This is a genomic window from Wolbachia endosymbiont (group A) of Campoletis raptor (assembly GCF_964026755.1).
Classification (GTDB): Bacteria; Pseudomonadota; Alphaproteobacteria; order Rickettsiales; family Anaplasmataceae; genus Wolbachia; species Wolbachia pipientis.
The window spans coordinates 634,098-749,440 of the sequence record NZ_OZ034695.1 but is presented as its reverse complement, the minus strand read 5'-3'; the positions used below and the strand labels follow the sequence as shown (position 1 = coordinate 749,440).

Sequence of the window (115,343 nt, the reverse complement as noted above, 5' to 3'; positions counted from 1 at the left end):
TAGGAAACGTTAAACAAAGGACTTCCTTCTCAAATTGGACTGCGTAAAAGCTTTATATAAATCGCAGTCCAAGCCGAGCTCTTCCAATAAACATAAGCTAAATTTAATCTTTTGACAAAGTAGGTTATAGCAAAAAGCCTATTAACAGGGTATACATGTTTATTTCCGTAAAACCGTTGCGGCATGGCAAATATCTCTATAAGATACAAAATAGCGCAAAAAGTAAGAAGCTGGAGGTTAAAAAGAAAATATACCATAAAAGACTTAGCAGACAAAACAGGTATAAACTATCATACTCTGCGAAGATATGAACTAGGGATATGTGGCATTCCAGATGAAGAGTTACAAACAATAGCAGACGCATTATCAGTTAGTTTGAGCGATCTACTTCCTAGACAAAAAGTACTCAGAGAAAATCGTTGTTGTGATAAGACTCAGTGGATGTCCAATTTCATAGAAAAATACACAAAAACAGGGGGACGCAAAGCAATTTATGCATTAACTAAATTTATTCGAGCTGAAGAGGAAAGTGATGTAAAAACAGCAAGAATAAGAATGGCAAAGAATATGCTAAAAGCAGGATTTGCTACTGATATTATCTACCGAGCAACAGGCTTATCAACTGATGAATATGATAATAAAGAGGAAAAGGGTTCTAAGCGTTCAAACAAAAGACAAGGGATGAAAAAGTGGAGGATAATACAAGAATATACTCAAGAGAAATTAGGAAAAGAGCTTGGTGTAGGAGGTCCGCAGATACATTATTATGAACAAGGAAAGAGTACCCTTTTAAGTGAAGTGGCATGTAAAGCAGCAGAAATATTATCAGCAAATGCTGAAGATCTAATGCTTAAATCAACGGAAGAAGACTGTTCTGAAAGTACTGATGGTGAAGGAGAAAAAGAGCTATTAAGTTGGTCGAGAGAGTCTAAAAGAATTAACAATCAAGAATCACGAGATAAACTGGATATATGGGTAGAATTTTTATCCCAAAGAAGGCAAATTTACAAAGAAAAGATTGATAAAGTAGAGTCAATCAAGGTTGCGAATAATCTACTTATACTAGGCGTTTCTATTGATGATATTTCTCAAATAACTGGCTTGACTGCAGAGGAAATTGCGCAACTTATGCTCCCAACAGGATTAAAACTACGGTAGTTTATATAATGTGTTATGATATAAATGAAAATAGTTACATACTTAATACATCTATTTGCCATCTCTGAAAGCTTGCTTATTGTTTGCTGGCTCAACTGAAGCATTTTCTAACTTTCCAGATTCATCTAAAGTTTTGGATTTTCCCGCTAATTTGCGTTGTTTAATAAACTTCTTTAATGTTTTGACTGCGATGAAATTAATACTGAAAACACATGCGGAAGTTATGGCTAATGCTGGAAGAGGAGCTAAATTGAACATCGGCAAAATTGCTATAATAGTGCCAGATGTAAGTAAAAACGCTAACTTCTTGCTTCCTATTATCTTGTTTTTCTTAGCCTTTATTGGGTTTAATTTTTCTTTCAGTTTTGTGAAGCCATTTTTGAATATGTTTCCCCTTTTTGAATTCTTCTCTGCAGGCTTAATTTTTAAACTCTTTATTTTTTCTTTTGCCCATTTATTACTTTTTTTGATGTTTTCTACTTTAGAGACTTTAACCTTATTCTGCCATGAGACCATATTTAGGGATTGTTCTACATTATATGGCAATTTCGGCTTAGCTTCTTGACCCTTAGTGTGTTTTTTGAATGAAACTATATTCTTAAAACTCTTTTTCGTTTTTTTATATAATTTCTTTATCTTGCTTGGCATTTGTACCTAAATCAAGATACGATATTACAGAATTTATCCATCAGTTCCTGATTATCCTCTATCATTGCCTTTGCCTCTTGCTGAAGAGATTTGATATTTTTTGATGTAATATTATCCATGTCAGGTGATGCTATTTTTAATTGTGATTGTATACGTATATATTTATCAGCTATCACTTGATCAAGTTGGTAGTTAACTGCATCTAAACTTGAAGCAAACATCACATGTAGTAGTGGTTTTATCCAACCTATCTTTCCAAATCTCCTTGAATTAGCTATGCTTCTATCTGTTCTGCCAGTACCTATCGATAACAGTAGAATATCATCATTTGGAAATAACCTCTTACCACTTGCATATGCACAAGCAGCTGGATTATTTGCAAATACCCCGCCATCCACTAATACTCTGTCTATCTGATCAACTTTTAAATGTTTTGGTATGAAATAAGTAGGTGCAGCCGTTGTAGCTCTGAGTGCATCTTTTAGCCTGATAAAATTTCTATCTTCTCTCCAGCTCTTAAAAAAGAAAGGACGGTTGTTATGAATATCATAACTGGTAAGCAGTACATTACTTAAAGTGTTTTGTAGAGTATCATCACCAAAATATTTATCCAGTATAAATTCAATATTTTTATGTGGGTATTGTGCACAATTAATCCAAGATAATATTGATCGCCTGAAGAACGAAGACTTGAAAATATATGCTCCGTACTCTTGGTAAAGTTCAACCAAATCATTGGCAGAGTATTGAGGATTTCCTTGTTGATCTTTTTTGCATAACCCTGCTACAACAATTCCACCGGTTGAAGTACCTGCCATAAGATCAAAGATTTCAGCTATCGGTTTCCTTGTCCTTTGCTCTATTTCTGCGAGAATAATGGCTGGTATGATGCCCCTTATGCCTCCGCCGTCAACGGATAAAATGTATTTAATCAATTGTGAATTTAGGTAAAGATGTTAAGATTTAATTTTTCCGCTTAAAACCTGCAATTTAAACTCATCTAATTCTTCAGAAAGATTTTTTACCCTTTCCTCAAGTACTAACACTTTTTCCATTAAACCATATTCAATAAGTTTATCGTGAAATTGTACCCTTGAGTCTAGCTTGGATAACCACCATATCAATGCTACGGTTTGGATTAATATGGTAATAATTACCGTAATTGGGATTTTTTGCTTTTTCATGTGAAAAGATTAATTTGTTATGGATAGTTTTGGAAATTTATATATAGATTATAGAAAACTTACAGCTTTAGTGATTACTTTTTGTTGATTCGTATTGATCCTCTGCTTTAGCAAGTAGCTTAATGATTTCCCTGTAAGGTTTATCTTTGTTGTGCCTTGATTCTATTACAGCTACATCTCGAGGGTTTTTTCCATCTGTATCTCTAGTATTAGGATTAGCACCTCTTGCTAATAAGAACTTAACTATCTCTGAATTGCCTCCGTATGAGGCAGAATGTAATACTGTCCATCCTTTATATCTACCTGTATCATTTATATCAACTCCTTCATTCACTAGAAATTTTACTAATTCTAGACAGTTTCCTTCTGCTGCACAATGTAGCGCTGTTAATCTAGGAACTCGTGTATTAACACTTAATAAATTTTCTACTGAAAACTTTACTACATCTAAGTTACAATTTTGAGAAGCAATGCGTAATATCGTTTTATAATTACCTGCAGCTTTTGCCTTCATGTAGGAATAGGTAGCAATAATACATACTATTACTGCTATAAGCCACCAAAAATGTAGCTTATTTTTTGTATCTTGATCCAATTTATCCATATTCAACATCTTTTTAACATTAAATAGATCATTTACTCATTTTTTATTAACATTACTTACTCAAAGATGCTGACAACATAGTAAGGTAACCTGAGCTATTTAAAGTATGCTCCGCTCTATTAACTATCCATTCACCATCTACTGCTTGATTAAAACCTATAAGATTAAGATGTATGGTCCCAGAGTGTGATGGTGTGGATTTAGTATAAATAATTCTGGAGACTGTGTCCACTGATAACATATAAATTCATAAGGAGTAAGACCCTTAAGAGTTTTGAGTCTCTTTGCATAATTATAAGCCATAACAAAGTTATAAAGGTGTTCTTTAAGTTGCTGGTGCGATTGATAGTAATACTTCTTAACTGTAGCATCCTTTAAAGTTTTATTCATACGCTCGACTTGCCCATTCGTCCAAGGATGGCTAACTTTTGTCAAACGATGTTCAATAACATTCTCTTCGCAAACTCTATCAAATATATGTTGGAAAGCATACTTATGACGCTTCTGGTTTGTAAATTGTATACCGTTATCTGTCAAAATAGTATGGATTTTATACGGTAAAATTCTAATCAAATTACGTAAGAACTCAGCAGCTATGGGTTTTGTAGCACTGTTACACAACTCAACATAGGTAAATTTGGATGTCCTATCAATAGCAACAAACAAATGTAATTTGCCCTCCTCAGTTCTAACTTCAGCAATATCAATATGAAAGTAACCGATAGGATATTGTTTGAATTTCTTTTTTGACTTAACTTCTCCATCAACAGTTGGTAATCTGCTAATGTTGTGTCTTTGTAAACAACGATGCAAGCTAGAGCGAGTCAAATGCGGAATTGTAGACTGCAGAGCGTAAAGGCAATCATCTAGTGGCAGTAGTGTATACTTGCGAAATGTAACTATTATAGCTTCCTCTTCTAGCGTTAAAACAGTTGATCTTGGATGCTTTGGACCCATATCAGCATCTTTCGTAAATGAACGTTTTCTCCACTTAATAATAGTTTTTGGATTAAGGTTATAATGCTTGGAGAGTTTTGCTATGCTCTCTTTTCTATTTTGTATTGCTCTACGAATCGTCTGTGTTGTTTTGGCGCACCCATGTAATATCTGTCCCATAATGACTCCTTAAATGATGATGATAGTATACCATCACTCTCTGGGACCATACATCTAAGTTTAGCTTCTGCAAATAACTCTGGATTACCAGGCATAGTTATATCTAAAGTTTCATTGTTACGCTTCAATTGTTTCAACTTGGCATTTGCTGCGCTCAGCGCTGACTCTGCATTAGAGTAAAGTTCCAGCATAATATAACTTGGCTCGCTACTACCAACTGTTTCTTTAATAGTTTCACCCTTTTCATAGCTATGCCACTTTGCTACTACTGAATTGTATTTATCACGTACGGTAAAATGCACTTTCCAATTAATTGTATCTTGAGGTCTAATATTCGTTGTTCCTAGAGCTTTTCCTGTGGCTGATTTTGCCATATTTTTGGAAATGAATAATATATATCCACCAGCTAATTTTGCCATTGCTTCACGCTCTGTTGCGATCTTTGTTAACAGACTTATATCACTTTCATCTACCTGATTAATGTGGGGTATTAATACATTCTTAAATTCCTCAGCAACTTTATATCCATACCCATGTTTTTGGGCTATTTCTCCAACTAGGTTCTCTATGGTAATTTTGTGCCATTCTTTTGATACTTTTGCTTTCAAAGATATTCTTAAATTTGTTGCATGAGCTTTTATTAGTAGAATTTTAGGTGGGCCTTGTATCGTAACTTCGTTGACTGTATATACACCCATTGGAAAGATTCCCGTTTCCTTATAACCTAGTGCTATGTTTAATTCACTTGGAACTTCTACATTTTCATTGCCATAATCAACACATACCTCTGCGACATCATCTATAGTACCAGATTCATCAGTAATATGCACTGATATTACATGATCTTTTATTCCTTCAATGCTAAATTCAGGTTTCATGACCATACTTTAAAAACAGATTTCTTCAATGGCTCTTTTATTAAAGGCAGTTTAATCCTCAGTCCTGATGGTAAAGAACCACTATACTCTGCAAGACCAGGATTAGCCTCTAAAACTACTTCCACTACTCCTCTAGTTGCTCCATAATGCCTCCAGCAAATTAGATCTATCATCTCTCCTTCCTTACTCCAGTAATATGTTGTCATTTTTAGTTAAATCTCTTCAAACTTAAACTAAACTCAACCTTTTTTGGTAATCCACAAGGAAAAAATGATGTTTGTTTTTTCTCTATCCGTACAATCACAAACCTCCCTAAAACATTACCTAAACTGTCTACTAAAGTATGCGGTTCTTCTGCTTCTTTCATACTTTTTAATTGATTTAAATCATTGAGATTATGAAAATAAATTACTCCTTCTAGGTCTATATTTTCTGCACCTTGGCCAATATTTTGTAATGAAGGTATTTTACCAATACACTCAATAGTACTCCAACGATTTTCTTTACTATACCTTACACTTGTTGGAGAAAGCTTATGTTGACCAAGTGATAGCATTAGTAAATCGGCTCTATTGAATCAAACAGAACGTCACGCGATTTTTCTCTTATTCTTTTTATTACTGCATCAGCAAGACTACGTACATCTTGGTTAGGTTCTGCTTTTATACTTATATTAAATGTAAAAGTTTGATTGAAAATTTTTTGTTCACACTTTTCACAGTCTTTTAAAACTTTCTCTGAATTATCTGCTACAGAACTTTTTTCTGTAATCGCACTAGCACTTTCAATAATATTCATTCCACTAAAAGTATTATTATTCAATAAAGGATTTACTTTACTAAAAACATTATTTTCACTAGTTGTACTGCCTATTTTTGCTTCTACTGGTTTCTCTAATGCTTTTATTGGATTATCATTAAACAATTTTCCTACACCAATCCAATTTTCTATAGGTTTTGTAATTGATTTCCAGATACTTGAGAAAAAGTCCTTCACCTTTTGCCAATTAGCAATTACAAGCGCTGCACCAACTGATAGTCCAGCAATAGCAGCTCCTATAGGATTGGTTAGCGTTAAAGCTTTCAGTCCCATGATTACTGCTGGAATTACTCGCGCTGATAACGAAGTTAATACTGGCAAAAGTGTTCCCTGCAAAATAGCCTTAAAAGTTAGTATTCCACCTCCAACCAATGCAAATGCATAACCAAAACCTACCACTGCAATCTTACCGATAATAAGAGCTGAAATTATGCTCATAACTCCTGTAGTCAAGATTGGACACTTCTCTGCGAACCAAGCTATACCTGTAGATATAGACCTCAAAATCTTACTTATCCAATTTAAAGGAGGTAGCATAACTGACCCTAAGTTCATTCCTAGCTCTGCTATTGTATTTTTAAGTAGCTGCAAATTATTTGCTGTAGTACTTGCACGGTTATTAAATTCCTTTTGCATAGATTTGTTATACTTTTCTTTGTCAGCCACAAAACCTATTGCTTTTTTATATTCTTCCAAACTTCCAACTATCAATGCAATATCATCTTGATATTCTTGACCAAAGAGATTGAGAAGGATTTGTGAACGTTCCTGTCTATCTACTTTTTCTAAAGTTTCAAAAAAATGAAGTAGAGCTTTTTGCCCGTTTTCAGCAACCTTTTGTGACATTTCCTCTGCAGTGATACCTATCGATTCCAATGCTACTTTGAACTCTTTTCCTTGCCCTTCAGCAGTTTGGAGCTTAGAAAGTAAAGCATTTATGGCAGTTCCTGCTTTTGCTGGTTGTTTACCTAAACTAACGAAGGCATTTACTAAACTACTTGTTTCCTTGATATCAAGACCAAATTGTTTTGCAGTACCACCAACTATTGCTAGAGCTTCAACCATATCTTTTGCTTTGGCAGCAGTGTTATCTGATAAGTGATTGATTACATTACCAACGTGTTCCATTTTACTAACATCAATTCCATAAACGTTAGAAAGTTTAGCTATGGAATCACCAGCTTGTTCAGCGGACATATCAAACGCTGTTGCCATTTTAGCTACTGTTGTGGTAAATCCAAGTAGCTTATCTTTGTCGATACCAAGCTGACCACCACTTGCAGCTATTTTTGCTAACTCTGCAGCCGATAATGGTATTGTACGGGATAATTCCTTTAATTTCTGGCCAAATTCTGCGGCTTTTTCATTATGAATTGCATCATTCTCATCAAATTGCACTACTTTTTTAACATCAGCCATAGCACTTTCAAAGTCAATTGCAACTTTAATTGGCGCTGCAAGTGAAAGCCCTAGTCCTATAGTCTCCATTACTTGTGATCTATAATGCGCTTTTTTTGCCAAGGCATTTTGCTGTTTTTGTATCACAGATCCTAGTTTACTGTATTTCCCTTTTAGCACTTCAATAGATGAACCAAGTTTAGTTTGATCCCTCACTAAAGATTTAATATCTTTTCCACTTTTCCTTACTTCTTCATTTAATGTGTGAAGTGCATCTCTCTTTTTAATATAAGCCTCTTTTGCCTTTGATGCCGATGCTTTCAATTTTTCAAATTCATTTTTCAGTGCTTTGCTTGGTTCTTTTTTTTCCTTTTTTTCTTTAGCAATTGCTGTAGCTGATTCTTTTGCTTTCTTCTCTGCTTCCTTCCAATTCTTCATGGCTTCAAGGGCATCATGATTTAATTGCTTAAATTTGGAGACTGATTTCATTGACGAATCAAGCTGTCTTATACTATCACCCAGCTTAGAAAGCTTAGCTGTACTACCTATCATTGTGCTATTAAAGCTACCATCTAATGCAGCACCTATCTTTATTGAAAGCATTGACATTTGTTTGTTACTCCTTTACTTACTTCTAACCATTTTAGAAATTCTTTTATACCCATATTAATAATCTGCTCAATTCCACTTCCTGTTACTGAACTAAGCTTTAAAACATTGAATCTTAAGTCCTCTGTTCTGAAGGCAACAAAAAATCCCTGAGTACCTTTTGTATTTTTACATAGTCTTTGATAAGTAATTTCTCTATTACCTCCCTTGGCATAGATGTTAGGTTAGCAGCTAAAGCTACTTCTTTTCTGGCTTCACCTTCTACACACTCAATAGCCAGCATATCTCCCACTGTAGGCTCACGTATAGATAATTCTGAAACAGAAATACCATCCACTGTTATTGGGTTATTAAGTGTTATAGTTTGCATTATTGTCTCCTTAAAAAAATAAAATTTCAAATAAGTTTTTATATGCCTAAAATCGTTTGCAGCAAGGCCATCTGATCAACACCATTAATCTTGCGAATCATATTTTCAGCATCGATCTCTATTAATTCATTGCTACCTATAGTAAGTTTATAGTAATGGGCAGCTACAGTACACTTCAGCGTTGCTTTTTCAGCAGGTTTCCAGTTACCAAAATCAAACTCTTTAAAAATGCCTCTTAAATTGATTATTACTGCTTCAATATCATTACTACCACTCCCTTGCATTCCACCTCTGAGTGTCAAAGAAACTGAATTCCCATTTATTAGACCAAATAGCCTAAAGAGTTCTGTATCGTATTCAGAAAAAGTGAAATCTGCTTCAAGCTTTTCCATGCCCATATCAATATTTATTGGAATATCCATACCACCAGCTCTGTACTCTTCGGTTTTTATGGTAAGCTTCGGCAAGGTTATTTCATCTATTTTTCCTGCATAACCCCGGCCATCAACAAATACGTTAAAATTTCTCAGTATTTTCGGTAACACTTTGCTTTCTCCTAACTTATTACACTATTATTTACGAGATGAGATTTGAATGTTATTTGCTCAGCCGGATATGGTAGTGTAAATTCGAAATCAAAATATACTTTCCCGCTTGCAATATTTGTTGGTGTATTGAGCTCTGGAGTTGCATAACATTTTCCGCTAATAATCGCTCCTTGTACTTTTAAATTGGCCAAATAAGAATTCACCCCCTCAATCACATCATCTATATAAGTTTTGGTAATATTGCGATCAACTGCCCATAGATGAGCTCTAAGTAGACTGTCATTAATAAGGTCTGCAGTCCTTCTCACTGATAAAAAAGCCCATTTTGAGTCATTTGAACATGTTCTATTTCCCCAAAGCCTATAGCCATTTTGATGAATTATCGTTGTTACTTCATTTTCATTTAAGTGGTTTGCTCTGCAATTTGCATAACCTAAGCTAAAATCAATAGGCCTGCTTGTGCCAACAATACCATTTATCTCTTTATTTGAAGGTGAATGCCAGAAGCCTTGTTCGCTGTCTATTTTAGCTATTAAACCAGCTACAAATGGACTCGATGGCAAGATTTTTTCTTTTCCTTCAATAAATAACTTAATCCATGGGTCAACTACGTAAACTCTTGAGCTGCCTACACTTTTTCTCCATTTTATTGCTTCTTCATCATTAGTATTTGGTCCGTCTGCAACAATAATTGCTCTTAATTTTTCTGCTATGGAAATTAAAGCACTCACTACTGGATTTACTCCATCTATTTCAGGTAACTGATGAGTAAACTGAGGTGCAATTAATATTCTTGGAGCAACATGAACTATACTTTCACTACTGAGGAATGCCTCTATCCCTTGATATTCTCCAGTCTCTTTATCAACTCCACCGATTATACTTTGAATAGTTTCACTTTCTTTGAGCTTCGGATCGCTGTTTTCACTTTCTTTAACTCGAATAACTACTACTGTTGCACCAATCTGGGAAAATATTCCATTTATTGCAGAAGGTAAACTGCCACTCTTTCCGAGCTTTGCTGCTTCCTTTAAGCTTCCTGCAACTAACACTGGTTTATTTAGCGGAAATTTTTGCTCATCTGCTTCAGGTGCAGTACCAATTACACCTATCACTGATGATTTAGCTGTACGTACTGTCTTTGCTCCTGAGGTTACCTCAATAACATTTACGCCATGTAAAAATTCTTCAGCCATTTCTTTATATTTTTTTCCTGAAATCATCTAGCAAAGTCTGTAGCTCATTTTCACTTTTGGCTTCTGCAATTTTCTTCTTGGTAATGTCTTCCAACTCTTCACATTTAATTATTTCTTTTACTGCTTTTTTTACTTTTTCTTCAATTATTCTTGCCATTTCAATAACTGTAATACCACGGACTTTTGCTAATGGCTCTATAATTGCCGTATCCTTTGCATTCATAGATTCTGGTGCTGCTAGAATGCTTTTTGCGGCTTCCGCTTGAATCTCATAAGATTTAGCTTTTTGGTGAGAATGACCTGCATATTGGTGAGTATGATTATCATAATAGAAACGCATACTATCAAATGCACAAAGCTTCGCATTATCCAGTAACTCCTTTTGTATATCTTCTTTAGTACGCTGAGCAATTTTTCCTCCTTCTGTTAAACAATAGCTTTTTTGCCAATCAAAATCTTCTGGTGCTTCATACCAATCATTTTCAGTTGGCTTGCTTTCAAGTGTTGTTGTTTCTACTTGTTTATCATTTTCAAATCTAATGTAGATAGACATTGTTTGTTACCTCCAAATCTCATACGTGTTAGATAATCCTGGACATTGCCAACCCCTGAGCGTCCTTTCCACATCTACCTCAAGCCCTGTGGTGAGAAAATTGCTACGTATGTTATAAATCCCCCACTGAATAAATTGACCATAGTTGTGTACATAATTTGATGCAAGCATACCTTGACTAACTTGTGTTCTGGAATACAGATAAGATGATGTGTAAAGTAATATTGCAACTGTTTTTCCTGCTGGAATCTCCACATTACCAGATCCGGCTAACTTGCTATCAGAACTCGTGTATTGGTAAACATTTTTCCATACTATTTTTGAAATACTTGATTTATTAGAATTAGTGTTATCAGGAGTTCCCACAAATAATCCTGCTCCCCCATACTCCTTACTCGAATACGATGATCCAACAAATTCCATTGTCTTATTTATGTTCACATTGGTTGTATTTTTTACAAATACTACTCCAAGTGCAGCATACGGGTAATAGTATATCTCATCATAACTACCCGAAAAACTTTTTGTGCATAACTCTCCGTAAATAAATGTTCCTTTACTTCCCTCTATAAAACTTAGTTGTCTTGGCCGATAAAAACTAACGTAATCTGTATTGTACGTATGGCTACCTGCTAGTAGTTGTAACATATAGTCAGTTTTTGTTATATCACTACTCCACTTTCCAAGCTCTGTCGTAAAAGTTCCGTGGCCAAAATAATTATTTTTTCTGCCAAGTACACCAAATAAGAAAGGTAATGACCCTGGTTCAACCATGTTGCGCTTTCTTATTTCATTTATAAGAGACACTTTTAACTGTTCATCCCGAGTTTTTACCTCATTTATCAGGGATGTTTTTAATTGGTTATCACGAGTTTCCATTTCCCCAATAATTGATGAGCCAGATGGTACATTATTAACAGTACGAAAATCTTCTACTAAACCTTTAAGACCATCTTTATGACTATTACTAATGCTATTTATTGCTGCAATATTGGCATTCTTTCTCGTATCAAGTAGCGATAAATTTGTTGTTCCTTTTTCATCAATTCTCTTTAATAACTGCTTCTCTGATTCAGAGATCACTGCTAAAGAACTAGCTTTTTTATTATCCAGATCAGTTAAGTGTTTTTTTGCACTATCAAGAAGTTCTTTTAGCTTACCATCAGTCATCTGTACAATTTCAGAAACTGCACTTTTGTCGACTATTGATTCCAATGCTTTAGCAAGATATGCTAATTGATCTGGTGTACTGTTTGCTGCTAAATCCTTAAGCCTCTTTTGTAGTGCATCAATTATCTCTTTTACCTCAGTCATCTGCACAATGTCAGCAATAGCTTTTTTATCTGCTATCAACTCCAGCGATTTTGCGAGATATGCGAGTTGATCAGGGGTAGCATTTACAGATAGATCTTTCAGTCTCTGATGTAATGCATAAACTACTTCTTTGGCGATAGTCATCTGTTATTACTCCAAAAATTCAAAAAATTCTCAAAATTCAGTCGTTCAAATGCTTTTTGAAGATCGTTGTATTTACTTTCCCTCTCACTCATATCTTCATCTATTTTTTCTACCGCTTTGCGAATACGTACCACATCTTGCACAGCAATATTCTCTGGATGTGGTAAAGGATATCCGCGCCTTGTTTTATCATTTGGCATTTTTCTTATGTTATAACAATCCGCAAGTTTTTTACCTTTGGCCGATAGATAACCGTACCACTTAAAACCAATTTTATCCTTGTTTCATTGCCATTAAAGTTTGTCAGCACATGAGTTCTCTCTACCCAATTTTCTCCAATTGGTTTTCCTGATGTTAAATTTACTAATTGCCAATCCACATTTTTTTGCACATATGCTTTTACATCTGCAGTGCCAGGTATTAGCGCATCATACGTTATGGTAATTTTAGTGTTAGCTCCTGCTGTAATACTTCTTGTAACATAATCTCCAGACTCTAAAAGATTACCTAGAACTAGCTGTAACCCTGGATATAGCACTGGACTTTTTTCTTTTGACCCTTTTAAATTTGCCTTTACTGTTAACTCTCCAGATAGTCTTTCACGCAGCGCGAGCGGCAAGTTATCAGATAGAAAATTTTCTTTTCCTTCTTCATCTGTCAGAATAAATTCTACATTGGTATCAAATGCTACTTTTTCGACGTTCGTCAAAACAATTAAATCTGAAGTATTGGTTGCTGTAACTTTGCCAAGATCAATAACATGAGAATTTTCGCTAAATTTTGCAGCTAGTAGTCGAAACGTTAAATCTAAATTTTGATGTGGAGTCCAGGTGCTTGCATTGCTTGATGACAGTAATACTCCTACTTGATATGGCTGGCTTGTTACCCAACAGCTATTTACTGCATCATATTTGCCAAGTTCTGCTATTTTTACTGCAGTACCAGGATCATCAGTAAGCAGTACTATTGCATACTCCTCTCCTGCATGGCAAAACACTGGCGACCATTCTATACGTGTTGCTGTGCCATCTACTTTTATATCTTTCGGCTCAATATAGCTTTCAGCAATAACAGTCTGCGATGGCATTCCCACTGCTGTTTCTCTAATCTGCACAACAACACGTTTTTTGCCTTTATTTATAAACCATAACTCTAGACCTCCTATGTGCCTACTCTCATTTAAAGTAAATGTTTGCGCTAAAGGATCAATTCTTCTTGCTGCGATAACTCTTCTTCTCTCTTCTATGGTAATAGTTTTTTTACCAGTGTACGTTGCTTCTCCATAGCTTCCTTTATCACCATAAAACTGTACTAATTTAGTACCTGCTGGAATATTTGCTGGGATTTTTATTTTTCCACTTATTTGTCCTTGATTGTTAACTATTAACATATTTTTATGCTATAGGTTGAATAATTATTCCGTCAAATTTTATCTCTTTAAGCTTCTCACTTGGCTCAAAACCTTCAATTTCAAAATTCTGTACTGCTTCTCTCATAAATTCAGTTTCGTATGAAGTACTTGACAGCAGCTCTGTCGTTTCTTTAACATTAAATACTCTTGTTACTGGACTTTTCCAATTCGTGGTAACCTCTGTCCAGTGGTCAATGTTTTTATTTAGAGTAATTTCTGCCGGGACTGGATCAAAAGCTTGATACGGATTAATCTTTTCTCCTTTAGTCTGTAAAAGCTGCTCCAGTACCGGTTCAAGTTTATAAGGCAAAAGATATCTTTCCCCACCTTTTTCAATATCTGCAACTTCTACATCTATTGGCAGAACTAGCTCTCTATTTACTATTGCTGCAGACTGTGAAACTCCTTGATCACGCATATCATCGTCAAAAAACGAATCAACAAATACTCCTTTTTTCGTGGTTGGCTCTCTTGAATTTGCATCACTACGTAGACGTTCCTGTGCAACAAGAGCATAAAGATCATTTATTCCTTTTTTCATTGCTTCAAGCTCATTCATCGGTACAGCATGAATAGCATTATTCACTATTTTTACCCCTTCGCCTTTTTTCCACGTCTGATGAATGTAGCAAAGCAAAAGTTGTCCACTAGGCGCTCTAGGCATTGATGGTCGCCAAGGGTGAGCTATGCCTTTTATTCTTCTTACTACTCCTTTGCTATCGATAGTAATTAAATCAAAGCGTGGCATTTTCCAGGTATAATCTATCAAAACCAAGCTGTTATCAACTGCTCCTTTTACTTTACACCCCTTTTCACTTATATCTTCAGGGCTTACGTGGGTACGGCAACGATAAGTTATTTGATAACTACTTCCAGGTGCAGGTTCTTTGCCAGGTAACGACCAATCAACATTTCCTGCGTTTAGTTTATAATCTACACTATTTTCATAAATAACATTGCCTTGTTTAATTTGAATAATCTCAAGTACTGCAGAGTCAGGTATTGGATCAACAGCTCCTGAGTATGAACCATGAGTAACGGTAATGGTTTTTTGAACAGTTATATCTACTTTTTTAATTTCACTTATTGGAAAATCATTAACTTTAAGTTCCATTACTCTTTGGCTATTTGGCTGAAAAGTATGTGGTTCTGATTCAACTGCTTTTATATCTGGATCTTCATCAAAAGAAACACGAATACTGTGAGGTAGCTCAATCTCATAGCCATCAACATGAGCTTTGCCCTCATTAATCACAAATATTTTTTTCCTCCTTCTCCCTCTTCCTTTTGCAGGAACATTACTTCAAGACCATTTACGACATAGGAACCATTTGCTTCTTTGTCATAACGAGCAAGAGCAGTAGTTACTATATTTGCTTGTGGTGGCGGTGAATGTTCTATCAATACTCCATTTTCAATGTTATAAATTGGATAAAATTCTCCTGAAGCATTAGTAGTCACACCCTCAGCTTGATAACTCCAAGTGGTGGAAACTTTAAGCCTTGCAGCCCCTACTTCTTGATAGTTACGTGTACCAACAGCAGGATCACGAAGGTTTTCATCCTCAAGTTCTGTAATGGTAGATTCTACGTAATAAACACCTATACGCACTGTGGTACTCAGTGGAATAACAAACTCTTCTTTTTCAACTTTTCTAACCGCTCCACGAAGATAGATTTTTCCTGATTCAAGCGTAACTTTACCAGTTTCTCTATCTATAATACAATTGCTTCCTATTATAACATCACCATCACGAAATATTGCATCGCCTATGCCTTTAAGCTTAGAGAGAGCATACTCCTGAGTCTCGTTTAATTCTGCAGATTGCAAACCTCTTCCAGCAAGAAACAAGCTTTTTTCGTATTCTTTGTCAGGATTAAAGCGGTTATAATAGGCGTTTAAAGTCATTTTATGCTAGAAAAATTCAAAAAGTTACAACAAATGAAAAAGTCTCTCTTGTGGCAGATGTTCTGATAAGTGGTACAGTGTGTTCTAAAACTAACAAAATTCCAGGATTTTCCACGTCTTTTGGCTCAAAATATCTCTGTCCTATAGGTTTTACTTTAGTACCAACCATAACCCCGAGTTCCCTTATCACTTGATTTGCTGCATCCGTGAAATCGAAAGTAAATTTGAGATAGAGATTATTAGTTGGTACATTAGAGGGTTTAAACCTACCTGTAGGAGTAACAAGCTCTCCATTCTCATCACCTATGCAGAATAGCACTTCATCTGCAGTACGTCTGCCAAGTTCATTAAAGAGCTTTATAGAATTTATAGGTTCAGGTGGTGTGCTTTCAGTATACTCTACAGTAACTTTATCACTTACTGAAATAGAGCTATTTTCCGTACGTTTAATTACACCAGTACTGCTATCAACTATATAATCTATACCTGGTTTATAAACTGTTGAATTCTGAAAAACCTTCACATCTTTGACTGGGTGGTGATCTAAGTTTATTTTGCCATCAATGGTGAAAAAATTTTCTACTTTATGACTACTTTCCCAGCCCGTATCACCATTACCCCAAGCAAGATGTATAACTTGCTCTTTTATGCTGGCTGCTATTGCTGCTCGACCCGATTGTGTGAGTATTGACATTTGAAAGTTTTGTTCCTGTATTATATATATTCACCAAAATCATAAAAACTGTTCAGTTTTTTTACTAAAAATTTTGGTTGACTAATTTTTAATCTACATTTAAAAACAACAAATTTGCTTTTAGGTATGAAGGGGTTTTATCCTAGCAGGGAGTTTTGGGAAAGCAGCTTAGAAATTCCTTTCTCTCCACTATTTAAGGATTTTCAAAATCCAAGTTTACGTGAAATTTGGCTTAATTCTCTTTCTGGTAGGCAATTAAGTGTTATTTTTAACCATTATTTTCAAAATAAACAAAATAGGCAATTATTTAAAGACCACGAAAAACGCGATGATATTTCAACTCAGCAAAAGCGTAAAATGCTTACTAAAATTTCTGAATCTCTGTTTGATTATTACTTAGTCAATCGTTTTAGTCGTGCAAAATCAGAGGCAACTATAGCTGAAGTAGCACGGTCTGTACTAAGCCAAGATTTTCTGAAGTCATTTCTGTTGCAAAACAATAAATACGATAAAAAGTCCTTGTTGTTTACTCTCTTTATAACTAATCATAACTTGCTGAGACAAATTTTCTGCTTTAATCAAGTACAAAAAAAGGTTTTTTACCTTTCATATTAAAAAATCCTCCAAGACAAAAGGCCACTTCATTTAAGGATTTTTTATCAGAAAGTACAATACAGGAAATATTAAAACAGCATGATCTCTCGGAAAATGATAGTTTTGAAAGTCAGTTTCAAGAACTCTTTTACTACCAAAATAGTATTTACTTATTTATACGACGTGCTAGTAAGGATGAAGATTTATTGATCAGTTTAAATAAGGTAATACACGGTCATAAACCTAGTAGAATTATCATTGATTTTGCTTTAAACGCTAACCAAGTAAACTTATCTATTCAAAGCTTTGATCAAGGATTAAAAATAGCAAATAGAATAGTAATCTGTTATTTTCAGCGAGAATGTTCATTTACTAACATGCGCCACCAAAATACAGCAGCACAAGTGAGGACTTTTTTGCATGACTGTGTAAAACAACATGTACCTGATATTCACCTATTTGAATTGAAATTTGGTCCATCTAAATCTAAAACTCATCTTACGTTAAACACAGATAATATTGAAGAGTGGTTGCAGAAAATAGAGCCTTCGGTTGGTAGTGTGCTACATGATGTTTCTCTTGTTCAGCATATCAAAGTATTGTTCAAAAGTAAAAAAGTTACTTTATCCTTTCAGACAGACACGCAATGCGCAAATTATATAGAAATTGATTACTCATACCAATTCCCATTACAGGGCAAACAGATGGACAATGATGGAAGAAAAGCCATACTGAAGTAAGTAAAATAGCGAGGTTTAAATGGCATTAAGATCAAAATTATTGGATGAAAAAGTAGTAGAATCAGCAAAAGAAATGCTGAAGAAAGTAAGGAATAATGCATATGTTTCAAAAAAACTAAATGCTGTAATTGCAGCAAAAAAGTACAGTATAACGGCTGTAGCAAAAATATATTGCATTTCAAGAAGCGCACTAACTTCGTGGGTAAAACTCTTGAAAATTGGCAGAGAAGAAAAACTGTTTGCTCCTTCACAACGTCGTAGAAAAACTAAATTAAATCAGGCTCAACTACAGCAAATTGAAGAGTGGATAGAAGAAAATCCTAATATCACCATTAAAGAAATGAGAATAAGAATCCAGGAAAAGTTCGGATTAAATATCAGCAAATCTACAGTACACCGCCATATGCAAAAGATGAAATTCTCATATATTACACCAAGACCAGTTCATAATGGACAAGATAAAAGCAAACAAGAGGAATTCAAAAAAAAATCTCAATGGAGCTATTAGCAAGTATCCAGAAAAAGAGCTATTTTTCTTTGATGAATCACGGTTTGGCACACATTCAAAAGTTGGACATGGGTGGTTTAAAAAGGGGATTAGAACACAGGTTAAAACAAAATTAGGTAGGCAAAATTTCTATCTCTATAGTGCAGTTAATCCTAGAAATGGAGAGAGTTCTAGCTTATTTGCACCAAATGTCAACACTGATTGCATGAACATATTTCTTGAGCAAATTTCGCAATATCTAGAAACACGAGAGGCTTTTCTCGTTATGGACTGTGCTAGTTGGCATAGGTCAAAAAATTTAAAGGTACCTAAAAATATCGACATTATATACCTACCTCCATACTCACCTGAGCTAAATCCTGTTGAGAGGCTTTGGTTATATATAAAACAGAACATTTTGCGCAATAAAATATACGATACAATTGCTCTACTTGAGGGTGCTTTGTGCAAATTTATTACTTCTCTTGCCAGCTCCACAATTAAACAACTCTGCAATGTTTCCTATTTGACTGGACAACAATGAGAATTGGTATAAGAGGTTGTCCGGAAACTAGTAAATTCAAGCATATTCCCTCTTTAACATAACCCTACTCATAGCTAGGTATATGAAATTCTCAGTGGATGTTGTGAGTAAATCATACTCCTTCGATAGCCTTCTATTCCTATTAACCCAAGCAAAAGTCCTTTCTACAACCCATCTTCTTGGCTGTACTTTAAACCCTTGTTCTCTTGTTGGTAGTAGCTCAGGTGGCGTATCTTTGTGCACCCAAAATCTACATGGAGGCCTTGTAACAATTTCAATATCTATGTCATATTCTTCCTTTATGTGATTCTTTAAATTTCTTCCTTGGTATCCCATGTCAGCCCACATTTTTTTAACTTTAGTATATTTTGTTCTCATATTGTTTAATGCTATTTTAATACCATCTCTATCATTTTCGTTAGCAGCGCCTACGTAACAACCTAGTATAAAACCCTGAGTGTCTGTAATTATATGCCTTTTTCTACCCTTTACTTTTTTACTTCCATCATAGCCTTTGATCCCCCCTTTTCTGTAGTCTTTACAGATTGACTATCTACTATACAGGCACTCGGCTGCTCATTCCTTCCTATTTTTCTTCTACTATATTTTGTAATTTCATAATTCATTTTCTCAAAAATTCCCTGCTTCTTCCATTGCCTGAACTGCTCATACACAGTCTTCCATAGCGGAAAATCATTTGGTAAATACCGCCATTGACACCCTGTACGCAATACATAGAAAATTGCTTCTAATATTTCTCTTTTGCTATACTTTGGCGGCCTTCCTCCTTTCTTGTATGATACTCTGAAGTGTTTTTCTATTCTTGCCCATTCCCTTTCGCTTAGATCTGTTGGATACTTTTTTCTCATCTTTACCCCGTACTAAAATTTCAGATATTATAGCCTTTTACTTGTTTCCGGACAACCTCTCAGAATATGTTCTCAATAGAAAAGAACGAGATGATTTTAAGTCTTTAATTAGAGATAGCTATGGAATTACCGTTTTGTCGAAAACACTCTCAAGATATTGATACTATGTTAGTAAATAGGTCCTGGGTAAATCCTGACGAGAACTATATAAAGGCTGCAGAGCATCTCAGTCAGCTTGATTTTGTTAAACTTAAGAAGTATTATTTTGTTATTTGTGCTAATGATTTAGATCTTGATTTTCCAAATATACAAAATCCTTATTGCAAAAATGAGGTTATCATTCCTCATGGTTTTGATGAAGATTGTGATGATCTAGCTTGCGAGGATTGTGGTCGTGATATTTTTCCTGATACTTATAAAAAACAGCGGTATCTTGTGCTTTCAATTAAACTCAATACGGAAAAAATTATAAATTGGTTTGAAGAACTATTGATAGGGCTCATATGGGAAAAGGCAGCAAATGGAATATATCATATAAGCTTTAAAAGTAAAATAGTAAGCATTATCATACCAACTTTATGTACTGATAAGTCATATTTAACTGTAGATAGGTTAAGAACTAATGTTGCTGTTCTTATAACTTTTGGAAAGGCAGACCTAAAAATATTGTTAACTCTATACACTGTTCCCATGGCTAATTTAATTTGTGAACATCAAACTCTGAACCAAATACTAAGCGAGGCAGTTGAAAAAGGAGTACCAGAGCTATTACCTAACGTTTCTTTTCAAGCGTTTCCTTATGTTCTACTGCAAGAAACAACTGTTCCAGAAAAAAAGATACTGCGATTAAAAGTTGAAGATAATACTATTTATGTTAATAACGTTGAAATTATAGGCAAACAAGCAACTTCAAGCATCCGCATCTTTAGAGTATTACTTAAACAATTTTTGCGTGACTTGGAAGAAGCTAAAGAATATAAATTTCTTAGTATCATTCAAATAGCAGATAGTTTAGGTATTGAAGACCCAGAACAGCAGGTGCGCAGACCTCTTAACAGAATGCAAAAAACAATAGCAGAAAAGCTAGCTAGCACCTTGGGACTAAATATAAGACGAGATGATGTGGTACAAGCATGTAACTGGTCAGGCTACCGGCTTAATCCATCTACCATTAACTTAAGTGCTAGCTAAGCTCCTTAGTCAATGTTGGACAGAAAACGCAGAAGGATACTTCTCTAAAATATACCGATACAATTCTTCAGCGCTTTTTTTGTCACCTGCAATGAAAGTAAAAAATTCAACTACGTCTCCTTTAATTTTGGCTAGTTTATCCTGCTCTTTCTCCTGTTGTCTCAACTATTATTTTATCTCCACGTGAATCTCCAATGTAAAACTTACTTTTGTAAAACTCACCGCCAGGTAGTAAATAGAGTAGGTATTCTTCAATTCTATCAATTACTAACGCTTTTATTTCTTCTAGAGATCTATTCATAAAAGGTGCCCTTCAATAATTTATGATAAAAAAATGATTCTTTTATTCGCTTAGAATGGAATCCAGTCATCCTTCTGAGTTTCATTCGGAGTAATGATCGTATCAATTCTGTTCCTGTCTCCGTACCTATTATCGGCCTCAATTCCCACTTTTGCCATAAACTCTAGTCCATTTAAATCTGCAATGGAGTTGATTTTTCTAGCAACAACTGCTTTTTCTGAAGTGTCATGTGGATGAATGTTCCGTGCTGACTCCAAAATACTTCTAAGTATAGAACGACCCATTTCTCCCCAAGTATCTTCTCCTTCAACGCTTGCTTTGCCACTTTTAATACCAATTACTTGATAAATCTTACGTTTTGTATATGGACCTTCAGTGACCGTAAATTCAGCGTTTAAATAGATGCTGCCAGTAGTATAGCTTTTAGTGAACCAATTTTCATAACCTCCAGGCTTAATAGCCATTTTGACTTTTACCGTTGTACCTTTAGGTATTAAATTACTTTGCGACTTTGCAGTGTTAAAATCAGTTAAATCTTGTAACATATATTATCTCCTATAAAAATTAACTATTCCATTTATCCACAAGTTGCCAATGGCCATTTAGTTTATCGACAAGCTTACTTGGCACACGTTCACCATTACGCAACTCAAATACTATTTGACGGACAGTGCTTCCTTCATCTTGACTGAACACCACCATTCCTGTAGTGTAGAAGCCCCTTAAGGACCCAGCACCGCTTAAACCTTGAAATGGATCTTCTTCCAGCATCTTTTTCGATAATTTTTTTGTATGATGAGTGAGTACAATACAAGCATCTGGATTGACAGCACTGCGCAGCTTTTCAAGAGTCTTTTGCAGAAAAAACAGCATAGCACTATTATCATTTTCATTTCCATACTCGCTACTAAAGATGTTACGTAATGGATCTATGGCCAAAACATCAGGTTTAAAGCGTTCATTCACAATTTCCTTCATTTCACTTATTTCATCATGATTAAATGATAAGTGCACCTTTGGCGTAATGATTAAGTTGTTAGCAGCTATATCCAAAAGTTCCTCATCAAGTTGAAGTTGTTGCAAACGTTCTTTCATATATTCATATTCAATTTCAGTTTGCATGTAGAAAATTTTCAAAGGTCTATTTGGTGTCATACCAAGAAATGATCTACCAGCAGCCATGTGGACAAGCCAAGAGATCAAAAAGTCACTTTTTCCGATTTTAGGTGGTCCACCCAGCACCAATAGACCTCTTTTTGTTAAAATCCTTGGTGAAATTATATCTTCTGGTATTGGCGATTGATCATTCAAGTATTCTTTCACACTGAAAAAGGGAATTTTTTGACCGATATTGAAAAAGCTTTGTTCCATAATAATTTCTCCGATTTTTAATTAAATAATAGGAGCCAAAGTTTTGGCTTTAATTTTCGCAAGTAAATTACCCAGATGCGGCTCTTCAACCATATCAAGGCATCCACTTCGATCTTTAGCTGGATATCCCCAAGTATTAATCGTCTGACAGACAAATGAGCGAACCTCTGTACCATCATCTTTCTTGATTCCAACCATGCTAATTACTTCATCAACAATACCTGGAATTTCACTAGCAGTTTTAGCACCTTCACATTGAGGTAGCCATGTTGAACGATTACAGTCATCGAGGTATTGACCTAGTGTGCCAACTATGATGATGTCTTTGTCTCTGATATGTTGAAACTGATTGAGCCAGGCCATCATTTCTTGTGCGAGTAATCCGTAAGCAGCTCTTTTATCTTCTCTTCCTGATCTATCTGAAAAAGCTTCAGGTTGCATTCTGGCCCATGAAAAACATAAACGTGATGCAACAGTTATGCTATCAATAAAAATAGAGCGGTATTTAGAAACTTCAGAAAGAAGATCTTTGTGCTTGCTACAGACATGCTCATAGTGTTTTTGACTATACGCCTGATCAGACCTTAATGCAGGATTAGGACCACCAATAAGACAAGCAATGTCTCTGGCCTCATTCCAAGTGCGAATCTCAGTTGAATCTCCTTTCCAGTCTTGTACAGCTAGAAGTCCTGCTTCAAAATCAAGGCAAAGTGTTGTTGATTCAACAAGAGTTTTAAGCAGGCTAGTTTTACCGATTCCATAAGGTCCAAAGATTACTATCTTCACGCCTGTGACCATTTTTGCTCTTTCTTTGCTGTTTATTATTTTCATGCTTTTACCTTAATTTGCCCCTATATATAAATTCACCAAATTTCAAAAAACTGTTCACTTTTTTTTGTATTTTTTTTCATAAAGAGATGCAAATTTAGATCGCATTTTCTTGAGAATGTTGTACAAAGTAGTCCGTGACATATTGTTCATGTCTGCAACTTCAGCAATGCTGTGGTGTTTTAGTTGTTCACATAAAACCTGCTACTTCTTTGGTAACTTTGAAATAATTTGCTCAACATCAATACGTAGTATCGATTCATCTTCAAAACAGTAACTTTCCTGTTGCACATTATTTTCAAGTTTAGGAGTAGTACGTGAGTGTTTACGGACTAGATTATTAATACGATTTTTAACAACTTGCTTAGCAAAAGTTGAAAGACTGCCCTTAGATGTATGGTCCCAGAGAGTGATGGTATACTATCATCATCATTTAAGGAGTCATTATGGGACAGATATTACATGGGTGCGCCAAAACAACACAGACGATTCGTAGAGCAATACAAAATAGAAAAGAGAGCATAGCAAAACTCTCCAAGCATTATAACCTTAATCCAAAAACTATTATTAAGTGGAGAAAACGTTCATTTACGAAAGATGCTGATATGGGTCCAAAGCATCCAAGATCAACTGTTTTAACGCTAGAAGAGGAAGCTATAATAGTTACATTTCGCAAGTATACACTACTGCCACTAGATGATTGCCTTTACGCTCTGCAGTCTACAATTCCGCATTTGACTCGCTCTAGCTTGCATCGTTGTTTACAAAGACACAACATTAGCAGATTACCAACTGTTGATGGAGAAGTTAAGTCAAAAAAGAAATTCAAACAATATCCTATCGGTTACTTTCATATTGATATTGCTGAAGTTAGAACTGAGGAGGGCAAATTACATTTGTTTGTTGCTATTGATAGGACATCCAAATTTACCTATGTTGAGTTGTGTAACAGTGCTACAAAACCCATAGCTGCTGAGTTCTTACGTAATTTGATTAGAATTTTACCGTATAAAATCCATACTATTTTGACAGATAACGGTATACAATTTACAAACCAGAAGCGTCATAAGTATGCTTTCCAACATATATTTGATAGAGTTTGCGAAGAGAATGTTATTGAACATCGTTTGACAAAAGTTAGCCATCCTTGGACGAATGGGCAAGTCGAGCGTATGAATAAAACTTTAAAGGATGCTACAGTTAAGAAGTATTACTATCAATCGCACCAGCAACTTAAAGAACACCTTTATAACTTTGTTATGGCTTATAATTATGCAAAGAGACTCAAAACTCTTAAGGGTCTTACTCCTTATGAATTTATATGTTATCAGTGGACACAGTCTCCAGAATTATTTATACTAAATCCACACCATCACACTCTGGGACCATACATCTTAAACCGAGTCTTTCTCTTAACTCAGCATTTTCTATCTTTAAAGCCTTATTTTCTGCTTTTAAACTTTCATTCTCTTTTTCCAATCTTTCTATTTTTGCTTCTAACCTTTCTATTTTTTGCTGTAAATTTTTGCAAAGTTCTAAAAGGTTTACCATATTACTTCACTTTTGCTCTATGATTATCTTCTTAGATCACCTTGTCTACCTTATTCTGCCACTCCGCTGAACGGATACATAGATATCGCTAACGAGTAGCGGAATGACGGTTTTTCAAATTGTCGTAAGTCAGTTTAGCTATAATATCAAATTTCACAACTTCACCAACTATTTCTTTCTATTAAATAAGAATAAATTACCTATACAAAAATAGATTGGCAATATTTCAAGTCTGCCAAGCAGCATTAAAAACGATAGAAATAATTTTACTTCATTACTGAAAGAGGAATAATTACCCGAAGGGCCTATTAAATTACTAAATCCCGGGCCAGAGTTTGTAAGCGTTGCAGAGACTGAACTGATGCTAGTTATAAAGTCTGCATTGCTTAAGTAAGACATCACTATTGATGAAATGGTAAACGTTAACATGAAAATTGCAAAAAATATAAAGACAGAGTGAACTTCATCATTCTCCAGAATTTTTCCATTGAATTTTACTCCATTGTCTGCATCAGGGTTTAATAAAAGGTAAAAGTAATTTCTTATAGACCTTAAAAGAACAATCAAGCGGAAGATTTTGACACCACCACTTGAAGAACCACTACATCCACCAACAAAGGTTAGAAAAAAAGCTAAGACTGAAATGAAACTCCAATCTATATGATTACAGATTGCATAACCAGTTGACGTAATTAAAGAGGTGATGGTAAATGTGCTGCATCTAAATGATAATGACACTCCTAAATCAACATTTTTATACAACCAAAAACAAGCAAATAAAGATGAAACAATAGCTATCTTAACAAAGTAAGAGACCTGTTCATCATAGCAAATGTCTAATCGTCTTATAATTTTTAAATAGCTAAGAAAAGGCAGAGAACCCAAAATCATAAAAATGATCGTTATGACTTCTAACATAGGGTTATTGTAGTGCCCTATAGAATCGTTATAGTTAGCAAATCCACCAGTTGATACAGAGGACATTCCGTGGCATATTGCATCAAATAGTGGCATACCAGCTAGATAATAGGAAAATATGCATAACAAAATTAAGCCATAATATATTGCCGTAACATGAATCACTACGCTTCGCGTGTTCGGCAACTTCCTTTTGGTAGCATCTGAATATTCAGAATAAAGTAAATTATTTAGGCTGAGAACCTTAAACATAGGAAAAACTGCAATTCCTAAAGTGATTACACCAAAACCCCCCATGCCATGTAGCATTGCTCTCCATAGCAGTATTCCTGGAGATTGTTTTTCAATATCATTAAATATAGTTGCTCCTGTGGTTGTGATGCCAGATATCGTTTCAAACAATGCATCAACATAGCTCAGATTATCAAAATAGAAAGGAATAGCTGCAAACAGAGACAAGGCAATCCAGGTGCAACTAGTAATCGCAAAAATTGCTGGCATTCCATGCAATCTACTTAATTTACCGAGTAAAATAAAAATTGCGCCAGATGTGCAGGTAATTATGAATCCAGCGAGGAAATTTTTCCATTCGTAGCTGAGATACTTATTGGTAATAGCAGGAATAAGCATTGCTAAGCTAAACAGCAATAGGAATATTCCCACAATAAATACAATTGAACGCAAATTTTGTAAACGTTGATGATTTTTCATAGAGTTACTTCCTCGCTATACAAAGCCATAAAAGCTACTCTAACGTCAAGCATTTTGTTGGCCTTTATTAACAGTTATTAACAACATACTTGATTTACTTGTAAATATGTGTGATAATTAAATTTTTATTAGAGGTAAGATATGGTTGAATTAACTGATGCACAAGAAAAAATTCTAGGTTCATTAAGACAGGCAGTCTGGGATGGCAATTTTCAAAAAGTCCAGGACATATTCAACAATGGTGAACATAATGATATACAAGCAGTTTTGAACCACGAGGGGACTTTGACTAGTAACAAAGGTACCATTTTAGATTTTGTTATTGACTTTCCATAAGATGGTACAAGCCTCCACCTTCTAGGTGGAGAAACTTTAGTTTGTCAATGTCATAACTGTACTTTATAAAGTATAGTTATGACGGAATATGACAAAGGAAAACACACTGTATTTTATCATAGGTACCATATAGTCTGGATTACAAAATATCGGTACAGAGTATTAACTAAGGCTATGAAGGAGAGAATACGAACAATCATAGCAGAAGTATCTGAAGAAATGGGGATTAAGATAGAAAACGGAGTAATATCATCAGATCATTTACATTTATTCGTAGTAATACCTCCTCATATAGCTGTGAGTGATTTTGTTCAAAGAGCCAAAGGCAGGTCTTCACGCAAAATTCAACAAGAATTTCCAGAGCTAAATAAAATGTACTGGGGAAAGCGTTTTTGGGGAAGAGGATACTTTAGTGCTACCAGCGGACATATCACAGATGAAGTCATTAATGAGTACATCAATAAACATACAGATGCACATCAGCCTCATTCTATATCTAGTATAAGATTGGAGTAGCTTTAGCTTCTCACCGCGCTTCCAGCGCTATATCGAACCTTTCGGCTCTCAGCCGATAGTGGTTGAGTGTTCTGAAGCTAGCGTTAACACTAAAGTCGAGATCATTGAACTAATTTGGGAGGAAGCTGATCAAAAAACTCGTGATTTTTTGTGTGATTACAAGGTAACAAAATCTTTTGAAGATCAACCATATTTTACGGATACAATAGATGATCTTAAACGCTTTCAAGGAAAATTTGACCCTCATAGCACAGAATATTTTGCTCTTGTACAAGTTGTTCAAAAAATAGAAGATCACAAGTGGGTAATGGATCTTGATTCCAACTTACAAGAAGCAATAGAAAACCTTGATATTGATCAAGTTAAAGCAGCATTAGAGAATTGTGGTGAAGATGTAGAAAGGGTTTTAGAGCGAGAGGTATATTGGAGTAGTGGAAGAGTAGATGCCCTTTTAGTTTATCCTCTGAAAGTTGAATATAGTGAAGAATTGAACCAAGAAGATGTGGAAAAGATAAAAGAAAGCTTTAAATTAATGTTTGATGCTGCTTCTCCAGGGCTCCTTGGGTTCGAGCCCAATGGAAATAACTATGTAATGGATAAACTTACATGTGCACAAAAACGTTTTGCTAAAATACCTGGAGTAGGTGAGCAATGCTTTCAAGATTTGATTCAAGAATTTGAGGAAAAACTTAGTAAAAATGAACTAGATAATGCCAAGATTAATGATCAGATAGCATGGGATAAAGAGTATGCGACTCGATTTTCACAAGAAATCAATCAGGATCCGTCTGAGAATGATGATCTTAACTTTATAGATGACACTGATCTAGATCAAAACACCGTAAACTCTGCACCAACTGCAGACAACAAAACCCCAGAAAAAAACGATACAAACTTCTGGAGTGAACACAAAGGGAAGATCGCTCTGGGCGTTGTTGGACTATGCGTAGTTGGTGCTATTGCAGCCTATGTGCTGGCATATCCTGTAGTTGCATTAGTTTTAGAAGTTTTAGCAGTTTCAGCATTGGCTGTACTAGCTTATATTGGAGGAGTTTGTGAGAAATCAGAAAGCCCAAATACGAAAAGCTCGGACCCGGTTGTTTCTGGGGTGTTGCAACAACGCAGAACTGTCTAATTAGTAATCCATTGTCATCCCAGCGCGCCGCGCTGGGTCTGACTACGCTAGAACAAAGAATATAAAAGAAACGTTGCCGTCACGTTATATCATAAACCTTTGCTGAAGCTTTCTTTATATCTTCACTTGAAAGTGGAATTAGACCAAGCCTAGATAGGTACCCATCTTCAATGCCGATCGAATCTATAATTTCTTTTATGAATTCTCTTAATCCATCAACAGTATCCAGGTGTTCTTTCTTTATATAAAGGTATAGAGGTCTTGCTAATATATATTTTCCCGATGATATATTTTCGTAAGTTGACTCAATTCCTGCAATTGTGCTCCCTTGTATTTTATCTTGATTCCTCATTAAAAAGCTAAAACTAAATATCCCTAAAGCGTTCTTGTTACTTTTCAATTTTTGTATTATTATGTTTTCATTAATTCCAACTTCTATATACCTTCCGTCATCCCTTATATTACCACATGCTTGCTTTCTTTCTTCCTGATCTTTATAATTCTCTTTGAAAATTCTCGAGTTCATGCATGAATATTGATCAAGCATAATAGAATTAACCAAAGTTTCGTATGTGCCTGTATTTTGATGTGGACCATAAATTTCAATTTCTGTTTTTGGTAAGGCTTGATTTACATCAGACCAAAACTTCTTATTATTTTTTACTAATTTATCATTTTCTTGAGAATATGCAGATAAAGTTTCAAATAAGTCCTTCTTTGTGAAATCAAATCTATGGCTTTGATTTGAATTTGCAATGACAATTCCATCATAGCCAATGATGATCTCTATCACTTCATTAATTTTATTTCTTTTACATAGTTCTCTTTCTACTTCCTTCATAGGGCGAGATGAAGTGGTGATGTCTGGAGTGTCTTCCCCTATTCCTGAGCAAAACATTTTGAATCCTGATCCACTTCCTATCGATTCCACAACTGGAGTCTTAAAGGAGAATACACGATTGAACTCCTCGGCTATAAATGAGATAAAAGGAAAAACAGTTGAAGACCCAACAATTCTGATGTATTTCCTGGCATCAGCATTTGACAGCGGCATGAATAATACGAATACAAAAATCAGGAGAAAGTTTCTAAGCATTATTTTTAGTTAAGAACATAAATCTAATTATTGTAACAAAAAATCAAACTGAAAAGCTTTAATTGCATGACAAAAGCTACAGTTTACATTTAAATTTTATTTTATATTATTGTAAGTATTACACAACTTTAAGGGGCAATTATGGCAGTTATGCCAGATAAATGGATAAGAGAAAAAGCTGAAAATTTTGGAATGATAGAGCCTTTTGTGAATCACAAAAGCAGCAAAGGTGTCATATCTTTCGGACTATCATCTTATGGTTACGACGCAAGAGTGGATAATAAATTTAAGATTTTTACTAACGTTAATTCAGCCATCGTGGACCCTAAAAATTTCTCTGAGAATAGTTTTATAGATAAAGAAACAGACGTATGCATAATTCCACCAAATAGCTTTGTGCTTGCAAGTACAGTGGAATATTTCCGTATACCAAGGAATGTACTGGTCATTTGTGTTGGTAAATCAACTTACGCAAGGTGTGGAATTATAGTAAACGTTACTCCCTTAGAACCTGGATGGGAAGGTCATGTCACACTCGAATTCTCAAACACCACTCCACTTCCTGCGAAAATTTACGCTAATGAAGGCGCATGCCAATTCGTATTTTTAAGCGGCGAAAGTGAATGCGAGAAATCATATGATGATATGAAAGGAAAATATATGAATCAGCATGGTATCACTTTGCCGCTGGTGAAGTGATTGCCATGAGAGTGGTAATTTTTCACTTCCGTACTTTTTCATTGTTGCTTACAATAATTATAGCTACACCATGTGCTTTTCTTAATTAAAAACTTCAATTATTCATTGTAAGTTGTTGAATTTCTTATCATAGTATCTGTTATCCGAGTAGCCCCTTTCTTGTCATCCAAGTGCCTTGACTACTTGGATCCAGCTTTCTATGTGACCTCATCAAAAATGTTTATTTTTCAGCCATTTTTATACTTATCAACTCAGTGTGCTTGCTTACAATTAAAATTCCTAGATCCCAGTGTCGGAGCACTGGGATGACAAAGGAGGAAGCACTGGGATGACAAGGTTATAGGTGTCATCCAAGTAGCGTGACACTTGGATCTTTTCTCAACAATTTCAAAAAAATCTATCAAAAGGAGGATTACCATGTCTACAATAATTTTATCATCAATTTTTGGTCAAGCAGGCAGCATTTTTGGTCCAATTGGCCGGATTATCGGCTCAGAACTCGGTGCTCTTCTTGGTGCACAGCTAGATGGGGCAATGTTCGGCCTTGATGCCGAGCAAAAAGTAACGCATGGTGCGAGACTAAAAAATCTGCAAGTTCAAACCTCAACCTACAGCAGAACGATTCCAATTATCTATGGCACTGCTCGTGTTGCAGGGAACATTATTTGGTCACAGCCAATAAAAGAAGAGGCGATAACCACCAAAAGCAAAATTGGAAGAGGTATGAACGTTACATATAATTACTACGCAACGCTTGCAATTGCGATCTGCAAGGGGAAAGTAGAAAAATTAAACAGAATCTGGGCAGATACAACATCACTTAGCTTTGATGAAATAGATTATACTTTTTACAGCGGCAGAGAAGACCAAAATCCTGATCCATTTATGTCATCAATTGAAGGAGAGGGGAATGTGCCGGCTTATAGGGGAATATCTTACATAGTCATCAAGAATTTTCCTTTAGCAGACTATAATAATCATGTTCCGGTATTTACGTTTGAAGTGCAAACTGCAGTAAAGTCAAATGAATTTTCAGTAGCAAAAAATATTCGGAATATCAATATCATACCAGGTTCAGGTGAGTTTGTATATGATACAAAAATACAGAAGAAAATCGCGCAAGAGAAAATAAGCAGCAACCAATATATCCCATATGGGCTGGCGCAAAGGGTAAATCACAACAACCACACTAAAAAGAGCGATGCAATGCTTTCTTTGGATCAATTAAAGGGAGATTTACCAAATGTTGAGTGGGTATCGGTAGTAGTCAATTGGTTTGTGAATGATCTGAACATTAAAGATTGTAAAATATATCCTGCAGTTGAATTTCAAGATGATTCCGCAATATTACCTGATGATTGGCAAGTAGGGGGTGTAACCAGAGATAATGCTCAGCTAATTTCAAAAGATGCGAGTGGAAACCCAAGGTATGGTGGCACAGTTAGTGATGCAGCGTTGATAAGATATATAGAAGAGCTACACAGCAGAGGCTACAAGGTGATGCTCTATCCAATGCCCTTACTTGATACAAAGAACAAAGAGTGGCGAGGAAGGTTGAGCGGGACTCCTGAAGATATAAGTGATTTTTTTAAGAATCAGTACAACAAATTTATAGAGCATTATGCAAGCATTGCCAAACAAACTAAAGTGGAAGGGTTTATCATTGGTTCTGAATTTGCGCAACTTACCAAAATCAGGGATGAACAAGGGAATTACCCTGCCGTTATAGAGCTGGTCAAGCTTGCAAAGCAGATAAAACTTAATCTTGGAAAAGAAGTAACAGTTACCTACGCTGCAGATTGGAGCGAATACCATTCATATGATGGTTGGTATAATATGGATGAACTGTGGTCTTCAGAGTATATCGACGTTGTTGGCATAGATGCTTATTTTCCACTGACTGATGGTCCAGAGCCTCCTTTTGGTTATTCCGCGGAAGATGTAATGGGTGGTTGGAGCAGTGGAGTGGGGTATGATTATTTCTATGATTACTCAAAGGGTGAGCCTGAAAGAGTAAAGTATAACGACAGCAGGTATGCGTGGAAAAACATAGCAAAATGGTGGAGTGAAACTCACATAAATCCAGGTGGTAGTAAAACGAAATGGCAACCAAAAATGAAAAAAATATGGTTTACTGAGTATGGATTTCCCAGTATGAACGGCTGCACTAATGAGCCAAATGTGTTTGTTGACAAAGGCAGCATAGAGAGCAAATATCCACGATATTCAAACGGAGAGGTGAGCTTTCTTTCGCAAAAAATTGCAATTGAAGGAACGCTAAAAAAGTGGCAAAGTTCAGAAATGGTAGAAAAAATGTTTCTCTGGGCATGGGATGCAAGGCCATTTCCTTACTTTCCCAATTTATGTGATGTGTGGGCTGACTGCCATAATTGGCAGACAGGACATTGGATTCAGGGAAAGCTTTCACAGCTTAATATTTCCGATGTTTTATCGGATCTGTTACAAAAAACAGGTTTAAAAAGCGATCAGTTCGATACAAGCAACGTCAAAGGGTTATTGTCTGGGTATGTGATAAACGACCAGCAATCGGTACGTTCAATTATTAAAATGCTGCAAAGTTGCTATTTTTTTGATGTGGTTGAACAGGACTCTAAACTGAAATTTGTCCAAAAGGGCAGGGGAGTTACGACTGGAATACCAATTGGTGAAATGGTTTTCAGTAACAATTCAAAACTTGCTAATATCAGTCAATTAGATTTAAACAATAAAGTTAACGTCGTTTATTTTAATCGCAATTTTGGCTATCCAATTGATGTTAAATATGCTGAGTTGCCAAAGCAAGGCGCTGCTATAACAGTTGAAATACCGCTCATTATGGAGGAGGGAGAGGCGCAAAATATAGCTGAGGTTTTACTTTATTCTTCGTGGCAAGAGAGAAATATATACAATTTCAAGCTGCCGATAAAATATGCGTGGCTTGTGCCAAGTGATGTAATAACGATTTTAGACGGTGAGAAAAAGCATACGGTGAGAATTATAAAAACAAAATTCGAAAGCATGTCCATTCAAGTAATTGGCGTTGGTTATGATCACTCTATATATAAGCTTTCTTTTCCTTCAACAAGGTCACTTATGCTGAAGGAATACCCTCCCTCTCACATTAGCAAAACCATCGTAGAAATGATAGATTTACCGGATATTAAAGGTAATAGTGCAAGCTTTACTTTAATTAGTGAGGAAAAGAATTGGAAGGGAGCAACACTCTTTATTTCGTACAACGATAAGGATTATAAGCCTATTGCAAGCACAAACAAGCAGTCTACTTACGGATATGTAATGGAATCTACCGACGAGGGGCTTATAGTAGTGTTACGTTTTGGAAACATAACTTCAATTGCGGACTCAAATTTAGCACTAGTTGGAAAAGAGATAGTGAAATTCCAGAATGCTGAACTTATAGATAAAAATAAATATAAGCTTAGTAACCTAATCAGAGGACAAGAAGGTACTAAAGAGTATCAGCACACTGCAGGTGAAAAATTTGTTCTACTTGATGATTCAATAATATCTTTCGAAGTGCAAAGGGGAAAAAAGTTTTACCTAAAAGCAGTGACTTACGGTGACTCGCTGGAAAATACGGAAGTGAAAGTGATAAATTCATTTAGTAATTGAAATTTAATAAAGTAAGTGCTAGAATTAATATACAGGTATTAATGGTAGAGATATAACATGTCAAAGGAAATGGTCAATGCGTTGAAAGCTGAAGTGAAGAAGCTCAAATATGCTGATTTCAAAGCTAACACTGGGGACGAAGTAATTTCTGGTGAGGGAACATATAAGGATCTTAATAGAACACACGGCCTTGCTATTAACGGACAAAAAATAACTAACGAATTTATTAACGATCTGTATTCAAACCATAAAAATCTAATTCTACGGGATGAAAACGGAAAAGGGAATTATCGTCCATTTCTCAGACAAATTTTTACAGAAATGTTTAAACACGTTGGTGCAACAATTCCCAATAACTCTATTATTGAGGAGTTAATAAATAACTATTATCAGGGCGGATATACTCATTTTCTTCCTAATGATATGAGTCACGCTCTTGGATCTTTTCATTTGTTAACGCAAAGCAACTGTATGACAAGAGAGTATATTATGGATTGTCGTGAACCCAATTGTATAAAGCTTAGTTTTAGCATGAAATATACAAAAATGCTTAACTATGATGATTATACATATATCGAAACACCAGGTTTTTGCAGTTCAGCGGAGTTTAAACTAAAATGTGAAGGTGAAAATGTGGTATATGAAGATGGTAAAGTACTTCTTACCATTCCTAAAGAGTTAGAGAACTATAAAGCTGGTGATGACGGTTTGTTTGATAAGCTTACTTATATTATAAATAAGATTATTGAGTATTTCAAAAAACTTTGTGAGAAATTGGGCTTTGAGTTTGATACAAGAATAGAGTACGATCCTGAGCATAATATAAAAATAGAGCATAATCTTGGTGAACCACTAAAGGTAGTAAGTGAGGCAAATGCATCTTCTGTTGAAGACTTAAAGCTTAAAGTGAATAATTCAAGATAAGATATTGAAATTCGTGCTTTTTATGATTTTAGCTTAAGATTTCAGTGTCCGCTACTCGCATGACATCGTTTACTATGTAACATTGTACTTATACTAATGAAAAAAATACATTATAATTAAGCATATTTACCAATAAATCATTAAGTGAAAACAGCTCTTTCGCAAAATATCATCTCTCTTATTATGATATTGTCTGTAGCAATTGTCGATATGGCAACTGACCTATACTCAGTTGCACTGCCAAGCATTGCCAATTATTTTAAAGTAGAAGGCAGTGTAGTGCAGCTTACAATTAGCTTGAATCTAGTTGGATTTGCGGTGTCTGGATTAATTTATGGTCCATTATCGGACCATTATGGTAGGCGTCCAATGATGCTGATTGGTATGACAATTTTTACTTTGGCAAGTGTCATGTGTTATATAGCCGACAGTATTGCGCTCTTGATACTAATTCGCTTCATACAAGGAACAGGGGCTGGTGTTGCAGGTGTTGTTGGGTATGCAGCAATAAGGGATATGTACTCGGGTAGTGAATACTCGAGAGTCATTTCAAAATTAAATATGGTTGTGGCACTCTCACCTGGAATAGCTCCAGTGGTGGGCAGTTATATAATTTCACATGGGTATAGTTGGAAATTTTTGTTTTTTATTATATCACTTGCAGCAATTGCTATACTTATTTTTATCTACTTTAAGTTACAAGAAACACTCACTGTAAATAAAAATGAAACCAGTATAACTAACATAACTACTAATATCTGCAAGCAATATATATCAATATTTAGAAATTATCGTTTCCTTGGGTTTTCAGCCATTCATGGATTAACTTTCATGTGGCTTTGGGCATACGTTGCTAACTACCCGTTCATATTTGAATCGATGGGCATTGAAGTACAGTATTTTGGCTACCTCATATCGATCATAGTCATATTTTACATAATTGGAACTTTAATTAATAGAAGGTATGTACCAAAAGTAGGGGTTAGCAAAATGCTAATAATAGGTTTGGTGTTACCGATAATATCCGATAGTTTATTGGTATATTTTTATTTCGCGGACAAGTTAAATATATTAATTCTTCAAACTGTTTGGATTCCAGCCAATATCGGACTTGCATTAATAATAAGCAATAACGTAACTTCTGCTTTAGAAACGATCAAAGGTATAGGGCTTGGTAGTGCAGTTCTCTCATTCTGCAATATGATGTTTGGGGCTATTGGAATATATATAGTAGGAAAATTTTTTCGCTATGGTATTTTACCAAATTTACTATTAACAATAGCATGCTCTACAATTGCAATTCTTATGTACAGCCAGCTCAAATGTACTGAAAAACACAGGGAATAACCATTATTTGCGTGATCCAGAGCTCATGGGTTATTAATGACTTTATCATGATAATATAATTTTACATGGGGTGAGAGCTCATAGATTATTAACGACTTTATCATAACAATATAGTTTTACAGGAGGTATGGGATGAGCAATTCAAACAGAGATATAAATGCTGAATTACGTAAGGCTGCTCTAGAAGGTAATATTGAGAAAGTAAAAAGTCTAAGAGGTTGTCCGGAAACAAGTAAATTCAAGCATATTCCCTCTTTAACATAACCCTACTCATAGCTAGGTATATGAAATTCTCAGTGGATGTTGTGAGTAAATCATACTCCTTCGATAGCCTTCTATTCCTATTAACCCAAGCAAAAGTCCTTTCTACAACCCATCTTCTTGGCTGTACTTTAAACCCTTGTTCTCTTGTTGGTAGTAGCTCAGGTGGCGTATCTTTGTGCACCCAAAATCTACATGGAGGCCTTGTAACAATTTCAATATCTATGTCATATTCTTCCTTTGTGTGATTCTTTAAATTTCTTCCTTGGTATCCCATGTCAGCCCACATTTTTTTAACTTTAGTATATTTTGTTCTCATATTGTTTAATGCTATTTTAATACCATCTCTATCATTTTCGTTAGCAGCGCCTACGTAACAACCTAGTATAAAACCCTGAGTGTCTGTAATTATATGCCTTTTTCTACCCTTTACTTTTTTACTTCCATCATAGCCTTTGATCCCCCCTTTTCTGTAGTCTTTACAGATTGACTATCTACTATACAGGCACTCGGCTGCTCATTCCTTCCTATTTTTCTTCTACTATATTTTGTAATTTCATAATTCATTTTCTCAAAAATTCCCTGCTTCTTCCATTGCCTGAACTGCTCATACACAGTCTTCCATAGCGGAAAATCATTTGGTAAATACCGCCATTGACACCCTGTACGCAATACATAGAAAATTGCTTCTAATATTTCTCTTTTGCTATACTTTGGCGGCCTTCCTCCTTTCTTGTATGATACTCTGAAGTGTTTTTCTATTCTTGCCCATTCCCTTTCGCTTAGATCTGTTGGATACTTTTTTCTCATCTTTACCCCGTACTAAAATTTCAGATATTATAGCCTTTTACTTGTTTCCGGACAACCTCTAAATGTATCCGTTCCAACTGCAAATGCACTTTGAAATTACTCTGTACCGTTCACACTTAATTCTTCAATCTCACTAATAGAAAGGCCAGTAAACTTGACAATAGTGTTGACATCAACATTATTAGCCAGCATTGCTTTTGCAACTTCAATTTTCCCTTCAATTTTCCCTTCCTCTTTACCGATTTTGATGCCTCTTTCTTCGCCAATTTGGATGCCTTTTTCAGTAGCAAGGTCAAGTCTGTATTCAAGAATAGCTTCTTCTTTGCGTAGATCCATTATCCTTTCTTCATAGGCTACTAAATCTTTTTCGTTCCAACGAAACTTGTCTAATTCATCATATGCTAGCTTTATTATTGGCGCTTTTTCTGCTATCTCTTTTAAGTCCTCTTCTGTTGTTTCTTCTGCGTATTTAAAAAAGAAACACCACCTTTCTACTATACTTTCTAACTGCTCTACTTTATTTTTTGCGAATTTAGGCAACTCAATAAAGACAAACTGAAAATCTTTTAAGTAATGGCCGTTAGTTTTTATATCACGTATATTGTGAGTAGAAATATAATCAACTTCTTCAGGAAGTAAGTTACAATTTGATATAGCAATAAAGAAGACTTTCTTTAAATCAATGTAGTTGCCAGATTTATCTAATTGTCTTGAGTAGGCTTTAGCGGCATATAATTGAGCGCGTTTTTCGAAGCTCTTGTCTCTAGCGAGCTGGTCAGGTAAGGAAGCAGTATTACTACTACCCCCTCCCTTAGAAACGCAGCATGCAGGTTTCCCAACACTACGCTTGAGCCCCTTATCTAAGTTCTTCTTTTCTAGAACCGGCTTGTCCTTCATGATTCCTCAGGAAACATCATTCTTAATGGTGACACCAACAGTAGAGAACCTTCTCTTGAGAAAGAGCTTGCTAACATTCTTGTTCGTTTCACTCTCTCATCAAAATACTTTTTCCATTTTAAGTCAAGGGGATTTGCATCCGCTCTGATTTTAACATGTCGTCTGATAGGTATATCAATCAGCTTAAGCAGTCTTAAATACCGTATCTCTTTTGGTTTGTTCTTGCATAGGGGTGCAGCAAAAACCCATTGGCGTTGACCCATTACTTTGAAGTAACGATTCTTTATCCAACGTAATCCTTTACGAGGATGTCTTTTCTTTGCCCATTTCCATAAACTATGCCAAATTTCATTGTCGATCTTTCTAAACGCTTTTTTAGCACACACATGGTGATAGTAATTTCCCCATCCTCTCAGTAGAGAGTCGAGTGACTTAATTACTATAGCCTGAGTGTTCGCTATATTTGCTTTTATCAATGTACGTGCTTTATTAAGAAGTCTTTTAATACTTTCTTTCGAAGGTTTAATAATTAACTTCTTATTATATCTACGTACATTACAACCAAGAAAGTCAAACCCTGTTGTGATAGATGTAATCTTTGTCTTCTCTTCTGACAGAATTAAACCTCGCTCATGAAGAAAAGATGATACTAAAGGCTTAACTTCCTTTTCCAGTACTTCATGTGTGAAACCTGAAATAATAAAGTCGTCTGCGTATCTGATTACATTCACTCCACTTCTGATTTTGTTTCTTTTTCTACTGCCGAGTTTACCAAATCGACTTTCCAATAACTTTTCAAGTCCGTTTAAGGCTAAATTGGCTAGTATTGGAGAAATTATACCACCTTGCGGGGTACCTGCAGTTGTGGGATACAGAGTTTTTGATTCTAGGAAGCCAGCTTTGAACCAACTATGCAGAATTTTTTTCTCCATAGGAATATGCTTCATAAGCCATTCATGATTAATGTTGTCAAAGCATCCTTTGATATCACCTTCAAGTATCCATTGTAGTTGATTACGACTTGCCAGTAACAAATGACAAGCTACTGTAGCATCTGCACAGGATCTTTTAGGTCTAAAGCCATAGGAGTGACGATCACTGATCGTTTCAGCTATCGGTTCCAGAGCAAACAGATATAATGCTTGCATGGCTCTATCTTTTATCGTGGGTATTCCAAGAGGTCTTCTTTTGCCATTAGATTTACTGATATAAATCCGTTTTAGCGGAGAAGGTTTATATCCTCTTTGCTTTAACTGCTTTATTCCTTGAAATTTAGCATTGCAAGTTGACCATAGTTGACGATCTACACCCGCTGTGTTTTTTCCTTGGTTTTCAGTTACTCTCTTAACAGCCAAAGCTTTTCCGCTAAAAGAGCGTGTGAGAAGATGTTGTAAAGTTTTTACCTTACCCCATCTTCCTTCTTGGACAGCCTTAACAATACGTCTTTGTAGCCTCACAATAACTTTCTGGCATTTCTTCCATGGCAACTGCTTCCATGCTTCAAAGCTTTTGGTAGATGCACTTACAGGTTTACTTGTAATCATCTGCTTTCCTACCTTAAGTGGTTAACAAAGTTTCTTGTCACGAGGGACCAAACGGAAGTCTGCTCGTTTTCACGCGAATTAATGTTACAAATTCTATCCATTTCGTTACAAAATGGCATTCGCTTTCTCCATTCTCCTTTACCTGCACTTCCATCAGCATTCCTTGCGGTTTGCTTGCCATGTAGGCGAAAATACAGGCTTACCCTGTTTCTCCAGTCATACAATAGTGGGTTAGGTGGCTTCTCTATACCGGTGGAGTTATTATTTGCGTACATCTAGAAATGAAAAATGTCACATTACCTTTTGGTCAGAGCTTATCAGCATCTTTAGCTCTTTCATCGTATCGGTACTTATAAAGCTTCACTTACGTTCACCATACCACTAGCCTAGCCCTCCAACCACATGATGCTTGCAGTTTATGCCCCTCTCACGATTGAGCATCTTCTTTTTCAAGAGGAGGTTCATTGTCCGCATCGCTTGGCACCAACCGGTTGCCCGATTCGCACTGATGCGTAGACTCAGACGGCAAAACATCTGGTTTAATAAGTTTTAGAATCCTTTCAGTTTCTTTCTGAATGAATTCCTCTCCTTTTAAACAATATGACCGAAGACTTTCAGGTCGCACCATTTCAATCACATACCTGGCCCCACTAGAATCCCTGCAAAGAACATCAACTATACTTTGTTTATCAGATGCAATTTCAGGATCCATTATAGTACTGAGGAATTCCACTTCTTGTATAGTATTTATCTCAGTAAACCCTAAAATATCATTCAAAAAATGTATGAGAATATTCTTATTTTTTTCAGTGCCAAATATTTTTTTGAAGGTCAAATCCAGCTTAGGGTCGAGAAACTTAGATAAAGCCATAGCCAAAGTGCTTAAAAATATTAATAATTATACACACAATTATTCAACCATATTTTTGAAGATAGCTATGCCGCCGCGAACCGTCATACCGCCGCGGTATCTCTAGATCCCGCTAACAAGCAGCGGGATGACGAATTACTTAACCGTCATACCACCGCGAACCGTCATACCGCGATTCATTCGCGGTATCTCGGCATAGATTCCGCTAACTAGTAGCGGAATGACGATTGTGTATCGTGTTTTGCTAAAAATCACAGAATGCAGTCTGGTTACCTTAATTAGAAGTTTAGCTTTAACTTTAAATGAACTACTCAACCGTGACAGACTTAGCTAAATTTCTTGGACAATCTGCATCTAACCCTTTTTTTGCTGCAGTAAAGTAAGCAAGGAATTGCATAGCAACACTGTAGATGATTGGAGAGATAAAGTTATCAGTGTCTGGAAGTTGCACCACATCTGCGCAAACTCCCCTTAGGAATGGCGCTCCTTGTTTATCACTGAAGGCAATTACTTTGCCTTTTCTTGCAATAATCTCTTGTATATTAGATAGCGTTTTAAAGAATAAATCATCATAAGGGATAATTGCTATAACAAGCACAGTAGAGTCTATTAAAGCAATAGAACCATGCTTCATTTCTCCCGCTGCAATACCAATGGTATTGATGTATGAAAGCTCTTTTATTTTCAATGCGCCTTCCATTGCAACTCCGTATGAACTTCCTCTGCCAATTAAAATAACGTTATTGTGTTCTAATATGCTGCCTGATATATGTTGTATTTTCATCACATTTAAAACATGCTCAACATACTTGGGAATAGAGTTAATAGCGTTGCTTAGCTGTTTTATTCTCTCTCCACCCAGTATACCTTTTATTTTTCCAAGCTCCGCGGCAAAGCATGCTAAAGTTGCAAGTTGCGCAGAAAAGGTTTTTGTTGAAGCAACACCAATTTCTTGCCCAGCAAGAGTATGTAACACAATATCTGAGATCTTTTCAATGCTGCTGCTAAATGTATTAGTTATACTTATGATTGTTTGCTTCTGTGATTTCGCATAACGCAGCGCTTCTATGGTATCTGCAGTTTCGCCAGATTGAGAGATAAATAACCCAATGCTGCCTTCTTCCAGCTTGACGTTGCTATACCTAAATTCTGATGAGATTTCTAGATATACTCGAACTTGAGCGACATTTTCCAGCCAATACTTTGCTATTAGCCCAGCAAAATAAGATGACCCGCATCCAACTATAGTAATGTAACTCAGCTCAGAAAACAATTTTTTGTTAGCAAATATTACCTCTTTATATTGCTTGTAAAATTGATTTATTGTTTTGTTTAATGCACGCGGTTGCTCAAAAATCTCTTTTAACATGAAGCTAGGGTAACCATTTTTGCTAATTAGAAAATCACTTGGACTACTATTTTCTATACTGCGTTTAACTTGTGTACCATTGTTGTATATACTAACTCCACTAGATTTTATCACTGCAATGTCATCATCTTCCAAATGCGATATTTTTTCCACAAATGCACTTAAAGCATTAGAGTCAGATGCAGCAAACACTGTGTTACAGTTATAGCCTATTGCTAAAGGCAAATTTCTCTTCGCAACAAATAAGGCGTCTGGATATTCTGCAAATAATAAGACCAAGGCAAATGAGCCGTGTAGGTTGTTTAAACACTTAAATAGAGAATCAAATGGCGACAATCCTTCATCGAGATATAAGGTTAGCATGTTTGGTATGATCTCTGTGTCAGTGTCAGTATGGAATGACATGCCCCTTTCTTCTAGGCCCTTTTTTAGCAGATTGTAATTCTCAATTATGCCGTTATGAGCAACAACAACGTTATTTGTACGAATGGGGTGAGCATTTTTAAGGCCTGGGACTCCATGTGTAGCCCAGCGAGTATGTGCTATACCAACTGTACTGTGAGACATCTTGCTGTCATCAACAACTTCACATAACCTTTCGACTTTACCTTCTGATTTTTTGACTTCTATCTTACCTTCGTTATTTATGATTGCTATACCTGAGGAATCATATCCCCTATATTCCAATTTTTGTAACCCAGTTAGTAAGGTTGGTATTACTGAATCACCGCTACTTACTACACCAAATATTCCGCACACAAATGGATCACCAAACAAACTTTTTTCTAAACATGTTAAGCATTTTTGCCTTTATTACTGGTTGATTTATATTCTTTTTATCATTCTTTCGATTTTACCTTTTTAATTGGTTTAGCTGCTACTTTTTGAGTTTCTTTGCTTAAAACCTGAGATATAGCGGACTTTAGAACTTTTATCTCAACTTTTGGTGCTATTTCTATTATAAATTGTGCATTTGCCTCATCAACTTTATTAACTTCACCTATTATTCCACCAGAAGTAATGACTGTATCACCACGTTTTATTTGATCTATCATCTTTCTATGTTCTTTTAGTTTTTTTTGTTGCGGGCGAATAATGAGAAAATAAAATACCACAAATATTAAAATCAATGGAGTAAAACTAGCAAAAGATGCGCCGATACTTGATGTATTGCTAGTTGCATCTGCTGCAAAAACTTCAGAAATGAGCATATTTAATCCTAATTGTTAATGATAAAAACAAACCTATTTAAGTATTAATTACAACACCATGCCATGTCAAGTTTGGTGAAGGCGTTTCTCAATACCGGCAATAATACTGCGAATTCTAAGTTATGCTAAAACTAATATGGCGGGAGTGATGAGACTTGAACTCACGACCTCATGCGTGACAGGCATGCGCTCTAACCAACTGAGCTACACCCCCCTAATTTCTTTTTAGCGTTTTCGGGCTTCAACTTTAAAGCTAATAAACATGTTGCCCTTTGTCAATATTTTTTGTTTGCGCTTTGCTGTCTTTTCTATTACTATGTAAATAATTTAATTTCACACATGGCTTGTACAAGTAGTCCCATTAGGGTTATGCCATGGAAGATAAACTATTTGGAGGAATGATATATGACAAATTTGCCTAAAGTCACTGTGCGTGATTTAGCTGAATCTGGTGTACATTTTGGTCACAAAATTAGTCGCTGGAACGCAAAAATGGCTCCATACATATATGGAGTGCATCAAGAAAATCGTATACATATAATTGATTTGCGAAAAACACTACCATTGCTACAGGTGGCCATGAAGGCTTTATATGACGTTGCATTTCAAGGTGGTCGCATTCTATTTGTTGGTACAAAGTTTCAAGCTTTTGATATTATTGCAAGTGAAGCGATTCGTTGTGGTCAATATTATGTGAATCATCGTTGGCTTGGTGGTATGCTTACTAATTGGGGCACTGTTTCTTCTTCGATAAAAACCTTGATGCAATATGAGAAAATATTAAATGACGAGGATAGCATTTTAACAAAGAAAGAATTGGGAAACATTGAAAAGAAAAAGCAAAAGCTTGATAAGGCGCTTGGCGGTATTAGAGAAATGGGAGCAATTCCTGATATCTTATTCATCATTGATACTAATAAAGAGCATATAGCGGTTAAGGAGGCTAAGAAGTTAGGAATTCCAATAGTTGCAATACTTGATACTAATTCTGATCCAGATGGTATTACTTATCTAATACCTGGAAATGATGACTCAAGAAAATCAATAGAGCTCTATTGTAAATTAGCTACCGACTCTATATTAGCTGGAATAGAGTCTAGTCTAGCAAAATCTGGAGTTAAGATTGATGATATAAGGGGTGATGAGTTTATTCAAGAAAAAGAAGATGGTATTGTGCAAACTAAAAGGAGACGTAGTAAAGTTTACAAAGAAGAAGAAAGGGAGGTAGTAACAAATGAAGATGAATCCAGATGATATAAGAGAATTACGTGATAGAACAGGGCTTGGCTTAAGTGACTGTAAAAAAGCATTAGAAGAATGTGATGGTGACATTAAGAAAGCCGTTGATAAGTTACGTACAATAGGTCTTGCTAAAGCTGACAAAAAATCTGATAGAGTAGCTTCAGATGGGCTCGTTGCTATGTGTTTGACTGAAAATTGTGGTGTATTGATTGAACTCAATTGCGAAACCGATTTTGTCGCAAGGAATGAGAAATTTATAGAGTTAGTTTTAAATTTAGCATCAATTGCTCATCAAGAACGCTGTACTAGCGTTGATGAGTTAAAAAATGCCAAGTATGAAAGCATTGGCACAGTGCAGGAAGCTATTATGAATGGTACGTCAGTTCTTGGTGAGAAGCTAGAGTTAAGCAAGCTTTGTTACTTAGAAGCTAAGGATGGAGTTATTGCTGGCTACGTACATGGTGATGCGCATGGCTTAGGTAAGATTGGTGCTTTAATTGCATTGCAATCATCTGGTGATAAGGCGAAGCTACAAGAGATTGGGAAACAAATAGCTATGCATGTAGTTGCTATGAAGCCTGAAGCCTTGTCTATAGATGATTTAGATCAAATGAAGTTGAACAACGAACGTTCTATAATTGAAGAGCAAGTGAGGAGCTTAAATAAACCTGAAGAAGTAGCAAAAAAAATAGTAGATGGACGAATGGCTAAGTACTATGAAGAAGTTGTTTTACTGGAGCAAAAATTTATAAAGGATGATAAGATGAAGATTTCTGATTTTATAAAATCAAGCGAGTTGAGTGCTGTTAAACTCTCTAATTACAAGTTACTTGTTTTGGGTGATGCAGATTAAATAGCAAAAAATGTTTATTTCAACAAATGAAAAAAGCGAAATAAAATATTCCAGGGTGTTATTTAAAATCTCTGGTGAGGCTTTGATGGGATCAAAGCAATTTGGTCACGATATGGAGACTATAGGTGAGTTATCTAAAGGCATAGTTGAAGTTTGTAATCTTGGAGTTCAGGTATGTATTGTTGTTGGTGGTGGTAATATCTTTCGTGGCACATCTGCGTCTTTAAGTGGTTGTGAAAGAGCAAGCAGTGATTATATTGGAATGCTTGCAACTATAATCAATGCTTTAATTTTACAAAACTTTTTAGAAAAAAATTTAGTAGCTTCTAGGGTATTATCTGCAATACCCATGGCCACTGTATGCGAACCTTACATCAGAAGGAAAGCTATTCGTCATTTAGAAAAAGGTAGAGTGGTAATTTTTGCAGCAGGCACAGGCAACCCATTTTTTACTACAGATACAGCTGCAGCCTTACGTGCTGTTGAAATGAATTGTGATGTTATTCTAAAGGGTACGCAAGTAAATGGTGTATACTCCGCTGATCCGAAAAAAAATGAGGATGCTGTAATGTATGATAGGCTTTCTTACACGGATTTATTGACTCGTGATTTAAAAGTTATGGATGCATCAGCAATTTCACTTGCTCGTGAGAATTCTATTCCAATTATAGTTTTTTCTTTGAAGGGAGAAAAAATAGTCAATATTATTAAGGGTCAAGGTACTTGTACTATAGTTTCAGATTGTAAACATTAGGTAATTTATGTTAAATGAAATAAAAGCTAAAACAAAAGAAAGAATGCTAAAAACTATTCAGTCCTTTCATGATGATATTAAAGGCGTACGCACTGGTAGAGCTAGCGCATCGTTGCTTGATGGTATAGTTGTAAATATCTATGGTGGACATCAAAAGTTAAATCAGGTTGCAGGTGTTTCGGTTATAGATAACAAAACTCTATCAATTAAAATTTGGGATATTAATGTTGTCGGTGAAGTGAAAAATGCTATATTAAATGCCAACTTGAATTTAAATCCTGTTGTTGAGGGCAATACCATACGTATAGCTCTTCCGGACTTGACACAAGAAACCCGTGAAAAATTAGTGAAATTATTGCATCAGTTTGCTGAAAATGCACGGATTGCCATTAGAAATATACGTAGAGATATTATGGAAGAAACAGAAAAAATGAAGGAAAATAAAGAAATCTCAGAAGATGATTTTCATGGTGCTAAGAAGGAAATACAAAATATTACTGATGATAATATAAAAAAGATTGATGGTGAATTGTCCATCAAAGAAAAGGATATACTGAATCACTAAATGATATGGAGAAAGCTTACATAGCAAATGATGTCATTCCAGTGTTTGACACTGGAATCCAGCCTTTACTATACAACTATCTGATGCACTTGTTTGAAATCAAATTTCCTGGATCCCAGTGTCGGAGCACTGGGATGACACCAATTTTGCATTCAAGTATCAACTATTGGTGTCACTACAGTAACTCTCTTCCTGTCATGCAAGTAGCTGACACCTTCCAGGTGTCCATTGAAATCCAAAAAATTTCACTCAAGTCAAAATTAGGTTAAATTTAAATGTTGAATCAAGAATCTTTACCGAAACATTTAGCAATTATTATGGATGGTAATGGTAGATGGGCAAACAATCAAGGAAGAGTAAAAATTGATGGTTATAAAAAGGGCAGTGAAGTTGCATACGATATTGCCAAGTATTGTACGGACTTAACTATACCCTACTTAACTTTGTATGCATTCTCTATGGAGAATTGGCTTAGACCTAAAAACGAAACTGACTGTCTATTTGATTTATTTTACTCCGTTTTAACTAATGAAGATAAAGTCAATTTCATTTACAATTGTAACATTAAGTTGAATTTTATTGGCAATTTAAGTCTGTTACCCAGTAAAATATTGGATCAAATTAAAAAAGCAGAAGAAATGACACATAAGAACGATGGTTTATTACTCACTGTGGCAGTCAGTTACGGAGCAAAGCAAGAAATTACACAAGCTATAAGCAATATTATAAAAGAAAATATTGCTTATGTATCAGAAGAGGAATTTGAAAAATTTCTATATACTAAAGATTTGCCAAAATTGGATTTATTAATTCGCACTGGTGGCGAAAAAAGGTTAAGCAACTTTTTATTATGGCAAGCAGCTTATGCTGAATTGTATTTTTGTGATACTTTATGGCCTGATTTTTCTTGTCAAGATTTGAGTAAAGCATTAGAAGATTATACAAAAAGAGAGAAAAAATATGGTAGATAATAATTTTATAATTAGAATGTTGTCCTCAATAGTAATATTATTCATATTTTCCTTTGCTACATATTTCAGTGATTTATCGTTTTACCTATTGATTTTTTCAATAGCAGTTTTATCTTCTTTTGAATGGTATAATCTAACCCAAGGAAATAAAATTTTATACGTTTTTGCATTATTATTGATTGCACTACCAAGCGCCTCATTAATATATTTATATAATCTACCACAAGGAAAATACGCATTAGTATGGTTCGTCTTAACCATTTGGGGAATTGACGTTACTGCCTACCTATTTGGTAAGAATTTTGGTGGAGCTAAAATTTGCCCAATTCTTAGCCCTGGAAAAACTTGGGCAGGACTTCTTGGTGCGATTTTAGCTGGAGTAGTGTGCACAATTTTTGGATCAATATTTTTTGGTCTATTTTCAATTTTTTATTCTCCAATCATTGGCCTTGCAATTGCTATTCTAGCGCAACTTGGCGATTTCACTGAGTCGCTTGTTAAAAGAGCTTACGGTGTTAAAGATAGTGGAAATATGATACCTGGCCATGGGGGAGTGCTCGACCGTATGGACAGTTTCATTTTTACTGCCCCTCTTATTGCTATTTACATAAGCTAAGTCTGCAGAAGTGCCATTAGAGCTCATCCCTAGTCAGCTCCCCAACCGCTTCTACAGTGCAGTCATGGACAAACGTCTTTTCACAATAAGGGCAGGCTATTTCCTCTTCTTCTCCCATATCTAAATATATTAATGGATGGCCGGAACCCTCATCATTCTCATCACCATGACAACAAACTTTTCTATTATTAACCCTCACTTTTGACATGCTGCTCCTTTAGCTTATAACATTTTATATATTGAATATACCCATTCAGAAATAAAAAACAACAAGCACTATTCTCCATTTTTTATCCTATTCAGGTTAATCAATTCGTTTTGAACACCTTTTGATACAAATTTGCTAACATCTTCTCCTAATCTTGCTATTTCCTTTACAAAGCTTGATGAGATAAATTGAGTATCTTCAGAAGCAGGAAGAAATATGGTTTCGATTTCAGGAAGAAGTTTATAATTTACCCAGCTCATTTGAAACTCGTAATCAAAATCCGATACTGCTCTTAATCCCCTAATAATAACAGAAGCATTCTGCTCTTTGGCAAACTTCACTAGCAACCCATTAAAAGATATAACATCTGCATCAATTCCTAGTCCTTTAATTTCATTTTCAGCCATGCTTGTGCGTAGCTTTGTGTCAAAGGCAGTATGCTTATTAACGTTTTCTGCAACCCCTATTATTAATTTATCGACCAGTTTACACGCTCTTTTGATTATGTCAAGATGCCCAAAAGTTATAGGGTCAAATGTGCCAGGGTAGATTCCTATTTTGTCATTAATGTTCATCCTTTATTTTTATAAACTACTTGAAAAACTTTTGATAGACATAATAACATTTTTTATCTAAAAATAAAAGTATACAGTTGGCCTGATAGCTCAGTTGGTAGAGCAAAGGACTGAAAATCCTTGTGTCGCTGGTTCGATTCCTGCTCAGGCCACCTTCTCTTTCTTGGCGAACTTGCCTTTTTGTTATAAAATACTCTATATCGTAATATAAATATTAGGGAGGCAAGTCATGGTATATAAATATTATAATAAACTATTTAATATCTTATTAATTATAGTTCTATTATTAAGCAATATTACTTATGCTGGCGTTAGTGAAAAACCGGCATCTCAACATGTAACCAGAAAAGAAGAACCAGCGTCAACTGTCTTGACGGCAGAAAATACAGTAAATAATGACATAGTTGTTGGTTTGTTGAAAACGGAAGAAGCACATGAGCTTGGGCTATCTCAAAATATCTACGAGATGTTTAATAACTTTGGAGTTAAAAACGTACTCATTGATTACAATAAAATAATTAACTTAAAAGAAATCCAAGAAAAGTCGCTTATCTTTGCAAAACAAGATGAAACATTGGCAAAGAAGCTAACATTAGACCGAATAAAAGTTGAAGTTGCAAAGTTTGTTAAAGAGCACAAAATAAATAGAATATTTATTCCGGATAATTTACACTCAGCACCCACTCCTTGTCGCCAGCTTGTTACTGAAGCAATTGTAAAAATAGTGGATGATAACCCTGTAATTCATTTGCTTGGCATATGTGAAGGCATAATGAATGCAAAGGGAATTGAAGTAGTGAGTGTTGTTAGTGATGAAGAGAAACGAAGATCTCATTTAAAATCAGCACCTAATCCACAGAAAGAGGATGTACCTCTCCAGCAGATAAAGATCGTTCCAAATAGTCGTTTAGCAGAAGTAGTAGCCAAATTCCTAATACCTAATGAAAATGGCTGGTTTTCAACATATTTTCCAGATGCTCATTCAGGAGCAGTAAGTAATACACCAGAAAATAGAAGAAAATTGGAGTCACTTGGATATAAAGTTGCAGCATTTTCCAGTGAGGGGGTAATAGAGGCTATTGAAGATAAGCATGGTAATGTTCACTTTCAAAGTCATCCAGAAGCCCTTGTTGTGAAGTCAGATAAAAACCTCTATTTATCAAATCACAAGGAACGTCAAGTGTCTACACTAGTTGCTATAGCGATTATGAATGATTTTCTTTATCGTGCTTAATGGCTATAGCTTTAGGCTTACCGACGATTTGATAAACGATAGATTTGTCATGTATCCGTTCAGGCAATGGCGTCAACTTAAGGAAAAATATCAGCGATAGTGTATAAAATTTCTCTCCAAATTTTTTATCATTAAATTATCCAAAGAGTGCAAGGGACAGCACTTTTGTTTCTATTTTATTGCAACAAAAAAGTTTAAAATGTGTCTTTTTTAGGTGAGGCATGCAAAAAGGAAAAGATCTTATCTTACAAATTAAAAATGCAATATACTCGAAAACTTTTCAGAAAATCCATTGTGTTGAGTTTTACACGAACAAGAAAACTTCCTTTTTCGACAGTATTTTCTATGATTTTAAAGTTAGTTAAAAAAAGTTTGGGAATAGAATGTGAACTTATGGAGCCATTGACATGTGACCTTACCCAGAAAAAGTGGAGAGAAAGTTTGGAATGTTTTTCACAAAGAGAATGATGAATCAAAATGCTCAGGAATGCAATAGTTAGATGTATGGTCCCAGAGTGTGATGGTGTGGATTTAGTATAAATAATTCTGGAGACTGTGTCCACTGATAACATATAAATTCATAAGGAGTAAGACCCTTAAGAGTTTTGAGTCTCTTTGCATAATTATAAGCCATAACAAAGTTATAAAGGTGTTCTTTAAGTTGCTGGTGCGATTGATAGTAATACTTCTTAACTGTAGCATCCTTTAAAGTTTTATTCATACGCTCGACTTGCCCATTCGTCCAAGGATGGCTAACTTTTGTCAAACGATGTTCAATAACATTCTCTTCGCAAACTCTATCAAATATATGTTGGAAAGCATACTTATGACGCTTCTGGTTTGTAAATTGTATACCGTTATCTGTCAAAATAGTATGGATTTTATACGGTAAAATTCTAATCAAATTACGTAAGAACTCAGCAGCTATGGGTTTTGTAGCACTGTTACACAACTCAACATAGGTAAATTTGGATGTCCTATCAATAGCAACAAACAAATGTAATTTGCCCTCCTCAGTTCTAACTTCAGCAATATCAATATGAAAGTAACCGATAGGATATTGTTTGAATTTCTTTTTTGACTTAACTTCTCCATCAACAGTTGGTAATCTGCTAATGTTGTGTCTTTGTAAACAACGATGCAAGCTAGAGCGAGTCAAATGCGGAATTGTAGACTGCAGAGCGTAAAGGCAATCATCTAGTGGCAGTAGTGTATACTTGCGAAATGTAACTATTATAGCTTCCTCTTCTAGCGTTAAAACAGTTGATCTTGGATGCTTTGGACCCATATCAGCATCTTTCGTAAATGAACGTTTTCTCCACTTAATAATAGTTTTTGGATTAAGGTTATAATGCTTGGAGAGTTTTGCTATGCTCTCTTTTCTATTTTGTATTGCTCTACGAATCGTCTGTGTTGTTTTGGCGCACCCATGTAATATCTGTCCCATAATGACTCCTTAAATGATGATGATAGTATACCATCACTCTCTGGGACCATACAGTTTAAAGTACAGCCAAGAAGATGGGTTGTAGAAAGGACTTTTGCTTGGGTTAATAGGAATAGAAGGCTATCGAAGGAGTATGATTTACTCACAACATCCACTGAGAATTTCATATACCTAGCTATGAGTAGGGTTATGTTAAAGAGGGAATATGCTTGAATTTACTAGTTTCCGGACAACCTCTTATACCAATTCCCATTACAGGGCAAACAGATGGACAATGATGGAAGAAAAGCCATACTGAAGTAAGTAAAATAGCGAGGTTTAAATGGCATTAAGATCAAAATTATTGGATGAAAAAGTAGTAGAATCAGCAAAAGAAATGCTGAAGAAAGTAAGGAATAATGCATATGTTTCAAAAAAACTAAATGCTGTAATTGCAGCAAAAAAGTACAGTATAACGGCTGTAGCAAAAATATATTGCATTTCAAGAAGCGCACTAACTTCGTGGGTAAAACTCTTGAAAATTGGCAGAGAAGAAAAACTGTTTGCTCCTTCACAACGTCGTAGAAAAACTAAATTAAATCAGGCTCAACTACAGCAAATTGAAGAGTGGATAGAAGAAAATCCTAATATCACCATTAAAGAAATGAGAATAAGAATCCAGGAAAAGTTCGGATTAAATATCAGCAAATCTACAGTACACCGCCATATGCAAAAGATGAAATTCTCATATATTACACCAAGACCAGTTCATAATGGACAAGATAAAAGCAAACAAGAGGAATTCAAAAAAAAATCTCAATGGAGCTATTAGCAAGTATCCAGAAAAAGAGCTATTTTTCTTTGATGAATCACGGTTTGGCACACATTCAAAAGTTGGACATGGGTGGTTTAAAAAGGGGATTAGAACACAGGTTAAAACAAAATTAGGTAGGCAAAATTTCTATCTCTATAGTGCAGTTAATCCTAGAAATGGAGAGAGTTCTAGCTTATTTGCACCAAATGTCAACACTGATTGCATGAACATATTTCTTGAGCAAATTTCGCAATATCTAGAAACACGAGAGGCTTTTCTCGTTATGGACTGTGCTAGTTGGCATAGGTCAAAAAATTTAAAGGTACCTAAAAATATCGACATTATATACCTACCTCCATACTCACCTGAGCTAAATCCTGTTGAGAGGCTTTGGTTATATATAAAACAGAACATTTTGCGCAATAAAATATACGATACAATTGCTCTACTTGAGGGTGCTTTGTGCAAATTTATTACTTCTCTTGCCAGCTCCACAATTAAACAACTCTGCAATGTTTCCTATTTGACTGGACAACAATGAGAATTGGTATTAGAGGTTGTCCGGAAACAAGTAAAAGGCTATAATATCTGAAATTTTAGTACGGGGTAAAGATGAGAAAAAAGTATCCAACAGATCTAAGCGAAAGGGAATGGGCAAGAATAGAAAAACACTTCAGAGTATCATACAAGAAAGGAGGAAGGCCGCCAAAGTATAGCAAAAGAGAAATATTAGAAGCAATTTTCTATGTATTGCGTACAGGGTGTCAATGGCGGTATTTACCAAATGATTTTCCGCTATGGAAGACTGTGTATGAGCAGTTCAGGCAATGGAAGAAGCAGGGAATTTTTGAGAAAATGAATTATGAAATTACAAAATATAGTAGAAGAAAAATAGGAAGGAATGAGCAGCCGAGTGCCTGTATAGTAGATAGTCAATCTGTAAAGACTACAGAAAAGGGGGGATCAAAGGCTATGATGGAAGTAAAAAAGTAAAGGGTAGAAAAAGGCATATAATTACAGACACTCAGGGTTTTATACTAGGTTGTTACGTAGGCGCTGCTAACGAAAATGATAGAGATGGTATTAAAATAGCATTAAACAATATGAGAACAAAATATACTAAAGTTAAAAAAATGTGGGCTGACATGGGATACCAAGGAAGAAATTTAAAGAATCACACAAAGGAAGAATATGACATAGATATTGAAATTGTTACAAGGCCTCCATGTAGATTTTGGGTGCACAAAGATACGCCACCTGAGCTACTACCAACAAGAGAACAAGGGTTTAAAGTACAGCCAAGAAGATGGGTTGTAGAAAGGACTTTTGCTTGGGTTAATAGGAATAGAAGGCTATCGAAGGAGTATGATTTACTCACAACATCCACTGAGAATTTCATATACCTAGCTATGAGTAGGGTTATGTTAAAGAGGGAATATGCTTGAATTTACTTGTTTCCGGACAACCTCTTAATAGTGACGTTGTTTGTTATAAAAAATTTCTATATATTCAAATATAGCAGTTTTGATATGCTGTTTAGAGTGCCGAGAGGTGTCTATTGGTAACTCCCTTTTTAGAGAACTGAAGAAGCTTTCCACAACAGAATTGTCGTAACAACAACCTTTATGACTCATCTATGTTTTTTATGGATAAGAGATATTGATACCCTTGCGCAGTATATTGTGAACCTTGGTCACTGTGCAGCAGTAGATTTTTAACAGGTTTACGCCTATTAATGGCCATTAATAAAGAGTTCATAACCAATTGTTTATTTATTGCACTACTCATTAACTACCATACGTGAGAATTATTGCTGCCAAATATAGCCATCCCTCCTTGGTTTTGATGTAAGTAATCCCATACTTTATTTGGTTGATCAACAATAAAGTTTTGATCTAGTATATTGGGAGCTACAGCTCTATTATCTGTTTGTTGTTTTTTAATTTTAAACTTTCTTCTCAGTATAGCCCTGATGTCATTTTTCTGCATAATACTTTGCACCGTTTTCAAATTGCAACTTTTACCCAAAGCCTTCAATTCAGCATGAATTTTAGGAGCTCCATATCTACATTTAGAAACTTGATATATTTTTTGAATAGCTTCGAGTAGCTCTTTATTTGCTGATTCTCTACTGCTTATTTTTCTTGTGGTCCACTTATAGTAGCCACTAGCAGAAAATCCTACATAATTCCTGTACTTTATAGCAGTTACTATGCTCTTTTATAAAAAAATATTTTACTCTTTTTGACTGGCCAGGGCTTTTTTTAAAATGTCTCTTTCTCTTGTTACTTTTGCTAACTCTTTCTGTAAATCAAATCTCTCTTTGTCATAAGGTGCTACATCTGGAAATGCATTTGCCGCTGACTTTTTTTCGTTATATTTCTTCATCCATTTTCCTAATACACTATCCCTTATTCCTAGATCTCTTGCTACTTTTGCAACTGGTTGACCTACCTTTCTTTGTTCATTTGCCAGTTTAACAGCTTCCAATTTGAATTCTGCTGTATATTCTCTTACCATTTCTAATCCTCCAAAATTTTATTTTACCCAAAAAAACTCTTTTCTTTCTCTCCACTTTTTCTGGGTAAGGTCACTACTGCTATTCCACGTCAAGAACAACCATAAGTTCATTAGGGTTCACATAACCTAAAGCATTTTTTGCTTGCTCATCAAGCAGATCTAAATCTAAGCTTTTTTCATATAAGCCAAATACTTTGTTGTCCAACTTTTCCTTTTCAGAAGAGACATCCTTTAGCAAAAGTTCATTGTACTCGATTTCTTTTTTTAAATCGATTAACGTCAATAAGCCACGTTTACCTGTAATTGTGCTAATGCTGAAATATAATGTAAGAGAAGAAATGAGTAAGGTTACGCTTAAACACAGTAATTTTTGCTTCTTTTTAGATATAAGCACCGTACTTTCACATATAAAAAATATATAACATGAAAAGGTGAACAAAAAGCTAAGAACCTTGACGCGCTTTACACCTTGGCTTTACCTTATTTATAATGTAAATCTTACCACCCCTTTTCACAACTTTACAATTTTTATCTCTGTTACGATGAGATTTTAGCGACCCTTTGACTTTCATATCTATAGTAAGAATTAAATTACTTTACATTATAATCACTTATCAAGAGTTAGTCAATTGATAACATTTTATTAAAATATTGTATAATTGTTGCTGATACTTCTTCGATCGACTTTTGCGTGACATCGATAATTGGCCAGTTATTCTGTTTAAAGAGCTCCTCTGCTTCTTTAATTTCCTTTTCTACTTTCTCAGGGTTAGCATATATATTATTATCTTCGTTGTTAATTGAAGTAAGTCTATTTTTGCGTATTTCTATTAGCCTACTTACGTCTATTGTTACCCCTACCGCTAGTTTATTTTTTAATTTTGCCAAGTCAACATAAAAGGGTACTCCACTAACAAAAGGAATATTTGCAACTTTATAGCCTCGGTAAGCTAAATACGTACTGGTGGGAGATTTTGATGTACGTGAAACTCCAACCAAAATTATATCTGCTTTATCAATATCTTGAATATTTTGTCCATCATCATGATTAATAGTGTAGTTTATTGCCTCAATGCGCTGAAAATATTCGTTATTTATCTCAGTATGCAAGTCAAGCTTTTCGTCTTTTTCAATTTTAAGATAGGACGAAATTTCTCTAATAATATGTGATAATATTGCTCTATAGGGAATTTTCAACTTTATACAGTTATCTTTTAAATATTTTCTTAGCTCATCATCAGTAATAGTGCATATAACAAAATTATGCTCATCACTTTTCCTATTAATTTCCTCCAGAATTTTGTCAATCTGCTCCTCTTTTTTCACAAAAGACCAAACATATTCGATCGTTTCTATAGAACGAAAGTGTTTCAGAGCTGATTTTGCAACTGATATAACAGTTTCACCACTTGAATCTGATACTAAGTGTAGATTAAGCTTTTTAATGGTCATGTTTTATATAGTGTTATACTAAAAATAATGGCTAGCAATCTGCTACTGAAATTATGCTAATTTGTTGACCTACGTAAATATAGAAAAACTATCCTGTTGATAAAACTCAAACTAATTGGTAAATTCTTAACACAATTATTCTCAAAACGAATGTTTTTATTAAAGCCTACAAATTTCTCTTATTTTTCTAAGAAAGCTCTACCTTGGCTTGGGGTTATTTGTTTCGCATGTTTTTTAATTGGAATGTCTTTGGCGTTATTCTTCTCTCCAGAAGATTATAAACAAGGAGAAATTGTACGAATCATGTACATTCATGTGCCTTCTGCATGGCTTGCTCTTGGAATATATGGATTAATTGCATCACTCAGTTTCATTTCATTGGTATGGAACAATAGCATTGCTAGTGTCTTGGCACATGCTGCTGCTCCTGCAGGGACAATCTTTTCGGCAATATGCTTAATCACAGGCAGCATCTGGGGAAAAGGAACCTGGGGCACTTGGTGGGTATGGGATGCAAGGCTTACTTCAATGCTGATTTTACTTTTCCTATATGTTGGCTACCTTTCATTGTGGAGCGCTTTTGATAATGAAGCGAGGGCAGAAAAATCAGCAGCAGTATTTGCCATCTTTAGTGCTATAAATATTCCTATAGTAAAATTTTCCGTGAATTTATGGTCCACTCTCCATCAGCCAGCAAGCATTTTGAGAAAAGGTGGAATAGCAATAGAAAGTTCCCTGCTGTTGCCACTGGTTGCAATGTTTATGTTTTGTGCCACATTTTTTTTAGTAGTGTGGATACTGTATTCACTTTACTTAATTAATTTATATAAGATAAAGAGAGAAATCAGTATGCGGTATTAGGCCGAGAGATGAAAATAGAACACACCACATCACCAAGTAGCAAAGACATTGAATTCCTACTCAAAAAGATTAATGAAGAAACCGTTGATAAAGGTACGTGTAACCCATTTGCTTTTTTTATTCGCGATGATACTGAACAAATTATTGCAGGTTGTAGCGGTTTTGTTATCTATGGTTCAATTTACACTGACTTGCTTTGGGTACATTCTGATTATAGAAGAAAAGGTATGGGAAAGTAGCTAATGGAAGAAGTTCATGATTATGGTCGTGAGATGCACTGTAAAATAGCAACCGTTGCAACCATGAATTTTCAAAAAGCGAAAGTATTTTATGAAAAGCTTGGGTATAAGTGTGATCTTGTACGTCCAGGGTATGTTAACATGTATATTTTTGAAGAAAGTGTTGTGAGATGCACTGTAAAATAGCAACCGTTGTAACCATGAACTCTAAAATATTTAAAGAGCCTACTAATATCTTTAAGGTAAATGTTCATGTGATTCCGCAGAATAATTCTGTTTTTTGATTCTATCTGTCCATTTATCATTTTCTATATCTTGTTTGTTGGTTGCTTTTTTTTCTTGCTCAACAATTGCCTTATCTATCTCCTTATGAATTGCATCAATTGCATTAATCGCACCTCCTTTTTTGTATACTTCGCTTTTCCCTTCAATAATTAACTTAATAAAAGTATTTACAACAGACTGCACTTGATTATGATTAGCCTGACCTTTTATCAAAGAAGGTAAAGAGCCTAATTCCATCAATACTTCTGGTGCTGTTTTATCTTGAGTGGAAAGTCCTAAATTATCTGCTACTTTACTTATTAATAACTCTCTGTGTTCTTTATTATCTTCCAATTTAGCATAATCACTCAATAGATCTATAACGGTAGATACTCTGACTTCAACAATATCATCAACATCTTCATCTTCTAGAGCAACTCCTGACCCCAATAACCTCTCTCTGAGATTTTCGCTTAAAAGATTGATAAATTCTTCATTTGCATCTGATCCTGTGGTTGATATTGTACCATCTAAATAGTTACTTTGAGCACCGAAGCCATGCTCTATTTGTATTTTTGTCTCAGGTTTAAATCCTAATTTTGCACAGAATTTCTGAAAATATTCTTTAATAATGTCAAACAAGCTCTTGCCATTATCTTTATAATTTTTTAACTCTTTAGGAATAGTAAGTGACAATTTACCATCTCTGTATGTTACAAAGTCTTCACCATTGTGAGATTCAATTGTAAATTCCAATGAACTAGACAGATTACATATCTTATCGCCATGCATAACTTGATTTTTAACAGAGAGTATTGGTAGCCTCATATCAGATCTAATTCTCACATTATTTTGGTTAGCACAATCAATGTTTATTACTTTTTTAGGATTTTCTACTATGAACGACTGTCCAAGTGCAAGTTGGGTTTGTATAAATGGAGCAGCCTCATACCCTGCTTGATTACAATTGGTAACTAGCTCTTCTAAAATAGCATCACTTGGAACTTCTGCCCCAGCGTATCTGAACATTTTTTTGAAAACTTCTTTTGCAAAGGAACGGTAATCCTTGTTTTCATCTTTCTCTGTTGGTAATAGATGGATATACCTTTGGCCAGCATTGTAAAATTCTTCAAATTCTTTCTTATATGAATCAGTTTTTTGATGATCAGTAGTTTTGGGATCTTCGCAGTGATTTTTCCACAGCTCACCCAATGCGTCACTTACAAGCTCTTTCTCAATATCTTCGAGTACTGAAGCAACAAAAGCTTTGCCACGATCCGTATCTATTTCTCTTGTTCCTTTTTTGTTAAATATTTCGTCATTATATATATCATCACTATTAAAAAGTTCGCTTCTGCGGTGCTTAGCTCCTTCCTTAAATGCAATAATAAGATTTTTATCTATTTCTTTTCCGTTAATAATAAAATTCATCCTTTGAAAATCTAAGAACATTGTTTCACCGGAATTCGCTAATTTATTATCTTGATCTGCTCTTAATTTACTAAAATTGAACTCTTTAGCTGTGGCCTTTAATCTAACTACTGGACTCTTATTATTTTTTCCTTTTGTCTCTTTCATAAATAACACCTTACTGCAAATATGCTGTAAGTTATATCATATAATGATGAATAATTTGGTAATATATTAAGAAAATCGACAGTATATTTCTTTATTTAAGAGGTGTAGGAAAGGCGTAGATTTCTCTTTCCATTTGTAGCGTACTGCATTAATATTTATGTATTAATCTAGAAAATAATGATGAATAACATTGTAATTGTTGGTCTGCAATGGGGTGACGAAGGCAAGGGTAAAATAGTAGATTATCTTTCTGAGAATGCAGATGTAGTTGTGAGATTTCAGGGAGGAAATAATGCAGGGCACACTATAGTAGTAGATGATGAGGTTTATAAATTAAATTTACTGCCCTCTGCTGTTTTGAGGCCAGGCAAAATATCTATCATAGGAAATGGCGTTGCTCTTGATCCACACGCTCTAATCTCAGAAATAGAGTCATTGAAAGTTAAAGGAGTAGACGTAAACTATAACAACTTGATGGTATCCGAGAGCTGTCCATTAATACTTAGCATACATAAGGACAAGGAAAAGCTATTTGAAGATTTAAATGGAAATCACAAAATTGGTACAACAAACAAAGGGATAGGGCCATGTTATGAAGATAAAGTTGGAAGGAGAGCTATACGCCTTTGTGACTTAGAAAACGCAGATGAGCTCAATAAAAGAGTGGATACTCTTTTGAATTACCACAATGCTATCAGGAAAGGCCTTAACTACCAGGTGGTTAAAAAAGAAGAAATATTAAAGGAAATTCAAGAGATTTCAGAAAAAATTCTTTCATATAAAAAACCTGTGTGGAAGATATTAAATGACTTGATGAAAGAAGGTAAGAAAATAATATTTGAAGGTGCCCAAGGCGCATTTTTAGATATCGACCACGGAACTTACCCTTTTGTTACTTCAAGTAATACTGTAGCATCGCAAGCAATAACAGGCTCAGGGTTATCCTCCAATGCTTACATTATTGGTGTGGTAAAAGCTTATACAACAAGAGTGGGCAATGGCCCATTTCCTACTGAGCAGAAAAATGAAGTAGGAGATAGCTTGTTTACTATAGGCAAGGAACTTGGAACAGTGAGCAATAGAAGAAGGCGTTGCGGATGGTTCGATGCAGTTTTAGTGCGCCAGGCCGTACAACTCTCTGGAGTTTCAAGCATTGTATTAACCAAATTAGATGTGCTTAATTCTTTTGATACAATTAAAATATGCACTGGTTACAAGTATAGCGGAAAAATGTATGATTATTTACCCGCATCGCATTCAATACAAGGGGAATTAGAGCCAATATATGAAGAGTTTCCTGGCTGGAAAGAAAACACTCAAGGTAAAAGGTCAATTAAAGCATTGCCTATCAATTTAATAAAATATATAGACAGGTTAGAAAAATTAATAGGTGTACCAATTCATCTAATTTCAACTAGTCCAAAGAGAGAGGATGTTATTAAGCTTAAAGATTTCTGAAAACGTCTTTGTATCTTAGATGTATGGTCCCAGAGAGTGATGGTATACTATCATCATCATTTAAGGAGTCATTATGGGACAGATATTACATGGGTGCGCCAAAACAACACAGACGATTCGTAGAGCAATACAAAATAGAAAAGAGAGCATAGCAAAACTCTCCAAGCATTATAACCTTAATCCAAAAACTATTATTAAGTGGAGAAAACGTTCATTTACGAAAGATGCTGATATGGGTCCAAAGCATCCAAGATCAACTGTTTTAACGCTAGAAGAGGAAGCTATAATAGTTACATTTCGCAAGTATACACTACTGCCACTAGATGATTGCCTTTACGCTCTGCAGTCTACAATTCCGCATTTGACTCGCTCTAGCTTGCATCGTTGTTTACAAAGACACAACATTAGCAGATTACCAACTGTTGATGGAGAAGTTAAGTCAAAAAAGAAATTCAAACAATATCCTATCGGTTACTTTCATATTGATATTGCTGAAGTTAGAACTGAGGAGGGCAAATTACATTTGTTTGTTGCTATTGATAGGACATCCAAATTTACCTATGTTGAGTTGTGTAACAGTGCTACAAAACCCATAGCTGCTGAGTTCTTACGTAATTTGATTAGAATTTTACCGTATAAAATCCATACTATTTTGACAGATAACGGTATACAATTTACAAACCAGAAGCGTCATAAGTATGCTTTCCAACATATATTTGATAGAGTTTGCGAAGAGAATGTTATTGAACATCGTTTGACAAAAGTTAGCCATCCTTGGACGAATGGGCAAGTCGAGCGTATGAATAAAACTTTAAAGGATGCTACAGTTAAGAAGTATTACTATCAATCGCACCAGCAACTTAAAGAACACCTTTATAACTTTGTTATGGCTTATAATTATGCAAAGAGACTCAAAACTCTTAAGGGTCTTACTCCTTATGAATTTATATGTTATCAGTGGACACAGTCTCCAGAATTATTTATACTAAATCCACACCATCACACTCTGGGACCATACATCTTACTAACTCTTATCTAATAAAAAAAATACTTGTGTAACTTCGAATAGTCTATTATGCAAGACAGCAGTATAAACATGTAGTAAGAGGTTGTCCGGAAACAAGTAAAAGGCTATAATATCTGAAATTTTAGTACGGGGTAAAGATGAGAAAAAAGTATCCAACAGATCTAAGCGAAAGGGAATGGGCAAGAATAGAAAAACACTTCAGAGTATCATACAAGAAAGGAGGAAGGCCGCCAAAGTATAGCAAAAGAGAAATATTAGAAGCAATTTTCTATGTATTGCGTACAGGGTGTCAATGGCGGTATTTACCAAATGATTTTCCGCTATGGAAGACTGTGTATGAGCAGTTCAGGCAATGGAAGAAGCAGGGAATTTTTGAGAAAATGAATTATGAAATTACAAAATATAGTAGAAGAAAAATAGGAAGGAATGAGCAGCCGAGTGCCTGTATAGTAGATAGTCAATCTGTAAAGACTACAGAAAAGGGGGGATCAAAGGCTATGATGGAAGTAAAAAAGTAAAGGGTAGAAAAAGGCATATAATTACAGACACTCAGGGTTTTATACTAGGTTGTTACGTAGGCGCTGCTAACGAAAATGATAGAGATGGTATTAAAATAGCATTAAACAATATGAGAACAAAATATACTAAAGTTAAAAAAATGTGGGCTGACATGGGATACCAAGGAAGAAATTTAAAGAATCACATAAAGGAAGAATATGACATAGATATTGAAATTGTTACAAGGCCTCCATGTAGATTTTGGGTGCACAAAGATACGCCACCTGAGCTACTACCAACAAGAGAACAAGGGTTTAAAGTACAGCCAAGAAGATGGGTTGTAGAAAGGACTTTTGCTTGGGTTAATAGGAATAGAAGGCTATCGAAGGAGTATGATTTACTCACAACATCCACTGAGAATTTCATATACCTAGCTATGAGTAGGGTTATGTTAAAGAGGGAATATGCTTGAATTTACTTGTTTCCGGACAACCTCTGAGTAGTGCAATAAATAAACAATTGGTTATGAACTCTTTATTAATGGCCATTAATAGGCGTAAACCTGTTAAAAATCTACTGCTGCACAGTGACCAAGGTTCACAATATACTGCGCAAGGGTATCAATATCTCTTAGAGGTTGTCCGGAAACTAGTAAATTCAAGCATATTCCCTCTTTAACATAACCCTACTCATAGCTAGGTATATGAAATTCTCAGTGGATGTTGTGAGTAAATCATACTCCTTCGATAGCCTTCTATTCCTATTAACCCAAGCAAAAGTCCTTTCTACAACCCATCTTCTTGGCTGTACTTTAAACCCTTGTTCTCTTGTTGGTAGTAGCTCAGGTGGCGTATCTTTGTGCACCCAAAATCTACATGGAGGCCTTGTAACAATTTCAATATCTATGTCATATTCTTCCTTTATGTGATTCTTTAAATTTCTTCCTTGGTATCCCATGTCAGCCCACATTTTTTTAACTTTAGTATATTTTGTTCTCATATTGTTTAATGCTATTTTAATACCATCTCTATCATTTTCGTTAGCAGCGCCTACGTAACAACCTAGTATAAAACCCTGAGTGTCTGTAATTATATGCCTTTTTCTACCCTTTACTTTTTTACTTCCATCATAGCCTTTGATCCCCCCTTTTCTGTAGTCTTTACAGATTGACTATCTACTATACAGGCACTCGGCTGCTCATTCCTTCCTATTTTTCTTCTACTATATTTTGTAATTTCATAATTCATTTTCTCAAAAATTCCCTGCTTCTTCCATTGCCTGAACTGCTCATACACAGTCTTCCATAGCGGAAAATCATTTGGTAAATACCGCCATTGACACCCTGTACGCAATACATAGAAAATTGCTTCTAATATTTCTCTTTTGCTATACTTTGGCGGCCTTCCTCCTTTCTTGTATGATACTCTGAAGCGTTTTTCTATTCTTGCCCATTCCCTTTCGCTTAGATCTGTTGGATACTTTTTTCTCATCTTTACCCCGTACTAATACCAATTCCCATTACAGGGCAAACAGATGGACAATGATGGAAGAAAAGCCATACTGAAGTAAGTAAAATAGCGAGGTTTAAATGGCATTAAGATCAAAATTATTGGATGAAAAAGTAGTAGAATCAGCAAAAGAAATGCTGAAGAAAGTAAGGAATAATGCATATGTTTCAAAAAAACTAAATGCTGTAATTGCAGCAAAAAAGTACAGTATAACGGCTGTAGCAAAAATATATTGCATTTCAAGAAGCGCACTAACTTCGTGGGTAAAACTCTTGAAAATTGGCAGAGAAGAAAAACTGTTTGCTCCTTCACAACGTCGTAGAAAAACTAAATTAAATCAGGCTCAACTACAGCAAATTGAAGAGTGGATAGAAGAAAATCCTAATATCACCATTAAAGAAATGAGAATAAGAATCCAGGAAAAGTTCGGATTAAATATCAGCAAATCTACAGTACACCGCCATATGCAAAAGATGAAATTCTCATATATTACACCAAGACCAGTTCATAATGGACAAGATAAAAGCAAACAAGAGGAATTCAAAAAAAAATCTCAATGGAGCTATTAGCAAGTATCCAGAAAAAGAGCTATTTTTCTTTGATGAATCACGGTTTGGCACACATTCAAAAGTTGGACATGGGTGGTTTAAAAAGGGGATTAGAACACAGGTTAAAACAAAATTAGGTAGGCAAAATTTCTATCTCTATAGTGCAGTTAATCCTAGAAATGGAGAGAGTTCTAGCTTATTTGCACCAAATGTCAACACTGATTGCATGAACATATTTCTTGAGCAAATTTCGCAATATCTAGAAACACGAGAGGCTTTTCTCGTTATGGACTGTGCTAGTTGGCATAGGTCAAAAAATTTAAAGGTACCTAAAAATATCGACATTATATACCTACCTCCATACTCACCTGAGCTAAATCCTGTTGAGAGGCTTTGGTTATATATAAAACAGAACATTTTGCGCAATAAAATATACGATACAATTGCTCTACTTGAGGGTGCTTTGTGCAAATTTATTACTTCTCTTGCCAGCTCCACAATTAAACAACTCTGCAATGTTTCCTATTTGACTGGACAACAATGAGAATTGGTATTAGCTGTAAAGAATATAGATGAGTAATAAAGGCTGTTGTTACGACAATTCTGTTGCAGAAAGCTTCTTTAGCTCATTGAAAAGAGAAATACTTATTGATACTTCACAACACTCTGCTCAACAAACTAGAACTGCAATATTTGAATACATAGAAATTTTTTATAACAAACAACGTCACTATTAACTATTGCATTCCAGAACAATTTGATGCATCATTCTTTTTGTAAAAAACATTCCACACTTTCTCTCCACTTTTTCTGGGTAAGGTCAAAGGATCTTGTGTCTTAAACCTTATCACCAGGCTTAACAAATAGGTGGCCCAATACTATTAACTTTATGGGTTTACCTTCGTTATTTGCTACTATCCAAACCCCATCGCTCTCATGATCAACAATTTCTATTGGTGCAAATACTACATAATTATTATCATCAACAATCTTTATTCCAAGAGCACCTTCGTCACTTAAGCTCAGGGCTGAAGAAGGAACTTTATATGCAAATCTTTCGCCTGAAGGTAGCCTTACGTTGGCAGTTAGTCCCTGCAAGGATATCATTTTATTATTAGTTACCTTTACTTCTACCCTATAAGACCCAGTTTTAGGCTCAGCAATTTTACTAATAAAACTTACTTCACCTGCCAATTCTTTTCCGTCCAGCAAATTAATTTGAGCTGTGCTGCCTAGCTCTATTTTATTTACTTCATTTTCCGAAACGTATAACACTACAAGAATTTGATCGAAATTAACCACGTCAGCTATTTTTTGCCCAGCATTAACAAAATCCCCTTCGTTTGCATTGATTTTATCAATATAACCATCTATAGGAGATGTGACTGCAGTATTTTCTAAATCCAATTCTAGCCTTTTTAGGTCAGCTTTTGCACTTTGTAACGCAGTAAAAGCTGCTTCTACTTGTATTTGTGCCCCATAGCCTTTTTTATTCAGTTTGTGAGAGGAATCATACTCAATTTCACGCTGCTTTAATAAAGCTTTGGCTTTCTGAGCTTGCTCAATCCTGTCATAATCTTCTATCTTTAACACTACATCATCTCTTTTTACCTTTTCACCATCAGGTAAATAAATAGCAATAATCTTACCACTTATTTTTGAGACAAGGCTAGCTCTATGTAAGGGATTTACTGTACCAGAAAAATTTAAATATATAGTGCGGTTTTGCGGCGCACATTCTTGAGTTTTTACTGAAAAGTTACTAGTTGCATTATCACTATGAACCGCCTGATCTTTTTTTAAAAATGCACTGCTGATAAAAAACAGTAGAATAAAAGCAATACTGGAAATGATGATTACTTTATTTCTCATCTTTAAACAATAGAATTTGTTAACTAATTTTGTTAGAAACAACTGCATAAATTTTCGAATCAGAAATGTAAGTATAATACATGCACCATTGTCACTCCATAAATAATTTTATATGAGAACAAACACAAGATTTTCCTACAATAAGTAAGTTTTCTATTGCAAAAATGCAATTTTGAATCGAATAAAAATGTAAAATTGCAAATAAAGTTGTGCATAAAACTGGATTTAAAAAAATCTCGAAAAACATACTAAAACTTTTAAATAATAACTTTATATCTAGTGGCTTTGCCTTCTCCAAGACGCTGTAAGTATTTCATCCCTAGCAGTTTCTTTGTAATTGCCTCTACTGTTCTTGGAGGAAATCCTAGAGCTTCTATAGCATCTTTTCTACTAAATTCTTTATCTGCAAGGCTAAGTGCCCACTCCCAGAAGAATAATTGTTTTCTTGATAATAAATATTCAGTATTCTCCCTCTCAAGAATATAATGCGCCTCATTTGCTTGCGTTTTGAGCACATTAAGAAAAAATATTAACCATGGGGAAATATCTTCTTTGCCACTTTTCCAGCTACTTTGTGTTTTATTAAGCGCTAAATAGTAATCAAGTTTGTTAGTTTCAATTATCTTTTCATGTGATACAATAGATACAAAATCATAACCCTGCTGCAACAGCATTAAATTAGTCATCAATCTACTAGTTCTGCCATTCCCATCTTGAAAAGGGTGTATTGCCAGATACTCAAAAACAAAGTTAGCAATAATAATAAGAGGATGCTTAAATTTATTATTTAAGGACCAGTGATACCAATCAATAAGCTCTTGTACTTCCTTTCTAACAAGGTAAGGTGGTGTGGGATCAAAAATTATACCAACAACTTTTCCATTCTGATCTTTTGCCTCAACTCTATTAGAACTTGCTTTGTATTTTCCTCTATGATACAAATCTTTTTCACTATAAAGTAGCATCTGGTTGTTAATGTGCAATATTGATGACTCACTAATTGGAATATCCGTATAATCATGAAATATTAGTTTAAGCATTTCTAAGTAGCCAGCAATTTCTTGCTCATCTCTATTTTTAAATTTTTTGACACGTAGGTTTTTATATAGATCCTCAACTTCTTTATCGGTTAGACGATTTCCTTCAATACGGTTAGAAGCGCCAGAAGATGTAACAATAACTGAATGAGTTAATCTTTCAATTGTTTGTGGTAGTAGTTTTTTCGTTACCTGCCAGCTATTTTTAACACTATCAACTGCAGTAATTAACTCGTACACTTGCTCAATTACAGGCCCTTCTAGGTTGAGACGTGTACTAAAACGAAAATTCTTCCAGTTCATATTCTTCTCACATGCATATTATGTGAGATAATGTGAGATAATGTGATAAAAGTCAATAGTAAGCTTTATATGCATAGCAGAGCTAACTACAAAAATTATACATTTTTAAGTGATCCTAACCATATCAAAAACTACAGGGCAAAGCTGTTAGAGGAAGGCTTAATTAGTTAAAAATTTCAATCTTATGTAAAATATTGTCTTATTTTGTAATTTTCTTGTTGACTAACGAGACGATATCTACTTTTCAATAAACTCCATTTGCATTTCTTGTATACTGCTTTCTATTTGCTTTATTTGTTCTATCAACCTTTCCTCTAAGTCAAGATTACCGCTCAGCCTCGCTTCGGTTCTTTCTTTTCGTAATGCATTTAACTCTTTTAGTAACACTATATTATTCCACACAATTTCTGCAGATTTTCTCTCGTTCAGTTGGCTATTTAGTACACTAGTTTTTTCAAATACATACTTTATAACGTTAAACTGTTTCAATTCTTGTAACAAAGCCTCTTTATCGAGTTTGCTTTTGTTACTTATTACATCAATTACACGCTGTTGTAATCTTTTCATCTCATTAGTAAATTCAAAATGAGAAAATTGCTCAAAAAATATAGGACGGTTCAAGATTTCAGGAAATTCTACGGCTATACGCAAAATTATGGCCTGATTTTGCTCTGCTTCAATTAGCTCTGGAGATTTGTTATGAAGATACTCACCTTTTGTTGCTCCAGTTTTACTATTAAAAATCTGTTTTTTGAAGCTACTTCTTAGTTCACTAGCCTTAGTGTAAAAATAATCTCTGTAATACCTTCTAATACTGCTGTTGCTAATAGTATTTACATATTCCATGAACTTGTGCTCAAGAATTGAATATTTTTCCGGAGCAAGTTTTTCATAATTTTGCAAATTGCTATCGATTATGTGATGCCATAAATATTCAGAATGCAGTTTTGTTGAATGGTCAAGAGCAGTCAATACGTCTTCTTTCTTGTATTCCAGTTCGTTACATATATCGTATGGATCTTTATTACTCGGCAAAGTCACAAACTTTAACGTGTATCCAGGCTCTAATATTAGCAGAGCAAGTTCTGCAACTCGAGTAGCAGCATGACGTCCAGCACTATCGCCATCCATACAGATGGAGATTTCTTTAGCAAATTTCCATAGATTTTTTATCTGTTCTGCAGAAATTGCAGTACCAAGCGGAGCAACTGTATTGCTAATTTCCGCTTGATGTAGTGCTATCACGTCCATATATCCTTCAACAACAAATATGTGCTGTTTTTTACGTATTTCGCTTAAAGCAAAGTTTAATCCGTATAAATTCTCCCTCTTCTTGAAGAGCTGACTCTCTGGACTGTTTAAATATTTCGGCTGTTGCTCAGAACTTAGCGCACGTCCGCCAAAACCAATAACTCTCCCTGCAATGCTCTGTATAGGAAATATCAGCCGGTCATAAAAATAATCATGAAAATTTTTGTTTACTAATCCAATATCAATTAAAATTTTGTCTTCAATACCTGAAGAGTTTAAATACTCTTTCAAACCAGAGCTTGGTGCATAACCTATCTTAAATTTATCTATGATTTTAGGTGAAATCTTACGCTGCTTTAAATAATCTACAACACTTTGATTTTTTTGTGCAAACCAATTTGCAGCTAAATCAAGCGCTAAAAATAGTTTATTGTTCTCTTTTGTAATACTAAGATTTTTGGGCAGTTCAACACCTGTAACCGATGCTAATTTTTCCAATGCTTCTTTAAAGCTTAATCCTTCAGTTTGTGAAATAAATTCAAATGCATCACCACTAGCTAAGCAACCAAAACAGTAATATAACCCCTTAGTATTGCTCACCGAAAAAGATGGGGTTTTTTCGTTATGAAATGGACAGAGCCCAACAAAACTATCTCCTCTTTTTATTAATCTGACTTTTTTACCTACTATGTCGGATAATAATAATTTTGATTTTATAATATCTATGTGATCCATCTTATTGAATTAGTAGTAGGATAAAAATTATATAGAATTTATACACATCTGACTCGAAATTTATTTCTATAACTAAAGCAATTTAGATTTACCGACAATGTAGCTATACAAATTCAAGAGCAATCCTGTCATCCAGGTAGCCCACAGAAACAAAAAACTTCCTTGACAAACCTCGCCAGCGCCCTTATCATGAAACTGAAGCTATTTATTTATCTTCTCTGTACAGATTAAATGACAAAAAAACTCAACGTATCTGGCGTCTCATGTTTAATTTTTTGCACTATGTGCACCTTATGTCTTTATCAAATTTCCGGGTTTTGACCTACACAAGCTGAAATACGCTTATAAAGCATTTAAAACATTAAAAAACGCCAACTTAAAAAATGGATAGTGAATAACTAGCTACCCTAGGGTTTCTTTTGCCTTTTTTTCTGTTTAGTAAATTTCTTAACGTTTATAATTTAGATTAGTTGCGGCTTAAAAGCAGCTAAATCGCGGTTATTAAGATGTATGGTCCCAGAGAGTGATGGTATACTATCATCATCATTTAAGGAGTCATTATGGGACAGATATTACATGGGTGCGCCAAAACAACACAGACGATTCGTAGAGCAATACAAAATAGAAAAGAGAGCATAGCAAAACTCTCCAAGCATTATAACCTTAATCCAAAAACTATTATTAAGTGGAGAAAACGTTCATTTACGAAAGATGCTGATATGGGTCCAAAGCATCCAAGATCAACTGTTTTAACGCTAGAAGAGGAAGCTATAATAGTTACATTTCGCAAGTATACACTACTGCCACTAGATGATTGCCTTTACGCTCTGCAGTCTACAATTCCGCATTTGACTCGCTCTAGCTTGCATCGTTGTTTACAAAGACACAACATTAGCAGATTACCAACTGTTGATGGAGAAGTTAAGTCAAAAAAGAAATTCAAACAATATCCTATCGGTTACTTTCATATTGATATTGCTGAAGTTAGAACTGAGGAGGGCAAATTACATTTGTTTGTTGCTATTGATAGGACATCCAAATTTACCTATGTTGAGTTGTGTAACAGTGCTACAAAACCCATAGCTGCTGAGTTCTTACGTAATTTGATTAGAATTTTACCGTATAAAATCCATACTATTTTGACAGATAACGGTATACAATTTACAAACCAGAAGCGTCATAAGTATGCTTTCCAACATATATTTGATAGAGTTTGCGAAGAGAATGTTATTGAACATCGTTTGACAAAAGTTAGCCATCCTTGGACGAATGGGCAAGTCGAGCGTATGAATAAAACTTTAAAGGATGCTACAGTTAAGAAGTATTACTATCAATCGCACCAGCAACTTAAAGAACACCTTTATAACTTTGTTATGGCTTATAATTATGCAAAGAGACTCAAAACTCTTAAGGGTCTTACTCCTTATGAATTTATATGTTATCAGTGGACACAGTCTCCAGAATTATTTATACTAAATCCACACCATCACACTCTGGGACCATACATCTAAGTGTTTAGAATAAAAAAACGCCATACTTGAAAGTATAATGTAAGTAATTAGCCAACCACGGGGCTTCTTTTGCCTTTTTTTTCGTTTGGTAAATTTCTTAATATTTATACAGAAGGTGTCATTCCAGTGCTTGACACTGGAATCCAGTTCTTATTATACAGCTATCTGGTGTACTTATTTAAAATTAAGTTTTCTGGATCTCAGTGCCAAAGCACTGGGATGACACCCTTCCTGGCGGAGATTATTCTCAAATCACAATGTTCGTACAGTTGTGGAATGAATTGCGGTATGACGTAGGAAAACCTTAGCTATAGCTTTAGAACTCCCAAAAGGTCAGAAGCATTGAATGACTTGACAGAAAGTTCAAACCCATATAAAATGTCCTTATTTCTTATATGTTAGGTATAGTATCAATTGCCTCAGATCATGCTGGTTATGAATTAAAATCAGAAATAAAACCTTACCTGGAAGCCCTAGGTTACAGAGTAGTAGATCAAGGCTGCACTGTTAAGCAAAAGTGTGTAGATTACCCAAACTATGCTGTTAAAGTTGTAGAAGATATAACAAGCAAAAAAGCAAATTATGGGATATTAATTTGTGGTACAGGTTTGGGCATGAGTACTGTGGCAAATCGTTTTGAAGGAATCTACGCTGCTTTATGTAACAGTGTTGAGATCGCAAAATTAGCTCGCGAGCATGGCAACGCAAATGTACTGTGTCTTGGTGCAGGGTTTACTGCGAGTGGATTAGCAAAAGACATAGTCAAACAATTCCTCGAAACAGAATTTTCAAAAGAAAGCAGACATAAAAAACGCCTTGATAAACTCAGCAATATAACCTCTAAGAAAAAAAAAACAAAAACTTATAACGAAGATGAAATATCAAAATTCGCTAAAATGGCAGGCCAGTGGTGGGATGAGAACGGCAAATTCAAACCATTGCACATGATGAATCCTGTTAGAGTATCTTACATTATTGAGAAAATAAAAGAGTTAAAAAAATGCAATTTGAAAGAATTATCATTGCTTGATGTTGGATGCGGTGGTGGCATTTTGTCAGAGTCAATGGCACGCGTTGGCATTAACGTTGTGGGAATAGATGTATGTGAAGAAAACATAAAAGTAGCGCATTCACATGCAAAAAAAGTAGGGTTAAATATAGAATATATACACACCAGCATTGAAGAGCTAAGCAATGACAAGAAGTACGACGTGGTTCTGCTGATGGAAGTAGTTGAACATGTGGATAATTTAGAGCTTTTCATGAAAAAAGCGATAGAACTGCTAAAACCGGAGGGGTTAATCTTTATATCCACAATAAATAGAACTATTAAATCCTTTTGTCTTGCAATAATTGGTGCAGAGTACATATTAAATTGGCTGCCAAAAGGTACACATAACTGGAATAAATTTCTCAAGCCGTCAGAAATTGCAAATCACTTAAGAGAAAATAATGTAACGCTGCAAAACATGGCTGGCATGGAGTACAACGTAATAAAGCGTGAGTGGAATCTAACTAAAGGCGTGGATGTTAATTATATACTCTGCGGTTTGTTAGATTTAACTCTATAAAAGCACCATTTTCACTTCCAATACTTTGAAGGATCTTGGCCAGCTTTTATACAGTAGCCTTTATTAGTTAGCGCCCAACCGGAACGACAAGCATAACCTGTACCTACACGTTCATATCCAGGAGCAGCAACACACTTTCCATTCTCCAAGGTTTGACCTTTAAAAAGACAACAAACTTCTTTTTCTGTTACCTTTGTTACAATTTGAGGAGCACCAAAAAACACAGCAACAAACATACCCAGTGCGAAAAGTGCAGGCCAAGGCATTCTGCCAAATATTGCAAGTAAGCTTGAACCAATTATTACCACTGTAATCATTGGTCCACCTATTCCATGAACGTAACCTATTACATTACACATTACATCTGTTGCTCCATCAGCGTGTGCATCAAATGCATAGAAAACTATAAATAGAATTACAAGAAAATTTCCCATTGTTCTTCTAAGAAACTCCTAAGAGGTTGTCCGGAAACAAGTAAATTCAAGCATATTCCCTCTTTAACATAACCCTACTCATAGCTAGGTATATGAAATTCTCAGTGGATGTTGTGAGTAAATCATACTCCTTCGATAGCCTTCTATTCCTATTAACCCAAGCAAAAGTCCTTTCTACAACCCATCTTCTTGGCTGTACTTTAAACCCTTGTTCTCTTGTTGGTAGTAGCTCAGGTGGCGTATCTTTGTGCACCCAAAATCTACATGGAGGCCTTGTAACAATTTCAATATCTATGTCATATTCTTCCTTTATGTGATTCTTTAAATTTCTTCCTTGGTATCCCATGTCAGCCCACATTTTTTTAACTTTAGTATATTTTGTTCTCATATTGTTTAATGCTATTTTAATACCATCTCTATCATTTTCGTTAGCAGCGCCTACGTAACAACCTAGTATAAAACCCTGAGTGTCTGTAATTATATGCCTTTTTCTACCCTTTACTTTTTTACTTCCATCATAGCCTTTGATCCCCCCTTTTCTGTAGTCTTTACAGATTGACTATCTACTATACAGGCACTCGGCTGCTCATTCCTTCCTATTTTTCTTCTACTATATTTTGTAATTTCATAATTCATTTTCTCAAAAATTCCCTGCTTCTTCCATTGCCTGAACTGCTCATACACAGTCTTCCATAGCGGAAAATCATTTGGTAAATACCGCCATTGACACCCTGTACGCAATACATAGAAAATTGCTTCTAATATTTCTCTTTTGCTATACTTTGGCGGCCTTCCTCCTTTCTTGTATGATACTCTGAAGTGTTTTTCTATTCTTGCCCATTCCCTTTCGCTTAGATCTGTTGGATACTTTTTTCTCATCTTTACCCCGTACTAAAATTTCAGATATTATAGCCTTTTACTTGTTTCCGGACAACCTCTAATTGTATGGTCCCAGAGAGTGATGGTATACTATCATCATCATTTAAGGAGTCATTATGGGACAGATATTACATGGGTGCGCCAAAACAACACAGACGATTCGTAGAGCAATACAAAATAGAAAAGAGAGCATAGCAAAACTCTCCAAGCATTATAACCTTAATCCAAAAACTATTATTAAGTGGAGAAAACGTTCATTTACGAAAGATGCTGATATGGGTCCAAAGCATCCAAGATCAACTGTTTTAACGCTAGAAGAGGAAGCTATAATAGTTACATTTCGCAAGTATACACTACTGCCACTAGATGATTGCCTTTACGCTCTGCAGTCTACAATTCCGCATTTGACTCGCTCTAGCTTGCATCGTTGTTTACAAAGACACAACATTAGCAGATTACCAACTGTTGATGGAGAAGTTAAGTCAAAAAAGAAATTCAAACAATATCCTATCGGTTACTTTCATATTGATATTGCTGAAGTTAGAACTGAGGAGGGCAAATTACATTTGTTTGTTGCTATTGATAGGACATCCAAATTTACCTATGTTGAGTTGTGTAACAGTGCTACAAAACCCATAGCTGCTGAGTTCTTACGTAATTTGATTAGAATTTTACCGTATAAAATCCATACTATTTTGACAGATAACGGTATACAATTTACAAACCAGAAGCGTCATAAGTATGCTTTCCAACATATATTTGATAGAGTTTGCGAAGAGAATGTTATTGAACATCGTTTGACAAAAGTTAGCCATCCTTGGACGAATGGGCAAGTCGAGCGTATGAATAAAACTTTAAAGGATGCTACAGTTAAGAAGTATTACTATCAATCGCACCAGCAACTTAAAGAACACCTTTATAACTTTGTTATGGCTTATAATTATGCAAAGAGACTCAAAACTCTTAAGGGTCTTACTCCTTATGAATTTATATGTTATCAGTGGACACAGTCTCCAGAATTATTTATACTAAATCCACACCATCACACTCTGGGACCATACATCTAACCATACAAATATCTTGTATCTCAAGACCTTTGGTTTTTGTTGCTGAAAATGGTTGTATTATTTAAGTTATTAACAATATACAATACTAAGTTAATGTAATTTATTTGGAGATGACAGGAAAATTTATTGTAACTTTATATTCTAAATAGAATAAAGTTCTTTTGTTAGTATTGTCCTTTTTGTAAAAAATATTCCTAATTTCTTCATCATTTCTGTGGGTAAGGTCATCTGCTTCTCTACCTCAAGTGGTTAACAAAGTTTCTTGTCACGAGGGACCAAATGGAAATCTGCTCGTTTTCACGCGAATTAATGTTACAAATTCTATACATTTCGTTACAAAATGGCATTCGCTTTCTCCATTATCCTTTACCTGCATTTTCATCAGCGTTCCTTGCGGTTTGCTTGCCATATAGGAGGAAATACAGGCTTACCCTGTTCCTTCTGTCATACAACAGTGGGTTAGGTGACTTCTCTATACCGGTGATTTGCGTACATCCAGAAATGAAAAATGTCACATTACCTTTTGGTCGGAGCTTATCAGCATCTTTAGCTCTTTAATCGTTACGATACTTATGAAGCTTCACTTACGTTCACCATACCACTAAGCCTAGCTCTCCAACCACATGATGCTTGTAGTTTATGCTCCTTTCACGATTGAGCATCTTCTTTTTCAAGAGGAGGTTCATTGTCCGCATCGCTTGGCACCAACCGGTTACCCGATTCGCATTGATGCGTAGACTCAGATGGCAAAACATCTGGTTTAATAAGTTTTAGAACTCTTTTAGTTTCTTTCTGAAGGAATTCCTCTCCTTTTAAACAATATGACCGAAGACTTTCAGGTCGCACCATTTCAATAATTAGCTGGGTTCCAGCAGAATCAGTACAGAAAACATCAACAATACTTTGTTTTTTAGAGGCAATCTCAGCATCCATGATAGTGCTGAGAAATTCTATTTCTTCTATTTCATCTTTGCCAGCGAAGCCCAATATATCATTGAGAAAGTGAATGAGAATATCTTTATTTTTCTCAGTGCCAAATATTCTCTTGAACGCGAAATTGTTTTTTGGATCGAGAAATTTCGAAAAGGCCATAATTAAATACAATTAGGAGACGAATAATTATACACTATTTTTCGCAAATGTTCAACCTCTGATTACTCCTTATTCTTTGCCCTTCCTGCACGCTTACGTTCATTTGGATCAAGGAATTTCTTGCGTAAACGTATAGATTTTGGAGTTACTTCCACCAATTCATCATCATCTATATACGCTATCATATCCTCCAGTGTCATTATCTTTGGTGGAGTGAGCTTTATAGCTTCATCACTACCTGAAGCTCTTACGTTTGTTAATTGCTTACCCTTTAACACATTTATCTCCAAATCATTGTCACGGCTATGCTGGCCGACAACCATGCCACAATATACCTTATCCTGTGGCTTAATAAACATAATTCCCCTGTCTTGCAAATTGAAAATTGCATATGCCACAGCCTCACCCTTATCTGTAGAAATTAAAACTCCATTGCGCCTTCCAGAAATTGGACCTCTATGTGGAGCATAACTGTGAAATAAACGGTTAATTATGCCTGTGCCACGAGAATCAGTTAAAAACTCTCCTTGATAACCGATTAATCCTCTTGATGGCACTAAAAACGTTAATCTTGTCCTGCCATTACCAGAAGGTCTCATGTCAGTTACTTCACCTTTACGGAAGCTGAGTTTTTCCATGATGATTCCACTATATTCATCATCTACATCAATTACTACTTCCTCTATAGGTTCAAGTTTTTTGCCATCTTCTTCCTTAAATAGCACTCGAGGGCGTGATACCGAAAGCTCAAAACCTTCTCTCCTCATATTTTCAATTAACACCCCAAGCTGTAGCTCACCACGTCCACCTACTTCAAACGCTTCACCGCTTGGTGCTAAAGTCACAGTAATTGCAACATTTGTTTCTGCCTCCGCGTATAAGCGATCCTTTATAGCAGTTGAGGTAAGCTTTGTACCTTCTTGCCCAGCAAAAGGTGAATCATTAACACTCAGAGTAATCGCCATTGTCGGCGGATCAACTGGAGTTGAGCTTACTGCAGTTGTAACCTCTGGTGCTGCTATAGTGTCTGAAACTGAAGCTTCCTCAAGCCCTGCAATTGCAATTATGTCTCCTGCCACAGCTTGTTCTACTGGAATGCGTTTCAAGCCAGAAAATGAGAGCAACTTAGTTAATCTTCCTCGTTCAATTACTTTGCCATCGAGGTCAAGCACCTTAAGATCTGAATTGACTTTTGCAATGCCCTGATAAACCTTTCCTGTCAATATTCTGCCAAGAAACTTATCAGACTCAAGTAGAGTGACCAACATAGCAAAAGGTGCATTTTGATTATAAACAGAAGGTTTTATATAATCTATAACCGTTGAAAATAATGGGCTTAAATCTTTTCTTTCATCAGAAAGCTCCTTAGCACACCAGCCATTTCTACCTGAAGCATACAACACTGGAAAATCTAGCTGCTCGTTGGTTGCATCAAGGTTAAAAAATAACTCATATATTTCATTTAATACTTCATCAATTCTGCTGTCTGGTCGATCGACCTTATTGATTATCACAATTGGCTTCAAATTTGCTTTTAGTGCTTTTGAGAGCACAAATTTTGTTTGTGGCATGGGACCTTCTGCAGCATCAACCAGCAGCAACACGCCGTCTGCCATGCACAATACCCTTTCTACTTCTCCACCAAAGTCTGCGTGCCCTGGCGTATCAATAATATTGATTTTTTCATCACCCCACATTATTGATGTGCATTTTGCAAGTATTGTAATCCCGCGCTCACGTTCTTGGTCGCCACTATCCATCACTCGTTCTTGAACTTCTTGATTCTCGCGGAATGTGCCACTTTGTTTTAACATGTTATCAAGTAAAGTAGTTTTACCGTGGTCAACGTGTGCGATTATTGCTATATTTCGGATCGATTTAAATTCGTTCATTTTCTATCATTTCAAAATTAATTTAGTAATAAGTATACATAAAATACACTTGGAGTAAATAACTAAAGCTGTGTATAAATGCTGTGTTTCCAAGATATTATAGGATTACTTTGTTAAATATTCCCTACTCCCAGGTTTTGTTATGGGTAGTTGTTTTAATTCACTTGGAAGTTCTTCCTCGCTGTAGTTTTTGATGTTCAGTTCAATCAAAGATATGACAGGAAAAGGCAGTTTCGTTTCACTATTTCTCTTTATCAAAGAAGCTTCAGCAACAACTTTACCTCCTTCCCCTTCTGCACATTCCACTGCTTCAAGTGAAGATTTACCTGTGGTTATTACATCTTCAATGAGCAATATTTTCTCACCCTTTTTGATCTTAAATCCACGGCGTAATTCAAACTTACCATTAACGCGCTCGCAAAACATTGTCTTTATTCCAAGCTGCCTGCCAATCTCATAACCCACAATTATTCCACCAATTGCAGGAGATAATATTAAATCTATGGAGCTATTTAATTCTTTTTTTATTTTATCTGCTAATAATGCGCAAACTTTCATGGCTCTGCTTGGATTTTCAAAAATCTTCGCACACTGTATGTATGTGTCACTATGCAGCCCGGATGATAAAACAAAATGCCCATGCAAAATTGCTTCTGCTTCTTTAAATTCTTTTATTATTAGGTTATTTTCGTCTAATATCATTTTTTAAGTTTCACTATTACATTCTTTATTAATTATCTGAGTGATACAAACATCAGACCACACATTTATTGCAGTTTCAAACATATCGATGATTGTATAAATAGGCAAAATCAGTCCCATAATATGCAGAGGAACATTCATCGACATGAGATAACTGGTTGCCATAAAATAGCACCCCATCGGCACTCCAGCGTTACCAATTGCAGCCCCTGTAGCTAAAAAAATCCATATCAACATTTCGCTTAAGGAAAATACGTATCCGTTCATTTCTGCAACAAACATTACAGTGATTAGTATAAATGCAGCACATGCATTCATGTTAATTGTTGTGCATATTGGTAAAATAAAAGACGATAATTTCTTTGGCACCTTTAGCTTGTTCTGCACACATTCTATAGTTGTTGGCAATGTTGCACTGGATGATTTAGAAAAAAACGCAAGTGTGAGTGCTGGCATAACCCCTTTCAGCGTTTGAATTGGTGATATGCCTTTATACCACATAAATAGCGGTAAAATCAGAAATGCCTGCACAAAATTTGCAGACATTATGCAAACAAAATACCATAAAAGATTGTAGAACTCACTACCGCCTTTTAATTCATGTAAAAAACAAGTAATAAAAGACCAAACAGCAAGCGGAATAAATTTTAATAACCCTTGAGCAATTTTAAGTAGCGTATCAAAAAGTGCAGAGAATACTTGATATAATATATCCTGCTTTTCTTTTGAAAGTGAAACAATAGCTCCACCCATCAAAAAAGCGATTAATATGCTACCAATCATATTATTTTCAAGAAAAACTTGCACAAAATTAGAAGGAATGAGTGATTTTAAATATGAAAAATAACTGTGGTTATTGCTGTTAATACTCCCTATTGTATTACTTATGAAATTTTTTCTTGCTGGATCTATTAACAAATAAAACGATAATGCAACAAACGCAGCTATAATAGTTGTAAGCAGAGTATAAAATAGTGTTTTCTTAACTAAGACTTTGATTTCAATTGAGTCTTTGAGCCCGGAAATTGTGGAAACTATGGATAAAAAAACCAGAGGTAAGCTTATTAATTTGAGCAAGCTGATAAAGATATCACTAAATAGCTTTGCTATTTCAAATATGATTTCATTGTTTAGGTAGTAAGCAACTATTGCAAGCAGTATAGAAAAAAGTATTGCAAACTTGTGCATTGAAAATAAAACTTCAAAGTAACATTATACAATAATTTTGCTGTTTTGGAATCAGATTGATAGACAAAATAACTTTACAGATTAGGGAAAGATAAGAGGATGTGTTTATTCGGAGACAGTGTAAGATTTCTTAATTTAAATTTAGGTGCACTTAGCCCATTCTGGTGATAACAAATTGGAATAGATAAGATATGATAACTAACTCTTCTGCGAGTATATAGTTTTGCCGGACACAACAGTACGTACTACGTGTCCTTTTACTTTGCGACCATCGAAAGGAGAATTCTTTGATTTACTAGCAAAGTTGTCAGTTTTAATTTCCCATTCATGATTGAGGTCAACTAAAATTAAGTCTGCAGCAAGGTTTTTTTGTATACGACCACGTGGTATGTGTATTATATCTGCAGGCTTATATGTCAATTTTGCAAGCACATCAAGTAGACCCATTTGCCCACTGTGATAGAGTTCAAGTGAAAGGGGCAGCATTGTTTCAAGACCAACAATACCAAATGCAGCATTTTCAAGTGGTAGATCTTTAGAACTACGATCATGCGGAGCGTGATCAGTTGCAATGCAATCAATCACACCTGTCTTTAAACCTTCAACCATAGCTAAACGATCTTCTTCAGTGCGAAGCGGCGGATTCATTTTTGCAATTGCCCCATGTTGTTTTACTATATCTTCAGTCAAAGTGAAGTGATGAGGGGTTACTTCGCACGTAACATTTAATCCCAAATCTTTTGCACGTTTAATAGCATCAAGTGAATCTTTTGAAGAGACATGTAGAATATGGTAGTGCACATTTTCCATATCCTTCATTAGCAGTATATCACGATTTACCATAACCGATTCTGACGCACTCAAGATCCCCTTTACTCCCAATTCTTCAGAAATTTTACCTTCGTTGATTGCGCCACCAGCAGATAAATTTAAATCTTCTGCATGTTGAGCAATAGGGACATTCAGCATACTTGAATAAAGCAGTGCCTGTCTCATAATCATTGGGTTCATAACTGGCATGCCATCATCAGTGAACCCAACCGCACCTGCTTCCTTTAAAAGTGCCATTTCAGTCAACTTTTCTTCCGAAGTGGTGATTTTAGCGTAAAATTCAACGTTTACATGTGAAGTTTCAAGTGCTCTATATTTCAAATATTTAGCCAAAATAACGCTATCAATTGCTGGAACAGTGTTTGGCTGACAAACTACAGTTGTAACTCCCCCCGCAGCTGCAGATTTGCTGCCTGTATATATAGTTTCTTTATGTTCCTGGCCTGGTTCACGAAAATGTACGTGAATGTCAATAAGGCCTGGCATTAGAACAAGCCCTTTACAGTCTATTGTTTCATCAACTCCACTTGTTGAAAATAATGATTCACCAAAGTCAACAATTTTATCCCCTTCAGTCAATAATGAACCTTTTATATCAAGTTTAGTTTCCGGGTCGATAATACGAGCATTAGTATACGCAATTTTATAGCCTTCCTTTTGCCCTGTTTGCAACAAATCCCAAGTTTGAGTCATTATATTTGAGTATCGATTATAAAATAAATCTAAAGTTTTTTTAATAAAACACAACCAAATTAAAACACAGACTAAGTGTATGGTCCCAGAGTGTGATGGTGTGGATTTAGTATAAATAATTCTGGAGACTGTGTCCACTGATAACATATAAATTCATAAGGAGTAAGACCCTTAAGAGTTTTGAGTCTCTTTGCATAATTATAAGCCATAACAAAGTTATAAAGGTGTTCTTTAAGTTGCTGGTGCGATTGATAGTAATACTTCTTAACTGTAGCATCCTTTAAAGTTTTATTCATACGCTCGACTTGCCCATTCGTCCAAGGATGGCTAACTTTTGTCAAACGATGTTCAATAACATTCTCTTCGCAAACTCTATCAAATATATGTTGGAAAGCATACTTATGACGCTTCTGGTTTGTAAATTGTATACCGTTATCTGTCAAAATAGTATGGATTTTATACGGTAAAATTCTAATCAAATTACGTAAGAACTCAGCAGCTATGGGTTTTGTAGCACTGTTACACAACTCAACATAGGTAAATTTGGATGTCCTATCAATAGCAACAAACAAATGTAATTTGCCCTCCTCAGTTCTAACTTCAGCAATATCAATATGAAAGTAACCGATAGGATATTGTTTGAATTTCTTTTTTGACTTAACTTCTCCATCAACAGTTGGTAATCTGCTAATGTTGTGTCTTTGTAAACAACGATGCAAGCTAGAGCGAGTCAAATGCGGAATTGTAGACTGCAGAGCGTAAAGGCAATCATCTAGTGGCAGTAGTGTATACTTGCGAAATGTAACTATTATAGCTTCCTCTTCTAGCGTTAAAACAGTTGATCTTGGATGCTTTGGACCCATATCAGCATCTTTCGTAAATGAACGTTTTCTCCACTTAATAATAGTTTTTGGATTAAGGTTATAATGCTTGGAGAGTTTTGCTATGCTCTCTTTTCTATTTTGTATTGCTCTACGAATCGTCTGTGTTGTTTTGGCGCACCCATGTAATATCTGTCCCATAATGACTCCTTAAATGATGATGATAGTATACCATCACTCTCTGGGACCATACACTTTGCTTCATGTATATCATCAATTATTTCCTCGAATTCTTCCACATCATCCATTTCTTGCGGCGCACTTTTTAATATCGCTTTTATTTGGTTTAAGTTTTGACGAATTTTCTCCTGATATCAAACAATTCTCTCTTGATATATATCAATCATTTTTTGACATGCGTTGCCTCTAAATGGATGTTCTTTTTTCTCTTTTATGTAAGAATTTTGAAAGTCTTTACAGTTAAGGATTGCTTCTCTATGTTTTTTTATGTCATTAATTGCGCTGATTATCGACTTATCTATTTTCTTTAAATTTTCTTCCCGTTCTTCTCTTTTAATTATACTTTTGGATTCATTTTTTATCTGGTTCATTTTGTCATACAGGTTTCTGCATCCTTTGTAAGATGCCATTGGTTGTAACATTCCTTCTTTTACACCTTTATTGTAAAAATTCTTCAACTCATCACTTGATAGTATTGTTATAGCATCTTCCCTTTTACCTTGTGATTTAGGATACTTTTTATTCAATAAACTAACATGATTTAACAAGAAATCTCTAACTAGCCCTTCTTTTTTTACTTCGGATAATCTTTCTAGTGTTTCTATATATTTCAGAGTTTCCGCAAAGAGCTGTCCACCAGAGGGAGCAAATCCTTGAAGTGATTTACTCTGTGCTTTACAAAAATCGGTTTGTAAAAAATCTTCAGCTTGTTTTTTTATTACTGAAAGTTCATTAAAGGCTTTTTCTGGATTGATTTTTCTCAAAATACTAATAGCTTTTCTAATCGCTTTTTCTCTCTTTTTATTATCTTGCTTTTCATTTAATATGAGATGTTCAGTTTTGGTAAAAGCATTACCTTGATCACTCTTTGCAATGTTACAAACGATGTTTTTTACAACTTCTTCGGTTGCTGCATAATCTATTTCTTTTGCAAAGCAGTCAACAAATGATTGCCAAACTTTTTTATTAACAAGTTTACTTGTCTTATTTTCAAAATCTTCTATATCTTTGAATCCTAAAATAGTATAGAGATTTTTTTCGATTATTGGTTCGGCATGTTGTTTTGCCACTTTACCTTTTATATTGAATGGAAATTTACTAATCTTAGTTGTACCCACAATGTTACCTCAATATTAACGCTATCTATAAAAGTATAAAGATTTAATATTTAATTTTTAATTAATACTAGCACAGCTAACTACGGGAGCATTATGCTAGCATCAATTAACACTTTAACTTCTTACTTGTCATCAGTAATATTGTTTATATAAAAACTATAATTTTTTATGCCTGAACTTGGGAATATATTGCTATTGCTAGCCTGCTTATTGTCTTTGACATATTTGTTTTTACCGCTTAGTTCTTGTCGGTTTATTACCACTGCCATATTTTTTTGTGTATCAGCGTCAATGGCTATTTTGATCTACTGCCACATTACAAATGATTTTTCACTTGAAAACGTATACTACCACTCACACACAACAAAACCTTTGATCTACAAGATTTGTGGTGTTTGGGGAAATAAAGAAGGGTCCATGTTGCTTTGGGCATTAGTGCTTACCTTTTACCTATTTCTGATGGATATTTTTACTGATAACGACAGTAAATTGAAGAAAGTATCCTTGATCACCCAAGGCTTGATTTGCTTTTGTTTTTTACTGTTCACTTTACTTGAATCCAGCCCCTTCACTAAAATGCCAAGCGTTGAAAAAGATGGTCTTGGTTTTAATCCGATATTGCAAGATATAGGCCTTGCTATTCATCCACCGATATTATATTTGGGGTACCTTGGGTTTAGCGTTCCTTTTTCGCTCTCTATAGCTGGATTAATTGCAAAAGTTGAAGGAAATGTTTGGGCTAAAATTGTCAGGCCTTGGGTACTTATTTCTTGGTCGCTGCTCACTTTGGGCATCAGCTTGGGTAGCTGGTGGGCATATCGCGAACTTGGGTGGGGTGGATTTTGGTTTTGGGATCCAGTGGAAAACGTTTCTTTGATGCCGTGGCTAATTGCAGTAGCGCTGACACATTTGTTGCTCGTGGTACGGAATTTCAATGTTTTAAAGAACTTTGCTATTTTACTTACGCTTACAACTTTTATATTGAGTGTGACTGGAACATTTCTAGTCCGCTCAGGAATACTCACCTCAGTGCACACGTTTGCAGATGATCCAAGGTATGGACTGTATATATTAGCTCTACTTGGTGTAATTACAGTCAGTAGCTTAGTAATATTTGTAGTATTTACGAGAAAAAATCACACGTCTGCGATGTCATTCCAATGCTTGACACTGGAATCTGAAAAGAAACCTGCTACTCAAGTGACAGAGGGTAGAAGATTCTTTTCACGCCTTACGATGATGCTGATGAACAATTTATTATTCATCACTGCCTTTTTCATTGTGTTCGTTGGCACTTTATACCCTACAGTGCTCGAATATTTAACCGGTGAATTAATTTCAGTTGGAGCACCATATTACAATTCTTTATTTAATCCTATTGCACTGGCTATTCTAGCCCTCACGATAATTGGGCAATACTGCAGTTGGCAGGGAAATAGTCTATTGCCAATATTCCGTGAATATAGATTTTCATTTTGTAGTGCTGCAGCTATTTTGCCGTTTATTTTTCACATGGAGCTAATAATTGTGCTATCAATTACTATCTCCATAGCATTATTAATCTTTGTTTTAGAAGCATACAGTAAAAGAATTTGTTTATTTAAGGTAGCATTTGGTGAATCAATTTTATTAGCAAGAAAAGTTTCTAAATCCTACTATGCAATGATGGCAGCTCATGCTGGAGTGGCAATTCTAGTGCTTGGTATAGCATATTCGGTTGGTTGGCAGGAGAAAAAAGAAAATTACTTAAAAATAGGGGATAGCATAACAGTCAATAAATTTAAAGTTACTTTACGAAATATTGAGCTAATAAAAGAAAAAAATTTCCATGCAGTGAGAGGTACAATGTATATCAGGAATTTGCTGAATAATAAGATATTAGGTGAGATGACCCCTGAATATAGATTTTACCTTGCGGAAGGTCAAAAAAATGTTGAAAGCAGTATCTACCACAATTTGCTTTCTGATATTTATGTTGTAATTGGAGAGATTGATAAGAGTAAGAGCAAAATTGCAGCTAAAGTGCACTATAAACCTGGAATGTCTATAATCTGGCTTGGATCCTTTCTCATCGCTTTTGGTTCGCTCTTTGCTGCTTTTCCTTTTAGTAAACGGGCGAAGGTTGTCTAGCTGTCGTGGATTTATTAACAACGCTCCTAGGTCCAGAGTGCAATATATGAGAAATTACCGGGCTATAGATACTGATTTGCAAAGGTTAGAACCAAAGAAAGTTATATTTTTTTATTGACAGACCTATATATTACGATATTCACTAAGGGATTAGTGAGTAATGGTTATACAATATGAATGGTGGGGTATCAGGCAAGGAAAAAGTTATACGCACTGCTTTCGATTTTAAGGAGCCTTACAGCGATTGGCGTCAAATTTTTAAACGTCCTAATCAACAGTATAACCCTTCCAACTATGATTCGTCGAGCGAAATAAATGAACACGATATAGAAACTCAAAAGATTAAAGAAGATGATGGCCATGATTCAGGTATTAGTTCCGATGATGAGGATGACCGGACAACTTATACAGCAGTACAATTAACTAATGATTCTCTTGATAGCCAAAGATATACAGGAATATATATTCCAACAACAACTGATGGTTGGGTAGGTGAAAATAATCATCAGACTGGTTTATCAGGTAATTTGCCAGACGGAAGTAATAATCCACAAATTTTTGAAAGTACTGATTCAGTAGAGCATAATTCTACCTGCAATGATCATGTAATTTGTGATTCAGGTCACAATTCTGACGATGAGGATCAGTTTAAACTGTTGTACGAAAAGGAGAAAATAGAAGCACAAAATAATCAAAAATATACAGAAAATGTATGTAATCCAACAAATGGTGGTTTGTTAGGTGAAAGTGATAATCAACAGATTTCTGAAGATACAGAAATAACTTCTGATTGTAATCCAGATGATTCAGATCCAAAAGGGAATGAGGGCTATGGTTCAGATGGTTCTTGTGAAAGTAAAGAAAATTTGACAAAGGGCGCTGGTGGTAGTAATCAGACTTTTGAAGGTGAACAGAAAAGCTCAGAATTTCCGAAAGTTGACAATTGGTTAGATAGTGATGGGAACTCAGAAGATAGTTCGGACTCAAAAAAGGGTTCGTACTATAGCTCAGGTAATTTTGATTCAATGGAGTTAACAGATGATTTGGATTCAGAAGATGATAATCCTTTTCTAAAAGACTCACTTTTTATGAAACTAAAAATGTCGTTAACTCAAAGTAAACAGGATCTGATTGATAAATGCTGTGGGGAGGTGAGAGGTATAACAGAACAAAATGAACAAAAAGATATAAAAAATACTCCAGAAAGTATTAAGTGCATAGTAGCTAAATACTTAGAAAAAGAAGTAATGTTAAATTTAAAATGTAGTTGTTGTAACAAAACTGTAACAAATACAGTATTTGAAGAAATAAAAGATCTAAGAGGTTGTCCGGAAACAAGTAAATTCAAGCATATTCCCTCTTTAACATAACCCTACTCATAGCTAGGTATATGAAATTCTCAGTGGATGTTGTGAGTAAATCATACTCCTTCGATAGCCTTCTATTCCTATTAACCCAAGCAAAAGTCCTTTCTACAACCCATCTTCTTGGCTGTACTTTAAACCCTTGTTCTCTTGTTGGTAGTAGCTCAGGTGGCGTATCTTTGTGCACCCAAAATCTACATGGAGGCCTTGTAACAATTTCAATATCTATGTCATATTCTTCCTTTATGTGATTCTTTAAATTTCTTCCTTGGTATCCCATGTCAGCCCACATTTTTTTAACTTTAGTATATTTTGTTCTCATATTGTTTAATGCTATTTTAATACCATCTCTATCATTTTCGTTAGCAGCGCCTACGTAACAACCTAGTATAAAACCCTGAGTGTCTGTAATTATATGCCTTTTTCTACCCTTTACTTTTTTACTTCCATCATAGCCTTTGATCCCCCCTTTTCTGTAGTCTTTACAGATTGACTATCTACTATACAGGCACTCGGCTGCTCATTCCTTCCTATTTTTCTTCTACTATATTTTGTAATTTCATAATTCATTTTCTCAAAAATTCCCTGCTTCTTCCATTGCCTGAACTGCTCATACACAGTCTTCCATAGCGGAAAATCATTTGGTAAATACCGCCATTGACACCCTGTACGCAATACATAGAAAATTGCTTCTAATATTTCTCTTTTGCTATACTTTGGCGGCCTTCCTCCTTTCTTGTATGATACTCTGAAGTGTTTTTCTATTCTTGCCCATTCCCTTTCGCTTAGATCTGTTGGATACTTTTTTCTCATCTTTACCCCGTACTAAAATTTCAGATATTATAGCCTTTTACTTGTTTCCGGACAACCTCTTACTAGTGGTAGTCATATAAGTAACAGAAGTAACACTTTTGTATTTGATAACTTTCCCTATCAAAGTAAAGATAAAAACTGTAACAAAGAAAGTGAAGATCAAAACTGTAACAAAAAAAATGAAGTGTCCGAAGAGGACATTATCAAAAGCATTGTTAGTAATTTATTGTTAGAAGGTGGGAAGGTAAAACGCCATAATTTTTTCGATGGGAATGAGTTTGAGCAGATAGTTACTTGTAATGGATTTGATGATGGTCTTTCTGAGAAATGTAAGGAAATTGAAAGCAAGCTAAAAGGTTTAGCATATGAAAGTATTGTAAACAAAAGCAAGCAGACTCAAAATGTATTAGGAGTAGACAAGGATAATAGATATTTTTATATGGAGTACTCGCAAGATAGTATTGTTGAAGTTGCAGAAATCCTAAACAATGAAAAAGCCAAAGACTTAAATTTAAGAGTTGGCATACTCAAAATTGGAGAAAGTATAGTAAGAGTTGAAAATGTAGAAGAAATAGGGGGAAAAAGAAATTACATGGATGTCTCAAAAGGTGGTATTGAAATGTCTTTTACTACTGAGGTAGGAGAGATAAGTATTTATCTAAGTCCTAGTGAGAAAGGCAGCAATAAAATAAAAGTGGAGATTGATGGGGAAAACAGAGCAAGGCTTAATGAGTTAAAAAATAGGGGAAAAAGTTTAGGGGAAAACTGTCTTTTAGGAGGAAAAAGTGTTGAGGAAGCTATAGAGCATGAAAGTTTTGAAAGATATGGCAGTGTACCTAACACTGCTATGAAGGAACCTAGCTTAGGTTGCGTTGCTAACATAGCAAGGGGGGATAAGCTTGCAGAGATAAAATGATGGGCCAAATTGGCGGTATTTTGCTCTTGTAATGTACTTCAAAATTGCAAAGTTTGCACTAGATAGAACTTAATTGACAGACAAGAATCAACTGACAGAAAAATTTACATAGTCAAACAATCACAGAATAAACTAGTGAATTTTTTGAAAAGTATATAAAATTCAAGTTTAAGTAAATAGCATGGCACTTAGACTCATTCCAGATAACCTCAATATAAAATTTAGTAAATATAGGGATTTGACTGCATTAATTAGCATTATTCTTATCATCTTTTCAATATTCACTGTTGTGCTGCGTGGAGTGAACTTAGGCATAGACTTTGCAGGCGGAATTTTGATAGAGATAAAATCTTCAGATGAGAATCACTCTATTCTCGATGCATTAAAAGAAAATGGTTTTACAGTGCAGAGTTCAAAAGCGGGTGATAATTTAGTCATGCGTTTTAAAGATGAAGGAGATGAAGATAAAATCAAAAAGATAAAAAGCATACTAGAAGAAAAGCTGGGGAGCTCAATAAGCTATCGTAAAATAGACTATGTTGGCCCACAAATAAGCTCAACACAAATATTTGAAGGAATGTTATCCATGTTGATCGCAATTGTTGGAATATTTTTTTACGTTTGGTTTAGATTTAATTGGCAATGTGGATTCAGTGGAATAACAGCACTGGTTCATGACGTGATTTTAACTGTTGGTTTTATTAGCCTAACTGGCATTGAGTTTAATATTTCATCAGTTGCAGCTCTTCTCACTGTCATTGGTTATTCAATCAATAACTCAGTAATTATATACGATCGGATTCGAGAGTATTGCAAGAGTGGTAAAAGTGGGCGGATGAGTGAGATAGTAGATGCAAGTATCAACGCTACATTATTTCGCACTATATTAACCTCGGGTACAACCCTTCTTGCTGCTCTTCCTTTGGCATTAATCTGCACAGATGCAGTGAAAGACTTCAGCTTGATCATTTTTTTTGGTATTTTGATTGGCACTTGTTCTGCAATATTTATTTCTGCTCCTATATTAACCTACAGAGCTTTGATAAGTAGATTGTAGAAGTGTTTAGTCGCGGTATAATATCAACTTATTATCTCTTATAGTGAAATGAAAATACCTTAAAAAGCTCATTCCAAGTAGTGAATGAGACATAGAATGAGTGTTAACGCTTGCCTGTACATCATTAATCAAAAAATTTCCTATTTTAACTTGAGGTATTTGAACCACTCCAGCTTTTATTTGACCTTTCGCAGTTTCATATATTTTAAAATCCTGAACATTTTGTAAGTTAATACCAACATGTAATGCGTCTTTTTGTGATAGAACAATATCGGTTGCTCCAGTATCAAGCAAAAACGTTATATTGCGATCATTGACTTGAGCCTGAATATAAAAGTGTCCATCATATGACTTCGTAAATTCAATACTTCCACTATTCTGACCGCTATTTTGAATTCTTCCTTTATATGGTAAAAAAGTACTGAGAAATCCGTCGCTTAGTTTGTCCCTTTGTGAATCAATAAGCATTGCAGTAGTGGCTATTATTAGCAACCAAATAACTAGATTTTTCACCGCGTTCATATTGTTAAAATTTGAAGCTATTAAAATAAATTTTAAAGATCAGCGTTAAAAGTTATTATTAAAAATAAGTAAATTTCATTGTTTTAGTACAATATTTAGTATACACTTTAAGAAGATATGTTTGATTTAATTTCATGTCAGAAGCAAAAAGTTTAATTTTGGCAGCTATCCTTTCCATGTTAATCATGGTGTCTTGGCGTATTATTTATGATAATTTTTTTAGTACAAACCAAAACCAGCCATTGATTGAAAATATTGAACATATCGAATCTTTTAACGACCTTGCTCCTATAATATACCAAAATCGTTCTGAAATTATTAATTCTACTCGAGAACAGAGGGTTAGTTTAACCAATAACATGATTAAAGGATCAATTTCTCTGAAAGGTGCAAGGTTTGATGACTTAATTTTAACTAATTACCACTTAGAACCGAGTTCTTCTTCTCCACAAGTGGTGTTACTGTCACCTGCAGAATCAAAAGATGTATATTTTGCAGAATTTGGGTGGCTCGATCCGAGTAACAAGATTAAAGTTCCAGATTCTAAAGCAGTCTGGCGAGCAGATAAACTTAATCAAAAAGAGGTCAATTTATCTTGGGACAATGAGAATGGCATTTTATTTAGAATGAAAATTAACCTCGACGATAATTACATGTTTAAAGTTGAGCAAGTTGTTGAAAATAATACAAAGGATAATGTAGTTTTGGTTCCTTATGGTAAAATTAACCGTAAACGTGACAATATCAACGAATCTTATTGGATATCCCATGAAGGAGTACTGGGTGCATTTGATAATAAACTAGAGGAGTGGACATATAAGGATATTTCCAAAAAACATTTAATAAAAGCAAGCACGAGTGAAAAAAATTGGTTTGGTTTTGCTGATAAATACTGGCTCACAGCCATCATACCTGAAAAATCTGATAAAATAAATGTAAGCATTAAACATACTAACGCTAATGATATTGATAAATTTCAAGTAGATTTTGTTAAGTCTTATAAGAGTATACTTCCTGGTGCAAGCACTTCTAATGTGAATTATTTTTTTGCTGGAGCAAAAAAGTTGAATTTACTGGATTCTTATAAGGATACTCTCAATATACCTTTGTTTGATAAAGCTGTAGATTTTGGTGTTCTTTACTTTATAACTAAACCAGTGTTTTTACTGCTTGAATACTTTAACTTCGTTTTAAAGAATTTTGGCTTAGCAATATTATTGCTGACTTTAGTAATCAAACTTTTGATGCTTCCCTTATCTAATAGATCATATGTTTCAATGTTCAAGGTGAAAAGCTTGCAGCCTGAGCTAACTCGTGTAAAAGAGTTGTATAAAAATGACAGCTTAAAGCGGCATAAAGAGACAATTGCATTGTTTAAGAGAAACAACGTAAATCCAATGTCGAGCATTTTTCCCATGCTAATACAAATACCGGTATTTTTTGCTCTATATAAAGTATTATTTGTTACTATAGAGATGAGGCATGCTCCTTTTTTTTTATGGATTAAGGATCTTTCAGCTCCTGACCCAACGAACATCTTTACATTATTTGGGTTGTTTAATTATAACTTTCCTGTTTCTATAGGCATTTTACCTATAATTTTCGGTGCCACCATGATAATTCAGCAGAAGCTAAGTGAGAAAGATCAAACCAGTAAAGATGATATTCAAGTAAATGTTATGAAGTTTTTACCTTACATTTCTGTCTTTATTTTTTCTTCTTTTCCTGCCGGCCTGGTAATATATTGGATATTTAGTAATATTATAACTCTAATTCAACAGTCATTAATAAAGTTGTTTTTAACAAAAAAAGTGGTAGTAAATGTCGAGAATACTAATAGTTAATTCGATTTATTATACTGAAATAGCGAACCTTTTGCTTGAAGGTGCAATTGATAAATTAAAAGGCAGTAATGCCAGTTACGATGTAGTTGAGGTTCCTGGTACATTTGAGATACCAGCTACAATTCTTTTTGCAGTCAAGAGTGGGCATACTAATTATGATGGTTATTTAGCTCTTGGGTGCGTAATTCGCGGTGAAACCGATCATTATCAATATGTTTGTAAAGGAGTAATTGAAGGCTTAAATGAGGTTGTTATGCATTATGCAATACCCCTTGGTATGGGTGTAATTACCGCTGACAGCAAAGATAAAGCACTAGTTAGAGCTGATAAAAACAAAAAGAACGTTGGTGGCCATGCAGCCTCAACTGTTTTGCGTATGATAGATTTACACAATAAATTAAAATAATGGAGGAAAAACCAGTAGATAAAAAGTGGCGCATAAAAAGAAGCACGGCAAGATTTCTTGCTGTACAAATTGCTTATTCAAATATTTTCGTAGGTTACAACAAAAGCACTTTTAAACTGGAAAATTGTGAGCTTAAGGACTACATAAATAAGTTGAAAGATATATTTGAATGTGAAGAATTTGAACATCAGTTCTTAGAAAACTTGTTATATAAGGTTATAAAAAGCAGTGAAGAATATGATAAAATAATAGAGTCTTATTTACACCCAAGTTGGTCCCTTTCACGGTTAAATCTTATAAGCTTATCTATTTTGCGTGTTGCAATATGTGAGTTAGCTAATTGTGATACGCCAGTTCCAGTTGTCATTAATGAATATACTAACATTGCATCTGATTTACTTGATAAACCAAGCGAAATTGGTTTTATTAATGGGTTATTGGATAAGGCAAAAGATGCAGTTAAATTAAATAAAAATCCTTAGCAATTATAGCCAGCAAGCACAAGGTGTCATCCGAGTAGCTGCTGTATGAACATTGTCTACCAGATCCCAGTGTCAGCTACTTGGATGACAAGAAAGGGAGCACTGGAATGACATTATCTGTTGTGCAATTTACCTTCAAAAATGAATGTTTGTACAGTTATGTGTCAAGCACTGGGATGACAAGAAAGGGAACACTGGAATTTTTGTTTCAGCATTAGCCATGCATCTAAACAGATACGTTGCCTTGAGAATCGCAACATCCATGCAGTTATGCGCGTAACACTAAAAATCAAAAAAAACAAAGAGGCAGACTTAATCTACCTCTTTTATTTCACTTGGCTATACTGTCTGTTGTTGAGAAGCAACTTGTTCAACAATAAGCGAGCCTAAATAAGTGTTAACCTCTTTAGCACCCTCTTTTTCTAAACCTAATGTTTTATTCCATTCTGTTTTATCTACCATACGCGTCAAGTTAAGGAATGTAGAGAGCTTAAAGTAGATACCCTGGTCTTCCTATATCTGTCTTTCAAAGAAAACTTTGACCAGATTATAGTAAGCTTTTTTAGAAAAATTTTTAAATTATTGACAATATTGTTTAATATCAAAAAGAGCTCTCTAACCCGCCTTTTCAATTCAATAAATGCCTTTGTTAAACTGAGCTCCGTGTTCTTTTTTAGTTTTACACAGCCAATCATTCCGTGAAATACGAGAATAGCACATAATTTTGCGTATAGCTCGCACAATACTCTAAATGGATTTGTCTTTCCTTTTAGTTTATCAAGATTGATATGACTTTTATATAGTTTAAATAGTAATTCGATTTGCCATCTTACTCTATAAACCGTCAATATTTGTTCAGCATTAATTTTACTCTCTGGAACATTAGTTATAAATATTGACCAATCTAATAACTTTTGATTCTTTTGAGAAGATGTATATCCATGTGACTTTGCTAATTTATTAGCCTTTCTTCTTCTAGCCATAGACTGTTCTTCAGTTAGCTTTTGACATATAATTCTTACCTTAATTTTTACTTCCTTTCCTAATAATACTTCTTTTTCTGAAGATAATTGACCTTCCAAATACTCCAATAGCTCTATTTTTTGATTTGTTTCTATATCATATATATTGGTATCAGACTTATAACGACTAACAAAATATGCACCTGCTTCATCAATCTGTTTAAAAGAACTAGGCACAAAGTAGCCCAAGTCAAATATTAGCAAATCATTGGCTGATAAACCGTTCAGATAATCCCTATAACCTTGATCCGACCTTATTCCTTCCATAAAATTTAACTTATCTAGCGCTTGATTCAGGTAATCAAAGACTAACTGTAGCTTTATTACTGATTTGGTATTATTCTCACAATCTCTATAGCTACTGCCATATCCTTTGTACATATCTTCCATGCTACTGGGCAGGCTAATGTAGCTGCTATCCAATAATTTAACGCTTCCAAATTGCTGTAAAATTTTGCAATCAATCTGTAGACTTTTTTTTAATAAACACAAAGCTTCGTTATACATTTTTTTCATGAACTCAACTGCTTCTTCACTAAACCTAAAATCTAAACCCTGTTTTGTAATTTCTATCGAGTCTTCATTTAGCAATTAGCACACTGTTTCTATGCTGCAATCATCAACTCCTATGTTACCAAAAACCATAGCTTTTATGAATGATGAGCCATTAAGTTTTCTCTTTCTTTTTATAAAACCTACTGCAATTGATATTTCGTCTGCTTTTTCATTAAAGAATTCATTGAGGTCTTTTGATAAGCAAGCTATTCTGTCCATTGTAAGTTCTCTCATTCATATATCCAAGAGAATTTATACCTTATTATTTTCCTTCACTCTATCAACTTTACTTACACTTTTCCTTAACTTGACGCGTATGGTTTTATCTACTGTCTCGAACTTACCTTCTTTGTTTTTCACTTCTAGTGAATCTATCTCGAAGAGTGAAGTATTGCCTAGCTTATTGGTAAACTGATTAATATCAACAATAATACGGTAGTTCTTGCCTTCTAAGCTGAAGTCTATATAATATTTATCCTTTTCTACCTTACCTTCTTCATCTTTAACTTGGTTATTCCTTGCAATTTCCCTAAATGCGTCTTCTGTTACTAGCAACCCATCCTTAATAACCTTCAGAGCTTTCAACTCAGATATTTCGTTATTTTTGCTGATAGCATATATTGCTAAATAAGTCAGCGCAGCAGCAACAAATGCTAAACGCCCATTCCAAGTGGTGTGGCTGCAAAAGCTGCTAGCTTGCAAGTTGAAGGCCTCCAAAGCGGTGTTGAAAGTATTGCTAATCCACCTATAACGTATATAGCAGTAAATGCAACAAACACAGTGTTTGCTTTGTGGAGCTGGCCACAATGATTTTTGAAAGTTAGCATAAACGACTTCATTTAATAAAATATTAATATGCTTAAATTGTGTATAAAAGAACTGTCATAGTCAAGCTTTTTCGTAAGCTACCTGCCGCTTGAGCCAAAGCCCCCTGCATTGCGACCGGTTTCTTCTGCGCAGAATTCTTCTCTGTCATCCCAAATTACCTGAGATACAGGAGAAATAAGGATTTGTGCGATTCTATCTCCTCTTTTTATTTCGTATGGCTGATTACTTAGATTAATTAGACAAATTTTAACTTCACCTCGATAATCAGAGTCTATAGTGCCCGGAGAATTTAAGACAGTGATTCCATGTTTTGCAGCAAGACCAGAACGTGGGCGGATTTGCCCCTCAAAACCGTTTGGTATTGCAATCACAATTCCAGTTGGAACAAGTAATCTTTCAAGTGGATTTAAAACAGCAGAATCATTCAATGCAGCATAAAGATCCATGCCAGCACTCTGCGTAGTTGCATAACATGGAAGAGACAAGTCTTCTCCGTGTGATAATCTTTTTATTTCTACTTTAATTTTACTTCTTTGCACTCCAATTTACCATCTATGAAGACTCAATTATAGCATGTAAATTGTATCTGCAAAAGTGATAAATGTTACATCGTAAATGATGTCATTCCAGCGCGTGACGCTAGGCCATAAAATTCCTTGACAAGTTCAGTGCTCCTTTTTTTGTCATCCCAGTGCCCCTATGATGTCATTCCATTCTGGAATCTAGTCCTTATTATGCAGCCACTTGGTTGAAATTAAGTCTTCTGGATCCCAGTGTCTGGGCACTGGGATGACACCCTGACAACCGTCATCCCGCTACTTGTTAGCGGGATCTAGAGATACCGCGAATGAATCGCGGTATGACGTGGATTGCTGTCATTCCAGTGTCAGCTACTTGAATGACACCCTCTTGGTATTCGTGTGGTTGTAAGCAGTATAGCTATAAATCACTCACAATCAATATGCTTGAATTACTCTCAGTAAATAAATCAAGCATAATGTTAGGTATTCTACCATCAACTATGTGAACAACTCCAGCACATTCCTCCGCCATTTTAACGTATGCCATAAGCCTTTCAATAAATTTTTCCCCTTTAATTTTCCCACAATCAATCGATGCATTTAAATTTTTAACAGATATCTTCCTGCCACCAATTTTATCTATTTCTTCATCTGTGTCACTCAAGATTATCATTTTAGATGCAGAAACTGCAATTGCAATTGCGCTTGCAGTGCTATCGGCATCAATATGATACGTTTCCCCATCTTTTCCATGACCAATTGGTGCAATAACTGGTATAAAATCTGATTCTTCAATAAAAAATAATATATCAGGATTGATTTCAGTGGGTCTACCGATGAACCCCATGTCTAATATCTTTTCGATATTATTTGATCTATCTTCTCTAAGCGTAGCGGTTATTTTTTCGGCTTTAATTAAGTGACCATCTTTTCCACATAATCCAATAGCTGAACCACCAGCAGAATTTATATACTGAACAATTTTTTTATTAACTGAACCACACAGTGCCATTTCAATGATTTTCATAGTGTCTTTGTCTGTAAGTCTGATACCATTCACAAACTTACTGTTCATATCCAGCATTTTTAACACTGAGTTAATTTCATATTCTCCGTCATGAATTATTACCGGATTTATACCAAGCTGCTTCAACAAGACAACATTATGCACAAAAGTATTAAATAGTGTTTCATCTAAGATTATTGTACCACCGCATTTAATGACAAAAGTCTCGCCTACAAAGCTAGGTATGTTAGATAGCACTTCAAGTAATATTTCTGCTTTTTGTTCAAATGATACCTCACCCTTTAAAAATTCACTACTCTTCATTTTTTTATCTTGTAAACTTGAAAAACTCATCTCTTACCTTGGTTATTTTATGCTTAACACGGATGCTCATTTGATGAATTGACACATTCTCATTATTAATCCATTTTTGAATATCTTCTATAACAGCACCTAAGCTTTTTTGACTTACTTTATCTATTTTTGTTAGCACAATGTTAAAGTTAATGTTATTATATATTAACCAATAAATGAAGTCTTTGTCTATTTCTTTTAATCCTACCTTGCTATCTATCAACACAAACACTCTTCTTAGATTTCTTCTTTGAATTAGATAATACTCAATTAAGTTTAAATATTGTATAATTTCCTCCTTACCTGCATGAGAATAACCATACCCTGGCAGGTCAACAAGCCTGAACTTATCATTGTACATAGAGTAAAAATTTATTTGTCTAGTGCATCCAGGTTTAGAGGAAACTCTGGCAGCTTTTTTGCTGTTTATCAGTAAGTTAATCAGACTGGATTTTCCTACATTTGATCTACCAGCAAACGCAATCTCTGGAGCCGATTCATCTGGTAATGTTTTTATGTCCGAAGCTCCAAATATGAAATTGCAGTTTGATGTTATCTGTTTTGCCATTATATTCAACTAGAAGGTAGTAGGTATATTATAGTGTTATTGCTTGATATAAGAAATTTTTTATTTCAGTATATATTACTTAGCTAGATCTGTGCTATATGGATATGGAAAATAATTTACAAGACTTAAAGAAAAAATTTAATGATATAGAGAGGAATTTGGAAAATCCTACCAATTTAAGTCAAAAAGAATTCATTACCCTTTCAAAGGAATACTCTGAGCTCATGCCAATAATCAAGATAATTGATGAATATAACACGCTGAAAGAGGAAATTTCAGACTTAGAAGAAATAATGAAAGATGAAAACAGCGAAGGTGATATAAAAGAGTTAGCAAAAGAAGAATTTTTCGAAAAGCACAAGGTATTATTACCAAAAATAAAAGCAAAATTAAAGTTAGCATTATTGCCCAAAGATGAAGATGACTCAAGAAATGCAATATTAGAAATTAGAGCAGGTACAGGCGGAGAAGAAGCAGCATTATTTGCAGCAATGTTATTTCGTATGTATCAAAAATGTGCAGAAAGAAGAAATTGGAAGTTCGAGCCAATAAGCATTTCTAATACAGGTATAGGTGGCTATAAGGAAGCTTCTGCACTCATTAATGGAACAGAAGTTTTTGCAAGGTTGAAATTTGAATCAGGGGTGCACAGAGTACAGAGAGTGCCAGAAACTGAATCCTCAGGAAGGTTGCATACCTCTGCCGCTACTGTTGCGATATTACCTGAAGTAGAAGAAGTTGACTTTAAAATAGAAGAAAAAGACTTACGAATAGATGTTTATAGATCCAGTGGTCCTGGAGGGCAATCAGTGAATACAACTGACAGCGCAGTAAGGGTCACCCACTTGCCAACAGGGATAGTTGTGATACAGCAAGATGAAAAATCGCAGCACAAAAATAAAGCTAAAGCGCTCAAAGTATTGAGGGCAAGGCTATACGAAATTGAAAGACAAAAAAAAGAAATGGAAAGGTCAACAATGAGGAAAAGCCAAATTGGCTCTGGTGATCGTTCCGAGCGCATAAGAACATATAACTTTCCACAATCAAGAATAACAGATCATAGAATTAATCTAACTTCACATCGGTTAGAGCAGATTATAAAAGAAGGTGAACTAGATGAATTTATTGAGGCATTAATTTCACGCAATGAAGCAGAAAGATTGGCCGGGGAAAGTTAGCAGCCTACAATGGAATATCTTTATTAATTACATAGGATCTTTTAAACGCAATAGATAGACAGTAAAAACAAGTTCTAGTACTATCGCGGATAAAACAAGAACAGCTACACTAATTGTTTGACCATTGTAAATGTAGCTTGTTAAGCCGATAAAAATAGCCATGATAAAAGCTCTAATGAACGAGACTGCAGAAGAAGCTGTGCCTTTAATTTCAGGGAAAACATTTATTGATGCATTAAAAATCACTGGCTGGAAAATTGCACAACCGATAGAAAAAATAATCATAGACAGTGTTACTAAGAGGTTGTCCGGAAACAAGTAAAAGGCTATAATATCTGAAATTTTAGTACGGGGTAAAGATGAGAAAAAAGTATCCAACAGATCTAAGCGAAAGGGAATGGGCAAGAATAGAAAAACACTTCAGAGTATCATACAAGAAAGGAGGAAGGCCGCCAAAGTATAGCAAAAGAGAAATATTAGAAGCAATTTTCTATGTATTGCGTACAGGGTGTCAATGGCGGTATTTACCAAATGATTTTCCGCTATGGAAGACTGTGTATGAGCAGTTCAGGCAATGGAAGAAGCAGGGAATTTTTGAGAAAATGAATTATGAAATTACAAAATATAGTAGAAGAAAAATAGGAAGGAATGAGCAGCCGAGTGCCTGTATAGTAGATAGTCAATCTGTAAAGACTACAGAAAAGGGGGGATCAAAGGCTATGATGGAAGTAAAAAAGTAAAGGGTAGAAAAAGGCATATAATTACAGACACTCAGGGTTTTATACTAGGTTGTTACGTAGGCGCTGCTAACGAAAATGATAGAGATGGTATTAAAATAGCATTAAACAATATGAGAACAAAATATACTAAAGTTAAAAAAATGTGGGCTGACATGGGATACCAAGGAAGAAATTTAAAGAATCACATAAAGGAAGAATATGACATAGATATTGAAATTGTTACAAGGCCTCCATGTAGATTTTGGGTGCACAAAGATACGCTACCTGAGCTACTACCAACAAGAGAACAAGGGTTTAAAGTACAGCCAAGAAGATGGGTTGTAGAAAGGACTTTTGCTTGGGTTAATAGGAATAGAAGGCTATCGAAGGAGTATGATTTACTCACAACATCCACTGAGAATTTCATATACCTAGCTATGAGTAGGGTTATGTTAAAGAGGGAATATGCTTGAATTTACTAGTTTCCGGACAACCTCTTATACCAATTCCCATTACAGGGCAAACAGATGGACAATGATGGAAGAAAAGCCATACTGAAGTAAGTAAAATAGCGAGGTTTAAATGGCATTAAGATCAAAATTATTGGATGAAAAAGTAGTAGAATCAGCAAAAGAAATGCTGAAGAAAGTAAGGAATAATGCATATGTTTCAAAAAAACTAAATGCTGTAATTGCAGCAAAAAAGTACAGTATAACGGCTGTAGCAAAAATATATTGCATTTCAAGAAGCGCACTAACTTCGTGGGTAAAACTCTTGAAAATTGGCAGAGAAGAAAAACTGTTTGCTCCTTCACAACGTCGTAGAAAAACTAAATTAAATCAGGCTCAACTACAGCAAATTGAAGAGTGGATAGAAGAAAATCCTAATATCACCATTAAAGAAATGAGAATAAGAATCCAGGAAAAGTTCGGATTAAATATCAGCAAATCTACAGTACACCGCCATATGCAAAAGATGAAATTCTCATATATTACACCAAGACCAGTTCATAATGGACAAGATAAAAGCAAACAAGAGGAATTCAAAAAAAAATCTCAATGGAGCTATTAGCAAGTATCCAGAAAAAGAGCTATTTTTCTTTGATGAATCACGGTTTGGCACACATTCAAAAGTTGGACATGGGTGGTTTAAAAAGGGGATTAGAACACAGGTTAAAACAAAATTAGGTAGGCAAAATTTCTATCTCTATAGTGCAGTTAATCCTAGAAATGGAGAGAGTTCTAGCTTATTTGCACCAAATGTCAACACTGATTGCATGAACATATTTCTTGAGCAAATTTCGCAATATCTAGAAACACGAGAGGCTTTTCTCGTTATGGACTGTGCTAGTTGGCATAGGTCAAAAAATTTAAAGGTACCTAAAAATATCGACATTATATACCTACCTCCATACTCACCTGAGCTAAATCCTGTTGAGAGGCTTTGGTTATATATAAAACAGAACATTTTGCGCAATAAAATATACGATACAATTGCTCTACTTGAGGGTGCTTTGTGCAAATTTATTACTTCTCTTGCCAGCTCCACAATTAAACAACTCTGCAATGTTTCCTATTTGACTGGACAACAATGAGAATTGGTATGAGGAGGGCAAATTACATTTGTTTGTTGCTATTGATAGGACATCCAAATTTACCTATGTTGAGTTGTGTAACAGTGCTACAAAACCCATAGCTGCTGAGTTCTTACGTAATTTGATTAGAATTTTACCGTATAAAATCCATACTATTTTGACAGATAACGGTATACAATTTACAAACCAGAAGCGTCATAAGTATGCTTTCCAACATATATTTGATAGAGTTTGCGAAGAGAATGTTATTGAACATCGTTTGACAAAAGTTAGCCATCCTTGGACGAATGGGCAAGTCGAGCGTATGAATAAAACTTTAAAGGATGCTACAGTTAAGAAGTATTACTATCAATCGCACCAGCAACTTAAAGAACACCTTTATAACTTTGTTATGGCTTATAATTATGCAAAGAGACTCAAAACTCTTAAGGGTCTTACTCCTTATGAATTTATATGTTATCAGTGGACACAGTCTCCAGAATTATTTATACTAAATCCACACCATCACACTCTGGGACCATACATCTTGGTTTTATCATACTGATCTATGCATGAAAGAAACTCACAGAAGAGGTCTTGTTCTATGTCTTCAATATCTTGATCAGTAAGCGACTTATAACATTTTGCGTAAAATTTTATTAAATTAACAACTTTAGGATCAATACCTGAATAAGAGTTTCGAGATTTCATATGATGTATCCTTAAATGAAAGACTTAAGGATGAAACTTTCTTAGTAAACATTGTAGGACATGAAAAAAATACTTCAGACAATCGTGAGTTTTTTACCCTTGAAAAATCGGGAATCTTTTTTCAAACCTCAGACACTCAAAACTTTGATCAGACAATGCACCTACGAACTGAACAGTTTTTGTAAATCCGGTGAATATATAGAACAAGGCTCCGAATTTAAAGGTTAATTATGAGTGTTTCATACAGTATTCCAGAGATTAAAGCACAACTATTGTTGAATTTAAGATCTTGTCTTTCTTACCTTTTCCCCAATGGTACCTTCCATGGTGATGAATTTCGAATAGGTGATGTGCATGGTAACAAAGGACAAAGTTTAAGAGTAGAACTAAGTGGCAGTAGAGCAGGATTATGGAATGATTTTGCAACTGGAGAAGGTGGTGACATTATCGACCTTTGGGCAGCTGTGCATAGAAAGAATGCAAGGACAGAGTTTCCTGAGGTAATGGCTTCTATATCTGAGTGGCTCGGAAATAATAAAAAATATATCGAGAAACAGTATGTTGATGAAGACTTCGAGAAATTTATTACCCACAGTTGGAATTATTATGATGAAAATGGTCAGGTGATTGTAAAAGTTTACCGTTCTGACCCTCCCGGAAAGAAAAAAGTATACAAGCCTTTTGATGTTAAGCGAGGCAGATATGGTTCACCAGGAATAAGGCCACTCTACAACATTCCAGAAATCTTAAAGTCTGATAAAGTTATTCTGGTTGAAGGAGAAAAATGTGCAGAAGCGCTGATAGAACAAGGAATAACTGCAACAACAGCGATGTCTGGAGCAAATGCACCTATTGAGAAAACTGATTGGACTCCGCTAAAAGGTAAACACATTATTATATGGCCAGACAATGATGAAGCAGGTAATAAATACGCAAAAAATGCTGAAGAAAAGCTTTTAGAAATCGGAGTTGAATCACTTGTTGTTCTTAATATTCCACAAAATAAACCAAAAGGCTGGGATGCTGCTGATTGTGTAGAGGAAGGAATAAATATTAAAGAATTTTTAGCTTCAACTGCACTTACTACTAATACTCTAAGTACAAAAAATTTGATTTCATTTTCTGCAAGGCAATACTTTAACGATAAATCACCGATGCCAAAAGATATAGTTGCTCCTCGAATTTTAACTCCAAGTGGACTTTTAGTGTTTGCTGGAGCACCTAAAGTAGGAAAAAGTGACTTTTTAATTTCTTGGCTAATTTACATGGCAGCAGGAGTTTCATTTCTTGATATGGTACCTAAAAGGCCTTTAAGAATCTTTTATCTTCAAACTGAAATTGGCTACCACTATATGCGTGAACGTCTACAGCAACTAAAAATCAATGAAGAACTGCTTGAGATTGCTTTGGATAACTTAGTCATTACACCTCAAACAAAGCTACTCTTAAATGATAATAGTATAGATGAAGTTCTTGATGAAATAAAAAAATCATTTAATTCAAATACCGTTGATATTATAGCTATTGATCCACTACGTAACGTTTTTGATGCTGGCGAGAACAGTAGTGAAAATGATAACAATGCTATGCTATTTTTCCTGCAAGAAAGAGTTGAAAAATTGAGAGCGTTAGTTAATCCGAATGCAGGAGTCATTTTAGTACATCACACGAAGAAGATGCAAAAGAAATCATTAGAAGAAGATCCTTTTCAGAGTTTCAGTGGTGCTGGTTCATTAAGAAGCTTTTATACTACGGGAATGATAATGTTTAAGCCAGATGAACGGCAAAGTAGTCGTCAACTGATGTTTGAATTACGTAATGGTCATGCTATTCCCTCAAAATGTGTTGATAAAATCGATAACTGCTGGCAAATACTTGATTATGAGTCACAGAGACTGATACATAAAGATTATGGACAAAAATTAGATGCAGAGCGTTCTCGTAGATATGATATTATACTGCAATTAATTTACGACGAAGCGAGAAATAGAGGGAAAGTATATACAATCAATACATTCTGTGAGGTATTTGAAAATAAAGCAGGTCTTGGTAGTAAAAACTCCATTCGTGAACGCATTGATGTTCTTGCTGCAAAAGGTTACATTAAGTTTAACAGGAATGATAAAAATGCTGAAAGAAGTAAATATGGGATACTTTGTGTTGAAGATATGGAAAAGAAAGTTACAAACCAACTAAATAAGGATATTACAGTATATGAGAAGATTTTACCAACCGATTATAAATCGCCAGAATATGGCAGTATTATGCCAGTTGAAGATTCAAACATTTGGCTTTACTATAATTAGATCTCTTCTATATCATCTACAGTAATAAGGTTACTTACGAAGTATATTGATTATTTCAGACTCCAGAACTCTTCAGTCTTGGCAGAATCTGGTGCAGTTTATGAGATCTGGTACTTTCTGGTAGTAAAAAAATGCTAGATTTTCAATGATTTAATGGTTGACAGATTTCTGAGCTGTAATCTGGTTTAGTTGGCAAAAAGCTTAGGAGTATTGCGGGGTTTTGACCAGTCTCCAGTTTCCAAAATTTCCTATTATTATATAATAATAATATAGTAGTATGACTTTAAAACATACTACTCTGTTCGTTTACTAACCAGTCTACAATAATAAGCTATGGATACGTGTAAAGCTCTCTTTCAAAATTATCTGATAAAAGAAATGAAAGACAATGCTCAGAAAAAACAAATGACCCGTAATTGGGTTTTAAAGCGATTCTACAACCTCAGGGTACAATTATACCACCAAGACCTAAGTTACTCACGTAGGGTAGCTTAAAACTCGATTATGAGGCATTTCTAAATTATTTCTTGCTTTAAAGTTTTACTTGTTATAAAAAAACCCTTATTGTACCCTATCACGCTTTTTATTCGTTGTAAAACATTTTTTTCAAAAAAGTGAAAAGTTTTTGTAATTTAGGTGAAACAAGAGCTGGTTTTGGAGGTCTTATTGAGATATAACGACTTTTATCTAAAATTCTTAAGTTGAGTCTTTAGGTAATCTCTATAAATAATTTGTAGATGAAGCTAAAGGAAAAAAGTTGCTGCCATAAACATAAGCTACTGAGCTCGTAAACTGCTTAAAATGGAGACAAAGATCTAAATTTATTTATTTACGTCTCCAATTTTATCTAGTATAATGAAAACAAAATTTCTACTATATTATTGGTAGATAAAAAGCAGAGATATGGGGCTTTCTAAAGGGTGAGGACAATTTTTCACCCCCCCCTTGAAATGAAAATAAAAGCAAGATGTCAAACACAGATAGCTCAACTACAAGCTGGTTTTTGTTGTAGTTATTTTCTCACTTTCTTTACTTGCTTTAATTAATTCATCAAAGTCAGATTCATGTAATTTATCTTGTATAACTCTATACTTTTCGTATTCTCCTTCAGCTAGAGCTTTTGCAACTTCAGCACTCAGCATCTTTAAGTACTTCATAATCATTGAACAATAAAAATGCATCCAACTTTTCAACCCAATTCTGCATTTTCATTAGCCGATGCTTTCTTGCTTGAAGTTCCGCATAATCTAGATACATCGAAACAATATGATTTAGTTCACTCAACTCTTTTTCAGTCAAATAGTTTTTTGCAGTACTCACATCACTCTTATGAATTTTGTTGCTAGGACCATCTTTTAGTTAGCCCCATATTTGGTTTTTTGTGGTCAACTCGAGAATATATTAGCTCTGCTGCATTCAGGCCATAAATCGCCCAATATAATTTATTCTGTACTTTTGCATAAAATTGTTTTGTTATTTCTGAATTTGGATCATAGTCTGCAGAGCATTCAGCATAAATGTCGGTAATCTTCTGGTAAAACCTACGTTCGGATGCTCCTGATTTTTTCAAGTAATTCATTGAAGTAGTCTTTGCCAAACTTTGGGCCGTTTTTTAGCCGTTCGCTATCTAATGCAAATCCTTTGATGATGAAATCTCTCAAAATTTTTGTAGCCCATACTCTGAAAGATGTAGCCTTTTTAGAATTAACTCGATAACCAATAGCTATAATTGCATCCAAATTATAAAATTGTGTAGGGTACTGTTTACCATCTTCAGCAGTATTCCGGAAAATCCGGATAACTGAATCTTTATCTAACTCTTGACTAGCAAATATGTTCTGTAAATGCTCACTAATTGTTCTAATATTAACATCAAACAACTCCGCCATTCTTTTTTGTGTAAGCCAAATGTTTTCATCTCGATACAAAACATCAATTCTCACGTCTCCATCTGGAGTTGTATATAATAAAATTTCGTTCCCATTTATTATCATATCTACTCTACCTTACTTCAAGTAGCATATGGGTTATTTGTAAAAAAGACAAGCAACTGTAAAACTCTAAAAATAGAGAACTATCTGCTTTATTCTTTAGCTGATAAGCAGTTTTAAAATTATTTTAACTTTTTTTTAGAAAATCCCGGAAAAAGTGGTGAGAAATCCGGTATATATATAATAGAAGGGCATTGATGTAGTTTGTGGATGTGCTTCAAATACAAAAGCTTTAAGTGTCAATTCAAAACTCGGCAAACAAACATTGAATATACTTGTATTTTTTTAGATGAGGTAAAAACTTCATTTTAAAGCTAGGTGTAACTTTATAGATCAATCTCAGCACCTCATCAAAGAATGCACTTAGTACCCTTTAAAACTTAATTAAATGGTATTTTTAGTAATCTTACTGTTACAAAACAAACTTGCAAGCAACGGTTTTTATCCTTTGCAAAAAAAATTGAACAGTTTTTGTAATTTTGGTGAATATATATAATAATACCAATTCTCATTGTTGTCCAGTCAAATAGGAAACATTGCAGAGTTGTTTAATTGTGGAGCTGGCAAGAGAAGTAATAAATTTGCACAAAGCACCCTCAAGTAGAGCAATTGTATCGTATATTTTATTGCGCAAAATGTTCTGTTTTATATATAACCAAAGCCTCTCAACAGGATTTAGCTCAGGTGAGTATGGAGGTAGGTATATAATGTCGATATTTTTAGGTACCTTTAAATTTTTTGACCTATGCCAACTAGCACAGTCCATAACGAGAAAAGCCTCTCGTGTTTCTAGATATTGCGAAATTTGCTCAAGAAATATGTTCATGCAATCAGTGTTGACATTTGGTGCAAATAAGCTAGAACTCTCTCCATTTCTAGGATTAACTGCACTATAGAGATAGAAATTTTGCCTACCTAATTTTGTTTTAACCTGTGTTCTAATCCCCTTTTTAAACCACCCATGTCCGACTTTTGAATGTGTGCCAAACCGTGATTCATCAAAGAAAAATAGCTCTTTTTCTGGATACTTGCTAATTGTATGGTCCCAGAGTGTGATGGTGTGGATTTAGTATAAATAATTCTGGAGACTGTGTCCACTGATAACATATAAATTCATAAGGAGTAAGACCCTTAAGAGTTTTGAGTCTCTTTGCATAATTATAAGCCATAACAAAGTTATAAAGGTGTTCTTTAAGTTGCTGGTGCGATTGATAGTAATACTTCTTAACTGTAGCATCCTTTAAAGTTTTATTCATACGCTCGACTTGCCCATTCGTCCAAGGATGGCTAACTTTTGTCAAACGATGTTCAATAACATTCTCTTCGCAAACTCTATCAAATATATGTTGGAAAGCATACTTATGACGCTTCTGGTTTGTAAATTGTATACCGTTATCTGTCAAAATAGTATGGATTTTATACGGTAAAATTCTAATCAAATTACGTAAGAACTCAGCAGCTATGGGTTTTGTAGCACTGTTACACAACTCAACATAGGTAAATTTGGATGTCCTATCAATAGCAACAAACAAATGTAATTTGCCCTCCTCAGTTCTAACTTCAGCAATATCAATATGAAAGTAACCGATAGGATATTGTTTGAATTTCTTTTTTGACTTAACTTCTCCATCAACAGTTGGTAATCTGCTAATGTTGTGTCTTTGTAAACAACGATGCAAGCTAGAGCGAGTCAAATGCGGAATTGTAGACTGCAGAGCGTAAAGGCAATCATCTAGTGGCAGTAGTGTATACTTGCGAAATGTAACTATTATAGCTTCCTCTTCTAGCGTTAAAACAGTTGATCTTGGATGCTTTGGACCCATATCAGCATCTTTCGTAAATGAACGTTTTCTCCACTTAATAATAGTTTTTGGATTAAGGTTATAATGCTTGGAGAGTTTTGCTATGCTCTCTTTTCTATTTTGTATTGCTCTACGAATCGTCTGTGTTGTTTTGGCGCACCCATGTAATATCTGTCCCATAATGACTCCTTAAATGATGATGATAGTATACCATCACTCTCTGGGACCATACAGCTAATAGCTCCATTGAGATTTTTTTTTGAATTCCTCTTGTTTGCTTTTATCTTGTCCATTATGAACTGGTCTTGGTGTAATATATGAGAATTTCATCTTTTGCATATGGCGGTGTACTGTAGATTTGCTGATATTTAATCCGAACTTTTCCTGGATTCTTATTCTCATTTCTTTAATGGTGATATTAGGATTTTCTTCTATCCACTCTTCAATTTGCTGTAGTTGAGCCTGATTTAATTTAGTTTTTCTACGACGTTGTGAAGGAGCAAACAGTTTTTCTTCTCTGCCAATTTTCAAGAGTTTTACCCACGAAGTTAGTGCGCTTCTTGAAATGCAATATATTTTTGCTACAGCCGTTATACTGTACTTTTTTGCTGCAATTACAGCATTTAGTTTTTTTGAAACATATGCATTATTCCTTACTTTCTTCAGCATTTCTTTTGCTGATTCTACTACTTTTTCATCCAATAATTTTGATCTTAATGCCATTTAAACCTCGCTATTTTACTTACTTCAGTATGGCTTTTCTTCCATCATTGTCCATCTGTTTGCCCTGTAATGGGAATTGGTATAAGAGGTTGTCCGGAAACTAGTAAATTCAAGCATATTCCCTCTTTAACATAACCCTACTCATAGCTAGGTATATGAAATTCTCAGTGGATGTTGTGAGTAAATCATACTCCTTCGATAGCCTTCTATTCCTATTAACCCAAGCAAAAGTCCTTTCTACAACCCATCTTCTTGGCTGTACTTTAAACCCTTGTTCTCTTGTTGGTAGTAGCTCAGGTGGCGTATCTTTGTGCACCCAAAATCTACATGGAGGCCTTGTAACAATTTCAATATCTATGTCATATTCTTCCTTTGTGTGATTCTTTAAATTTCTTCCTTGGTATCCCATGTCAGCCCACATTTTTTTAACTTTAGTATATTTTGTTCTCATATTGTTTAATGCTATTTTAATACCATCTCTATCATTTTCGTTAGCAGCGCCTACGTAACAACCTAGTATAAAACCCTGAGTGTCTGTAATTATATGCCTTTTTCTACCCTTTACTTTTTTACTTCCATCATAGCCTTTGATCCCCCCTTTTCTGTAGTCTTTACAGATTGACTATCTACTATACAGGCACTCGGCTGCTCATTCCTTCCTATTTTTCTTCTACTATATTTTGTAATTTCATAATTCATTTTCTCAAAAATTCCCTGCTTCTTCCATTGCCTGAACTGCTCATACACAGTCTTCCATAGCGGAAAATCATTTGGTAAATACCGCCATTGACACCCTGTACGCAATACATAGAAAATTGCTTCTAATATTTCTCTTTTGCTATACTTTGGCGGCCTTCCTCCTTTCTTGTATGATACTCTGAAGTGTTTTTCTATTCTTGCCCATTCCCTTTCGCTTAGATCTGTTGGATACTTTTTTCTCATCTTTACCCCGTACTAAAATTTCAGATATTATAGCCTTTTACTTGTTTCCGGACAACCTCTAAGAAAACAACTTTCTGCAGTAGCACATAATTCTCGAATTTCCGTTGTTGGTCTACAAAAACCTATGAATTTCTAGTGTGTTTTGTAGAAACCAGACGATATTTTGGAGTAAGTGCTACTTGTAATTTTAATAATAGCAAATGTCAACCCTAACACTAGATCTAGGCAAGCAAACGGGCTGGTCAATTCTAACAGATGGAGTAATTAAAAGTGGGAGCAAAAGTTTTCATGGTAGCCGTTTTAGCGGAGGTGGCATGTGCTTCTTGAATTTTCGTAATTGGCTTAATTCTTTGAAGGACATTTCTGCAGTGTATTTTGAGGAAGTAAGAAGACATCTAGGAACTGATGCAGCGCATTGCTATGGCGGTTTTCTCGCAGTTCTGTCTGCTTGGTGTGAAGAACATCATGTGCCGTACAAAGGTGTTAATGTTAAAACTATAAAACGCTTTATAACAGGCAAAGGCAATGCAAGTAAGAGTGAAGTTATTGAAGCTGTAAAGGAAAAAGGGTTTTCACCTAAAGATGATAATGAATCTGATGCTTTAGCATTAATGTTTTATGTTATGGATTTTAGTAAAGATATTAATAAGATGAAAAATCCATAAAAAGTGGGTCCTTTCGGCCATATTGGCGGGTTTGGTTGGTCCGACCCCAGGCCTTCTCTAGCGTCAGATATATTTTGAATATTAACTTTTTAATTATTAAGATATGAATTTAGCAATCCACTACTATCCTGTTGAAAACCTAGTTGAATATGATCGTAATCCACGTAAAAATGACGATGTAGTCAACAGAATGTGTGCTTCTATTCGGGAATTTGGCTTTCGTATTCCAATAGTTGCAAAAAGCGATGGAACTGTGGTTGATGGTCATTTAAGACTTAAAGCAGCAAGAAAACTTGGTATGGAGAGTATTCCAGTGGTCTTAAGTGATAATCTAAATGAACCACAAACCAAAGCTTTTCGATTACTGGCAAATCAATCAGCTAATTGGGCAAAGTGGGACGATGATCTTTTGAGAGTGGAAATTCAAGAGTTAGAAGATTTGCAGTTTGATCTTAAAATGACTGGATTTGAATTGGAAAAAGTTCAAAACTTTCTTGATGATTTAGATGGTGAAAAAGAAGATCTTTCTGACTTGGTTGTTGATGACAAAAAGGTAGAAATAACAAAGCCAGGTGATCTTTGGATTTTAGGTGATCATCGAATCTATTGTGGTGATAGCTCTGTAGTTGAATCATATAAAGCGCTGTTAGATGATAAAATGGCAGACATTACTGTTTGTGATCCTCCATATAACGTTGATTATGGTAATAGCCAAGACAAAAAGATATTAAATGATAATCAAGGTGAAAAGTACGAACTTTTTCTCTATGACATCTGTTCCCATATTTTAGCATATACGAAAGGTGCAATTTACATCTGCATATCATCATCAGAGTTTTCAACGTTGCAAAAAGCATTTGAGGAGGCAGGAGGAAAATGGTCAACATTTATCATTTGGGCAAAGAATCATTTTACGCTAGGCAGGTCTGATTATCAAAGACAATACGAAGCAATGCTCTATGGATGGAAAAGCGGCAATAAACGTGAGTGGCATGGAGGAAGAAATCAAAGTGATCTGTGGTTTTATGATAAGCCAACACATAATACACTACATCCAACAATGAAGCCAGTAGAGCTAATGGAGAGAGCAATAGTAAACAGCAGCAGATCAGGAGACATAGTACTTGATCCATTTAGCGGTTCTGGAAGTACACTGATTGCATGTGAGAGAACAGGAAGAATTTGTAGGACAATAGAGCTAGATTCAAAATTTGTAGATGTAACCATAAAACGTTGGCAAGTGTACACAGGTAGGGAAGCAATTCTTTCTGGTACTGGTAAAACTTTTTCAGAGATTCAAGAAGAAAAACAGTAAGAAAAAAGTGGAAAAGATAACGCAAACAGAAATTTAGTAAGCCTTGGTAGTTGTAATATTAATTTACTGGTATATACCGTATTTTAATGAGTTTAGCGTAACAAATAACTTTGGATTAAATGTGGTGTACTCAATGAATCAAGAAAAGACGTTAGCTGGAGTAGTAACGTCGCAAACAAATAATGAAGCATCGTTTTCTGAAGAAGTAGAAAATAATGTTTCAAATTCTACACTATCTGTTAAGGAGAGAATTGAATTGTTTGAAAAAGGTACGAAGCAAGAACCTGACCTGAACACTGAATGCAAACTAGCTTCTTTAAATGTGATTAGCAATAGTAGCGATAGCAGTATTACAGCAAAAATAGACGAAGCAGGTGCTGATTTTTCAGTGAGTTGTTCTTCTTTAGTATTGGATGATGGTAAAGACATAGAGGACGAATTTAATGCAGTTTGTGAGGCAAATGGAATAGAATATAACCGTCCGTATTCTCTTGATCAGTTTGAGGCAGCATCCAAAACATCTTCCAACCCCAAAATAGACAATACAAAAGAAATGCAAAAAGAGGAAGAGGATAAAGAATTAGGAGATAAACCAAAGCCGTTACCTAGGAATGGAATGTTGGAGAAGGACAATATTAGAAATGTAGCTCCACCTTCACCTAGAACAGCAGAAAATCATCGGTTGAGTATTATTCAGGATATTGCACCACCAAAGCTACCACATTCTTCTTTCCAATTAAATGGAGAAAAATGTGATGAGCAAGAAGCTATAGGAGAACCTATGTATGCAACTATAGACAAAAATAAAAAATTCTCGAAAAGAGGTTTAGATGGTGAAATAAACGATCAAAGTCCGGAGATGGAAAAGTCAAATTCTGAAGAAACATCAATTAAGAAAGGATCAGAAGATATAATTGATGAACCTGTAGATCTGAATACAAAATTTTTAAAAAAGAGTTTGGAAGGAAGTGATAGTGGAATAGACAATAGAAGTGCAGAGATGACAAGATCAAATTCTCAAGTAACAGAAATGAGTGAGTCTTGTGGCAATCAAGGATGGGAGAATATGTCATTAAATCATGATAGTCCAGTTACACTTTCAACTAGCTCATCAGAAAAAAGTGATAATGAAGAAACCCCGTTAATTAAAAAAGAAAAGAAAACAAATAGAATTTTGCCAAGAGTAAAATATGCAGTGCAGCAGAAGGAATTTATAATTTTCGGTATAGCTGCTGTTGCACTTAGCGTTTCTGCAGCTTTGGTATATTTACAGGATAAAGCACAATTTATTGCATTTTTTGCAAACAGTGTCATCTATGTAACTATACCAATTCTAGCTGTTGCATTATTGGTTGCAATTAGTCCGATATTTTGTGGAATAAAGCAATTTAGAGATACTGAAGAGTGTCAAATAGGGGGAAAGAATGCGAATGAAACTTTGAATCAGGTGCTAAAGTATCAACCAAAAGATAAAGTAATAAAATCAGTCAAACTGGAATACGGCAATGGTACTCATTCGCATTTTACACTTAACGCTTGGGAGGGTAAGAACAACTTCATTAATATTGACGACAAAGTCATTAGTAGAAGAAATAAAGTAGAATCAGTAATCAAAGATAGGCCATTATTTACAGCATTATTAAGCAGTTTGGTTGCTGCAAATATAGTATTGCCTTTATTACTGTATGTAGAAGGTGGTATTAATAGTGTACAGAAGTTTTACCAGAACGCTTTGATTAATAACGTAGGGTTATCACTACTTATAGGCTCGAGTATACTTGCACTATCAGTGATATTCCTTGGAGTACATTACTACAGAAAAACAAATCGCACAAATCTTGTATATTGTGAGGAAAGAATTGAACCAGAAAAAGTTAATGGAAAGTTCATTGAGGAAATAAAGGAAGCAAGGACAAAAGTGCTTGAAGAAAACCATAGTAAAGATGCCAAATGCAGCAGTTTAACGCTAGAGCAAGTAGTGGTTGAATCTCATAACTACAAAGATGCAATTTATAGTATTAGTTGAAAATAGCCAAGTTTCACTATGTAAAAAGAAAGCAGCTATAAACCGGAGTACTTCGCTTGATGTTAGTAAAGTATCTCTAAAACATTGGAAAGTATAAACAGGTAAGGAACTGCTGATATTGGCAAAACCTTTTCAGAGATTCAAGAAGAAAATTCGTAGAAACAAGAGAGAGGAGAAAAAAAAGTGAAAATAACACAAACAGAATGGGCAAGAGAGATAGGAGTATCAAAGCAATATGTCTGTTATTTAGTAAAGAAAGGGATAGTTGAGTTGGAGGATGGTTTGATCAATAGAGAACAAGCAAATGAAGCAGTAGCGGCAATAAGAGATCCAAGTCAGCCACTTAGGAGGAAAAATCCAGAAAACGAAAATACAAGTAACCTTTCCACGATGTTGCTAAAAACTCGAATAAAAAATGAAATGGAACGAGGTAAACTTCTTGAGGCGAAAGCTAAGGCTGAGATTGGTGAACTTGTAGCAGTAGAGGAAGTAAAGCGCGATGCATTTAATGTAGCAAGAGTTGTACGTAATAATTTGCTTAATATTCCAAATAGAGTTTCAGCACTGCTTGCATCACTGAGTGACACTGAAAAGATGTATGGTCCCAGAGTGTGATGGTGTGGATTTAGTATAAATAATTCTGGAGACTGTGTCCACTGATAACATATAAATTCATAAGGAGTAAGACCCTTAAGAGTTTTGAGTCTCTTTGCATAATTATAAGCCATAACAAAGTTATAAAGGTGTTCTTTAAGTTGCTGGTGCGATTGATAGTAATACTTCTTAACTGTAGCATCCTTTAAAGTTTTATTCATACGCTCGACTTGCCCATTCGTCCAAGGATGGCTAACTTTTGTCAAACGATGTTCAATAACATTCTCTTCGCAAACTCTATCAAATATATGTTGGAAAGCATACTTATGACGCTTCTGGTTTGTAAATTGTATACCGTTATCTGTCAAAATAGTATGGATTTTATACGGTAAAATTCTAATCAAATTACGTAAGAACTCAGCAGCTATGGGTTTTGTAGCACTGTTACACAACTCAACATAGGTAAATTTGGATGTCCTATCAATAGCAACAAACAAATGTAATTTGCCCTCCTCAGTTCTAACTTCAGCAATATCAATATGAAAGTAACCGATAGGATATTGTTTGAATTTCTTTTTTGACTTAACTTCTCCATCAACAGTTGGTAATCTGCTAATGTTGTGTCTTTGTAAACAACGATGCAAGCTAGAGCGAGT

General features: G+C 35.0%; 111 protein-coding genes, 2 tRNA genes and 20 pseudogenes (2 of these 133 cut by a window edge). 56 read left to right on the top strand and 77 right to left on the bottom strand.

Features of this window, described 5'->3' with window-relative positions:
- A protein-coding gene (locus AAGD74_RS03885) for a hypothetical protein (RefSeq protein ID WP_341810530.1) crosses the window boundary here: on the top strand, positions 1–13 show its end. The gene continues 230 nt to the left of window position 1, outside the view; the window shows 13 of its 243 coding nt (coding positions 231–243); its start codon lies off the left edge, out of view; its stop codon occupies positions 11–13.
- 170 nt (positions 14–183) lie between these two features.
- Positions 184–1,158, top strand: a complete 975-nt coding sequence (locus tag AAGD74_RS03880) for a helix-turn-helix domain-containing protein (RefSeq protein ID WP_338977065.1) — start codon at positions 184–186, stop codon at positions 1,156–1,158.
- Positions 1,159–1,209: 51 nt separating this feature from the next.
- Here AAGD74_RS03880 and AAGD74_RS03875 read toward each other — a convergent pair whose 3' ends face one another.
- From AAGD74_RS03875 to AAGD74_RS03785, 19 genes and pseudogenes are all read right to left on the bottom strand, one after another.
- Entirely contained in the window at positions 1,210–1,704 is a 495-nt protein-coding gene (locus AAGD74_RS03875) for a hypothetical protein (RefSeq protein ID WP_341810529.1), read from the bottom strand.
- A 113-nt stretch (positions 1,705–1,817) separates the two neighbouring features.
- Positions 1,818–2,741, bottom strand: a complete 924-nt coding sequence (locus tag AAGD74_RS03870; RefSeq protein WP_338977070.1) for a patatin-like phospholipase family protein — start codon at positions 2,739–2,741, stop codon at positions 1,818–1,820.
- Positions 2,742–2,762: 21 nt separating this feature from the next.
- On the bottom strand, positions 2,763–2,990 hold the full coding sequence (locus tag AAGD74_RS03865; RefSeq protein WP_172758512.1) for a hypothetical protein: 228 nt from the start codon (positions 2,988–2,990) through the stop codon (positions 2,763–2,765).
- A gap of 67 nt (positions 2,991–3,057) precedes the next feature.
- Positions 3,058–3,594: an ankyrin repeat domain-containing protein gene (locus tag AAGD74_RS03860; RefSeq protein ID WP_338977072.1), complete on the bottom strand. Its 537-nt coding sequence runs from the start codon at positions 3,592–3,594 to the stop codon at positions 3,058–3,060.
- Positions 3,595–3,646: 52 nt separating this feature from the next.
- Positions 3,647–3,763, bottom strand: a pseudogene (locus AAGD74_RS03855) (phage tail protein); the annotation flags it as partial.
- Positions 3,751–4,710, bottom strand: a complete 960-nt coding sequence (locus tag AAGD74_RS03850; RefSeq protein WP_341810528.1) for an IS481 family transposase — start codon at positions 4,708–4,710, stop codon at positions 3,751–3,753. The pseudogene AAGD74_RS03855 and the gene AAGD74_RS03850, both read right to left, overlap by 13 nt.
- Positions 4,632–5,588 carry a phage tail protein gene (locus AAGD74_RS03845; RefSeq protein ID WP_341810527.1) on the bottom strand — a complete coding sequence of 319 codons (957 nt, stop codon included), beginning with the start codon at positions 5,586–5,588 and terminating at the stop codon, positions 4,632–4,634. Before AAGD74_RS03845 ends, AAGD74_RS03850 begins: the two co-directional genes overlap by 79 nt.
- Entirely contained in the window at positions 5,585–5,794 is a 210-nt protein-coding gene (locus AAGD74_RS03840; RefSeq protein WP_338977078.1) for a tail protein X, read from the bottom strand. Before AAGD74_RS03840 ends, AAGD74_RS03845 begins: the two co-directional genes overlap by 4 nt.
- 2 nt (positions 5,795–5,796) lie before the next feature.
- Complete coding sequence (locus AAGD74_RS03835) at positions 5,797–6,144, bottom strand: phage tail protein (protein ID WP_338977080.1); 348 nt, start codon at positions 6,142–6,144, stop codon at positions 5,797–5,799.
- Positions 6,144–8,414 carry a phage tail tape measure protein gene (locus tag AAGD74_RS03830; RefSeq protein ID WP_338977083.1) on the bottom strand — a complete coding sequence of 757 codons (2,271 nt, stop codon included), beginning with the start codon at positions 8,412–8,414 and terminating at the stop codon, positions 6,144–6,146. Before AAGD74_RS03830 ends, AAGD74_RS03835 begins: the two co-directional genes overlap by 1 nt.
- A gap of 115 nt (positions 8,415–8,529) precedes the next feature.
- Positions 8,530–8,784 carry a phage tail assembly protein gene (locus tag AAGD74_RS03825; RefSeq protein WP_338977086.1) on the bottom strand — a complete coding sequence of 85 codons (255 nt, stop codon included), beginning with the start codon at positions 8,782–8,784 and terminating at the stop codon, positions 8,530–8,532.
- Between the two features lie 38 nt (positions 8,785–8,822).
- Entirely contained in the window at positions 8,823–9,329 is a 507-nt protein-coding gene (locus AAGD74_RS03820; RefSeq protein ID WP_338977089.1) for a phage major tail tube protein, read from the bottom strand.
- An 11-nt stretch (positions 9,330–9,340) separates the two neighbouring features.
- On the bottom strand, positions 9,341–10,528 hold the full coding sequence (locus AAGD74_RS03815; RefSeq protein WP_174515985.1) for a phage tail sheath subtilisin-like domain-containing protein: 1,188 nt from the start codon (positions 10,526–10,528) through the stop codon (positions 9,341–9,343).
- A gap of 4 nt (positions 10,529–10,532) precedes the next feature.
- The gene (locus AAGD74_RS03810) at positions 10,533–11,081 is read right to left on the bottom strand and encodes a hypothetical protein (RefSeq protein WP_338977092.1); all 549 of its coding nucleotides are present in this window, start codon (positions 11,079–11,081) and stop codon (positions 10,533–10,535) included.
- Positions 11,082–11,087: 6 nt separating this feature from the next.
- Positions 11,088–12,539, bottom strand: a complete 1,452-nt coding sequence (locus tag AAGD74_RS03805) for a hypothetical protein (RefSeq protein ID WP_338977095.1) — start codon at positions 12,537–12,539, stop codon at positions 11,088–11,090.
- Complete coding sequence (locus tag AAGD74_RS03800; protein WP_338977096.1) at positions 12,536–12,739, bottom strand: hypothetical protein; 204 nt, start codon at positions 12,737–12,739, stop codon at positions 12,536–12,538. The genes AAGD74_RS03805 and AAGD74_RS03800 overlap by 4 nt, the downstream gene beginning before the upstream one ends.
- 5 nt (positions 12,740–12,744) lie before the next feature.
- Complete coding sequence (locus AAGD74_RS03795) at positions 12,745–13,929, bottom strand: hypothetical protein (RefSeq protein WP_341810526.1); 1,185 nt, start codon at positions 13,927–13,929, stop codon at positions 12,745–12,747.
- Between the two features lie 4 nt (positions 13,930–13,933).
- Positions 13,934–15,858, bottom strand: a pseudogene (locus tag AAGD74_RS03790) (DUF4815 domain-containing protein).
- A 16-nt stretch (positions 15,859–15,874) separates the two neighbouring features.
- The gene (locus tag AAGD74_RS03785; protein ID WP_155968648.1) at positions 15,875–16,552 is read right to left on the bottom strand and encodes a hypothetical protein; all 678 of its coding nucleotides are present in this window, start codon (positions 16,550–16,552) and stop codon (positions 15,875–15,877) included.
- A gap of 126 nt (positions 16,553–16,678) precedes the next feature.
- Between AAGD74_RS03785 and AAGD74_RS03780 the strand changes: the two genes are divergently transcribed.
- From AAGD74_RS03780 to AAGD74_RS03770, 3 genes are all read left to right on the top strand, one after another.
- Positions 16,679–17,167 (top strand): hypothetical protein, encoded by a 489-nt coding sequence (locus tag AAGD74_RS03780; RefSeq protein WP_338977117.1) that lies wholly within the window; start codon positions 16,679–16,681, stop codon positions 17,165–17,167.
- A gap of 185 nt (positions 17,168–17,352) precedes the next feature.
- Entirely contained in the window at positions 17,353–17,886 is a 534-nt protein-coding gene (locus AAGD74_RS03775; protein ID WP_341810525.1) for a hypothetical protein, read from the top strand.
- A gap of 19 nt (positions 17,887–17,905) precedes the next feature.
- A protein-coding gene (locus AAGD74_RS03770; protein WP_265029767.1) for an IS630 family transposase occupies positions 17,906–18,917 on the top strand; the annotation gives its coding sequence in 2 pieces (ribosomal slippage) (positions 17,906–18,367 and positions 18,369–18,917; 1,011 coding nt in all).
- Positions 18,918–18,953: 36 nt separating this feature from the next.
- On the opposite strand, the pseudogene AAGD74_RS03765 reads toward AAGD74_RS03770, so the two are convergent.
- Positions 18,954–19,786 (bottom strand): annotated as a pseudogene (locus AAGD74_RS03765) (IS5 family transposase).
- 120 nt (positions 19,787–19,906) lie between these two features.
- Between AAGD74_RS03765 and AAGD74_RS03760 the strand changes: the two are divergent.
- Positions 19,907–20,977 (top strand): hypothetical protein, encoded by a 1,071-nt coding sequence (locus AAGD74_RS03760; RefSeq protein WP_338977121.1) that lies wholly within the window; start codon positions 19,907–19,909, stop codon positions 20,975–20,977.
- 136 nt (positions 20,978–21,113) lie between these two features.
- On the opposite strand, the gene AAGD74_RS03755 is transcribed toward AAGD74_RS03760, so the two are convergent.
- Genes AAGD74_RS03755 through AAGD74_RS03740 form a run of 4 tightly spaced genes read right to left on the bottom strand, consistent with a single transcriptional unit; the run spans position 21,114 to position 23,480 of the window.
- Entirely contained in the window at positions 21,114–21,278 is a 165-nt protein-coding gene (locus tag AAGD74_RS03755) for a hypothetical protein (RefSeq protein WP_155968636.1), read from the bottom strand.
- A gap of 50 nt (positions 21,279–21,328) precedes the next feature.
- The gene (locus AAGD74_RS03750; protein ID WP_155968633.1) at positions 21,329–21,823 is read right to left on the bottom strand and encodes a hypothetical protein; all 495 of its coding nucleotides are present in this window, start codon (positions 21,821–21,823) and stop codon (positions 21,329–21,331) included.
- 19 nt (positions 21,824–21,842) lie between these two features.
- Complete coding sequence (locus AAGD74_RS03745) at positions 21,843–22,649, bottom strand: AAA family ATPase (protein ID WP_341810523.1); 807 nt, start codon at positions 22,647–22,649, stop codon at positions 21,843–21,845.
- 21 nt (positions 22,650–22,670) lie between these two features.
- The gene (locus AAGD74_RS03740) at positions 22,671–23,480 is read right to left on the bottom strand and encodes an ATP-binding protein (protein WP_155968627.1); all 810 of its coding nucleotides are present in this window, start codon (positions 23,478–23,480) and stop codon (positions 22,671–22,673) included.
- A gap of 443 nt (positions 23,481–23,923) precedes the next feature.
- On the opposite strand from AAGD74_RS03740, the pseudogene AAGD74_RS03730 reads away from it, so the two are divergent.
- Positions 23,924–24,868: pseudogene (locus AAGD74_RS03730) on the top strand (IS481 family transposase); the annotation flags it as partial.
- 4 nt (positions 24,869–24,872) lie between these two features.
- Here the strand turns inward: AAGD74_RS03730 and AAGD74_RS03725 are convergent.
- Together AAGD74_RS03725 and AAGD74_RS03720 are read right to left on the bottom strand one after the other, a co-directional pair.
- Positions 24,873–25,028, bottom strand: a pseudogene (locus tag AAGD74_RS03725) (IS66 family transposase); the annotation flags it as partial.
- A 168-nt stretch (positions 25,029–25,196) separates the two neighbouring features.
- Positions 25,197–26,657 carry a TrkH family potassium uptake protein gene (locus AAGD74_RS03720; RefSeq protein WP_236514849.1) on the bottom strand — a complete coding sequence of 487 codons (1,461 nt, stop codon included), beginning with the start codon at positions 26,655–26,657 and terminating at the stop codon, positions 25,197–25,199.
- A 141-nt stretch (positions 26,658–26,798) separates the two neighbouring features.
- Here AAGD74_RS03720 and AAGD74_RS03715 point away from each other — a divergent pair, with 141 nt between their 5' ends.
- From AAGD74_RS03715 to AAGD74_RS03705, 3 genes are all read left to right on the top strand, one after another.
- Positions 26,799–26,993 carry a hypothetical protein gene (locus tag AAGD74_RS03715; RefSeq protein ID WP_341810522.1) on the top strand — a complete coding sequence of 65 codons (195 nt, stop codon included), beginning with the start codon at positions 26,799–26,801 and terminating at the stop codon, positions 26,991–26,993.
- Positions 26,994–27,071: 78 nt separating this feature from the next.
- Positions 27,072–27,509: an IS200/IS605 family transposase gene (gene tnpA, locus AAGD74_RS03710; RefSeq protein WP_265024376.1), complete on the top strand. Its 438-nt coding sequence runs from the start codon at positions 27,072–27,074 to the stop codon at positions 27,507–27,509.
- 148 nt (positions 27,510–27,657) lie between these two features.
- A complete protein-coding gene (locus AAGD74_RS03705) occupies positions 27,658–28,644 on the top strand; it encodes a hypothetical protein (RefSeq protein ID WP_264707621.1) in 987 nt (328 codons plus the stop codon).
- Between the two features lie 79 nt (positions 28,645–28,723).
- Here AAGD74_RS03705 and AAGD74_RS03700 read toward each other — a convergent pair whose 3' ends face one another.
- Complete coding sequence (locus AAGD74_RS03700; RefSeq protein ID WP_341810521.1) at positions 28,724–29,740, bottom strand: substrate-binding domain-containing protein; 1,017 nt, start codon at positions 29,738–29,740, stop codon at positions 28,724–28,726.
- A 141-nt stretch (positions 29,741–29,881) separates the two neighbouring features.
- Here AAGD74_RS03700 and dcd point away from each other — a divergent pair, with 141 nt between their 5' ends.
- The 5 genes from dcd (at position 29,882) to AAGD74_RS03675 (ending at position 36,607) form a co-directional block, all read left to right on the top strand.
- On the top strand, positions 29,882–30,439 hold the full coding sequence (dcd, locus tag AAGD74_RS03695) for a dCTP deaminase (RefSeq protein WP_006280485.1): 558 nt from the start codon (positions 29,882–29,884) through the stop codon (positions 30,437–30,439).
- A 417-nt stretch (positions 30,440–30,856) separates the two neighbouring features.
- A complete protein-coding gene (locus AAGD74_RS03690) occupies positions 30,857–34,072 on the top strand; it encodes a glycoside hydrolase TIM-barrel-like domain-containing protein (RefSeq protein ID WP_338976620.1) in 3,216 nt (1,071 codons plus the stop codon).
- Positions 34,073–34,129: 57 nt separating this feature from the next.
- Positions 34,130–34,996 carry a hypothetical protein gene (locus AAGD74_RS03685; protein ID WP_077188103.1) on the top strand — a complete coding sequence of 289 codons (867 nt, stop codon included), beginning with the start codon at positions 34,130–34,132 and terminating at the stop codon, positions 34,994–34,996.
- 183 nt (positions 34,997–35,179) lie between these two features.
- Positions 35,180–36,343, top strand: coding sequence for a multidrug effflux MFS transporter (locus tag AAGD74_RS03680; RefSeq protein WP_341810770.1), 1,164 nt, complete (start codon positions 35,180–35,182; stop codon positions 36,341–36,343).
- Positions 36,344–36,475: 132 nt separating this feature from the next.
- Positions 36,476–36,607 carry a hypothetical protein gene (locus tag AAGD74_RS03675; protein ID WP_338482317.1) on the top strand — a complete coding sequence of 44 codons (132 nt, stop codon included), beginning with the start codon at positions 36,476–36,478 and terminating at the stop codon, positions 36,605–36,607.
- Here AAGD74_RS03675 and AAGD74_RS03670 read toward each other — a convergent pair.
- The 8 genes and pseudogenes from AAGD74_RS03670 to AAGD74_RS03635 form a co-directional block, all read right to left on the bottom strand.
- Positions 36,582–37,414 (bottom strand): IS5-like element ISWpi1 family transposase gene (locus AAGD74_RS03670; protein ID WP_338482219.1). Its coding sequence is split into 2 segments (ribosomal slippage): positions 36,582–37,045 and positions 37,045–37,414, totalling 834 coding nucleotides; the frame shifts between segments, so codons are not numbered across the junction. The two genes, AAGD74_RS03675 and AAGD74_RS03670, sit on opposite strands and share 26 nt — an antisense overlap.
- 96 nt (positions 37,415–37,510) lie before the next feature.
- The gene (locus AAGD74_RS03665; protein WP_341810520.1) at positions 37,511–38,311 is read right to left on the bottom strand and encodes an Rpn family recombination-promoting nuclease/putative transposase; all 801 of its coding nucleotides are present in this window, start codon (positions 38,309–38,311) and stop codon (positions 37,511–37,513) included.
- Positions 38,308–39,855 carry a group II intron reverse transcriptase/maturase gene (gene ltrA, locus AAGD74_RS03660; RefSeq protein WP_341810519.1) on the bottom strand — a complete coding sequence of 516 codons (1,548 nt, stop codon included), beginning with the start codon at positions 39,853–39,855 and terminating at the stop codon, positions 38,308–38,310. The genes AAGD74_RS03665 and ltrA overlap by 4 nt, the downstream gene beginning before the upstream one ends.
- An 8-nt stretch (positions 39,856–39,863) precedes the next feature.
- Positions 39,864–40,130 (bottom strand): hypothetical protein, encoded by a 267-nt coding sequence (locus AAGD74_RS03655; RefSeq protein WP_338482311.1) that lies wholly within the window; start codon positions 40,128–40,130, stop codon positions 39,864–39,866.
- A gap of 350 nt (positions 40,131–40,480) precedes the next feature.
- A pseudogene (locus AAGD74_RS03650) lies at positions 40,481–40,726 on the bottom strand (PD-(D/E)XK nuclease family transposase); the annotation flags it as partial.
- A 307-nt stretch (positions 40,727–41,033) separates the two neighbouring features.
- Positions 41,034–42,854, bottom strand: coding sequence for a glutamine--fructose-6-phosphate transaminase (isomerizing) (glmS, locus tag AAGD74_RS03645; RefSeq protein ID WP_338482819.1), 1,821 nt, complete (start codon positions 42,852–42,854; stop codon positions 41,034–41,036).
- Positions 42,855–42,934: 80 nt separating this feature from the next.
- Complete coding sequence (yajC, locus tag AAGD74_RS03640; protein ID WP_338482310.1) at positions 42,935–43,306, bottom strand: preprotein translocase subunit YajC; 372 nt, start codon at positions 43,304–43,306, stop codon at positions 42,935–42,937.
- A gap of 137 nt (positions 43,307–43,443) precedes the next feature.
- A tRNA-Asp gene (locus tag AAGD74_RS03635) sits at positions 43,444–43,520 on the bottom strand.
- Positions 43,521–43,711: 191 nt separating this feature from the next.
- On the opposite strand from AAGD74_RS03635, the gene rpsB reads away from it, so the two are divergent.
- The 7 genes from rpsB to AAGD74_RS03600 are packed head-to-tail and all read left to right on the top strand — an operon-like array spanning position 43,712 to position 48,307.
- On the top strand, positions 43,712–44,560 hold the full coding sequence (gene rpsB / locus AAGD74_RS03630; protein ID WP_010962661.1) for a 30S ribosomal protein S2: 849 nt from the start codon (positions 43,712–43,714) through the stop codon (positions 44,558–44,560).
- Positions 44,541–45,401 (top strand): translation elongation factor Ts, encoded by an 861-nt coding sequence (gene tsf / locus AAGD74_RS03625; protein WP_006279981.1) that lies wholly within the window; start codon positions 44,541–44,543, stop codon positions 45,399–45,401. Before rpsB ends, tsf begins: the two co-directional genes overlap by 20 nt.
- A gap of 16 nt (positions 45,402–45,417) precedes the next feature.
- Complete coding sequence (pyrH, locus tag AAGD74_RS03620) at positions 45,418–46,155, top strand: UMP kinase (RefSeq protein WP_410529909.1); 738 nt, start codon at positions 45,418–45,420, stop codon at positions 46,153–46,155.
- Positions 46,156–46,162: 7 nt separating this feature from the next.
- Positions 46,163–46,720 (top strand): ribosome recycling factor, encoded by a 558-nt coding sequence (frr, locus tag AAGD74_RS03615; protein ID WP_006279983.1) that lies wholly within the window; start codon positions 46,163–46,165, stop codon positions 46,718–46,720.
- Positions 46,721–46,725: 5 nt separating this feature from the next.
- Positions 46,726–46,989 (top strand): hypothetical protein, encoded by a 264-nt coding sequence (locus AAGD74_RS07295; protein WP_410529735.1) that lies wholly within the window; start codon positions 46,726–46,728, stop codon positions 46,987–46,989.
- 6 nt (positions 46,990–46,995) lie between these two features.
- Positions 46,996–47,691 (top strand): polyprenyl diphosphate synthase, encoded by a 696-nt coding sequence (gene uppS / locus AAGD74_RS03605; protein WP_006279327.1) that lies wholly within the window; start codon positions 46,996–46,998, stop codon positions 47,689–47,691.
- Entirely contained in the window at positions 47,681–48,307 is a 627-nt protein-coding gene (locus AAGD74_RS03600; RefSeq protein WP_077188153.1) for a phosphatidate cytidylyltransferase, read from the top strand. Before uppS ends, AAGD74_RS03600 begins: the two co-directional genes overlap by 11 nt.
- A 16-nt stretch (positions 48,308–48,323) precedes the next feature.
- Here AAGD74_RS03600 and AAGD74_RS03595 read toward each other — a convergent pair whose 3' ends face one another.
- Together AAGD74_RS03595 and coaD are read right to left on the bottom strand one after the other, a co-directional pair.
- Positions 48,324–48,515: a zinc-finger domain-containing protein gene (locus AAGD74_RS03595; protein WP_006279326.1), complete on the bottom strand. Its 192-nt coding sequence runs from the start codon at positions 48,513–48,515 to the stop codon at positions 48,324–48,326.
- Positions 48,516–48,583: 68 nt separating this feature from the next.
- Entirely contained in the window at positions 48,584–49,090 is a 507-nt protein-coding gene (gene coaD, locus AAGD74_RS03590) for a pantetheine-phosphate adenylyltransferase (RefSeq protein ID WP_006279325.1), read from the bottom strand.
- Positions 49,091–49,169: 79 nt separating this feature from the next.
- Here coaD and AAGD74_RS03585 point away from each other — a divergent pair.
- From AAGD74_RS03585 to AAGD74_RS03575, 3 genes and pseudogenes are all read left to right on the top strand, one after another.
- Positions 49,170–49,242 (top strand) — tRNA-Phe (locus AAGD74_RS03585).
- Between the two features lie 218 nt (positions 49,243–49,460).
- A complete protein-coding gene (locus AAGD74_RS03580; RefSeq protein WP_410529908.1) occupies positions 49,461–50,324 on the top strand; it encodes a gamma-glutamyl-gamma-aminobutyrate hydrolase family protein in 864 nt (287 codons plus the stop codon).
- A 221-nt stretch (positions 50,325–50,545) separates the two neighbouring features.
- A pseudogene (locus AAGD74_RS03575) lies at positions 50,546–50,753 on the top strand (IS4 family transposase); the annotation flags it as partial.
- 67 nt (positions 50,754–50,820) lie between these two features.
- On the opposite strand, the gene AAGD74_RS03570 reads toward AAGD74_RS03575, so the two are convergent.
- The gene (locus tag AAGD74_RS03570; RefSeq protein ID WP_338482200.1) at positions 50,821–51,771 is read right to left on the bottom strand and encodes an IS481 family transposase; all 951 of its coding nucleotides are present in this window, start codon (positions 51,769–51,771) and stop codon (positions 50,821–50,823) included.
- A gap of 48 nt (positions 51,772–51,819) precedes the next feature.
- Between AAGD74_RS03570 and AAGD74_RS03565 the strand changes: the two are divergent.
- The 3 genes and pseudogenes from AAGD74_RS03565 to AAGD74_RS03555 form a co-directional block, all read left to right on the top strand.
- Positions 51,820–51,984 (top strand): annotated as a pseudogene (locus AAGD74_RS03565) (transposase); the annotation flags it as partial.
- 109 nt (positions 51,985–52,093) lie between these two features.
- A protein-coding gene (locus tag AAGD74_RS03560; protein ID WP_265029767.1) for an IS630 family transposase occupies positions 52,094–53,105 on the top strand; the annotation gives its coding sequence in 2 pieces (ribosomal slippage) (positions 52,094–52,555 and positions 52,557–53,105; 1,011 coding nt in all).
- Between the two features lie 71 nt (positions 53,106–53,176).
- Positions 53,177–54,009, top strand: a protein-coding gene (locus AAGD74_RS03555; RefSeq protein WP_338482219.1) for an IS5-like element ISWpi1 family transposase whose coding sequence is annotated in 2 segments (ribosomal slippage) — positions 53,177–53,546 and positions 53,546–54,009 — 834 coding nt in all. Because the reading frame shifts where the segments join, the coding sequence is not laid out codon by codon here.
- Positions 54,010–54,033: 24 nt separating this feature from the next.
- Here the strand turns inward: AAGD74_RS03555 and AAGD74_RS07290 are convergent.
- The 7 genes from AAGD74_RS07290 to AAGD74_RS03525 all read right to left on the bottom strand — a co-directional run bounded on the left by AAGD74_RS07290 (position 54,034) and on the right by AAGD74_RS03525 (position 56,536).
- Positions 54,034–54,198 carry an IS3 family transposase gene (locus tag AAGD74_RS07290; RefSeq protein WP_081600772.1) on the bottom strand — a complete coding sequence of 55 codons (165 nt, stop codon included), beginning with the start codon at positions 54,196–54,198 and terminating at the stop codon, positions 54,034–54,036.
- Positions 54,188–54,352 (bottom strand): DDE-type integrase/transposase/recombinase, encoded by a 165-nt coding sequence (locus tag AAGD74_RS03550; RefSeq protein WP_264705526.1) that lies wholly within the window; start codon positions 54,350–54,352, stop codon positions 54,188–54,190. The genes AAGD74_RS07290 and AAGD74_RS03550 overlap by 11 nt, the downstream gene beginning before the upstream one ends.
- Before the next feature lie 3 nt (positions 54,353–54,355).
- A complete protein-coding gene (locus AAGD74_RS03545; protein ID WP_082246251.1) occupies positions 54,356–54,703 on the bottom strand; it encodes an IS3 family transposase in 348 nt (115 codons plus the stop codon).
- Between the two features lie 96 nt (positions 54,704–54,799).
- Complete coding sequence (locus AAGD74_RS03540; RefSeq protein ID WP_041573518.1) at positions 54,800–55,084, bottom strand: transposase; 285 nt, start codon at positions 55,082–55,084, stop codon at positions 54,800–54,802.
- Positions 55,085–55,163: 79 nt separating this feature from the next.
- Positions 55,164–55,478 (bottom strand): FtsB family cell division protein, encoded by a 315-nt coding sequence (locus tag AAGD74_RS03535; protein WP_006279630.1) that lies wholly within the window; start codon positions 55,476–55,478, stop codon positions 55,164–55,166.
- Positions 55,479–55,527: 49 nt separating this feature from the next.
- On the bottom strand, positions 55,528–55,656 hold the full coding sequence (gene ykgO, locus AAGD74_RS03530; protein WP_006279631.1) for a type B 50S ribosomal protein L36: 129 nt from the start codon (positions 55,654–55,656) through the stop codon (positions 55,528–55,530).
- A gap of 49 nt (positions 55,657–55,705) precedes the next feature.
- A complete protein-coding gene (locus tag AAGD74_RS03525) occupies positions 55,706–56,536 on the bottom strand; it encodes a pyruvate, water dikinase regulatory protein (RefSeq protein ID WP_341810762.1) in 831 nt (276 codons plus the stop codon).
- A gap of 150 nt (positions 56,537–56,686) precedes the next feature.
- Here AAGD74_RS03525 and ccmC point away from each other — a divergent pair, with 150 nt between their 5' ends.
- From ccmC to AAGD74_RS03510, 3 genes are read left to right on the top strand one after another with little or no spacing between them, the layout of a single operon-like run.
- On the top strand, positions 56,687–57,397 hold the full coding sequence (gene ccmC / locus AAGD74_RS03520; protein WP_006279633.1) for a heme ABC transporter permease CcmC: 711 nt from the start codon (positions 56,687–56,689) through the stop codon (positions 57,395–57,397).
- Positions 57,398–57,405: 8 nt separating this feature from the next.
- Positions 57,406–57,636: a GNAT family N-acetyltransferase gene (locus AAGD74_RS03515; RefSeq protein WP_341810761.1), complete on the top strand. Its 231-nt coding sequence runs from the start codon at positions 57,406–57,408 to the stop codon at positions 57,634–57,636.
- A gap of 3 nt (positions 57,637–57,639) precedes the next feature.
- A complete protein-coding gene (locus tag AAGD74_RS03510) occupies positions 57,640–57,822 on the top strand; it encodes a GNAT family N-acetyltransferase (RefSeq protein WP_265040332.1) in 183 nt (60 codons plus the stop codon).
- Between the two features lie 51 nt (positions 57,823–57,873).
- On the opposite strand, the gene AAGD74_RS03505 is transcribed toward AAGD74_RS03510, so the two are convergent.
- Entirely contained in the window at positions 57,874–59,478 is a 1,605-nt protein-coding gene (locus tag AAGD74_RS03505; RefSeq protein ID WP_341810760.1) for a hypothetical protein, read from the bottom strand.
- Positions 59,479–59,658: 180 nt separating this feature from the next.
- On the opposite strand from AAGD74_RS03505, the gene AAGD74_RS03500 reads away from it, so the two are divergent.
- The 4 genes from AAGD74_RS03500 to AAGD74_RS03485 all read left to right on the top strand — a co-directional run bounded on the left by AAGD74_RS03500 (position 59,659) and on the right by AAGD74_RS03485 (position 63,139).
- Positions 59,659–60,936, top strand: a complete 1,278-nt coding sequence (locus AAGD74_RS03500) for an adenylosuccinate synthase (RefSeq protein WP_077188589.1) — start codon at positions 59,659–59,661, stop codon at positions 60,934–60,936.
- A gap of 73 nt (positions 60,937–61,009) precedes the next feature.
- A complete protein-coding gene (locus AAGD74_RS03495; protein WP_338482218.1) occupies positions 61,010–61,975 on the top strand; it encodes an IS481 family transposase in 966 nt (321 codons plus the stop codon).
- A gap of 125 nt (positions 61,976–62,100) precedes the next feature.
- Positions 62,101–62,933 (top strand): IS5-like element ISWpi1 family transposase gene (locus tag AAGD74_RS03490; protein ID WP_236514306.1). Its coding sequence is split into 2 segments (ribosomal slippage): positions 62,101–62,470 and positions 62,470–62,933, totalling 834 coding nucleotides; the frame shifts between segments, so codons are not numbered across the junction.
- The gene (locus AAGD74_RS03485; protein ID WP_341810779.1) at positions 62,930–63,139 is read left to right on the top strand and encodes a hypothetical protein; all 210 of its coding nucleotides are present in this window, start codon (positions 62,930–62,932) and stop codon (positions 63,137–63,139) included. Before AAGD74_RS03490 ends, AAGD74_RS03485 begins: the two co-directional genes overlap by 4 nt.
- Here the strand turns inward: AAGD74_RS03485 and AAGD74_RS03480 are convergent.
- Positions 63,119–63,951 (bottom strand): annotated as a pseudogene (locus tag AAGD74_RS03480) (IS5 family transposase). The gene AAGD74_RS03485 and the pseudogene AAGD74_RS03480 overlap by 21 nt on opposite strands.
- Positions 63,952–64,049: 98 nt before the next feature.
- On the opposite strand from AAGD74_RS03480, the gene AAGD74_RS03475 reads away from it, so the two are divergent.
- A protein-coding gene (locus AAGD74_RS03475; protein ID WP_265029767.1) for an IS630 family transposase occupies positions 64,050–65,061 on the top strand; the annotation gives its coding sequence in 2 pieces (ribosomal slippage) (positions 64,050–64,511 and positions 64,513–65,061; 1,011 coding nt in all).
- 28 nt (positions 65,062–65,089) lie between these two features.
- The gene (locus AAGD74_RS03470; RefSeq protein ID WP_010082072.1) at positions 65,090–65,254 is read left to right on the top strand and encodes an IS3 family transposase; all 165 of its coding nucleotides are present in this window, start codon (positions 65,090–65,092) and stop codon (positions 65,252–65,254) included.
- 100 nt (positions 65,255–65,354) lie between these two features.
- On the opposite strand, the gene AAGD74_RS03465 is transcribed toward AAGD74_RS03470, so the two are convergent.
- From AAGD74_RS03465 to dnaG, 3 genes are all read right to left on the bottom strand, one after another.
- Positions 65,355–66,437, bottom strand: coding sequence for an efflux RND transporter periplasmic adaptor subunit (locus AAGD74_RS03465; protein WP_236514883.1), 1,083 nt, complete (start codon positions 66,435–66,437; stop codon positions 65,355–65,357).
- A gap of 209 nt (positions 66,438–66,646) precedes the next feature.
- Complete coding sequence (locus AAGD74_RS03460) at positions 66,647–67,729, bottom strand: Fic family protein (RefSeq protein ID WP_077188585.1); 1,083 nt, start codon at positions 67,727–67,729, stop codon at positions 66,647–66,649.
- A 237-nt stretch (positions 67,730–67,966) separates the two neighbouring features.
- Complete coding sequence (gene dnaG, locus AAGD74_RS03455; RefSeq protein WP_341810759.1) at positions 67,967–69,715, bottom strand: DNA primase; 1,749 nt, start codon at positions 69,713–69,715, stop codon at positions 67,967–67,969.
- Positions 69,716–70,275: 560 nt separating this feature from the next.
- Here dnaG and AAGD74_RS03450 point away from each other — a divergent pair.
- Positions 70,276–71,226: an IS481 family transposase gene (locus tag AAGD74_RS03450; RefSeq protein ID WP_338482200.1), complete on the top strand. Its 951-nt coding sequence runs from the start codon at positions 70,276–70,278 to the stop codon at positions 71,224–71,226.
- A gap of 113 nt (positions 71,227–71,339) precedes the next feature.
- Here AAGD74_RS03450 and AAGD74_RS07285 read toward each other — a convergent pair.
- A pseudogene (locus AAGD74_RS07285) lies at positions 71,340–71,426 on the bottom strand (WPE palindromic element domain-containing protein); the annotation flags it as partial.
- Between the two features lie 195 nt (positions 71,427–71,621).
- On the opposite strand from AAGD74_RS07285, the gene ubiG reads away from it, so the two are divergent.
- Positions 71,622–72,797, top strand: a complete 1,176-nt coding sequence (ubiG, locus tag AAGD74_RS03445) for a bifunctional 2-polyprenyl-6-hydroxyphenol methylase/3-demethylubiquinol 3-O-methyltransferase UbiG (protein WP_077188583.1) — start codon at positions 71,622–71,624, stop codon at positions 72,795–72,797.
- An 11-nt stretch (positions 72,798–72,808) separates the two neighbouring features.
- Here the strand turns inward: ubiG and AAGD74_RS03440 are convergent, their stop codons facing one another.
- Both AAGD74_RS03440 and AAGD74_RS03435 read right to left on the bottom strand, forming a co-directional pair.
- Positions 72,809–73,231 carry a TrbC/VirB2 family protein gene (locus AAGD74_RS03440; RefSeq protein ID WP_338482224.1) on the bottom strand — a complete coding sequence of 141 codons (423 nt, stop codon included), beginning with the start codon at positions 73,229–73,231 and terminating at the stop codon, positions 72,809–72,811.
- A gap of 46 nt (positions 73,232–73,277) precedes the next feature.
- Positions 73,278–74,110 (bottom strand): annotated as a pseudogene (locus AAGD74_RS03435) (IS5 family transposase).
- 116 nt (positions 74,111–74,226) lie between these two features.
- Here AAGD74_RS03435 and AAGD74_RS03430 point away from each other — a divergent pair.
- Positions 74,227–75,177 carry an IS481 family transposase gene (locus AAGD74_RS03430; protein ID WP_338482200.1) on the top strand — a complete coding sequence of 317 codons (951 nt, stop codon included), beginning with the start codon at positions 74,227–74,229 and terminating at the stop codon, positions 75,175–75,177.
- Positions 75,178–75,536: 359 nt separating this feature from the next.
- On the opposite strand, the gene AAGD74_RS03425 is transcribed toward AAGD74_RS03430, so the two are convergent.
- From AAGD74_RS03425 to AAGD74_RS03385, 9 genes and pseudogenes are all read right to left on the bottom strand, one after another.
- Entirely contained in the window at positions 75,537–75,692 is a 156-nt protein-coding gene (locus tag AAGD74_RS03425) for a hypothetical protein (protein ID WP_338482748.1), read from the bottom strand.
- A gap of 331 nt (positions 75,693–76,023) precedes the next feature.
- A pseudogene (locus AAGD74_RS03420) lies at positions 76,024–76,269 on the bottom strand (PD-(D/E)XK nuclease family transposase); the annotation flags it as partial.
- A 62-nt stretch (positions 76,270–76,331) separates the two neighbouring features.
- Positions 76,332–78,161, bottom strand: a complete 1,830-nt coding sequence (typA, locus tag AAGD74_RS03415; protein ID WP_065094924.1) for a translational GTPase TypA — start codon at positions 78,159–78,161, stop codon at positions 76,332–76,334.
- Between the two features lie 105 nt (positions 78,162–78,266).
- Complete coding sequence (pyrE, locus tag AAGD74_RS03410) at positions 78,267–78,863, bottom strand: orotate phosphoribosyltransferase (RefSeq protein ID WP_006279657.1); 597 nt, start codon at positions 78,861–78,863, stop codon at positions 78,267–78,269.
- Positions 78,864–78,866: 3 nt separating this feature from the next.
- Positions 78,867–80,051, bottom strand: coding sequence for a dicarboxylate/amino acid:cation symporter (locus AAGD74_RS03405; RefSeq protein WP_010082165.1), 1,185 nt, complete (start codon positions 80,049–80,051; stop codon positions 78,867–78,869).
- A gap of 198 nt (positions 80,052–80,249) precedes the next feature.
- Positions 80,250–81,575, bottom strand: a complete 1,326-nt coding sequence (locus tag AAGD74_RS03400) for a dihydroorotase (RefSeq protein ID WP_077188568.1) — start codon at positions 81,573–81,575, stop codon at positions 80,250–80,252.
- A gap of 71 nt (positions 81,576–81,646) precedes the next feature.
- Positions 81,647–82,597 (bottom strand): IS481 family transposase, encoded by a 951-nt coding sequence (locus AAGD74_RS03395; protein ID WP_338482749.1) that lies wholly within the window; start codon positions 82,595–82,597, stop codon positions 81,647–81,649.
- Positions 82,519–82,695: a hypothetical protein gene (locus AAGD74_RS03390; RefSeq protein WP_341810758.1), complete on the bottom strand. Its 177-nt coding sequence runs from the start codon at positions 82,693–82,695 to the stop codon at positions 82,519–82,521. The genes AAGD74_RS03395 and AAGD74_RS03390 overlap by 79 nt, the downstream gene beginning before the upstream one ends.
- Before the next feature lie 75 nt (positions 82,696–82,770).
- The gene (locus AAGD74_RS03385; RefSeq protein WP_341810757.1) at positions 82,771–83,706 is read right to left on the bottom strand and encodes a hypothetical protein; all 936 of its coding nucleotides are present in this window, start codon (positions 83,704–83,706) and stop codon (positions 82,771–82,773) included.
- 216 nt (positions 83,707–83,922) lie between these two features.
- Here AAGD74_RS03385 and AAGD74_RS03380 point away from each other — a divergent pair, with 216 nt between their 5' ends.
- Both AAGD74_RS03380 and AAGD74_RS03375 read left to right on the top strand, forming a co-directional pair.
- Positions 83,923–85,884, top strand: coding sequence for a heme lyase CcmF/NrfE family subunit (locus tag AAGD74_RS03380; protein ID WP_006279652.1), 1,962 nt, complete (start codon positions 83,923–83,925; stop codon positions 85,882–85,884).
- 173 nt (positions 85,885–86,057) lie between these two features.
- Positions 86,058–87,254, top strand: coding sequence for a hypothetical protein (locus AAGD74_RS03375; protein ID WP_341810756.1), 1,197 nt, complete (start codon positions 86,058–86,060; stop codon positions 87,252–87,254).
- Here the strand turns inward: AAGD74_RS03375 and AAGD74_RS03370 are convergent.
- Positions 87,229–88,061: pseudogene (locus AAGD74_RS03370) on the bottom strand (IS5 family transposase). The gene AAGD74_RS03375 and the pseudogene AAGD74_RS03370 overlap by 26 nt on opposite strands.
- Before the next feature lie 184 nt (positions 88,062–88,245).
- Here AAGD74_RS03370 and AAGD74_RS03365 point away from each other — a divergent pair.
- Together AAGD74_RS03365 and secF are read left to right on the top strand one after the other, a co-directional pair.
- On the top strand, positions 88,246–88,977 hold the full coding sequence (locus AAGD74_RS03365) for a hypothetical protein (RefSeq protein WP_341810755.1): 732 nt from the start codon (positions 88,246–88,248) through the stop codon (positions 88,975–88,977).
- A 181-nt stretch (positions 88,978–89,158) separates the two neighbouring features.
- Positions 89,159–90,034 (top strand): protein translocase subunit SecF, encoded by an 876-nt coding sequence (gene secF, locus AAGD74_RS03360; protein WP_338482752.1) that lies wholly within the window; start codon positions 89,159–89,161, stop codon positions 90,032–90,034.
- 6 nt (positions 90,035–90,040) lie between these two features.
- On the opposite strand, the gene AAGD74_RS03355 is transcribed toward secF, so the two are convergent.
- Positions 90,041–90,556 (bottom strand): TIGR02281 family clan AA aspartic protease, encoded by a 516-nt coding sequence (locus tag AAGD74_RS03355; RefSeq protein WP_341810754.1) that lies wholly within the window; start codon positions 90,554–90,556, stop codon positions 90,041–90,043.
- Between the two features lie 134 nt (positions 90,557–90,690).
- Between AAGD74_RS03355 and yidC the strand changes: the two genes are divergently transcribed.
- Genes yidC through nusB form a run of 3 tightly spaced genes read left to right on the top strand, consistent with a single transcriptional unit; the run spans position 90,691 to position 93,288 of the window.
- On the top strand, positions 90,691–92,400 hold the full coding sequence (gene yidC, locus AAGD74_RS03350; RefSeq protein WP_341810753.1) for a membrane protein insertase YidC: 1,710 nt from the start codon (positions 90,691–90,693) through the stop codon (positions 92,398–92,400).
- Positions 92,378–92,806 carry a 6,7-dimethyl-8-ribityllumazine synthase gene (locus AAGD74_RS03345; protein ID WP_006279647.1) on the top strand — a complete coding sequence of 143 codons (429 nt, stop codon included), beginning with the start codon at positions 92,378–92,380 and terminating at the stop codon, positions 92,804–92,806. Before yidC ends, AAGD74_RS03345 begins: the two co-directional genes overlap by 23 nt.
- Complete coding sequence (gene nusB, locus AAGD74_RS03340) at positions 92,806–93,288, top strand: transcription antitermination factor NusB (RefSeq protein WP_007549265.1); 483 nt, start codon at positions 92,806–92,808, stop codon at positions 93,286–93,288. The genes AAGD74_RS03345 and nusB overlap by 1 nt, the downstream gene beginning before the upstream one ends.
- Before the next feature lie 339 nt (positions 93,289–93,627).
- Here nusB and AAGD74_RS03335 read toward each other — a convergent pair whose 3' ends face one another.
- The 6 genes and pseudogenes from AAGD74_RS03335 to yihA all read right to left on the bottom strand — a co-directional run bounded on the left by AAGD74_RS03335 (position 93,628) and on the right by yihA (position 98,142).
- Positions 93,628–93,750: a hypothetical protein gene (locus tag AAGD74_RS03335; protein WP_255324039.1), complete on the bottom strand. Its 123-nt coding sequence runs from the start codon at positions 93,748–93,750 to the stop codon at positions 93,628–93,630.
- Positions 93,751–93,755: 5 nt separating this feature from the next.
- A pseudogene (locus tag AAGD74_RS03330) lies at positions 93,756–95,084 on the bottom strand (IS4-like element ISWosp9 family transposase).
- Between the two features lie 33 nt (positions 95,085–95,117).
- A complete protein-coding gene (locus AAGD74_RS03325; RefSeq protein ID WP_341810752.1) occupies positions 95,118–95,567 on the bottom strand; it encodes a hypothetical protein in 450 nt (149 codons plus the stop codon).
- A gap of 203 nt (positions 95,568–95,770) precedes the next feature.
- Positions 95,771–96,232: a dUTP diphosphatase gene (gene dut, locus AAGD74_RS03320; RefSeq protein ID WP_006279458.1), complete on the bottom strand. Its 462-nt coding sequence runs from the start codon at positions 96,230–96,232 to the stop codon at positions 95,771–95,773.
- A gap of 400 nt (positions 96,233–96,632) precedes the next feature.
- Entirely contained in the window at positions 96,633–97,544 is a 912-nt protein-coding gene (argB, locus tag AAGD74_RS03310) for an acetylglutamate kinase (RefSeq protein ID WP_006279509.1), read from the bottom strand.
- A 4-nt stretch (positions 97,545–97,548) separates the two neighbouring features.
- The gene (gene yihA / locus AAGD74_RS03305; protein WP_015588868.1) at positions 97,549–98,142 is read right to left on the bottom strand and encodes a ribosome biogenesis GTP-binding protein YihA/YsxC; all 594 of its coding nucleotides are present in this window, start codon (positions 98,140–98,142) and stop codon (positions 97,549–97,551) included.
- A gap of 98 nt (positions 98,143–98,240) precedes the next feature.
- Here yihA and prfA point away from each other — a divergent pair, with 98 nt between their 5' ends.
- Positions 98,241–99,320: a peptide chain release factor 1 gene (gene prfA, locus AAGD74_RS03300; RefSeq protein ID WP_341810751.1), complete on the top strand. Its 1,080-nt coding sequence runs from the start codon at positions 98,241–98,243 to the stop codon at positions 99,318–99,320.
- Positions 99,321–99,347: 27 nt separating this feature from the next.
- Here prfA and AAGD74_RS07280 read toward each other — a convergent pair.
- Positions 99,348–99,620 (bottom strand): annotated as a pseudogene (locus AAGD74_RS07280) (MFS transporter); the annotation flags it as partial.
- A gap of 59 nt (positions 99,621–99,679) precedes the next feature.
- On the opposite strand from AAGD74_RS07280, the gene AAGD74_RS03290 reads away from it, so the two are divergent.
- The 4 genes and pseudogenes from AAGD74_RS03290 to AAGD74_RS03275 all read left to right on the top strand — a co-directional run bounded on the left by AAGD74_RS03290 (position 99,680) and on the right by AAGD74_RS03275 (position 104,629).
- Positions 99,680–100,512 (top strand): IS5-like element ISWpi1 family transposase gene (locus AAGD74_RS03290; protein WP_341810605.1). Its coding sequence is split into 2 segments (ribosomal slippage): positions 99,680–100,049 and positions 100,049–100,512, totalling 834 coding nucleotides; the frame shifts between segments, so codons are not numbered across the junction.
- Positions 100,513–100,621: 109 nt separating this feature from the next.
- A protein-coding gene (locus tag AAGD74_RS03285) for an IS630 family transposase (RefSeq protein ID WP_265029767.1) occupies positions 100,622–101,633 on the top strand; the annotation gives its coding sequence in 2 pieces (ribosomal slippage) (positions 100,622–101,083 and positions 101,085–101,633; 1,011 coding nt in all).
- A gap of 10 nt (positions 101,634–101,643) precedes the next feature.
- Positions 101,644–102,177 (top strand): annotated as a pseudogene (locus AAGD74_RS03280) (integrase core domain-containing protein); the annotation flags it as partial.
- 376 nt (positions 102,178–102,553) lie between these two features.
- Positions 102,554–104,629 carry an AAA family ATPase gene (locus tag AAGD74_RS03275; RefSeq protein ID WP_341810749.1) on the top strand — a complete coding sequence of 692 codons (2,076 nt, stop codon included), beginning with the start codon at positions 102,554–102,556 and terminating at the stop codon, positions 104,627–104,629.
- A gap of 989 nt (positions 104,630–105,618) precedes the next feature.
- Here AAGD74_RS03275 and AAGD74_RS07275 read toward each other — a convergent pair.
- The 5 genes and pseudogenes from AAGD74_RS07275 to AAGD74_RS03240 form a co-directional block, all read right to left on the bottom strand.
- Positions 105,619–106,623, bottom strand: a pseudogene (locus tag AAGD74_RS07275) (virulence RhuM family protein).
- Between the two features lie 505 nt (positions 106,624–107,128).
- Positions 107,129–107,656 (bottom strand): annotated as a pseudogene (locus AAGD74_RS03255) (IS630 family transposase); the annotation flags it as partial.
- On the bottom strand, positions 107,652–108,602 hold the full coding sequence (locus AAGD74_RS03250) for an IS481 family transposase (RefSeq protein ID WP_341810740.1): 951 nt from the start codon (positions 108,600–108,602) through the stop codon (positions 107,652–107,654). The gene AAGD74_RS03250 and the pseudogene AAGD74_RS03255, both read right to left, overlap by 5 nt.
- Positions 108,603–108,677: 75 nt before the next feature.
- Positions 108,678–109,145 (bottom strand): annotated as a pseudogene (locus AAGD74_RS03245) (helix-turn-helix domain-containing protein); the annotation flags it as partial.
- A 109-nt stretch (positions 109,146–109,254) separates the two neighbouring features.
- Positions 109,255–110,087 (bottom strand): IS5-like element ISWpi1 family transposase gene (locus AAGD74_RS03240; RefSeq protein ID WP_338482219.1). Its coding sequence is split into 2 segments (ribosomal slippage): positions 109,255–109,718 and positions 109,718–110,087, totalling 834 coding nucleotides; the frame shifts between segments, so codons are not numbered across the junction.
- Between the two features lie 200 nt (positions 110,088–110,287).
- Here AAGD74_RS03240 and AAGD74_RS03235 point away from each other — a divergent pair.
- The 4 genes from AAGD74_RS03235 (at position 110,288) to AAGD74_RS03220 (ending at position 114,708) form a co-directional block, all read left to right on the top strand.
- Positions 110,288–110,752, top strand: a complete 465-nt coding sequence (locus AAGD74_RS03235) for a Holliday junction resolvase (protein WP_338977143.1) — start codon at positions 110,288–110,290, stop codon at positions 110,750–110,752.
- Positions 110,753–110,855: 103 nt separating this feature from the next.
- Positions 110,856–112,067: a DNA modification methylase gene (locus tag AAGD74_RS03230; protein ID WP_338977145.1), complete on the top strand. Its 1,212-nt coding sequence runs from the start codon at positions 110,856–110,858 to the stop codon at positions 112,065–112,067.
- Between the two features lie 133 nt (positions 112,068–112,200).
- Complete coding sequence (locus AAGD74_RS03225; protein ID WP_341810748.1) at positions 112,201–114,093, top strand: hypothetical protein; 1,893 nt, start codon at positions 112,201–112,203, stop codon at positions 114,091–114,093.
- A gap of 183 nt (positions 114,094–114,276) precedes the next feature.
- Positions 114,277–114,708, top strand: a complete 432-nt coding sequence (locus AAGD74_RS03220; protein WP_341810747.1) for a hypothetical protein — start codon at positions 114,277–114,279, stop codon at positions 114,706–114,708.
- Here the strand turns inward: AAGD74_RS03220 and AAGD74_RS03215 are convergent.
- Positions 114,690–115,343, bottom strand: a pseudogene (locus tag AAGD74_RS03215) (IS481 family transposase) (its annotated part continues 291 nt past the right edge of the window); the annotation flags it as partial. The gene AAGD74_RS03220 and the pseudogene AAGD74_RS03215 overlap by 19 nt on opposite strands.

Bases quoted from the DNA above. Each gene is read 5' to 3' on its own strand.
- AAGD74_RS03880 (WP_338977065.1), top strand. From the start codon at position 184: ATGGCAAATATCTCTATAAGATACAAAATAGCGCAAAAAGTAAGAAGC.
- AAGD74_RS03865 (WP_172758512.1), bottom strand. From the start codon at position 2,990: ATGAAAAAGCAAAAAATCCCAATTACGGTAATTATTACCATATTAATC.
- AAGD74_RS03860 (WP_338977072.1), bottom strand. From the start codon at position 3,594: ATGGATAAATTGGATCAAGATACAAAAAATAAGCTACATTTTTGGTGG.
- AAGD74_RS03850 (WP_341810528.1), bottom strand. From the start codon at position 4,710: ATGGGACAGATATTACATGGGTGCGCCAAAACAACACAGACGATTCGT.
- AAGD74_RS03845 (WP_341810527.1), bottom strand. From the start codon at position 5,588: ATGAAACCTGAATTTAGCATTGAAGGAATAAAAGATCATGTAATATCA.
- AAGD74_RS03840 (WP_338977078.1), bottom strand. From the start codon at position 5,794: ATGACAACATATTACTGGAGTAAGGAAGGAGAGATGATAGATCTAATT.
- AAGD74_RS03835 (WP_338977080.1), bottom strand. From the start codon at position 6,144: ATGCTATCACTTGGTCAACATAAGCTTTCTCCAACAAGTGTAAGGTAT.
- AAGD74_RS03830 (WP_338977083.1), bottom strand. From the start codon at position 8,414: ATGTCAATGCTTTCAATAAAGATAGGTGCTGCATTAGATGGTAGCTTT.
- AAGD74_RS03825 (WP_338977086.1), bottom strand. From the start codon at position 8,784: ATGCAAACTATAACACTTAATAACCCAATAACAGTGGATGGTATTTCT.
- AAGD74_RS03815 (WP_174515985.1), bottom strand. From the start codon at position 10,528: ATGGCTGAAGAATTTTTACATGGCGTAAATGTTATTGAGGTAACCTCA.
- AAGD74_RS03810 (WP_338977092.1), bottom strand. From the start codon at position 11,081: ATGTCTATCTACATTAGATTTGAAAATGATAAACAAGTAGAAACAACA.
- AAGD74_RS03805 (WP_338977095.1), bottom strand. From the start codon at position 12,539: ATGACTATCGCCAAAGAAGTAGTTTATGCATTACATCAGAGACTGAAA.
- AAGD74_RS03800 (WP_338977096.1), bottom strand. From the start codon at position 12,739: ATGCCAAATGATAAAACAAGGCGCGGATATCCTTTACCACATCCAGAG.
- AAGD74_RS03795 (WP_341810526.1), bottom strand. From the start codon at position 13,929: ATGTTAATAGTTAACAATCAAGGACAAATAAGTGGAAAAATAAAAATC.
- AAGD74_RS03785 (WP_155968648.1), bottom strand. From the start codon at position 16,552: ATGTCAATACTCACACAATCGGGTCGAGCAGCAATAGCAGCCAGCATA.
- AAGD74_RS03780 (WP_338977117.1), top strand. From the start codon at position 16,679: ATGAAGGGGTTTTATCCTAGCAGGGAGTTTTGGGAAAGCAGCTTAGAA.
- AAGD74_RS03760 (WP_338977121.1), top strand. From the start codon at position 19,907: ATGGAATTACCGTTTTGTCGAAAACACTCTCAAGATATTGATACTATG.
- AAGD74_RS03755 (WP_155968636.1), bottom strand. From the start codon at position 21,278: ATGAATAGATCTCTAGAAGAAATAAAAGCGTTAGTAATTGATAGAATT.
- AAGD74_RS03750 (WP_155968633.1), bottom strand. From the start codon at position 21,823: ATGTTACAAGATTTAACTGATTTTAACACTGCAAAGTCGCAAAGTAAT.
- AAGD74_RS03745 (WP_341810523.1), bottom strand. From the start codon at position 22,649: ATGGAACAAAGCTTTTTCAATATCGGTCAAAAAATTCCCTTTTTCAGT.
- AAGD74_RS03740 (WP_155968627.1), bottom strand. From the start codon at position 23,480: ATGAAAATAATAAACAGCAAAGAAAGAGCAAAAATGGTCACAGGCGTG.
- AAGD74_RS03720 (WP_236514849.1), bottom strand. From the start codon at position 26,657: ATGAAAAATCATCAACGTTTACAAAATTTGCGTTCAATTGTATTTATT.
- AAGD74_RS03715 (WP_341810522.1), top strand. From the start codon at position 26,799: ATGGTTGAATTAACTGATGCACAAGAAAAAATTCTAGGTTCATTAAGA.
- tnpA (WP_265024376.1), top strand. From the start codon at position 27,072: ATGACGGAATATGACAAAGGAAAACACACTGTATTTTATCATAGGTAC.
- AAGD74_RS03700 (WP_341810521.1), bottom strand. From the start codon at position 29,740: ATGCTTAGAAACTTTCTCCTGATTTTTGTATTCGTATTATTCATGCCG.
- dcd (WP_006280485.1), top strand. From the start codon at position 29,882: ATGGCAGTTATGCCAGATAAATGGATAAGAGAAAAAGCTGAAAATTTT.
- AAGD74_RS03690 (WP_338976620.1), top strand. From the start codon at position 30,857: ATGTCTACAATAATTTTATCATCAATTTTTGGTCAAGCAGGCAGCATT.
- AAGD74_RS03685 (WP_077188103.1), top strand. From the start codon at position 34,130: ATGTCAAAGGAAATGGTCAATGCGTTGAAAGCTGAAGTGAAGAAGCTC.
- AAGD74_RS03680 (WP_341810770.1), top strand. From the start codon at position 35,180: ATGATATTGTCTGTAGCAATTGTCGATATGGCAACTGACCTATACTCA.
- AAGD74_RS03675 (WP_338482317.1), top strand. From the start codon at position 36,476: ATGAGCAATTCAAACAGAGATATAAATGCTGAATTACGTAAGGCTGCT.
- AAGD74_RS03665 (WP_341810520.1), bottom strand. From the start codon at position 38,311: ATGAAGGACAAGCCGGTTCTAGAAAAGAAGAACTTAGATAAGGGGCTC.
- ltrA (WP_341810519.1), bottom strand. From the start codon at position 39,855: ATGATTACAAGTAAACCTGTAAGTGCATCTACCAAAAGCTTTGAAGCA.
- AAGD74_RS03655 (WP_338482311.1), bottom strand. From the start codon at position 40,130: ATGTACGCAAATAATAACTCCACCGGTATAGAGAAGCCACCTAACCCA.
- yajC (WP_338482310.1), bottom strand. From the start codon at position 43,306: ATGCTCATTTCTGAAGTTTTTGCAGCAGATGCAACTAGCAATACATCA.
- rpsB (WP_010962661.1), top strand. From the start codon at position 43,712: ATGACAAATTTGCCTAAAGTCACTGTGCGTGATTTAGCTGAATCTGGT.
- tsf (WP_006279981.1), top strand. From the start codon at position 44,541: ATGAAGATGAATCCAGATGATATAAGAGAATTACGTGATAGAACAGGG.
- frr (WP_006279983.1), top strand. From the start codon at position 46,163: ATGTTAAATGAAATAAAAGCTAAAACAAAAGAAAGAATGCTAAAAACT.
- AAGD74_RS07295 (WP_410529735.1), top strand. From the start codon at position 46,726: ATGGAGAAAGCTTACATAGCAAATGATGTCATTCCAGTGTTTGACACT.
- uppS (WP_006279327.1), top strand. From the start codon at position 46,996: ATGTTGAATCAAGAATCTTTACCGAAACATTTAGCAATTATTATGGAT.
- AAGD74_RS03600 (WP_077188153.1), top strand. From the start codon at position 47,681: ATGGTAGATAATAATTTTATAATTAGAATGTTGTCCTCAATAGTAATA.
- AAGD74_RS03595 (WP_006279326.1), bottom strand. From the start codon at position 48,515: ATGTCAAAAGTGAGGGTTAATAATAGAAAAGTTTGTTGTCATGGTGAT.
- coaD (WP_006279325.1), bottom strand. From the start codon at position 49,090: ATGAACATTAATGACAAAATAGGAATCTACCCTGGCACATTTGACCCT.
- AAGD74_RS03570 (WP_338482200.1), bottom strand. From the start codon at position 51,771: ATGGGACAGATATTACATGGGTGCGCCAAAACAACACAGACGATTCGT.
- AAGD74_RS07290 (WP_081600772.1), bottom strand. From the start codon at position 54,198: ATGAGTCATAAAGGTTGTTGTTACGACAATTCTGTTGTGGAAAGCTTC.
- AAGD74_RS03550 (WP_264705526.1), bottom strand. From the start codon at position 54,352: ATGAGTAGTGCAATAAATAAACAATTGGTTATGAACTCTTTATTAATG.
- AAGD74_RS03540 (WP_041573518.1), bottom strand. From the start codon at position 55,084: ATGGTAAGAGAATATACAGCAGAATTCAAATTGGAAGCTGTTAAACTG.
- ykgO (WP_006279631.1), bottom strand. From the start codon at position 55,656: ATGAAAGTCAAAGGGTCGCTAAAATCTCATCGTAACAGAGATAAAAAT.
- AAGD74_RS03525 (WP_341810762.1), bottom strand. From the start codon at position 56,536: ATGACCATTAAAAAGCTTAATCTACACTTAGTATCAGATTCAAGTGGT.
- ccmC (WP_006279633.1), top strand. From the start codon at position 56,687: ATGTTTTTATTAAAGCCTACAAATTTCTCTTATTTTTCTAAGAAAGCT.
- AAGD74_RS03515 (WP_341810761.1), top strand. From the start codon at position 57,406: ATGAAAATAGAACACACCACATCACCAAGTAGCAAAGACATTGAATTC.
- AAGD74_RS03510 (WP_265040332.1), top strand. From the start codon at position 57,640: ATGGAAGAAGTTCATGATTATGGTCGTGAGATGCACTGTAAAATAGCA.
- AAGD74_RS03505 (WP_341810760.1), bottom strand. From the start codon at position 59,478: ATGAAAGAGACAAAAGGAAAAAATAATAAGAGTCCAGTAGTTAGATTA.
- AAGD74_RS03500 (WP_077188589.1), top strand. From the start codon at position 59,659: ATGAATAACATTGTAATTGTTGGTCTGCAATGGGGTGACGAAGGCAAG.
- AAGD74_RS03495 (WP_338482218.1), top strand. From the start codon at position 61,010: ATGGGACAGATATTACATGGGTGCGCCAAAACAACACAGACGATTCGT.
- AAGD74_RS03470 (WP_010082072.1), top strand. From the start codon at position 65,090: ATGAGTAATAAAGGCTGTTGTTACGACAATTCTGTTGCAGAAAGCTTC.
- AAGD74_RS03465 (WP_236514883.1), bottom strand. From the start codon at position 66,437: ATGCAGTTGTTTCTAACAAAATTAGTTAACAAATTCTATTGTTTAAAG.
- AAGD74_RS03460 (WP_077188585.1), bottom strand. From the start codon at position 67,729: ATGAACTGGAAGAATTTTCGTTTTAGTACACGTCTCAACCTAGAAGGG.
- dnaG (WP_341810759.1), bottom strand. From the start codon at position 69,715: ATGGATCACATAGATATTATAAAATCAAAATTATTATTATCCGACATA.
- AAGD74_RS03450 (WP_338482200.1), top strand. From the start codon at position 70,276: ATGGGACAGATATTACATGGGTGCGCCAAAACAACACAGACGATTCGT.
- ubiG (WP_077188583.1), top strand. From the start codon at position 71,622: ATGTTAGGTATAGTATCAATTGCCTCAGATCATGCTGGTTATGAATTA.
- AAGD74_RS03440 (WP_338482224.1), bottom strand. From the start codon at position 73,231: ATGGGAAATTTTCTTGTAATTCTATTTATAGTTTTCTATGCATTTGAT.
- AAGD74_RS03430 (WP_338482200.1), top strand. From the start codon at position 74,227: ATGGGACAGATATTACATGGGTGCGCCAAAACAACACAGACGATTCGT.
- typA (WP_065094924.1), bottom strand. From the start codon at position 78,161: ATGAACGAATTTAAATCGATCCGAAATATAGCAATAATCGCACACGTT.
- pyrE (WP_006279657.1), bottom strand. From the start codon at position 78,863: ATGATATTAGACGAAAATAACCTAATAATAAAAGAATTTAAAGAAGCA.
- AAGD74_RS03405 (WP_010082165.1), bottom strand. From the start codon at position 80,051: ATGCACAAGTTTGCAATACTTTTTTCTATACTGCTTGCAATAGTTGCT.
- AAGD74_RS03400 (WP_077188568.1), bottom strand. From the start codon at position 81,575: ATGACTCAAACTTGGGATTTGTTGCAAACAGGGCAAAAGGAAGGCTAT.
- AAGD74_RS03395 (WP_338482749.1), bottom strand. From the start codon at position 82,597: ATGGGACAGATATTACATGGGTGCGCCAAAACAACACAGACGATTCGT.
- AAGD74_RS03380 (WP_006279652.1), top strand. From the start codon at position 83,923: ATGCCTGAACTTGGGAATATATTGCTATTGCTAGCCTGCTTATTGTCT.
- AAGD74_RS03375 (WP_341810756.1), top strand. From the start codon at position 86,058: ATGAATGGTGGGGTATCAGGCAAGGAAAAAGTTATACGCACTGCTTTC.
- secF (WP_338482752.1), top strand. From the start codon at position 89,159: ATGGCACTTAGACTCATTCCAGATAACCTCAATATAAAATTTAGTAAA.
- AAGD74_RS03355 (WP_341810754.1), bottom strand. From the start codon at position 90,556: ATGAACGCGGTGAAAAATCTAGTTATTTGGTTGCTAATAATAGCCACT.
- yidC (WP_341810753.1), top strand. From the start codon at position 90,691: ATGTCAGAAGCAAAAAGTTTAATTTTGGCAGCTATCCTTTCCATGTTA.
- AAGD74_RS03345 (WP_006279647.1), top strand. From the start codon at position 92,378: ATGTCGAGAATACTAATAGTTAATTCGATTTATTATACTGAAATAGCG.
- nusB (WP_007549265.1), top strand. From the start codon at position 92,806: ATGGAGGAAAAACCAGTAGATAAAAAGTGGCGCATAAAAAGAAGCACG.
- AAGD74_RS03335 (WP_255324039.1), bottom strand. From the start codon at position 93,750: ATGGTAGATAAAACAGAATGGAATAAAACATTAGGTTTAGAAAAAGAG.
- argB (WP_006279509.1), bottom strand. From the start codon at position 97,544: ATGAAGAGTAGTGAATTTTTAAAGGGTGAGGTATCATTTGAACAAAAA.
- yihA (WP_015588868.1), bottom strand. From the start codon at position 98,142: ATGGCAAAACAGATAACATCAAACTGCAATTTCATATTTGGAGCTTCG.
- prfA (WP_341810751.1), top strand. From the start codon at position 98,241: ATGGATATGGAAAATAATTTACAAGACTTAAAGAAAAAATTTAATGAT.
- AAGD74_RS03275 (WP_341810749.1), top strand. From the start codon at position 102,554: ATGAGTGTTTCATACAGTATTCCAGAGATTAAAGCACAACTATTGTTG.
- AAGD74_RS03250 (WP_341810740.1), bottom strand. From the start codon at position 108,602: ATGGGACAGATATTACATGGGTGCGCCAAAACAACACAGACGATTCGT.
- AAGD74_RS03235 (WP_338977143.1), top strand. From the start codon at position 110,288: ATGTCAACCCTAACACTAGATCTAGGCAAGCAAACGGGCTGGTCAATT.
- AAGD74_RS03230 (WP_338977145.1), top strand. From the start codon at position 110,856: ATGAATTTAGCAATCCACTACTATCCTGTTGAAAACCTAGTTGAATAT.
- AAGD74_RS03225 (WP_341810748.1), top strand. From the start codon at position 112,201: ATGAATCAAGAAAAGACGTTAGCTGGAGTAGTAACGTCGCAAACAAAT.